Raw genomic sequence first — 83,575 nt, 5'->3', positions numbered from 1 at the left:
GGCCTCCTTCAGGATGCCGATGATCTGCTCTTCCGAAAACTGCTTCCGCTTCATCTGTCCGTCCCTTTCCGGGGTCGGACTCTAGCTCCAACTGGAGGAAAAAACGGGGGTCACGTCACCTGCGCCCTTATGCCACGCTTCCGTTTCGACGCCTTCTACACCACCGCGTAAAGGCACTGCCATGACAGGCCGAACACCGCTGCTACATTCATCGCTGACTCAGCCCCTCAATCGACTGCCCACGGTCTTCCGTCCGAAGACGATCGGGCGAAACGATCGATGCTGGTGCGGATCGGAGAAGAAGTTCAAGCTCTGCCACGATGGCCGCGAGCATATGCCGTCTTTCAATATTCATCAGGCGGCTGCCCACTACATCAAGGAGCTGCAGCGCCGTTACTGCTCCCATGCCAACGCAGCAGGCCAGCCCTGCGGCGGCCAGATTGTCAGGGCCCATACCGTCCAGAAGAGCGGCGGCCTTGAGGCGATCGCACGTGACAGCCGTGTCTATTCTTTGACCACCACAATGCCCGAGATGGAAAAGAACCAAGGCAGGCTGGTGCCGCGCCTTGTCGGCATCGGCCAGGCATCAGTCTTCCCCGGCTTCTGCGCGGAGCACGACCGCGATCTCTTCCGGCCCATCGAAGGAAAGGACTGCATCATCGGCTTTGCCGAGGCACTGCTTTTCTCCTATCGGGCAGTATGTTTCGAGGCCTATTTGAAGCGGGCGCAGCTTGCCGCCTCAGATATCCTGTTTCGACTCGACGAAGGGGCGCCCGTTGAGCATCACGAGCTGGCGCAGAACATGGCGCGCAACGTGCAACATAGCGCCCGCCGGGCCGCAGCGGCGACCCATGCACGCAAAGAGGCCTATGAAGCGGGGCTCGTCGCGCAGAACTTCACGGGCTTTTCCTATTCTTGGACTCGCTTCAACCAGCTGCTCCCCGTCGCATGCTGCGGCACCTTCCTTCCGGACAATGATCTCACTGGCACGCTCCTCCAGCGCATCGCCCATGGGACGCAGGCGTTCGAGCATGTGACGCTCAACATCACCTCCTTTGCCGGGCAATCGGTCATTGTATTTGGCTGGAGCGGCACCGATGACGGCCCCGCCGCCCGGTTCGTGCAATCCTTCGATGCGCTGGACGATCAGCTCAAGGCGGCAGCGACCACGCGGCTCGCACTCGAATACCTCGAGAACAGCTACATATCACCCGACTGGTGGGAGGCCCTTCCCGAGTCCTACCGGCGCGGCCTCATCAGCCATGACGCGGCCCGCGGGGTCTATCAGCGGCCGCCGGCAATCTCACGCGCTCTGGGGTGGCCGATCGCTTCTCTCACCGCGTCCGTCATCGCCAAGGGTGGTCAGGCCGCAGACGCGATCTGAGGATGCAGCCGGCATCTGTCGGCTTTTCGTCGTTCGGCCCCATCGTGACCAGCGCCCCTCCTCCCGCGTCAGCTTCCTCCAGGGGTGCGCCCTCCGGTGTGGGCCGGGCCCGTTCCCTGCAGAACGGCGCCGCCCGGCGCCGCTCCACCTCGCGCCTCAGTCGCCTCTCACGTCGAGCGCGTCGGCGAGCGGGGTGAGCGCGGTATAATAGACCCAGGCGCGCGAAAGCTGGTTCGACAGCGGATCGCGGAAGACGACAAGGCGCCAGCGTCCCTGGGCCTCCTCGATAACGACGGCATCACCGGCCTGCATGTGCAGTACCACCTCGCCCGCCCGCTCGGGCTTGCGGCGCAGGGTCGCGTCGCGCACGATCTCGGCACGCGGCAAGGCGTCGAGGAATTCCTCGCTCGCCTTCGCATCCGCTTCGCTCAGCCGGTCGGTCTCCTGGTGCAGCACCTCATATTTCTGGTTGAGCTCGGTGATGGCGCGCTGCTGCTCAGCCGAGGGGTTCGGGATCAACGCGACTATCGCCAGCACGAAGCCCAGAAAGCCGAATAGCCACGCAGTCCACTGCATGAGCCCCATCGTATTGAGCTCGGCGATCGTCTTGGGGCCAAGCGTCGCCACATAGGCGGTTACCTTTTCGAACAGCTCGCTGAAGAGCGCCGCGCCCTCATCCTCGGTCGCTGCCGCCGCGATCGCTTCGGAGATTCGCTGCGTTTCCAAGACCATCTCGGCAGCAAGCGCGGTGGCGGAAGCGACCACCCCTTCACCGGCGCGCAGCGTCATGACATCGACAAGGCGCATCCGCTCGGCGATGGCGCTGAACCCGGTCATCTTCGGCAACGTGTCCTCGATGATCCGGCGATAGCTGTCGCCGGCGCGCGCGGCGGCCAACGCGGTCGCCACAGTCGATCGGTTTGCGTCGAACGCTCGCATCGTATCTACTACCGACGACGACAGACGCTGCTGCTGCTCTACAAGGCCCGTGCTCCGCTGGGCGATGCTGCGCGCCGTCTCGGTCACCGACAGAGCCCACGCCGTGCTCGTCAGTTCCTTGTAGCGTTCGCGCTCCTTCCGGTCTCGTTCGAGCGTATCGAGTATACCGCGGTAAGGCTTGTCGAAGTCCATCCCGTGAAACAGCCTGTCGTGAAGGGTCGCCGCCCGCATCGCCTCAGCCACCGCGCCGCCGGCGAAGACATCCTTGAACATATTGGCACGTTCACGCTCCTCGCGAAGGTAGCGATCAACAGCGGTTTCAGGCAATCCAACCGGGTTGTTTCTCATTGGCACGATCCTGTCAGATCGGTGCTGGCAGCGCGACCAACATTTGCAGCACCACCGACAACAAAGATGAGAAATGTCGGCGTATCCCAAGCTCACGGGCGGGACCAGGCCTCTACTCGCTGCGCTCTCCGACCCGAATGGCGGGTTTCGGCACAAGCTGCCTTTGACTGCCTAGCCTGCGAAAGGCCATGTCTGGTCGGCTGCTGCCGACGGGTCGTGGGACAAAGCCGTCGTAAGTACGCAACCTTCCGAACGGCAGCTCCGATCAAGACCGGGCCTCCAACGAACATCCGCTCTCGTCGAAGATTGCCTGAACTGGGCCGTTAGCAGAATGGCATTGTTTAGCCGGTCGAGTGAGGAAAGTAGACCTTTGTTCAGATGACTGGGAGTGCTAAATGGCAGCCAGTAGACTTGGCACCGCGATCACCCAGTGAGGCGTCCAATCAAAATTGTTTTGGTCGGCCATCTGCTAAATTTTTCTGGCAACGCCACTGGCAGTCCTATGTCTTCGCATCACGCCGATGAAGTCATATGCTTCGCCCGACTTAGGAACGAACCAGTAGAGTGCCAAAAGAGATTGCTGTCCTCCCTGTTCGAATGCTCTTTTCGCCGCGTATTGGAGATTATCCTCGAACTGCTCAGGCGATTCGGGCGCACCGACACTCACGGAGATAGTGTCGAGCCGGAACCTAGATCCGACCGTCACTCCTGAAGTGAAGAACTTGCTAGGATCCCGAGAGACTGCTTGCATGCCCTTTTCGTATAAGCGCTCGACACGGCGCTGGACGTTCACATTGGCGTTGAGCAGTCGATGCCCAAGACGGGTCCAGCCCACCTCCCGCTTTTGCTCAAGCGATCCGAGCAGATCCGCCCAAAAGCCGGTCCGCCGCATCTGAGCGGAAAGAGTCCCCTCTGCCCTACGGGCCGAATATTCCGGGGTAAGCCTAAGCGAAGCCCCATACCATTCGAGGCGGGTGCCGTCGAACTCGGCCTCACCAATGTTAAATTGATGTTCCTGATAAACCGCGAGGAGGTCGAGCTCATCAGCCGTGTAGACGGCGTTGCGCTCCAACTCGGCGCGCCGGGCGAGATAATGGCAGCGCTCGATCTCGAGCGAAAGCGTCTCGAACACCGTTTCGAGATCGAAGACGGTCATTGAGGGTGCGATGTCGAGTTCGGCCGGCACGAAACCCGCGCAGGCAAGCTGCGGCCAGTGCGAGGAGAGCGGCCCGACAGGATCCTGCAAGATATTTACTCGGATGACCGACCGTATGGCGCCTGCATTAATCGTGAAGGGGCCTTGGGCGGTGTCGAAGTGGAGCGGACCGTCTGCGTTGTCGACTCGCGCTTTGAAGCGCAGCGACTGGCGTGACGGCTTGACTACAAGCTCCTTTAGGGCGTCCTTTAGGCTGTTGACGGCGCCTCGACGCGCTGGCGAGCTGATCTTCGCCGATTTGGCCTCGAACGCCAGCACGGTCTTGTCGATCACCGCAACAAGGTCGGACTCCCAGGTCGTGATCCCGCCATCCTCGCTCCACTTCACCTTCTCGCGCACTTCGGCGCTTGGCAGGAAGCGTCGGACGACATCGGCGAGTTGCTCTTCGAGCAGGTCCGCTCTCGCCTTCTCGGCTTTTTCTTTGAGCGTTGGGTTGATGGCGCACAAATCCTCGAGCATCTCGCTCATCTGGACGCCAAGAATATGAGGCACTGGGCAAAAGAAGCTTTGGGCGTCAAGCTCGATGAACGGCCTCATGCGCACGGGATTGTCCAGATGGAGGCGTTCGAGCGCCGAATTGTCGACCTCACCGAACCGCAGCGCGCATCGGCGTAGGAGGCCGATCAGCGCATCCCGTTCTTTCGTCGGCGTCTCGGCGACCAAGTCCTCATAGCACAGCGTAAACGCGCCGCTAAGCCGTTGCTCGAATCGGTTTATCAGCAGCGCGGTGACGTGATCACGATCATAGCGATAGGGCATGGCAGCCGTTGAGATCTCGGCAGCCGTCTTGTCGTCTAGGCCCTCGACGAAGGCGTGGATCATCGCGATGCCAGATTTCTTGCGAACCCAGCGGCGGAGGGATGCGCGCTCGGCTTGGAGACGTTCCTCTACAAGATCGTAGAATCGTCCGATCGCCTGAACCCAACTGGTCGCCGTGCAGCCATGATGATGGTGGAAGGAAGCATCCACGATCTTTGCAAGCGCAAAGGCGTAGCGACGTGTTTGGAATTCATGCCGAGCGCCGCGGACCGCTAGCGTCCAGCTCTGTATGAGTGCGAGCAGGCGCGTGCGCTCGTCATGCGCTTGGTCGCCGTTCAGTTTCAGCTTGGTGCGATCACGATATGCAACGACATTGCGCCCGATCAGGTTGAGCACCCTGGACGTGATCGCCGGATAGTCGGTGTCGGCCTCTCCTGCGCCCCGCGCCGTCGACAGTGCAAGCGCCTGGATCAGTTCGAGGTGGGAAAGTTCAACACCTTCCTTCCCGACCTGTTCGGGGCGGTCGGGACCGCGCATAAGCAAGTGAAAGCCGGCACGCGCGAGGACCTCTACGGCATCGGTGGCCACGATCGCCTCGACGAGTTCCCGAAGGGTTTCATCAAATGTCTCGGCGGCGACTTTGCCGTCGCGACGCGCGCGCGCGAGTTCTTCGGCGCTGGTGATGCTCGTAGCCATGCAAGGAAGCTAGTAGATCGGGCTCCCCCTCGCCACATGCGAGTGCAGCGATTCGGGTCATCGACACAAGCAGCGTATCTCCCGACGGATCTGGCGGAGCGAGACCTTCCGCAATGGCGGGTCGTCACCCACATCATGCGCATGACGACAATCTACATCGATGAGTCCGGCTACACGGGCGACGACCTATACAATCACGACCAGCCGTTCCTCACTATCGCATCGTCGCTGATCGACGACGAAGAGGCCGCAGCGATCCTGCGCCGGTGCTTCCCACGCTACCAAGGGGCGGAGTTCAAGTTCGGCAACATCTGGAAGCGCGACACCCATCGGAACGGCCTGCGCGCGCTGTCAGGCGAGATCCCGGCCGTCGCCGACCGGCTGTTCCTCTACATCATCGACAAGCGCTTCTCGTTGATAGTCAAGATGTTCGACTATCTGCTGGAACCCACGTTCACCGCAGGTGGCTACGACTATTACGGCAACGGCTACGCCCGCCGATACATGAACACGATCCACCGCGATCTCCGCCGCTTCGGCGGGGAGACGCTATACGACGAAACCGCCAGCCGCTGGGATGCGTTCGCCCGCGCGCCGAAGCGCGATACCATGGATGCATTGCGCACGCACCTCACCCAGACTGCGAACGGCACCAAGCACCCGATATCGACGATCTTCGCGATGCTCGCTGAGGGTGCCAGGACGTTCGAGATCTCCAATCCCGACCTGGAGACGTTCGAGGACAGCAGCGAGATCCAGCTCACCGCCGTACTGTCGACCGTCGTCCACTGGCGGCAGCAGAGGCCCGAAGACTTCAACGTCGTGCATGACGAATCCAGCAACTTCCTACGGCAACGCGATGTGTGGGAGACGATCCTGCGCGACGACTGCGAACCCGGCCCCGTAATAATGGGCGATGGGACGAGTGTCGAATTCCCGCTCCGCGTGCGCTCCACCACCGCCGTGCGGTCGCATGACTCTGCGGCGGTTCAGCTGTGTGACGTCATCGCCGGTCTCGGCGCAAAGGCGGCGCTGTCTTTCGACGAGCGCGACAAGGACCCGTTCGTGATGGAGCTGATCCAGCTCGGCGCCGGTGAACTTACGCACAACGGTGTGCGCCCGCACCAGGACTACGCCGACGAACCCATGCCACGCAGGACTGGACCAGACATGCTCGACCACATGGTCAGCTTGCTGGAGCCCCTGCATCGGCACCGCGGCAACTGACCGCCAGTGCGCTTTTGGCGATCAACGCCGTAGAGGTATGTCGCTGATCTCGACTAGCTGATCCCAACGTCCGACGCCCTGACGCTTGAGCTCGCGCTCGAGGGCGTCCTTGATCGTCTCGGGAAAGACCGACGGGCCGATGATGATCCGGTCGAGGAGGCTGTCCCAACGCAGCGCGGTCCCGGCGGCACCCGAGGGTTCGGGGAGCTTCAGCTCGTATATTCGCTGCGGGATGCCACCCACCGACCTGATGATCTGCTCGACCGGTGCGCCCTTCGGTATCTGATCCAGCATGCAGATTAGCCGCCACTCCCGCTCCTCGCAGAAACCAGGGTGCTTCGTAGAGAGCAGCGCGAAACGCAGCGCGTTCGAAAGGACATCGGCCACCATCATCCGATCGACTGCCGAGATCACGTGGGCGTTCGCCTCGATCGCCTCGACCACCCGGCGCAGTTCCGCATACACCTCCGCCTCCCCGCCGTAGAGCACGGGCGAAGCGTAGATCCCGAGGTCGAAGCCCGTCTCCGTCACCACATGGGAATTGAACACCAGCGCGACCCCCGCCGTCGGACCGCCATAGGCACGCCACATCGAGAGGCGGCCGAGTGAATCGTCGCGATCATGCTCGCAAAGCGAACTCATGAAGGTCATCTCGCGGGCGTAGTGCGCCTCATGGTAGTAGCGGGCCCGGATGTCGTTCGACACGCCATCGTGCGCATTGTCGAGAACCGCCCACATCCGCTTGCCTAGATCGCCCTCGATCAAGATATCGAGGATCGCGCGACCATATGCGATCTCGGAATGGTCGTTCATCACCGCTGCGTTGCGCAGCCATAGCGATCGACCCGACAGAATGCTGAACGCGCTCTCGGCCGACGTGTAGTGCGCGAAGAGAAGGTGACGGTCGCGCACCTCCGCAACCCGCTCGTCATTATGCTTATACACCAACCCAAGAAGAGCTAGGATTTCGGGAGACAGGAACGGAACGGGCATACGCCGATCCTAATGGCTGAACCTCATCCGTCGAGATGCTTGCGGCAAGGTAATTGCGATCCAGCGCTCAGCAGGCAAGCGGCAGCGCTAGCCTGCGCCGGATCTTGTCTTCCGGCAAAATTGCGATCGCCGCGCCGGGCCGCTGCATCGCCTCCGCCTTCCGATGATCGGCATAAGCGGCGTAAAAGCGGCCGAACGGCTGATCGTTGCTGACGACCAGCATCGTCGTGGTCTAACCCACCAACGCGACCACCCGCGCGCCGTTTGCCGCCAGGCACCGCGCCAACGCGCCGTGGCGCGGCGCGCCAAGGATCGCGATGCGCTCGCCCCGGAGCGGGCCGATGGCGGCGGGCTTAGGCGCAGGTCCGCCGCGCGCGTTCACCGGCGTTAGCCAGCCGGCAAGGTCGATCCCGGTATGCTCGATCGCGCGCACGATCACCATGCCGGCCGCGCGCGCGTCGCTCAACGCGTCGTGGTGCTTGTGCCGAATGCCGAGAAACTTGCTCAGCACGTTCAGCCGGTGGCTCGGCAGCTCCGGCCAGGCGCGCTTCGCGACCCGCACGCTGTCCAGCCACGTCGTCTCGACCGTCGGCTAGCGATGGATCCGGCATGCGGCGCCCAGCGCGCCCTTGTCGAAATAGGAGTGCGCCACCGTGATCCGACCGGCGAGATGGCCGTCGATCGCCGCGTGGATACCCGCAAAGGTCGGCGTGCCGACGATGTGATCGCCTGTGATCCCGTGGATGCGGACATTGAATGAGGAAAAGCGGTCGAGCGGATCGACCAGCGTCTCATACTCAAAAGTCTGCACCCCGCTACTAAACCCGACAATGCCGACCTGGCAGATGCTGCTGACATTCGAACATGCCGTCTCGACGTCGACGACGACGAAGTCGGGCCGATCGCCGTCGGCCGACGATGCAGAACTCGAAAAACTCGGAAAACTCATGGGGTTGCTGGGATAGACTGGCGAGCCCGATCGATCAACATCGTCGCAGCAGCGATGGCATAGGCTGTTCACGTGCAGCCTATGCTTACGCTGGACCGTCATCCCAAGATGACCCGATCGTCACGCTTGCCTCATGTAGGTGTCCCGCTAATGAAGCATCTGGGGGCCAGTTCATCCCGGCAGACGCCGCTGGCACCAAGCATGGAATGACGAGAGGGGTTGATTTCGAAACGATGAAGCATCCTGTCCGGGCAATAAGCGTAAGCGCCACGATGGGGAACGCCGACCCGCTCGAAATCCGTTCAGGGCCCCACATCCCGCCCATCGAACGGATCAAGCTGTTCTCCGCCGATCAATGGGAGGCGACGGTCGACGAATGGGCGTCGAGCCTTCCGGGCTATGCGCTTGTCGAGCGCGCCGGTGGTGCCGGAGACATGGGATGCGATGTCATCGCCACGGTCGATCCGTCCGATCCCGCCAGCTCTTGGGACAACTACCAGTGCAAGCATTACGACCATCCGCTTGCGCCAGGCGACATCTGGGTCGAGCTCGGGAAACTCTGCTATTATACCCATCTTAATGATTACAGTGTCCCACGGGCATACCGGTTCGTCGCTCCGCGCGGCGTGGGCACCAAGCTCCTCAACCTGCTCAAGAAGCCCGAGAAGCTGCGCGAGGGACTGATCGCGAACTGGGCTTCGAAATGCCAGAGGCAGATCACCACGACCACCGAGGTTCCGCTTGATGGCGCGCTGCTCGCGCATGTCCAAGGTTTCGATTTCACCCGCGTTGGACATCTGCCGACGCCGCAGCTGATCGAGCAGCACCGCAAGACCCCATACTTCGCCGTCCGCTTCGGTCTCGGCCTTCCGGCGAGGCTCACGTCGCCGTTGCCACCCGTGGACATCGCGGCCGGGGAGACACGCTATGTCGCCAAATTGCTCGAGGCTTATGGGGATAATCAGAACACCACCTATGCTGAGCCGGATGCCCTGACCACGTCGCACCAGCGTCATCTCATCCGTGCGCGAGAGAGCTTCTACTGTGCTGAGGCGCTGCGCAGCTTCTCGCGCGACACACTGCCGGACGGGGCGTTCGAGAACCTGCAGGACCAGATCCTAGACGGTGTCATCGACACGGCGGAGGCCAAGCATGACTGCGGCCTGACGCGGGTGAATGCCACCACGTCACACGCCACGAACCTCAATCTCACCAGTTCAGCCCTGCTGGGCAGGGTCGAGCCCGGCGACCGAAAGGGCGTCGTCCATCAGCTCGCGAACGATGACAGGCTGACATGGGTGCCTGCAGGTGACTGACACCATCACCCAATCCTCGCCATTCAACAGCGCACTTGAGACGGGTCTGAGGTCGGTGGCGATCCTCGCCGAGGCGTGCCCGGACGAATTCGACCTGCGGCGTCTGCTATACTTCGACTATCTCGTCGTGCACTCCAGCGATGCCGACGGGCCGGACAGCCTGCATCCCAACACTCCGCTGCGGAACGGCGAACTGCTCGTCCGGCGCGGCATCATCGAACGCGGACTACTGCTATTCATCGGCCGCAGCCTAGTGGAGCGCCATGCCCGCGCGGATGGGATTTTCTACGCCGCATCTGACGGCGCCGGCCCGTTCCTCGAATGCCTCCAGTCCGCATACAGCCAAACCCTGCGCGAACGCGCGGCCTGGGCGCTCGACACCTTCGGTTCCCTCGATGACGACGAGTTGAAGAGCTACTTCGACGCGCGCTTCGAGCGCTGGACCCGCGAGTTTCAGGCCGTCCAGCAACCCCCGGAGCTGCAGCTATGAGCGGTTTCGAACTGCGACGACTGCGGGTCACCGGGCCGGGCAAGACGGATGCCGAGATCGCGTTCGCGCCGGGTCTGAACGTGGTTTCGGGCCCATCGGATACGGGCAAGTCCTACCTGGTGGAGGCCATCGACTTCATGCTCGGCGGCCAGACGCCGCCGCGCCAGATTCCCGAGAGCGTGGGCTACGAGCGCATCCACCTGCTGATCGCGGCAAATGACCGTCAACAATACGAACTTACCCGCGCGCTGGCGGGGGGCGACTTCCAGCTACGCGACCTGTCCGATGAGGATGGCCCCGCAGTGATCCTTGCGGGCCGCCACAACGCGAGCGACCCGGACAACATTAGCACCTTCCTGCTGCGCCTGGTGGACCTCGACCGGAAGCGGCTGCGCAAGAACGTGAACAACGAGCTGCAGAACCTGAGCTTCCGCAATCTCGCCTCCCTCCTGATCGTCGACGAGGAGACGATCATCAAGAAGACGTCGCCGGTCGTCACCGGCGACTCGACTCAGAAGACAGCTCAGACCAGCCTGTTCAAGCTGCTGCTGACGGGGATCGACGACAGCGCTCTCGTCGCGACCAAGAAGCGGGCGATCGCCAAGGCCGAGATCGAAGGCCAAATCGTGGTGCTCGACGAGCTGATCGCGGATTACGAGTCCAATCTAAAGGAGTTGACCGACGCGTCGGCCGCAGACCTGAACGACCAGCTGCAAAGGCTGGAGGTCTCGATCGCAGCAAGCGAAGAAGCCATCTCGGTCGAGCGCGTCAGGTTCGAAGACCAAGAGCAGACCCGCCGCGACGCCTGGCTTATGTCGGAGCGGATCCAGGCGCGCGTTAGTGAGATCGCCGGCCTTAAGGAACGCTTCGCACTGCTGGACCAAAGCTACGCGTCCGATTTGCAGCGGCTCGAATCGATTGCGGAGGCCGGAGCCTACCTCGTTGCCCTGCCACAAGGCACCTGCCCGCTGTGCGGTGCCGCAGCGGGCGATCACCGCCACGATGGCGTCCCTACCGATGGCGACATCGAGGGCTTGCGGACGGCGTGCGAGAGCGAGATCGCGAAGATTCGTCAGCTGCAGTTCGAGCTGGCTGCGGCAATCGCCGACCTCGACAACGAGGGTCAGATGCTCGGGACGGGCGCCTCGGACGCTCGACAGCGGTTCGAAGCCGCCGACGCGCTTGTGCGCGAGACGCTGACCCCTGCGCTGTCGGCAGCCCGGCGACAGGTCGACGAGCTGTATTCGACCCGCGCTGACGTCCGCCGGGCGCTTGCATTCGTTGATCGCATCGCCGCTCTCGTCTCCCGACGGGCCGACGCGCTCGCCGCGCTGAACACGGCTGGTCGAACGAGCGACGAGAGGCCCGGGCTCCCGGCGGCCAGCATCCAGGCGATCAGCGTCGCATTCGAGAACCTGCTCGATGCATGGCGCTTCCCGCACGAGAAGCCGGTCTACTTCGACGAGGCGCGGCAGGACATGGTTCTCGGAAATCGCCGCCGAGGCGACCAAGGCAAAGGCCTGAGGGCACTGACGCACGCCGCGTTCACCATCGGCCTCCAGCAGGCGATCAAGTCGCTCGGGCGCAGCTCGGCAGGCTTCATCGTGCTGGACTCGCCGCTCGTAACGTTCCGCGAGGCCGATCACGAGGACGGACTAGAGACCGAGCAGAAGGTGGCGGTAAAACAAGCCTTCTACGCCGACCTGGCCCGCCGTGGCGACCTTTCCCAGATCATCATCGTCGAGAACGAGGATCCGGATCCAGACATGAACCCGAGCCCGTCGATCCAGCTCTTCTCGAAGCAGGAGAATGTCGGCCGCTATGGATTTTTCCCCGTTGCGGACGATGAACTTGCGCTCGGCGAAGACGCTTCGGGCGCAACGCCGCCTGCGAGCGCGGAGACCGACTAATCCGGCACCAGACCGCCGTTGGACCAATGGTAGCTGCCCGCACCAGCAGATCAGGCATCCGGCAGTGGTGAACGCGCTTTCGACGCTTGACCACCGCCGGCATAATCACGCGACGTCGATCACCCGGACAACGTCGTCAGCCAACCCATCCGCATATGCGGCGGCGGTTGGCTGACACTGTTTCGGTATGATGATGACGGGAGAGTCCACCCCATCATCCATGGACGCCACCAGTGATGCTTCACACCTCCACTCTGGCACATCGAGGCCGTCAGGGGGCGTCCACCCCATCGGTATTGGAGGGGCTGCTTACCGGACCGCTCAACGGGACGGGAATGGCGGGTTCCAGCAAGAGCGGCCATTCACGCGCGCGCTGGGAACGGCTTGAGTTGGTCGACAGCTGCCGCCCTGCCCCGACTAGTTTTGGCGAAATGCGGACAGTCCGCATCCGCTAGCAGGGTGGACCAGTAGCTGCTCAATACATCAATAGGCGATGGCCTTGCCGATACCGCGCAACATCAGCTAGCCACGTAAGATGTGAACTCAACCGGGATCATATTCTGAAACACGAGCTACGTGATGCTCGCCGGACGTCCGGCTGGTCGCAGCGGACGCTGGCGGACCGGATCGGTGTCGATGCGCAAACCATCAAGCGGCTGGAGAAGGGTGTCGGGTCAGTGCCGACCCTCATCGCTGCCATGGCGGCGTTGGACTTTTGTCTGACCGGTCTTGCGGCGGGCAAGACGCTGCCCGAGCGGCTGCGCGCGGAGCGGCGCAAGCGGTCGATGTCGCTGAGGGACGCGGCGGAAAAGACCGGCCTGTCGCCGACCACTATCGCCAGCCTTGAGCGGGGTGGCGGATCGGTCGCCAGCCTGCTGCGCCTTCTGGCCGTGATCGCACCGAACGCCCGCCGCCGCGCGCCCGAGCGATCCTATTGGGGACAGGGCGACAAGGAGGATCGCGACATCCGCTTCACGCCGGTCGACTTCATGGCGAACATCTACGCGGCGTTCGGCGAGATCGACCTCGATCCGTGCGGGCATCCGCTCAGCCCGGTGATCGCGCGTCGCCGGATTCTGCCCAGCGACGGCGGCGACGGGCTGGTCGACGACTGGTCGGGCAAGGTCGCGTTCGTCAATCCTCCCTATTCGCAACTGCTGCGCTGGCTGCGGCACGCTCACGATCAATGGCGGGCCGGCAAGGTCGAGACAGTGGTCTGCCTCGTGCCGGTTCGAACCGACTCCGCCTGGTTCCACCAGACGCTGAGCGCGGACGCAGACATTTATCTGCTGCAGGGCCGCGTCCGCTTTCTCGATATACGTGGCAAAAGCCAGCAGACCCCGTTCTCGCTGATGGTGCTGACATTGGGTGCGACACCCGAGCAGAAGGACTGCTATGCGGAACTCGTCCCGGGCTTCTGGCTGACCCGCAGCGTCACGGCGGCATCCGGTGCACACCGCGCATCGCCAGCCATCGTCCGGCAACCCTTGTGGACGGTCGCGCCTCAATGATCGCTGTCGTCGCCACCGTCACGCCGCCTGCGACCAGACCTGGTATCGACCGTCATCGATCGCATCACCGCCGAGCGCCAGCTGACGGGCCAGCCAGGCATCGGCGCGTGCCATGCCGTCGGTGACGTCGCCGGCGGGCTTGCCATCGATGTGAAGGATTTCGCCGGGCGCCAGGCGGTAGTGACCACGGGCGCCGGGCTGCGGCAGAACAACGCCGCGGGTGCCGCCCTTCGCCAGGAACAGCCGGCACTGCGTCTGGATGTGACAGATGTCACCGCGCATCAGGAAGACGATCATGCCGGTCAGCGCATGGCGACCGTTTTCGTCCGTGCCATATTCGAGGTGCAGCACATCGGTGTTGTTCGCCCGGGCCTGCCGGGCGAGCCGGACCTTGCCGTCTAGGTCGAGCTGGTTGCCGCCGGTGAGCACGATGCCCTCCTTCAGCTTGCGGTTGCCGAGCAGCAGCCGGGCGACGGCCTTGGTGCAGTTGGTCTCGAACGCGTCGTTGGTCATGGTCATCGTCTTGCTTCCTTGTTTCATCCCCGCATCGGGGCCGCTTGTCCTCCTCCTCATCTCAACCCCGGTTCCTGCGGCGGCAGGCGAGCACGATCTGGGCAGCAGCACTTTCCAGTCCGGCGGCGCGGTCCCACGCGCTGTCCCAGGGCGGCCGGATGCCGAGCTCGAGACCGCCATCGCCGATCTTCACGGATCGCCCGGCGTTGTCGGGCACGAGGTGCAGGCTGCGATCGCGGTGGCGGAAGAAGCTGAGGTCGGTCAGCAGCAGCGGGCCGCCGACCGAGTGCAGCACGACATCGACCCGGACCGGGTCGATCGTCTCCGGGTGGAAACCGTGCCGGATCAGCATGACGTCGCGCTGGCGGGCCGCAGCACAGCGCAGCAGCGCCTGATCAAAAAGCCGGGCGGTGACCGGCGTCACCGAGACGATGACGTCGTGGACGGGGAAGTCGACGGCGGCGGGCAGGCCGGTGTTGCCGTAGAGCTGGTCGGGTTCGTCGGGTTTGAGTTCGGCAAGGACATAGTGCATGAGCGCGACCGACGCGGTCGGCAGCGTTTCGTGGATCATGTTGGGCATTGGGAGCCTTCGAGTCTTGGCGTGATCCCCGGACCGGGTCGGTCCGGATCAGGCCCCCTTCGATTTTCATTGCTCGTCAGGGGCTTCGCTTCGCCCCGACCGTCTTTCCCCTCAGTGCTGCCGCCGGCAGCGGTCGCGGCCATCGCGGCGGACCATCTCGGTCAGCCGCGCATAGCCCCAGCGGTCGAGCGCGCGGGCGCTGTCGGCGACGCTGATCCTGCCGCCGCGTTGCTGGTCAACGGCGGCAGGGCAGTGCGCGGCGATGACCGTCAGCATGGCGAGGCCGACCTCACCGGCGGGCTGGCGCTGCCACCATTGTCCGGCGACCACGCTCAGCAGCATCACCGCGGCGGCGATGCGGAACACCCAGGGATACCGGCGTCGCTTCATCTTCTTTCCTCCAGCGGATCATTCACGCTGGCGGCTCGCTAAGCATCGATGATGGCTTGCTGATCCCATCGCTGCCTTGAGCATTTTCCAGAGGCGCGGTGCAGCCAAGACTGCTTCACCTGCACAACATGACTTGGTTCGTTAACCGAGCCGGCATATGGATGGCCTGTTCGTCAGCAGGCGGACCGAGGCGTGAGAACCTCGCAGATAGTAGCCGTAAGCCCGGCCCGAACCAGTTTCGGCCGGGGAGCGGGCGTGCATGTCCAGGGCTCTTTCGGGGGCCTAAAGACGCTCGCGCCTGTCTATCTGCAGGTTCTCAATCTCCGGCTCACGGGCCGGCACCGCCTCGTTTCATGGGGCGGTGCCGCCGGCTGGAGGAGCCATGCACCGCCGAACACGGGGGTGTGCATGGTAGAGGGATATCGCCGGCGATGGTGCGAGGCACTAAATACAGGATCGGTCGTCTCGGGTGCGTTGCTGCTCGCCGCATGTGGCGGCGGCGGGGGCGGCGTCAGCACGCCCGGCACGAACTCGCCGCCAAGCGCTACCCCTGCGCCGACGCCCGCACCCACCCCGGCACCACTGCCCACGCCGACGCCCACCCCACCGCCGACAGCCGCCGATGGCACGGAATACAAGGCGTCCGCCGCCGTGGTCGGCGCCAGGGCGGCTCATGCCTATGACAGGGGCATCACCGGCAAAGGCGTGACCATCGCCGTCATCGACACCGGCATCACTGTGAACGGTCCCGAGTTCGCCGGCCGCATCTCACCCGACAGCAAGGCGTTCGAGAACCGGATCGCGCGCTGCCCGACCTGCGCGCCCGAGACGGTGACCTTCGCGCTCGACGACATCCAGGGTCACGGCACCGAGACCGCCTCGGTCGCGCTGGCGGCGAGGAACGGCACCGGCATGCACGGTATCGCCCCCGACGCGACGCTGCTGGCGCTGAAGATCAGCGGTCCCGATCTCGAGGGCGTCACCGCGACCTCGGTTATCAAGGAGAGCAGCGCCGCCAACGCGATGAACATCGCGCCCGCGATCCGCTACGGCGTCGACAAGGGTGCTTTCGTCCTGTCGCTCAGCCTCAACGGCGTATCGAGCGGCCAGGCTGCCGCCGAACAGAAGGCGGCGATGGATCAGGTCGCCCGCGCCGACCGGCTGCTGGTCGAGTCCGTCTCCAACGATATCGGCGACGACAGCGCGGCCGCCGGCACCATCGCGCGCAACCTCGTCGGCGCCGATCTCGAGAACAGGGACTGGTTCCTGTTCGGCATCCGCGTCGATGCGGCGCTGCGCCCGCCCACCGGCAACGGCCGCCCCGGCGACCTCGCCGACCGCACGCTGGCAGTCGTTGCAACCGGCGTGCAGGTCGTCGGCAAGGATGGCAGTCTCGTCACGACGACGGGCAACAGCTTTGCCGAGCCGGCGATCGCGGGGGCGGCGGCGCTGCTCAAGCAATACTGGCCGCAGCTCGGCGGCAAGGCGATCGCGCGCATCCTGCTCGATACTGCCACCGACCTCGGCGACAAGGGTGTCGACCAGCTCTACGGCGCCGGCCTGCTCGACATCGAGCAGGCGATGAAGGCGCAGGCGCCCGCCAGCGCCTTTGCCGCCGCCGATACGGTGCTGGCGCGCTATTCGTCGCTGACGCTGTCGGGTCCGTTCGGGAGCGGCGGTGCGCTGGCAGCCACCAACGCCGCGATGACGGTGTTTGACCGCTATGGCCGCGACTACCGCATGACCGGCTCTACCGCGCCGCGCAGTCGCGGCTCGGGGCTGCTCGCGGGCGCGATGCTGGCGCCGGTCGACCCACCCTGGCTGACGCCGACGCCGACCGACACGCTGCTCGGCTTCACCTCCGCCACGACCGGCCCGTGGCAGGGCACCCGGTCGAACCGGCCCGCCACCATCGCCTTCTCGCCTGCGGCGGGTCAGTCGATGACGCTCGCTGCCAACATCGCCATCGGTCAGGGCGCAGGCATCAGCGGCTCGGCGCTGCGCGGCGTGGTCGCGACGCCGGTCGGCCAATCCTTCACTTGGGTAAGCAGCGGCTGGTCAGCCAGCGTCGCATCCGGCACTGCGCGCGATGGTCGTGCCGCCTTGCGCACGGTGTCGCTGACCACGCCAGCCGGCATCGGCGTCGAGCTGTCGGACTTGGCCGAACGGGGTCAGGTGCTCGGCCTTCGCGGTGCCACCGGCTTTGCGCTTTCCGGTAGCCGCACGACACTCGCCACGCTCGCTGCCAGCCGAGGCATTGCCGGTCTGCTGCTGTCGGCCCGCGCCACCGCCGCGACAACCAGGGTTCAGGGTGGTTCGGACCTGCTGCGCTTCACCGGTCCGCTGGTCGGCAGCGCTTTCGCGGTCGACGCCGCGCACCGGATGGGCGGCGGCACCGCGACACTTGGGCTATCCTCCCCGCTGCGGCTGGAACGCGCCCGCGCCACCGTGCAGGCGCCGGTCTCCTACGACCTGATGAGCGGCGCTCTTACCACCCGCACCGCGAGCATCGACCTGATGCCGACCGCACGCGAACTCGATGTCGAACTCGGCTGGTCGACCGCCTTTGGTCCGAACCAGTCGCTGCGCCTCGGTATCGCGCATGCCGTCAACGCCGGCCACGTCGCCGGCGTCCACGACACCGCCGGCTTCGCTACGCTGGTGCTGCGATGACCCGCGCCTTCCGGGCGCGCTCGCCACCCACGCGGATCGCTGCCGACCAATAGAACGACCACCGACATCGGGCCTGCCACGCCGGGATACTTCCCGGCGAACGACGACGCACGTCCCACACCCAAGGATAGATCATGATGACCAGAATCACCGCCACCGCCGCGCTGGCGTTGCTCGCCGCTTGCGGGTCGGCGTCCGTCGCCGAACAGGATGCCAGCGCCCAGACCAGAGTTGCTGCCAAGCCGCTGACCATCGCGGGCATGCGGATCGGCATGCTGGCGTCCGAGGTGCAGGCCGCACTCGCCCGCGATGGTTGGAAGGTCGAGACCTTCCCCGGCCATGACTGGGCGACCGCCGTCGAGGAGCAGAAGCGCCAGCAACGCGGTGCCTCCTCGTTCGACCTGCCGCGCACCGGTATAGCCACGATCCAGGCGGGCAAGGGTGATGAGGCGCTCATCGTCGAGTTCCGGCCGGTGCCGTCGGGCGCCGAGGTCAAGGTGGTCAAATACGAGGCACCGATGGCGGGTCGCACGGGCGCGCACCTCCGGGCGCAGCTGACACAGCGCTATGGCGCACCGACCCATGCCGCTTCACCGCAGCTTCCCCTCGATCTGACCTGGTGCAGCGCGGGCGAGCCCTGCCGGTCGGCGTACGGAGCCGCCAAGCCGGCGCTGCGGGCCCAGGAAGACGTCTACCACAAGGCCAGGCTGATCCTGATGGCAGGCGGCGACACGGAACGCGCCTGGCAGGCACAGCTGCAACGCGCTGCTGGCGGCGGGGCGTCGGCCAAGTCGTCGTTCTGACGCCACTATCACGCAGGGATGGCAGACGGGGCGGCGCCAGCCGCCCCGCCGATACGGTCATGCCGCAGCGGCGATCCGCTCCCAACCGGCGCGAAACGCTGCCCACTCTTCCGCCCACAGGCCGTGCGCGGTGTCGGTCAGATCCTCATGCTCGGCGAGCCAGCCGCTCGGGGTGTGCTGGCGGGCAAGGATGCAGATATGTGCGTGGGGCAAGGCCCTGCTCAGTTCATCACCCGGCGTATGCAACGCGACCACGCTGGTCAGCCGGCGCCCTCGTGCCAGATGGATCGTGGCGTAGGTCGTCGCCATATCGAGCAGGTCGTGTGCGGGCATGTCCTCGTCACCGCGCACGGTGATGACCGCCGCCAGCAGACGCTGGTGCGGGCGCGTCGCCGCGTCGTAATCGTCGAGCAGCCGGGTAAGCACGGTGTCGGCGACGCCGCGCGCCAGCACAACCCGGTGGTCGCGCGCGGTTACCGGCATGCCGCAGACCGTCGTCGGCGTCCCGCCCGCCGGTTTAATCGGCGCGAGCTTCGCGCCGACCAGCGCCGCGACGCTGTTCGCCTTCTGCTTGGCGCGGGGACGCAGCAGCGCGAAGCCGACACCGTCACAGCCCGGCTCGCGGACATCGAACAGCGTGTCCATCACTTGCGCCGGGCTCTGCCACGTCGTCGTCACAGCCGTCTTCTTGATCTTCATCGAGGTATTTCCGTCTTCAAGCGGCGCGGGGCTGCTCGCGCGTCGCCAGGTCATTTTTCACCATCATGGTGCAGCCAACAGGCGGTCATCCTTTCTCCTTCACGCCAGCTAATGATCGCTGCTGGCTGGAAGCCCTTCCTCAACGTCCGTGGCCGCGAGGATCTGGCCACGGGAGGGGCGGGTCGTCATCGGGGCCCTTGCTGCGGATGGTGGGCGGCGGCCCTTTCGGCTTGTCCCGTCGTACGGGCGAGTGCTGCTCGTGCCGGCGACGTTTCTCCCCCCGCTCCGACTCCGGTCCGGGGCGGCGATGTGTTTCACTAGGACGGCCGGCATCGACCTTGGTCGCGGCGGATTGATCCTGTGGCCGTAGATCGAGCGGCCGGGCATCGCGCCGATCGGCAGAAGCGGGATCTACGCGTCGCGGTTGCGACCGGGTCTGCGGCGCAGGAGCTGCGGTGGCAACGTCGACTGGCCTCGGCTCCGCGGACTGTCGATCGCGGCGTGCTGCATCGGCACGCTGCTGCGCGGCCTGCTTGTCGCGCTCGCGCCGGGCGTCGGTCACGGCCTGCTCTGCCCGCCGCACCTGCTCGTCGCGCAGCCAGTTCTGAAATTCCTCCTCGCCGCCGAACTGGCGCATCAGCCGGTCGATCGCCATCGGCACGCCCGGTGTGAGGCGCACCGTGTCTTCGGCAAAGACCAGCCGCTCCTCATCGCGCCCGTGACGCCCCAGCCACCGCCGCAGACGCCCGCGAACCTGCTCCTCATAATTGGAATGCGGCAGCGACCCGCCAGGTGCCGGTCGCGTCGAGACATAGGTGATCGTCGAGTCACGCGATGCGTTCCCGCCGATCGCCGCCGCTACCTCGTCCCAAGCGGCGCGGACATGCGCCGCGATCCGGGCGATCCGTTTGCGCTCAAGCGCACGTTCATTGTCCGAGGGCGAATGACGCGCCACCCAGGCGAGATGCGCCCGCGCCGCCGCCAGCAGCGCATCGTCATCGGAGCGCGGCTTCAACCGGCGGCCGGGCTCCGGCATCAGCGTCGCGATCACCGCCTCTGCACGGGACCGCGCGGCCGCCACCACGACGTCGGCCACTTCCATGTCGAGCCGACGCTGGATCAGCCGGCGGGACACGCGCTCATACCGTCGAGCCGCGGCAAGCGCGTCGGCGTTGCCTCCGACCGCGGGGACGATCAGCGCCATGTCCCTTGCCAGCACAGTCTTCGCCGTTTCCGCCTTCGTCTCGCAGGCGACAAGTTCGTCGTTCACGATCCGCTGCGCGTTGCGGCTACCTACTTCCGTCGCCTGTCCGCGCCGCTCATGTGCCATCGCGCGATTGCCCATGTGCTCGAGCGGGGTCAGCTCAATGCCGTTTTCCTTATAGGTACCGTGAAGATAGCGCTCCTCGCCCATGACCCCGTTGACGATGTCGATGAACCGCCCGCGCATAAGCTTCGCCGTATCGATCTTGGCGCGCCGTCCGCTCGAGTCGGGCTCCGCCCGATAGCTGACCTTCTTTTGCCGATAGGGGCGCGTGACCTTGCCGTTCCTGCGCACGACGACCTCGAAGTCCCAGACCCCATGCTCCTCCAGCCACTGCGCCGGGCGATCGTAGGCATCGACATGGATGTGGACATTGCGCTTGTCGCCGTGCGGATCGGGCTGGTGGATCACCCCCACCGCCATCCAGCCGTCCGTCGCGAGCATCTGCACGGCCGCGCGCAGAATCTGGCCATGCTGCTGGGGCGTGGCATCGATGGGAAGCTCCTGCACGAACCGATAGTGACTGCGTCCGGTGCGCCCCTGCTGCCATTCCGGTGCCGGAAACGAGGGATGCCGATCGCACCAGGTCAGCCGCTCGAACGCCTCTTCGGGCGTGACGTCGGCGACGACAACCTGCCGGTCCTCGAAGGGGCGCCCCCTGGCGGCCGCCTCGGCTTCGCCTTCACGGCGCGCGACCTTCAATCTGGCGCTCATGTCGCGCAGCCATGCCGGGCTGCTCGCGAACCCCGCCACCCGGTCATAGACCGCGACGTTGGCGGTCGAGGCGGTCAGGTGGTGGACCCTAGGCTCGCGTTCGCACCGCTCCGCCGCGACGAACAAAGACCGCTGGCGCTCGGGGCTGCCGGGGATGTTCGAGACGATGGCACGGGCATTCATCCCGGCCCGGATCACCTGCTCGTCGATCATGTCGATGACGAGTTCCTCGGCCAGATCCGCGACCGCATGATCGCGCTGGATATAGTCAAGGTGGCTGACGATCGTGACCTTCGCGCCGTCCCGCAGATAGTCGAAATGCTTTTCCGCCCTGCCCTTTGCCTTGGAGCGGTGGTGAACCTTTCCGCCCTTGCTCGTCGGCACATGACTTTTGCCGATCGGCTTCATATCGAAGTGCGGCACCCGCCCGCCCCCGCTCTGCCGGGCTTGCCGTCTGAGCGGACTGGGCTGGTGGAAATCGACGCCGACGACTCTGGCGAGCGCCTCCGCCCTGCCCCGGCCCCCTGGTCGTCTGCCATCGACCTCCACCTGCCGGTTTCGTCCACGACGATACGACGCGCCCACCAGGTCTCGGTCCGCCTGCGCCCGACGCGCCAACAACGCCCGCACATGGTGCGAGAAGACGGGCTGTTCGTCAGGCAGGCCAGGACCGGTCATGCCTTACAGTGTCCGGCATGAACCCGACACCGGCAAGTGCCCCCCTACCCTCAACCGCCTTCCGGAAGCCGCCTGCGGCTGGAGGACACCGCGCTCGACCGCTAAAATCGAGCGCGCGCATTGGCGAATTGGCGGCATTTCCGCCAATTTGCGTTGTTGCGCCTGAAATTTCCTCCTCCTCAGTCACAATGAACCCGATTTCCTCAATCCCCGTTAGAGGCCTGGTCTTGCCAGCTTATCGGCGCGAGCAATCCCTGACATCTGGGGCCATCGCCGCTATGTCGGTCATGTTGGATTTGGCGGGGAAGTTTGTGTGGCCAGTGCGATTCGTAATTTGCTCGAACGATATCGGACCGGGGCCAAGAGCCAGCGCGAAAAAGGAACCTATTTTGAGCGGCTCTGTACCGAGTTTCTTAAACATGATCCCGAGCTGGCCCAGCAGTATGAAGATGCCTGGACATTCCGCGACTGGGCGGAGGCAAGGGGTTGGAAGCAGACCGATACGGGCGTCGATCTGGTTGCGAAGCTACGCAACGAGGACGGCTTCTGTGCCGTTCAGTGCAAATTTTACCACGCCGACTACCACGTTCAGAAGTCAGATATCGACTCGTTCTTCACCGCCAGTGGCAAGGCTCCTTTCACCCGCCGCCTGATCATCGACACCACCGAAGCGGCATGGAGCAAGAACGCCGAAGATGCGCTCGACGGCCAGAGCATCGCGACCACCCGCATCAGCATGGACCGACTGGAGCAGAGCCCGATCGACTGGCAGGCGTATCTCGCCGAAGATCGGATCGTTCTTGCTCCGAAGAAGGAGGTTCGGCCCCATCAGCGTGATGCCCTCGCCGCGGCACGCCACGGGCTCGCGTCGGCGGATCGCGGCAAGCTCATCATGGCGTGCGGCACCGGCAAAACCTTCACCGGCCTCAAGATCGCGGAAGACCTCGCTGGCCCCGGTAAATTCGTCCTGTTCCTCGTACCGTCGCTGGCGCTGATGAGCCAGACGGTGCGGGAGTGGTCGCTCGATAGCACCACTCCGTTACGCGCCTTTGCGGTCTGCTCCGACGCACAGGTCGGCAAGCGGAACCGAGGCAGCGACGACATTGGCGATATTGATGTCCATGATCTCGCGCATCCGGCCACGACCGATCCTGCCAAACTGGCCGCCAAGGCGAAGGTCCCTACCCCGGATGAGATGACCGTGGTGTTCTCCACCTACCAGTCAATCCAGGTCATCTCGAATGCTCAGAAACAGCACGGCTTTCCTGAGTTCGATCTCATCATTTGCGACGAAGCTCATCGCACCACCGGCGCGACTCTGGATGGCGAGGATGAGAGCAATTTTGTCCGCATCCACAATCAGGATTTCATTGCCGGCCGGAAGCGCCTCTACATGACCGCGACGCCGCGGATCTTCGGCGACGCGGTGCGATCAAAGGCGAAGGAAGTTTCCGCCGAGCTCTGCTCGATGGACGACCCTGCCCTCTATGGCGACACGCTGTTCCAGCGGGGCTTCGGCTGGGCGGTCCAGAACGACTTGCTCACCGATTACAAGGTGATCGTGCTGGCGGTTGACGAGGCGATGGTCAGCACCAGCATCCAGAACCGCCTCAAGGACGCCGACAATGAGCTCAAGCTTGACGACGCAACCAAGATCGTCGGCTGCTACAAGGCGCTGACCAAGGCCGACTTTGGCGGGGACGTCGCGAACGACACAAGCCATATGGGTCGAGCGTTGGCTTTCTGTCGCGACATCGCCTCCTCCAAGCTGGTGCGCGACGAATTCGCCGCCGTGGTGGACGAATATCTTGCCTCTGTGGCGAACGATGACGACGACGCCCTCCGATGTGAGGTTCATCATGTCGATGGCACCTTTAATGCCAAGACGCGCACCCGCGAACTCGAATGGCTCAAGGCCGAGCACGAGGATCACAGCTGCCGTATCCTATCCAACGCCCGATGCCTGAGCGAGGGTGTCGACGTCCCCGCCCTCGACGCGATCATGTTTCTCCACCCTCGCAAGTCGCAGATCGATGTTGTCCAGTCGGTCGGTCGGGTCATGCGCCGCGCGCCCGGCAAGAAGATGGGCTATGTGATTCTGCCGGTTGGCATCCCTGCTGGCGTCGCGCCGGAGGAAGCGCTCAACAACAACGAGAAGTATAAAGTTGTCTGGCAGATCCTGAACGCGCTGCGGGCGCATGACGAGCGGTTTGATGCAACCATCAACAAGATGGATCTTGGCGTCGATGTCAGCGACCAGATCGAAGTTATCGCGGTATCGAACAAGCTGCCGATCAAATCTGCCAAGGGTGCAAAGCCGCTTGGGCTTGGCGATGGCGGCGGCTCGACCGCCGATGACGATCGCGACGGCAGCAGTGCGGCCGCCGATGGAAAGGGCGATCAGCTTTCCTTCACGCTCGACGAATTCACCTCGGCGATCCGCGCCAAGATCGTGAAGAAGTGCGGCAGGCGAGACTATTGGGAAGACTGGGCAGGCGACATCGCCAAGATTGCCCAAACCCATATCACCCGCATCACGGCCATCGTTCAGCAACAGGGATCGTCAGGGCGCGCTGCATTCGAGCGCTTCCTTGCCGAGATCAGGGACGATCTGAACGAAGGCATCAGCGAGGCGGATGCTATTGAGATGCTGGCACAGCATCTCATTACCCGGCCGGTGTTCGAGGCGCTGTTCGAAGGCTATAGCTTCACCAAAAACAATCCTGTGTCCATGGCGATGGAGGAAGTGCTTACCGCCCTTCACGAGCAGAATCTCGGCAAGGAAGCCATGGCGCTCGAGCGCTTCTATGCCAGCGTCCGGATGCGCGCGACGGGGATCAACAACGCGGCTGGGAAGCAGAAGATCGTCGTCGAGCTATACGACAAATTCTTCCGCAACGCCTTCCCGCGGATGACCGAACGGCTGGGTATCGTCTATACGCCGGTAGAGGTGGTGGATTTCATCATCCACTCGGTGAACGACGTGCTTCAGTCCGAGTTCGGTCAGACGCTCGGCAGCCCGGGTGTCCACATCGTCGATCCCTTTACCGGAACGGGCACCTTCATCACGCGCCTGCTCCAGTCAGGGCTGATTGCGCCGGAGGAACTGGCTCACAAATACGCGCACGAAATCCACGCGAACGAGATCGTGCTACTCGCCTACTACATCGCCGCGATCAACATCGAGGCGGTCTACCACACGATGTCCGGCGGCGACTACCGGCCGTTCGAGGGCATCTGCCTGACCGACACCTTCCAGCTTTACGAGCAGGAGCGTGATCTGATCAGCAGCCTGATGGCGGACAACAGCAATCGCCGCACCCGCCAGAAGGCGCTTGATATTCGTGTCATCATGGGCAATCCGCCCTATTCAGTCGGTCAGGGCAGCGCGAACGACAATGCCGCGAATCTGTCCTATCCGCGACTGGATCGCCGCATCCGCGAAACCTACGCGGCGGCGTCGAAGGCGACCAATAAGAATGCGCTTTACGACAGCTACATCCGCGCCATTCGTTGGGCGAGCGACCGCATCGGCGATGCCGGCGTCGTCGCCTATGTATCGAACGCGGGCTGGCTAGATGCGAATACGGCTGACGGACTCCGCCAGTGCTTGGCGAACGAATTCGCCAGCATCTATGTGTTCCACCTACGTGGCAATCAGCGGACCTCAGGCGAGCGGTCCCGCCGCGAGGGTGGCAAGATTTTCGGCTCCGGCAGCCGCACGCCTGTTGCGATCACGCTGCTCGTGAAGAACCCGGACGCGGTCGAACAAGGGCGCATTCACTTCCACGATATCGGCGATTATTTTAGCCGAGAGGAGAAGCTGGCGGCCGTTTCCCGCTTTGGTAGCGTTGGTGGGATCGGGAAGGCAGATGGTTGGACGGCGATCACGCCTGATAGGCATGGAGACTGGTTGAGCCAACGCGATAGTGGTTTCGACGTTTTCATGCCCCTCGGCGATAAGGGCACCAAGGGCAACGCAACGCTTTTTGAGAGCTACTCTAGTGGCCTGAAAAGCCAGAGAGACGTTTGGTGCTTTAATGCTAGTCGCGAAGCGGTTGCACAAAATATGCGAGCGATGATCGGCTTCTATAACGGGGAATTGGATCGCTTTAACTTGTCAAACCCCGAATTCGATCGCAAAGAACGAGACGCCGCATTCGACAAGTTCATTGACACAAATCCGAAAAAGATAAGCTGGTCCGCGGCATTAAAAGTCGATTTTGCAAGGAATAATCGACTTGATTTTGATCATACCGCTTTGACACAAAGCCTTTATCGACCATTCACCCGGCAGTGGCTGTATTATAGCAGGACCGTTAACGAACGGGTCTACCAGATGCCGCGCATCTTCCCCTTGGCCGTGGCCGAAGCGGGTAATCGCGTCATTATGGTAAAGCAGCGCCAGCACGACGGCAGCCAGTTTGCTTTGATGACCGATCATATTCCGGAGTTGCAGACCGACGGCGGCACGCAATGCTTCCCGGAATATCTTTATGAGACGGACGCAAGTGTGACGGCGAAGGCGAGCGAGCGAGCGAGCGAGCGAGCGAGCGAGCGAGCGAGAATTTTCTTCAACTGACCGAGTGTCAAGAGAAAAATTTGGTAATTTGCGTGTCGGGCGGGGGACAGAAGGTTCCGTTTACCGCACTGATGACCAACGCTCTGCCCAGCCTGCACATGGCGGACATCGACGGGAGTCAGTGCTTTCCGATGTTTCTCTACGAAACCGTGGAGGAAATGGCATGAAGGCGGGAGCCATGGGCGACCTGTTCGCCGAAGACGCCGCACCGAAGACCCTGATCGTAACCCGCCGAGAAGCGATTACGGATACGGGGCTCGCCCATTTCCGGTCAGCCTATCCTGGCGAGGCGATTAGCAAGCGCGACCTATTTTATTATATTTACGGCCTGCTCCATTCGGAGGACTATCGCACTCGCTTTGCCGATAATCTCGCAAAGGAATTGCCCCGTATCCCCCGGGTCCGGTCCGCCGCCGATTTCTGGGCCTTCTCCAACGCCGGACGCGCTCTGGCGGGATATCACGTCAATTACGAGCAGGTCGACCCGTACCCAGTCGTCTTCACGCGCGGCGACACATCGCTCGTCCCGCCGCCCGACCCGGAAAGCTTCTATCGCGTCGAGCAGATGCGGTTCGCGGGCAAGCGACCAAATCTCGATAAAACGTCCGTGATCTACAACGCCAACATCACCATCGCTGACATTCCGCTCGACGCCCACGACTATGTGGTCAACGGTAAGTCCGCGCTGGAATGGGTGATGGAGCGTCAGTGCGTAAAGGTCGACAAGGCCAGCGGCATTATCAACGACGCGAACCGCTACGCGATCGAGACGGTCGGCGACCCGGCCTATCCGCTGCTGCTGTTCCAGCGCATGATCACGGTGAGCTTGGAGACGATGAAGATCGTCCGCGCCCTTCCGACTCTCGACATACTGCCGATAAACCCCGGCGAAGGCACCGCCTAGGATTTGTATATTATGGCTTGACGGCTTGCCCATGGCAGGTTGAAATGATGCCACACATGGATACAGCCCGTGTGTCCAAACCGATGGGCAAGCAACCCGCGAAAACCGCAGAAATACGTGCTTTTCACGCTGGATCAACGCCTCTCGTAGGGGTCACCAGGCGGTGGAAATCAGCCATTATCCGCGTGTTGCCTGAGGGCAGTTGCCCCGCCAGCGGAATGACGTCTCTCCTGATCGCCCCCACCCGGCCCGTGGCGTACGCGTACTGGACCCATCACCAGAATCCGCTACCCGTTCCAGCAAGATAGGCCAGCGACATGCTGTCCGGTCGTGATGACGGACAAGGATCGGGAATGGCGAACGTCGAACTGACCGGACTGATGAAGCGGTTCGGCGATACCGCCGTGGTGCAGCCGGCGACGCTCACCATCGCCGATGGCGAGTTCGTCGTGCTGGTCGGTCCGTCGGGCTGTGGCAAATCGACATTGCTGCGGATGATCGCCGGATTGGAAGCGCCGAGCGCCGGCACCGTCGCGATCGGCGGACGCGACGTAACGCACGCGCCGCCCGCCGAACGCGGCGTGGCGATGGTGTTCCAGTCCTACGCGCTCTACCCGCACCTGAGCGTCGCCGACAACATCGCCTTTCCGCTGAAGGTCGCGCGACTGCCCAAGGCGGAGATCGCCGCGCGTGTGCGGGAGGCGGCGGCGATGCTCGACCTGAGCGACCTGCTGGCGCGCAAGCCCCGCGCGCTGTCGGGCGGGCAGCGGCAGCGCGTGTCGATCGCCCGTGCGATCGTGCGCCGCCCGCAGGTGCTGCTGCTCGACGAGCCGCTGTCGAACCTCGACACGGCGCTGCGCGCGCGGATGCGGCATGAATTCGCGCGGCTGCACCAGCAGTTGGGCATGACGATGATCTACGTGACGCACGACCAGCTGGAGGCGATGACCCTCGCCAACCGGATCGTCGTGATGCACGGCGGCCGGATCGAACAGGTCGGCGCGCCGCTGGACGTCTATCGCCACCCGGCCAGCCTGGCAGTGGCGGCGGCGATCGGATCGCCCGGCATGAACCTGTTGCCCGCGACCATCATCGCCGACGGCCCGGAGGGCGCGACGGTACGGACTGGCGACGGCAGCATGGTGAAGACGGTGGCACTGGTGCCCAAGGATGCGATTGGCGCGACGGTCACGCTGGGGGTCCGGCCCGAACACCTCCTGCCGGACCCGGACGGACCGTTCGGCGGCGCGGTCGAGCTGTTCGAGCGTCTGGGGCCGCTGTCGTTCGCGCATCTCGGCCGGCGGGGCGAAGCGGGGGCGATCGTCGCACAACTGCCCGGCGACCGCGCGGTGACGCTGGGCGAGGTGCTGCAATTCGCCGTGCCCGCCGCCGACACCCATCTGTTCGCGCCCGACGGCCGCGCCTATCCCTTGACCCCGCCGCCCAGCAGCCCGGTCAGATAGAAGCGCTGGAGCAGCAGGAACAGCAATAGCACCGGCATCGTCGTCACCACCGACGCCGCCATCATCAATTCGCCGTCGGCGGCATGTTCCCGCGCGATCGCTGCGACCGCGACCGGCAAGGTGTAGCGATGCTGGTCGGCCAGCACGATCAACGGCCACAGGAAATCGTTCCAGCTACCCAGGAACAGGAACAACGCCAGCGTGATGACGATCGGGGTGAGCAACGGCAGCACGATCGACACGAAAATGCGCCCCTCGCCCGCCCCGTCCATCCGCGCCGCATCGATCAGTTCGTCGGGGACCGCCAGCATCGCCTGCCGCACGAACAACACGCCGAAGATGCCGGCCAGCCCCGGCAGGATCACCCCGGCATAGCTGTTGACCAGCCCAAGCTGTCGAAAGATCAGGAACAGCGGCAGCATCGCGACCTGCCCCGGCACGACCAATGCCGCGATCAGGAGTTTGAGCACCCGCTCACGCCCGCGAAACCGCAGCTTGGCCAGCGCATAGCCGGCGGGCACCGTCAGCAGCAGCCCGAGCAGCGTCGACAGCGCGGCGACGCCGATGCTGTTCCTGAGCGCGGGCAGGATGCGGTAATCGAACCACGCCCCGTCGATCTGCCGCCGCACCAACAGCTCGTGATAGTTTTCGAGGGTCCAGCGCGACGGCCAGAGCGGGATCGGCAGCGTGCCCGATTCCCCGCGCGGCATGAACGATACGATGACCATATAGGCGAGCGGCGCGAGCGTCAGAAGGCCGAGCGCCACGACCAGCATATTGGCGACGATCGCGCGGCGGCATCTTACAGCCATTCGTTTCGCCTGGCGATGCGCGTCTGGAGAAGGGTGACGGCAAGGATCATGAGGAACAGCACCAGCGCCACTGCGCTCGCCTGTCCCAGATTCCACCATTTGAAGCCTTCGTCGAACATGAAATACAGGATCGTCGTCGTGCTCTGCGCCGGCCCGCCCAGCGTCATGACATAGGGTTCGGCGAAGATCTGGAGGAAGCTGGCGACGCTCATCACCCCGGCCAGCACCAGCGTCGGGCCGATCGCCGGCAGCGTCACGTGGCGGAACCGCGTCCACCGCCCCGCCCCGTCCAGCCGTGCCGCCTCCATCAGATCCTGCGGCACCGCCGCCAGCGCCGCGGTGAACACGACCATGTTGTAGCCGAAGATCTTCCACGTCACGAAGATCAGGATCGCCGGGATCGACGTGTCGGGATCGCCCAGCCAGTCGACACCGGGCAGCCCGACCACGCCCAGCGCCTGGTTGATAAGGCCGAAACGGGTGTTGAACAGGAACCGCCACACCACCGCCGTCGCGACGACGCTGGTCACGAACGGCGCGAACAGCACCACCCGCCACAACGGCTTCCACCGCACCGTCGCATCGTTGAGCAGCAATGCGGCGAACAGCGACGCACCGATCGCCATCGGCACCCCCAACAGCGCGAACAACAGCGTGTTGCCGATCGCCCGCCAGAACAACGGCGTCGCGAACAGCGTTGTGAAATTGGCGATGCCGGTGAAGTGCAGGTTGCCCGGATCGGCCAGCGCGTAGATCGAGTAATCGGTGAATGCCATCGCCATCGCGAGCAGCGTCGGCAACACGAACACCGCGACGATGATCGTCAGCACCGGGGCGGTGAAGCACCACGCGGCCCGCGCCTCGCGCGTCATGCGATTCGTCCCGCATCGACCAGCGCGCGGCGCTGCGCCAGCAGCCGATCGACCCGTTCGTCGAGCGCGGTCAGTGCTTCGTCGATCGTCTGAAGCCCCCGCACCACCCGTTCGGCGGCCAGTTGCACCTCGCTCTGGATGCGTTCCCATTCCACCGCCGGGGGGATCGGCGCGGGCTGGGCCATCTGTTCGCGGAACGCCGCCAGCACCGGCTGCGCCAGTTGCGGGGAGTCCCACGCATCCAGCCGCGCCGGCAGGTTGCCGATCATCCGCTGGAACTTCAGCTCGCTGGCGCGCGATGTCATGTGCCGCACCAGCGCCCATGCCGCCTGCGGCCGGTCGCAGGCCGTCGTCACGCACAGGCTGGCGCTGTCGCCCGATACCGGTCCCGGTCCGGTCGGCCCGGCCAGCCGCGCGGTGCCCCAGCGCTCCGCCGGTATCTCCGCCGCTCGCCGTCGCAGGTCGAGTAACGTTGTCGGGCTGCTCGGCCAGATCGCAAAATAGCCTTGCGCGAACGCCGCCACCGGGTCCTGCACCTCGGTCGACAACGCGCGCGGCGCCAGCCCTTCGGCGAACAACTGCGCATAGAAGGCAAAGGCGTGGCGAACGGGGTCGGAGCGGAAATTGCCGCGCGTGGCACGGTCGCGCAGCATCGTCGCCCCGGCCTGCGTCATCATCGTCAGCAGCGCGGTCGGCCAGTTGAGCAGCATCAGGAACACATAGTCGTCCGGTCGCCGCCGCTTGATCGCGCGCGCCATCGTGAGCCACCCCGCCCAGTCGAGCGGCGGCGTGGCATAGCCCGCGTCGCGCACGATATCGCGGCGATAATATTGCACCTGCGGCGCGACCGACCATGGCACCGCATAGTCGACGCCGCCGATCCGCAACGCGTCGCGGATGCCGGGGAAGATGCCGGCGGTCAGCGCCGGGATGGGCACCGGCGCCACTGCCCCGATCATGGCGAACTCCCGAATCCAACCGTTGAACAGCATCAGCACGTCGGGCAGCGCGTTGCCGGCGTGCGCGGTCAGCAGCTTTTCATGGGCGGCGGTCGTCGGCAGCGACTGGACATCGACCGGAATGCCGGTCGCCGCAGTGAAATCGGGCATGAGGTGCGGCGAATAATCGCCCTCATAGCTCATCGCCCATACCCTGAGCGGTGCGACGCCCGCCGTGCGCCCGCACGCGCCCAGCGCCATCGCCGGGACCATTCCCAGCACCGCGCGGCGCGTCGGTCCGCGATGATCCGTTCCCTGCACCATCTGACCGTGCCGGATCGGCGTCGCCCGCGCCAGCGGCGATCCCGCCCCAAGTCTCGAAAAGGTCAGGAAAAATGGTCCGCCGCGTACGGTTGCCAATCGCACACCCATGCGTTGTGGCGGCTTGGGAGATCGTTCGACGGGGATCGCGCGGCCCCGGGGGACCTTGTCATGACAATTATTACGCGCCGCCACCTCCTGTCCGGGGTGGCGTTCCTTGTCGCCACCACGGCGCAGGCCCAGACGGTCCCCGCGCCCGAACCGGCCACCGAACAGTCCGCCGAACCCGACGATGGCGAGATCGTCGTCACCGGATCGCGCATCTCCCGCCCCGATTACGCCGCACCCAATCCGGTGGTTTCGTTCGGCGCCGAGGAACTGCGCCAGTCGGGCACGACCAACGTCACCACCTTCCTGCAACGCGTGCCGGCGCTCACCAATTCGCTCGACAGCACCCGCACCGCCGGGCGCAGCCAGGGCGACGGGGCGCTGGGGCAGGTCGGGCTGAACCTGCTCGACCTGCGCGGCCTCGGCCCCAACCGGACGCTGGTGCTGGTCAACGGGCGGCGGCACGTTGCCGGCCAGTCGGATACCGCCGCGGTCGACATCAACGCGATCCCGACCGACCTGATCGAGCGTGTCGACGTGCTGACCGGCGCGGCGTCTGCGATCTATGGCGCCGATGGCGTGTCGGGCGTGGTCAATTTCGTCCTGCGCCGCGATTTCGACGGGGTGGCGGCACGGGTGCAGGCGGGCATCTCGGAGCGCGGCGACGCCGGCAACCGCTTCGCCTCGATCATCGCCGGGCGCAATTTCTCCGGCGGGCGCGGCAACCTGACGCTGGCCTATGAATATAATGCCGACGATCCGCTGGCGAACGACGACCGCGACTATCTGGCGCTCGGCCAACGGCAATATTTCGTCAACACCGACGATTTCGACCCGACCCGATCCGGCACCTACAAGGTCGCTCCGGCACGCGACCTGCGCTACCCCTATGGTTCGAACCAGGGATATGTCGTGATCGGCGACCAGGTATTTCGCGGTGATGGCACGCGCTACACCTCCGGCCGCATCCTGCTTAACGACGGCTATTCGATTGGTGGCGACGATACGCCCGTCGCGGGCTATATCGGCGACATCCTGCCGCGTACCGAACGCCATGCGGTCAATGCGCTGGCCCGCTTCGATGTCTCCGACGCGTTCAAGCTGTCGGCCGAGGCGAAGTTCGTCCAGAGCGAGGTGACGAGCTTCAGCGGCTATGGCGGCAATTATCCCGCGACCATCGCGCTCGACAATCCGTTCATCCCCCTGTCGATCCTGACCGCCGCGCGCGCCGCCGGCCTGACCTCGGTCGATGTCAGCCGCAACAATTTCGACATTCCCCGCCGGGGCGAAACCGATCGTCGCCGGACGTGGCGCGGCGTGGTCGACGTCAGCGGGCGCATCTCCGACCATGCCGGTTACGACGTGTCCTACACCTATGGCCGCACCGACGTGCGCGCGACCAAGCGCAACGACCGGCTGAACGACCGCTTCCTCGACGCGCTGGACGCGGTGCGCGACGGCAGCGGGCAGATCGTGTGCCGCTCCGCCACGGCACGCGCCGCCGGCTGCGTGCCGGTCAACACCTTTGGCGGCAACACCGTCGACGGGCGCTCGTTCGACTATTATCTGTTCGATCCGGTCAGCACCGCGCGGATCGAACAGCATGTCGTCAATGCCGCGCTGACCGGCGATTTCGGCCAGTTCTTCGCACTGCCCGGCGGCCCGGTCGCCTTTGCCGCGGGCGGCGAATATCGCAGGGAATCGAGCCGTTTCCGCCCGGCGCAGCAACTGCTCGACAACGCCTTCTACCAATATGACGAATATATCATCCCCACGCCGTCACGCGGCAGCTTCGACGTGTGGGAAGCGTTCGGCGAGCTGAACGCCCCGCTGCTGAAGGGCGTGCCGTTCGCCCACCTGCTGTCGGTCGGCGCGGCGGGGCGGCTGTCGGACTATTCGACGATCGGCACGACGCGGGCGTGGCAGTTCAACGCGATCTACGCGCCGATCGCCGCAATCAGCGTGCGCGGCTCCTATGGCCGGTCGGTCCGTGCGCCAAATATCGGCGAAATCTTCCGCCCGCAGACCGGCACCAGCAACTTCTTCTCCGACCCCTGCTACCTTGCCAACCGCACCCTCGGCACGTCGTTCCGCGCCGCCAACTGTCAGACGCTCATCACCGCAGCGGGCGGCAATCCGGCGACCTTCACCGCCGCGAACAATCCCAATGCGACGATCTTCATTCCCGGCACGCAGGAGGGCAACCGCAACCTGCGCCCCGAAGTCGCCAGAACGTGGACCGCAGGCATCGTACTGCGCCCCGATTTCGTGCCCGGCCTGTCGATCGCGCTCGACTGGTATGACATCGACCTGACCGATGCGATCAACACCCCCGGCGCCAACACCATCGCCGAACTGTGCGTCGACCAACCGAACCTCGACAACGCCTATTGCGGGGCAATCGGCCGCGCGACCGGCAGCGGCTTCATCAACGGCTTCACCGTGCAGCCGCAGAATGTCGCGTCGTTCCGTACCGCCGGGGCCGAACTCAACATCGCCTATCGCTTCACCACCGCGAACATTGGCAGCTTCGACCTGCGGCTGGTCGGCGGCTATCTCGACCGGCTGGAACAGATTGCGACGCCGGGCGCGGTGACCGAGAACAATGTCGATCAGCCGTTCCGCCCACGCTACACGCTCGCCTTCTCACCCAGCTGGGAGATCGAGGCGCTGACGCTCAGCTATAATCTGCGCTGGCAGAACGGCGTCCGGCGCTTTTCGCGTTTCGACACCGACAGCACGCCCAACTTCGTCGATCCGCGCTATTTCCGGTACAAGGAATTGTGGAGCCACGATGTGCAGGCGCAGGTGCGGGTCAACGATCGCTTCGCCTTCTATGGCGGCGTCAACAACCTGACCGACCAGCGTCCGGATATCGGGTTCGAGACCAACGTGCCGATCTCGCCGATCGGGCGCTATGTCTATGCCGGCGCGCGCATGGGCCTGGGTACGCGCTGACGCTTGCTCCACGGGGCGTCAGGCCGCAAAGGGCGGGGATGCAGCATGTCCCCGCCCGCTTCGCGTCGTACGACGTCGTCATCCCGTGCCACAACCGCGCGCATGTCGTCGCCGACGCGGTCGAAAGCGTGCTCGCGCAGGTCCATGCGCCCGGCAAGGTGATCGTGGTCGACGACGGATCGAGCGATGCCAGCCCGACGGTGATCCGCGCGCTCGCCGCGACACACGACCGCGTGCAGGCGGTGATCCTGCCGCGCAACGTCGGTGCATCGCAGGCCCGCAACAGCGGCGTCGCGCTGGCAACGGCCGAATGGGTCGCGTTCCTCGACAGCGACGACGTCTGGCTGCCCGGCGCGGCGCAAACGCTACTGGCCCCCGCCGCAACCGCCGGCCACGACATCGTCGTCGGCCATTTCGCGCGGATCGAGGGCGATGCCCCGCCGACCGCGCCCGAATGCGGTTGGGACGGCGGCTGCATCGCTGCGGGGCTGATGAGCGGCGGCGTCATCGGGCCGAGCTGGTCGGTAGTGCGCCGAAACCTGGTCGAGCGGGTGCACGGCTTCGACCCCAGCTTCCACAATTGCAACGACTGGGACTTCTACACCCGCGCTGCCGCCGCCGGGGCGCGCTTTACCCGGCTGGACACCTGCGTCGCCCATTACCGCACGGTGGCGGGCAGCCGGCTGGTCAACGACACCGCGATCGGCGAACGCAACGGGCGCCGCGTGCTGGCCCATGCCTATTTCGACGCCTATCGCGCGCCAGAGGCGATCAGCGCCTGACGGCCGCCGTCCCGTTGGCATCGTTCGGATCGCCCAAGGCAAAGCACGGTTTCTCAATAGGTTCATCAGCAGCAACGCGCGGCTGGATGCCCGCCATGCCGTTACCACGAGGCGCTCCGTCGTGCCCGCACCCTTGCAAAGGCAGGGATGCGGGCACGCTACGATCGGAACTGAGTCGGGCAGACCCGCTTCAGGTCAGCCCGCGATTGCGCAACAGCGCCGTCGCATCGGGCATCCGCTCGCGAAACGCGACATAGCTTGCCGCCGGATCACGCGAATTGCCGCGCGAAAGCACCTCGTCGCGCAGCTTCTTCGCCAACGCCGGGTTGAAGACGTCGCCCGATTCCTCGAACGCCGCGAACCCGTCAGCGTCAAGCACTTCGGCCCAGGTATAGGCATAATAGCCCGCCGAATATCCGCCGTCGAAGATGTGGCTGAAGTGCGGCAGGCGATGCCGCATTCCGACCGCGTGCGGCACGCCCAGATCGGCGAGTTGCGCCTTTTCCCACCGCAGCGCGTCGAAATCGGTGGGCAGCGTGCCCAGCGAATGCAACCGCATGTCGAGGATCGCCGACGACAATTGCTGCACGGTCAGATAGCCCTGATTGAAGGTCCGCGCCTCCAGCAGCGACTTGAGCATCGGCTCCGGCATCGGCTCACCGGCGGCATTGCGGGCATGGGCGCGCAGGATCGTCGGATCGCTGGCCCAATGCTCATGGACCTGCGACGGGAATTCGACGAAATCGCGCGTGACCGACGTACCCGACAGGCTGGGATAGCGGACCGTGCTGAACAGGCCGTGCAGCCCGTGGCCGAATTCGTGGAACAGCGTTTCGGCATCGTCGAGGCTGATGAGCGCGCGCTCGCTCGGCGCCGGGGGCGTGTAGTTGCAATTGTTGACGACGATCGCCTGGTGCCCCAGCAGCGTGTTCTGGTCGCGCAAAGAATTCATCCACGCGCCGGGTCGCTTGGTCGGCCGTGCGAACCAGTCGGCATAGAACAGCCCGATCGGCGCGCCATCGGCTTCGCGCACCTCCCACACCTTCACGCCATCGGCATAGACCGGCACATCGGGACGGGCGACGAACTGGATGCCGTACAACCGCCTGGTCGTGTCCATCAGCGCGGCGACCATGCCGTCGAGCGGAAAATACTGCTTCACTGCCCCTTCATCGAGGCTGTAGCGGCGCTGGCGTTCCTTTTCGGCGTAGAAGCGCCAGTCCCATGGCTCGATCCGCGTCACGCCGTCGGCGGCGGCGAGCTTGAGCAACGCTGCTTCCTCTTCCCGCGCGCGGGTGAGCGCCGGGCGATAGACGCGCATCAGCAGGTCGGTCGCGGCCTCCGGCGTCCTGGCCATCGCATCCTGCAGCACGAAGGCGGCGTGGCTCGGTGCCCCCATCAGCTTCGCGCGCTCGATCCGCAGTTCGACCAGCCGGCGGATGATCGCGGAGGTATCGTTCCCGTTCGCATTCGCGCCGCGATTGTCGAACGCCGCGAACACCTTCTGCCGCGCCACCCGATCGGTCGCGACGGTCAGGAACGGCTCGACCGCCGAACGGGTGGCGGGGACCAGATAGCCGGTCCTGCCCGCCGCCCTGGCCGCCGTCGCCGCCGTCGATTTCTGATCGGCGGGCAGCCCGGCCACCTCCGCCTCGGTCAGCAGCACGCTGCTCGCCTTCTGGTCGGCCAGCAGCTTCTGCCCGAACTGGACGCCCAGCTTCGCCATCTCCTCGTTGATCGCGGCGACGCGGGCGCGGGCCGCCGGAGGCAGCGCGGCGCCGGCGCGGACGTAGCGCTTGTGCGTTTCCTCCAGCAACCGCAGCTGTTCGGGATCAAGGCCAAGCGAGGCGCGGTCCTTGTACAGCCGGTCGACCCGCGCGAACATCGCGGGGTCGAGCGAAGTCTCGTTCGAGAAGCGGGTCAGTTCGGGGACCACCGCTTCCTCGATCGCCTGGATTTCCGGTGTCGCATCGGCGGACGACACGTTGAAGAAGGCCGCCGACACCCGCGCCAATTGCTGCCCCGACCGCTCCATCGCATCGATCGTGTTGACGAAGGTCGGTGCGGAGCGCGCGACGGTCATCGCCCGGAAATCGGCGCGTGCCGCCTTCAGCGCGGCATCGAACGCCGGGCGATACTGTGCCGGTCGGATCGCGCGGTAGGGCGGAATGCCGTGGATCCAGTCACCGAGCAGGGGGTTGTCCGGTTCGGCGGCGCGCAGCGGCGTATGGAGCAAGGGCAGCATGGCAGCGGATACTAGCAGGGTGCGGCGGTGCATGAACGTCCTTCGTCTGGTTGGATCAATGCGTTGGATGCGATCTTCGTGGTACGCCGTCGATGAACGCAATCCGAAGGGGCCGATCACTCTGCCGCGATCGCCTGCGGATCGCCCCAGGCCGGGAACGGATCGCGCATCCCGACCCATAGCGCGGGAGTCAGGGCAGCGGCCGGGACCAGGCACGCGTCGAGCCGCCGGCGGATACGGGCTTCGTCCATGCCGATGCCGATGAACACCAATTCCTGACGCCGATCGCCCCAGATCACGTCCCAATGCTTCGCGACGAACTCCTCGAACCGGCCATCGTCCGGCCAGTGATGCTTGGGGATCGACCCCCACCACCGCCCCATCCGCGCGGTCGTCGTCTGGCTGCCGGCCACCGCCAGTTCCCCCACCCAGTCGGGCCGGGTCGCGAGCCAGAAATGCCCCTTTGCCCGCACCACATGGTCGAGGCCGCCATCGGTCAGAAAGGCGTGGAACTTTGCCGGGTCGAACGGCCGGCGGGCGCGATAGACGAAGCTCTCGATGCCATATTCCTCCGTTTCCGGCTGATGATGGGCATAGCCGTAGAGTTCCTTGGCCCAGAGCGGGTGACGGGCCGCCTTCTCCTCGTCGAACAGCCCGGTGGCGAGGATTTGGCCGAGGGCGACCCGGCCATGATCCGCGTTCACGATCACCGCGTCCGCGTTCAGGCTGGCGATCAGCTTGCGGACGGTAGCGAGATGCTCGGCCGAGACCGACGACGCCTTGTTGACCACCACCACATCGGCGAACTCGATCTGTTCGACCAGCAGCCCGACCAGACTGCGCGTATCGTCCTCGCCCAGCGTCTCGCCGCGGTCGGCAAGAAAATCCTGGCTGGAATAATCGGCCAGCAGGTGCATGGCATCGACGACCGTCACCATCGTGTCGAGCCGCGCGACATCGCCCAGCGACACGCCGTTCTCGTCCCGGAACGAAAAGGTCGTGGCGACGGGCAGCGGTTCGGAGATGCCGGTGCTCTCGATCACCAGATAGTCGAACCGTCCCGCCTCGACCAGGGTGCGCACCTCGGCCAGCAGGTCGTCGCGCAGCGTGCAGCAGATGCAGCCATTGGTCATTTCGACCAACGCCTCCTCCGACCGCGACAATGCCGCCTCGCCACCCCGCACCAGATCGGCGTCGATATTCACTTCGGACATGTCGTTGACGATGACCGCCACCCGCCGCCCCTCGCGGTTACCCAGTATGTGGTTGAGCAACGTGGTCTTCCCCGCGCCCAGAAATCCGGACAGCACCGTGACCGGCAGGCGATGATCGGCGGAAATGGGGGTTGCCATCGGAAGACTCCATTATGATATGATACACTATATCATAGAAGGTTGATCGTTCCGATGTCCAGTCCCGCGCCCGCCGTTCCCGAATCCCCGCCGCGCCGGCAGCGGATGCTCGACGGTGTCGCCGTTACCGCGTCGGTATTGTGCCTGGTCCACTGCCTCGCACTGCCGCTGGCGCTGATCGCGGTGCCGGTGCTGGCGACGATGCTGGCGGTGCCGGAGGCGTTCCACGTCATCGCTTTCGCCTTCGCGGTGCCGACCAGCATTCTGGCGATGGCATCGGGCTATCGACGCCATGCACTGCGTCGTCCGGCGGCGCTGGCCGGGGTGGGGCTGACGCTGCTCGGTCTGGGGGCGTTCGGCGTCGATACCGAAACGGTAGAGCGGATCGTGACGTCGATCGGGGCGGTGATCCTCGCCACCGCGCATATTCTCAACTGGCGGGCGTTGCCGACGTGCGCATAGGCGAGGGATCGTCGCGCGCCTTCACTTGCCAGGATTTCGGACTTTCGACACGGCGGCAGGGAGCATAGAGCCGACCGAGGCGTTCCGCCCCCGCAACGAAACTGTCCGGCTGCAGCGCCGGCATTACCGAAACCGAGGCTGTACAGCATGGCAATCGTCCGTCAGCGCGTCGAATCCGGCGGGTTCCTGATCTTTCTCGCGCTCGTCACCATCGCGCTTACCTTCGTCGTGTCCAGCTTCATCGGCGCGCTGCTGTGGGCGGCGCTGGCGGCGTTGCTGTTCCAGCCCCTGTTCCAGCGCCTGCTGCGCCGGTGGCCGGGCCAGCGCAATCTGGTGGCGGCGCTGACCATGCTCATCATCACCGTCGCCGTCGTCATTCCCGCGCTGATCGTCGTCAGCATGGTCATCGACCAGGCGGCGGGCGTCTATGGCCAGTTGCGCACGGGGCAGATCAATTTCGCCACCTATTTCGAACAGGTCCACGGCGCCCTGCCCGCCAAGCTCCAGCGGGCGATCGACAGCGCGGGCTTTGGCAGTTTCGAACGCGCCCAGTTGAAGATTTCGCAGGCGGCCAGTGCCAGCGCCAGCGTCCTTGCCCGCAGCGCGCTGTCGATCGGCGCCAATGCCGCCGCGTTCCTGCTGGCGTTCGGCGTCGGACTATATGTCACCTATTTCCTGCTGCGCGATGGTGACCGGATCGGACCGGCGATCGTTCGCGCGCTGCCCCTCGAACCGGCGGTCGCTCAGCGGCTGGCCGACAAGTTCGTTGCAGTCGTCCGCGCCACGATCAAGGGATCGGGCGTCGTCGCGCTGGTGCAGGGCGCGCTGGGGGCGATCACCTTCTGGATCGTCGGCCTGCCGGCCGCCCTGCTGTGGGGGCTGGTGATGGCGATCGTCGCGCTGCTGCCGGCGGTCGGTCCGGCGCTTATCTGGACCCCGGTCGCCATCTATCTGCTGGCGACCGGTGCGATCTGGCAGGGGGTCGTCGTCATCCTGTCAGGCGTGCTGGTCATCGGCCTTGCCGACAATATCCTGCGGCCGGTGCTGGTCGGGCGGGATACCGGCCTGCCCGACTGGCTGGTGCTGGTAACAACGCTGGGCGGCATCGACCTGCTGGGCCTCAGCGGCATCGTCGTCGGCCCGGTTGCCGGGGCGCTGTTCCTGACCGGGTGGCAGGTGCTGACCGAACAGCGGCGGCTGCGGACGCCCCCGGAACCCGACGCCGAAGACCAATAAAGTGTAATCCGACAAATGACTTGAACGGCATAACCTCCGGCGGCATCGTTCCCCTGCAACCGCCGGAGACGCCGACATGGACCTAGCCCGCCGCGACCTGATCCTCAGCGCGGCCGCGCTATCCCTGGCCTCCAGCACGCGGGGCCTGGCCGCCAGCGACCGGCCGCTCGGCTATGCGATCGTCGGCCTCGGCAATTACGGGCTGGGCCGGATCATCCCCGAATTCGCCAATTGCCGCCATAGCCGGCTGGCGGCGGTGGTCAGCGGAGATCGAGCCAAGGCGGAAAAGGTCGCCGCCGAGCACAAGCTGCCCGTCGGCGCGATCTACAATTACCGCGATTTCGACCGCATCCGCGACAATCCGGACGTCGACATCGTCTATATCTGCCTGCCCAATTCGATGCACGCCGAATACACCATCCGCGCGGCGCGGGCGGGCAAGCATGTACTGTGCGAAAAGCCGATGGCGGTATCGGTCGCCGAATGCGAAGCGATGATCGCCGCCTGCCGCAAGGCGGATCGCAAGCTGATGATCGGCTATCGCTGCCACTTCGAACCATACAACCGCGAAGCGATGCGGCTGGCGAAGAGCGGGGCGGCGGGCAATATCCGCTATGTCCGCTCGGAACACGGGTTCACCGCCGGCGACCCGACGATGTGGCGGCTGAAGCGCGCTATGTCGGGTGGCGGGTCGCTGATGGACATGGGCGTCTACAGCCTGCAGGCGGCGCGCTACATGACCGGGGAAGAACCGGTGGCGGTAACCGCGCGTGAATCGACCGACCGCCGCGACCCGCGCTTTGCGGAGGTCGAGGACATGATCGACTGGACGCTGGAGTTTCCCTCCGGTGCGATCGGCAGTTGCCAGTCGTCCTACAGCGCCAACCACAACCATATCCTGCTGATGGGCGACAAGGGGCGGATCGAGCTGGAGCCGGCGACCGGCTATGCGGGGCAGCGCCTGTGGGTCGGCAATGGCCGCGAGCGAACGGTCACGCCGCCGCCCGGCCCCGGCAAGACCCAGTTCGCCGGGCAGCTCGATCACATGGCGGAGTCGGTACGCACGGGGCGAACGCCGATCGTGTCGGGCGAGGAAGGGCTGCGCGACATGCGGATCATCGAAGCGATCTATCGATCCGCGCGGGAGGGCCGTACGATCCGCCTGGACGGCCGGGCATGAGGAACACGCTGCGCCTCGCCCCGCTGGCCCTGTTGCTGGCGGTACCGTCCTTCGCACAGGACTTCGCCAGCGGCAGCGACATCGACGCCCGTGTCGAAGCGATGGGCAAGGCGATGAAGCCCGGTCAGGGCTTTGCGTGGGAACCGGTGGTCCGCGATGGCGAACGGGTGGCGGCGCTGGAATATTGGAAAGCGCCCGGCCGTCCGGCGGTTCATCCCGAACAGGCCGAATATGCCATCGTCATCGCCGGCGCCGGCACGCTGCGGACCGGCAAGGCGATGGAAGGCGGGCGCGAGACTCAACCCGGCCTGATCGAAGGCGACCGGATCGTCGACGCGGTCGACCGGCAGCTCAAGCCCGGTGACGTCCTGCTCATCCCGGCGGGCGTCCCGCACTGGTTCGGGATCACCGGCGACCGGCTGGTGCTGTTGGGAACGAAGATTCCGGTGAAATAGGCGGCGGGCAGGCGCGATGCCCCTGCCCGCCTGTCCCTTGTCAGAACTTCACGCCGGCGCGGGCGTACAGGTAGCGCCCGTTGAAGCCGAACGGCGAGAAGCTGGAATAGGGGATGAAGTAGTTGTTGATCGCCGTCGCGCCCAGGATCGGGTTGCGCGTCGGATAGACGTCGAACAGGTTGTTCGCGCCGATCGCCAGCTCGAACTGCCCCGGCGTCGCGCGGAGTTCGAGGTCGGTCAGCCACTTCGGCTCCAGCTCGACATCGGTCGCTACCGCGCCGCCGGGCGACAGCGTGTTGCCGAACCGGTTGGTGCGGGCGGTGATGCCGAAGATGCCCTGCGACCAGTCGAGGCCGACATTGACCTTCGACCGCGGCTGCCCTTGCGTCAGGCGCAGCGATTCCTGCCGCCCGAACAGCGTTACGCCCGGAATCGCCGACAGGGTCGACCGATCGGTAATGTCGGTCTGGTTATAGTTGTAGCCGGCGGTCAGCGTGACGCTGCCGATGCCGAGGTCGGGCACGCGGTACGTGCCGACCACCTCGACGCCCTGCGTCCGGGTGTCGATGCCGTTGATGAAGAAGCGGGCCGAGGTGATGTCCTGAATGCCCGCCGCGCGCAGCACCGCGACGACCGCCGTGCCCTGCAGGTTTTCGGACAGGATGATGCGGTCGTTAATCTTGATGTTGTAATAGTCGGCGGTCAGCGTCAGCCCGCGCAACGGGGTGAGCGTCAGGCCCCCGCCGATATTGAGCGACTTTTCCGCTTCCAGCTGACGCGACCCCAGCGCGCGGGCGACCGGATCGCCGACGCGGAAGGTGCCGATCTCGACCAGCGTCCCGCCGATATTCTGCGTGGCGAAGGACGAAAAGAACTGCTGCGCGAGGCTGGGCGCGCGGAACCCGGTCGAAATCGATCCGCGCAACGCCGCCCATTCGACCGGCGCGAAGCGCGCGGCGAGCTTGCCGTTCACCGTATCGCCGAAATCGCTGTAATGTTCGTAACGGCCGGCGGCGACGACGTTGAACGCATCGCTGACCTTCGCGTCCAGCTCGGCATAGCCGGCATAGCTGTTGCGCGACGCATCGACCCGGCTGTTGGGCGAAAAGCCGGGGAAGCCCTGCGCCCCGGCGGCGGCACCGTTGCTGAACGCGAACGGCCCGGCGGCATAGCTCTGGAATTCGCCGGCGACGATCTTGTAATTCTCGTTGCGATATTCGCCGCCCAGCGCCAGCGACAGCGACGACAGGAACCCGACGGCGATCTCACGCTGCAGGTCGAGATTGACCGTCTGCTGGCCGAAACGCGTACCACCGGCGTTGAACGCGCGTTGCGATTGCGGGCCGAACGAGGCGTTGTAGCTGTTCTCGATCCGAAAATCGAAGTTGTTGGTGCCGTAGACATAGGACAGGTCGTATTTGAACCCGGCCACTTCGCCCTTCACGCCCAGCGCGCCGGAGAAATCCTCCATCTGGCTGGTGATGAGCGGCAGGAAACCATCGGCATAGAAGGGCGTGCAGACCGTGCCGGTGAAGGTGCAGTTGCGCAGGTCCTGAATGTTGCTGTTGGCGTCACGGCCCGACGCGCGGCGATAGAAGGCGGCGCTTTCGCCGTCGCGAACGCCATAGCTGCCGAAGATATAGAGTTCGGACGTCGCGCCGATGTCGACGCCGCCATTCAGGAAGAAGTTGAAGTCGGTCGTCTTCGCATCGCCATAGCGATGATTGACGCGGTTCGCGCTGAATTCCCGCGGATCGACGCCACCGGTGGACAGCAACGGATACAGGCGGCGCGGATCATATCCGGCGCGATCGGTCGGGTTGCGGTCGCGATATTCGCCGGTCAGGTTCAGATAGGCGGTTTCGCCCATCGGCAGGCCCATGTTCGCCGCAAAGGTGACGGTGCGGCCGTCGCGAACCTCACGATCGCGGCCGGTTTCCTCCAGCACATAGGTGCCGTCGGCGCGGACCTGCGGCTGGCCGTTCGCCTGTCGCGCGACGCCCGATACCTCGGCGACGTCCTCCATCGACGAGACGTACTTGCCATAGGTCATCGTCGCGCGACCGCCTTCGCGGCGCTTGAGCTGGACGTTGATGACGCCCGCGATCGCATCCGAACCATATTGCGACGACGCGCCGTCGCGCAGCACGTCGATCCGCTCGATCGCGAGGCTGGGAATGGTGTTGAGGTCGACCGCCGACGATCCGCGCCCGACCGACCCGTTGGCGTTCAGCAGCGAGGTCGTATGGCGACGCTTGCCGTTGACCAGCACCAGCGTCTGATCGGGCGACAGGCCACGCAGCGTCGCCGGGCGGACGACGTCGGTGCCGTCGGTGATCGAGGGCTGCGGAAAGTTGAACGAAGGGACCAGCTGGTTCAGCAGCTTGTTGGTTTCGGTATAGCCGGCATTCACCAGCGCATCGCCGGTGATGACATCGACCGGCACCGGGCTTTCGGCGACCGTCCGCCCCTGCGCACGCGTGCCGACGACCAGGATTTCCTCACCTGCCGGAACCTGATCGACAGGCGGCGGCGCGTCCGCGACCTGCGCGAAGGCCGGCACGGCGGCCATCGCGCTCGACAGGAACAGCGCGGTGAAAACGGCTTTACGCATGAAAATCTCCCCCAGGCACGGGCACTTGCCCATGCTGTTGCGCACCAACCCTTCCCTTCGCAATATTCTGGCGCAACCCTCGGTCGCGAATGGTCACACGATTGTCACGCCACCGTTGCCGCGCTGCAACATCGGTTTCGTGGCCGAATCGCGCCTTCGCCATTGACAGCGTGAGTGCGCTTGCCTAGTCACGATCCACTTGCCGTGTGGGGTATCTCCACGCGGACATATTGTATTTGGGAAAGAAGCAAGGGCCATGTTCGCAATCGTGCGCACGGGCGGCAAGCAGTATCGCGTTGCCGCAGGAGACAAGATCGTCGTCGAGAAGCTCGATGGCGAAGCTGGCAGCAACGTGACGCTCGGCGACGTGCTCCTTGCCGGCGAAGGTTCGGAACTGAAGTCGGTCGAAGGGCTGACGGTTTCGGCGGAAATCATCGCGCAGGCGAAGGGCGAGAAGGTCATCGTCTTCAAGAAGCGCCGCCGGCATAACTACCGTCGCAAGAACGGTCATCGCCAGCAGCACACCATCCTGAAGATCACCGCGATCGGCGACAAGCGCGCTGACGACAGCGCCGCCGCATAAGCGCCTGAGCGAATACGAGGAGTTTGATCCATGGCACATAAAAAAGCAGGCGGTTCGTCGCGTAACGGTCGTGATTCGGCCGGCCGTCGCCTTGGCGTGAAGAAGTTCGGTGGCCAGGAAGTGGTCGCGGGCAACATTATCGTGCGTCAGCGCGGGACCAAGTTCTATCCGGGCGTGAACGTCGGCATGGGCAAGGACCATACCCTGTTCGCACTGGTCGATGGCCGCGTGGCGTTCAAGGAAGGCAAGCTCGGCCGCAAGTTCGCGTATGTCGAGATGCAGGCCCAGGCCGCAGAATAACGGGCTACCACACGGGTCGCCCACCAGGGTGACCCGGGTTCCGGCGACGGAACCAGCCAACAAGAGGGAGGCGGGTCACCCCGGCTCCCTTTTTTTATTGCTCTCTCCGGCCCCTGCCCGCCCCGATGCGGAGGCGCGGCGCATTGGAGAGACGCTGATGTTCGCCCGTACCGAACGCCTGACGCTGCGCCCCGGCTGGATCGAGGACGCGCCGACCCTGCTGACCGCGATCGGCCATGAGGCGGTCGTGCGCAACCTGTCGCGTCCGCCCTGGCCCTACACGCTGTCGGATGCGGAGGCGTTCGTCGGCGCATGGGCGGGCGATCCCGGCCCGGTATTCCTGATCTTTGCCCATGACGCCGGGCGTTGCGACCTGATCGGCGGGATCGGGATCGGACCGCTCGGCGACCTGCCGCACGTCATGGGCTATTGGTTGACGCCGTCCGCATGGGGCCGTGGCTATGCGACCGAAGCAGGCCGCGCGGTGCTGGACATCGCCGCGACGCTGGGCATCACGCGCGTCGATGCCGGGCACTATGTCGACAATCCGGCGTCGGGTGCCGTCCTGCGGCGGCTGGGCTTCGTTCCGACCGGTACGCGCAGCCTGATTCCGTCGCGCGGACGAGGCGTGGCGGTCGAGACGATCGATTATGCCATCAGCCTGTCGGATCGACAGGGCGCCCGGCAGCTTGCGGCCTGATCGCGGCGGAACGTAGCGCACGCCCGGCTGGTTGAGGTCGGACGGCGCTGCTGCCACACCCGATGAGGACGCTCCGATGATCGATCCAGAAACGCCCGAACAGAAAGAGATGGAAGACGTTCAGGAAGAAGCCGCCGAGGAACGCGAGGAAGAGGGCGGTTACCAGTGACCGCGCGATCGGGGTGCGGCACCGCCGCCACCCCGGTCACCCCTCCAGCAGATCGAGATAGCCAACCACGTCGTTGCTGGTCTGCAGATACAGGCCCGGCTGTATCTCTTCCGGCTCCCGCGCGGCGGCGGACATCGCTTCGGCAAGCGTACCGTACAGGATCGTGGTCGCGACCCCGCCCTCGTCATCGAGGTGGTAGAGCCGTACCGCCGCTTCTTCGGACACCGTTCGCATCACTGTCCCCTGCCGCGTCGCACCGTGCGGGGCAAGTCTTCACGCGCTGGCGAGCCGCGCCGCCTCGAACTCGCTGTCGACCCGTCCGATGAGCGCGCGGTCGTCGTGGTTCCATGGATGGAAGCCGGGCAGGAAGAAGGCGAACCACAGGCCCATCACCTTGCGCGCCATGCCGGGCCGCCCGAACGCATAGGCGAACAGCCGCCATTTCACGCGCGTACCGGTCCATCCATCCTGCGCCAGCAGGTCGAGCATCCCCGTCGTCCGCCCGCAGAAGAATTTGGCGGTGACGATCAGCATGACCAGCGCCTTGACCCGCCAGCGCCTGAACCGCCCCCAATGCCGGGTCGCGTGCAGCCAGGTGTCATAGGCGACGCCCTTGTGCTCGATCTCCTCGATCGCGTGCCAGCGCCACAGATCGGCCGCCGCCCGATCCCCGCCCGCCAGATGGCGCGGGTTCGCCACTAGCTGGTGAGCCAGGATCGCGGTGAAATGCTCCAGCGCCATCGTCGCCGCCAGATTGGCGATCGGCGGCCTGCCGCGCGTGATCGCCAGTTCGCGGTCGACCCGCGCCTCCAGCCGGGACGTGTCATAGCCCTGATCGGTGACGTGGCGGTTGAACGCGACATGCTCGCGCGTGTGGATCGCCTCCTGCTTCACGAAGGCGCGGATTTCGGCGGCGAGGCGCGGTGGTACGTCGTCGCGAAACTGGCGAACGCTGTCGATGAAAAAACCCTCGCCCTTCGGAAAGGTCACCGACAGCGCGTTGTAGAAGGCGGTGGCGACCGGATCATCGTTCAGCCAGTAGCGCCGATAGCCGCCATCCCGCCCGAAGCGGACGTCGCGCGGGGTGATGGTCAGGTCGTCGGGAGTCTTTGCTTTCGGCACGGTTCTGCTCCACATCATCCCATGCAGATTGCAAGTTACTTACATCAATGTCAATAGCCCGCCGTCGCCTGTCCCCCGAAGCATCGCGCGATGCGGCGCTGGACGCGGCGCGCGACCTGCTGATCGAAGCGGGGCCGCAGGCGGTTACCCTGAAGGCCGTAGCAACGCGGATCGGGCGGACCCATGCCAATCTGCTGCACCATTTCGGATCGGCATCGGGGCTGCAAAAGGCGCTGGCGGAGCGGATGGCGACGTCGATCACCGCGACGATCGGCGCGGCGGTGCTTCGCGCGCGCGATGGCGATCATGACCCGCGCGAAGTCGTCGACCTGACCTTCGACGCGTTCGACCGGGAGGGTGCCGGGGCACTGGCAAGCTGGATGATCCTGTCGGGCAATGACGACGCGCTCGACCCGATCCTTGATGCGATCCACGCGCTGGTCGATCGTCTGGGCCATGAGAATGCGTTGAGCGGGATGCCGCTGGCCGATGAGACGCTGCAACTGGTGCTGATGGCGCTGGGCGATGCCTTGCTGGGCGGGGCGATGGCCAAGGCGCTGGGCCTGCCGCGCGAACGGGCGCGCGAACTGGCGGTGCGCAGCCTGATCGCGGTGCGCGGCGAGCCGTGACCCTGGTGGTGCGGCCCGCAACGCCGGGCGATGCGACGGCGATTGCCGATATCATCCTGCCGATCATCCGCGCGGGCGAAACCTATGCGCTCGACCGCGACATGACCGTGGAACAGGCGCTGGCCTTCTGGTTAGCGCCCGGACATGCGGTGTTCGTCGCCGATGTCGAGGGTCAGGTGCTCGGCAGCTATTTCTGTCGCGCGAACAAGGCCGGCGGGGGCGCGCATGTCGCCAATTGCGGCTATGCCACCCATTCGCAGGCGACCGGGCGAGGAATCGCCCGTGCGATGGCGCTGCATTCGTTCGACCATGCCCGCACCGCCGGTTTTCGCGCGATGCAGTATAATTTCGTGATCGCGACCAATGTCCGCGCGGTCCGGCTGTGGCTGTCGCTCGGCTTCGAACAGGTCGGTCGCCTGCCCGGCGCATTCGATCATCCGACGCTGGGCGCGGTCGACGCGCTGGTGCTCTATCGGCGGCTATAGCATAATCCCCTTCCCCCTTGGGGCGACTCCGACTAAGCGCGCGCAATGCATTTTCTCGATCAAGCCAAGATCTTCGTCCGTTCGGGCGGGGGCGGCCCCGGCGCCGTCAGTTTTCGCCGTGAAAAATTCATGGAGTATGGTGGCCCCGACGGCGGCAATGGCGGCAAGGGCGGCGACATCATCTTCGAAGCGGTTCCGGGTCTGAACACGCTGATCGACTTTCGCTACACCCAGCATTTCCGGGCACCGCGCGGCAGCGGCGGATCGGGCGCTAACCGCACCGGCGGCGGCGGGCGCGACCTCATCATCCGCGTGCCGGTGGGAACGCAGGTCCTGTCGGAGGACAAGGAGACTGTCCTCGCCGACTTCACCCAGCCGGGCCAGCGCGAGGTGTTCCTGCGCGGCGGCGACGGCGGGCGTGGCAATGCCAGCTACAAGACGTCGACCAACCGCGCCCCGCGCCAGCACGGCACCGGCTGGCCGGGTGACGAGGCGTGGGTGTGGCTGCGGCTGAAGCTGCTGGCCGATGCCGGCCTGGTCGGGCTGCCCAATGCCGGCAAGTCGACCTTCATCAATGCCGTGACCAATGCCAATGCGAAGGTCGGGGCCTATGCCTTCACCACCACCCGTCCGCAGCTGGGCGTGGTCAGTCACAAGCAGCGCGAGTTCGTGGTGGCGGACATCCCCGGCCTGATCGAAGGCGCGGCGGAGGGGGCCGGAATCGGCGACCGCTTCCTGGGCCATATCGAACGGTGTCGCGTGCTGCTCCACCTGATCGACAGCCATGCCGACGATCCGGTCGCGGCCTATCGCATCGTGCGCGGCGAGCTGGAGAATTACGGCGCAGACCTGGCCGACAAGCCGGAAGTCATCGCGCTGAACAAGGCCGACCTGCTCGATGAAGAACTGACCGCGGCGCTGATCGCCGAGCTGGAAGCGGAGAGCGGGGCCAAGGTGCTGCCGCTGTCGGGTGCGACCGGACAGGGGCTGGAGGCGGTGCTAGACCGGCTGATCGAGGCGATCGGGCCGGGCGAGATGCACGCGCAGGATACCGGCGACGATGAGGAACCGCGCGAATGGTCGCCGATCTAGCGGCGAGCGATCTCTTCGGCCCTGCGACCTGCCCCCGCCTGATCGTGAAGGTCGGGTCGGCGCTGCTGGTCGCGCCCGACGGACAGGCACGACGCGACTGGCTGGCGTCGCTGGTCGCGGACATCGCCACGCGGGTCGCGGACGGGCAACAGATCGTGATCGTCTCGTCGGGCGCGATTGCGCTGGGCGCGCGACGGCTGGGCCTCGCGAAAGGCGGACGCGCCAGCCTGGAGGATGCGCAGGCGGCCGCCGCGACCGGGCAGATCGCGCTGTCGAGCATCTGGGCGGAATTGCTTGGCAACCACGGCATGACCGCGGCGCAATTGCTGGTCACGCTCGACGATCTGGAGGATCGGCGGCGGTATCTTAACGTCTCGGCGACGCTCGGCCGGCTGCTCAAGCTGGGCGTCGTGCCGGTCGTCAACGAGAATGACAGCGTCGCGACCGAGGAAATCCGCTTCGGCGACAACGACCGGCTGGCCGCGCGGGTCGGTGCTGCGGCGCGGGCCAATGGCGTCGTGCTGTTGTCCGACATCGACGGGCTGTACGATTCGAACCCGCACGGCAACCCGAATGCGAGGCTGATCCCGCATGTCGCGCAGATCGATGCGGGCGTCATGGCGATGGCCGACACGAAATCATCGTCGGGCATGGGATCGGGCGGGATGGTATCGAAGATCGAGGCGGCACGGATCGCGACCGCCGCCGGTGCGAACCTCGCCATCGCGACCGGGCGGATCGATCATCCGCTCGCCCGCTTCGGCGAGACCGGCCATGGCACCGTCTTCGCGACCGCCGGCAACGCCCCGGCGCGCAAGGCGTGGCTGTCGGGTGGGCTGACCGATCGCGGATCGATCCGGATCGACGCCGGTGCCGCCCGTGCATTATCGAGCGGACGCAGCCTGCTGCCCGCCGGCGCGATCGAGATCGCCGGGGATTTCGTACGCGGTGATCTGGTGCGGATCATCGATGCCAATGGCCGGGCGGTCGCGCGCGGCCTTGCCGAATATGACGCCGGCGATGCCGCGCGGATCGTCGGGCGGCGCAGCGACGAACTGGCCGACCTGCTGGGCTATGCGCCGCGCTCGGCGCTGGTTCATCGCAACCATATGGCGTTGCTGTGAGGACGATGGCGCTTACCGGCGGAACCGGTTTCGTCGGTCGCCGCGTGATCGCGCAGGCGGTTGGGCAGGACTGGCACATCCGCGCGCTGACCCGCCGCGCGCAACCGGCCGAACCGAACGTCAACTGGGTACGCGGCGCGCTCGACAAGCCCGACAGCCTGGCCGAGTTGATGGCCGGGGCCGATGTAGTCCTGCACGTGGCCGGGGTAGTGAGCGCCCCCGATCTCGCAGGCTTCACCGCCGGCAATGTCACGGGAACACAGGCAGTGCTCGACGCGGCGCAGGCAGCGGGCGTGCGGCGGTTCGTCCATGTATCGTCGCTGTCGGCGCGCGAACCGCAGCTGTCGACCTATGGCGCGTCCAAGCGCGCGGGCGAAGAGCTGGTGGCGACCAGCGACCGCGACTGGACCATCGTCCGCCCGACCGGCGTCTATGGTCCCGGCGATACCGAAATGCGCGACATGTTCCGCATGGCGCAGATGGGGCTGGCGCTGCTGCCACCGCCGGGCAAGGTCGCGCTGGTCGCGGTCGACGACCTGGCGCGGCTGTTGCTGACGCTGGCGGAACGCAATGGCCCGCGCACGGTGCTGGAGGTCGATGACGGCCGGGCGATGACCCATGCCGAAATGGCCCGCCTGATCGGCGCGGCCGTCGGGCGCCGGGTGCTGGCGATGCATCTGCCCGCCGGGCTGTTGCGGCTGGGCGCGCGGATCGATGGCAAACTGCGGGGGGCTCGGGCGAAGCTGACGCTCGACCGGGCCGGCTATCTCGCCCATCCCGACTGGACCGCCGATCCCGCGCGCCGGCCACCGGCCGACCTGTGGCAGCCACGGATCGACACGGCACGCGGCCTTGCCGACACCGCGGCATGGTATCGCGCGCACCGTCTGCTATAGCCCCGCGCAACCACGTAACTTGGAAAGAGCAGCATGAGCGACCGCGCCGCGACCTTCGCCACGATCACCGACCTGATCGAACCGTTCAACAAGAAGGGCGTCGAGCTGACCGACGCGACGACCTTTGCCGGCGATCTCGAATGGGATAGCCTGACCGTCATGGATTTCGTCGCGGCGGTCGAGGACGAATTCGACATCGTCATCACCATGAACATGCAGGCGGACATCGAAACCGTCGGCCAGCTGGCCGACGCCGTCGAGAAGCTGAAGACCGCCTGATCCCCCTGCCCGGCCCCCGAAAGACCGACATCATGACCGAAGCCGCCGCCACCCCCCACGCCCTGCCCACATCGCCGGAAGCGGTCGCGCCCGAACGCGACCTGTTCAGCAAGTTCGATGCGCTGATCGCCGAACGCGAGGCGCTGTTGGCGACGGGCGTGCGCGATCCCTTCGCGATCGTGATGGACAAGGTGACGTCGCCGACCCAGGCGGTGATCCGGGGCAAGGACACGATCCTGCTCGGCACCTATAACTACATGGGCATGACCTTCGACCCCGACGTGATCGCGGCGGGCAAAAAGGCGTTCGACGATTTCGGATCGGGCACCACCGGCAGCCGGGTGCTGAACGGCACCTACGACCCGCACAAGGATTGCGAGGCGGCGCTGCGCGAATTCTATGGCACCGACCATGCCATGGTCTTTTCGACCGGCTATCAGGCGAACCTCGGCATCATCTCGACGCTGGCGGGCAAGGGCGAATACATCATCCTCGACGCCGACAGCCATGCGTCGATCTATGACGGCTGCTCGCTCGGCAATGCCGAGATCGTGCGCTTCCGCCACAATTCGGTCGAGGATCTCGACCGTCGCCTCGGCCGCCTGCCGAAAGAACCGGGCAAGCTGGTCGTGCTGGAGGGCGTGTATTCGATGCTCGGCGATATCGCGCCCCTGCCCGAAATGGTCGCGGTCGCGAAGAAGCATGGCTGCATGGTGCTGGTCGACGAAGCGCATGGCATGGGCTTCTTCGGACCCAACGGGCGCGGGGTGTACGAGGAACAGGGCGTCGAGAAGGACGTCGATTTCGTCGTCGGCACCTTCTCGAAATCGGTCGGCACGGTCGGCGGCTTCTGCGTATCGAACCATCCGAAGTTCGACGTGATGCGGCTGGTGTGCCGGCCCTATGTCTTCACCGCGTCGCTGCCGCCCTCGGTGGTCGCGACCGCCGCTACGTCGATCCGCAAGCTGCGCCACGCCGGCGACAAGCGTGCACATCTGTGGCGAAATTCGAAGCGGCTGCATGGCGGGCTGAAGGACCTGGGCTTCAAGCTCGGCACCGACACCCCGCAATCGGCGATCATCGCAGTGATCCTGGAGGATCAACAGCAGGCCGTGTTGATGTGGCAGGCGCTGCTCGAAGGCGGGCTGTACGTGAACATGGCGCGCCCGCCCGCGACGCCGGCCGGCACGTTCCTGCTGCGCTGTTCGCTGTGCGCCGAACACACGGCGGAACAGGTCGAGACGATTCTCGGCATGTTCGAAGCGGCGGGGAAAGCCGTGGGGGTCCTCGCCTAAAATCCTCCCCGGCACGCGGAGGGGGACCGCGACGCAAAACGACGGTTCCGTATGCGGACGCCCCCCTCCACCAGCTTCGCTGGCCCCCCTCCCCGTACCGGGGAGGATCCTGCCCCCCTCCCCGTGACGGGGAGGATCGCTAGGGACTAGCTTCGGGCGCAACCTTCGCTATAGCCTTGGCCCATGCCATCGATCGATCGCTACATGGCCCGGCTGATCGCGGTGCCGCTGTTCTCCACGCTGCTGATTTCGGCGATGCTGCTCGTCCTCGACCGGATGCTGCGGCTGTTCGATTTCGTCGCGGCGGAGGGCGGCCCGGTCAGCGTCGTGTGGCGGATGCTCGCCAACCTGCTGCCCGAATATCTGGGGCTTGGCATTCCGATCGGTCTGATGCTCGGCATCTTGCTGGCATTCCGCAAGCTCGCGACCTCGTCCGAGCTGGACGTCATGCTGGGCGTCGGCATGAGCTACTGGCGGCTGCTGCGCGTGCCGTTCATGTACGCGACGGTGCTGGCGGCGGCGAACCTCGCGATCGTTGGCTTCGTCCAGCCGCTCGCGCGCTATAATTACGAGGCGCTGCGCTTCGAACTGCGCACCGGCGCGCTTGGCGCCTCGATCAAGGTCGGCGAGTTCACGAAGCTGGGCGAGCGGATGACGCTGCGGATTGAGGAAAGCCGCAATTCTGGTGCCGACCTGCGCGGCATCTTCGTCCAGGCGAGCCGCCCGAACGGGCAATGGCTGGGCGTGACGGCGGAGCGCGGCCAGTTCCTGCGCACGGATGATCCCAACACCATCATCTTCCGCCTGACCAACGGCACGCTAATCCATAACGCGCCCGATTTCCGCGTACCCCGGACGCTGACCTTCACCGCGCACGACCTGCCGATCGACCTGCCGAAATTCGGCAGCTTCCGTCCGCGCGGCGGACGCGATCTGGAACAGACGCTGCCGCAGCTGGCGATCACCGGGCACAACCCTAAGGTCAGCGAAGAGGATCGCGACGCGGCGCGTGCGAATTTCCACTTCCGTCTGGCGGAGGTGGCGACGATGTTCCTGCTGCCAATGCTGGCGCTGGCGCTGGGCGTCCCCCCGAAGCGGTCGTCTTCGGCGCTGGGCGTGTTCCTGTCGATCGTGATGATCGTGACCTATCACAAGGTCAATGAATATGGCGAAGCGGTCGGCGGCCTGGGCCGGATCGACCCGATCATCGCGCTGTGGGGGCCGTTCCTGCTGTTCACCGCGCTGGTCCTGCGCCTCTACTGGGTCATCGCCCGCGTGCCGGGCGGCGAGCCGATCGGCGGGCTGGAGCGTGGGGCGGCGAAGGTCGGCAAGTTCATCGGCCGCTATCTGCCCGGCCGGCGGAAGCGGGCGGCGGCGTGATGCGGGCGTTCTTTCCCTCCTCGACCGTCGCGGTCTACATGGCGCGACTGTTCCTCGTCCGCACCTTCGCCATCCTGTTCGCGCTGGTGCTGGTGCTGCAGGCGCTCGACCTGCTGAGCGAAAGCGGTAAGATCCTCGCGGTGCCGGGCAACGGCCAGGCGGAAATCCTGCACTACGTATCGCTGCGCACGCCGCAGATCATCGCGCGGTTCTTGCCCTTCTCCGTCCTGCTTGGCACGATCCTGACGCTGACCCAGCTCAACCAGAACAGCGAGATCATCAGCCTGAAGGCGGGCGGCCTGTCGGCGCATCAGGTGCTGGCGCCGTTGATCCTGGCCAGCTTTGGCGTCGCTGCCTTGTCCTTCGCATTCAACGAACGCGTCGTCGCGCGCGCTACCGCGACGCTGACCATCTGGGACAATGTCGATTACGGCCCGCTGCCGGTCGACCGGGGGGAACGGACCAACGTCTGGGTCCGCGACGGCGACAATCTGATCCAAGTCGCGCGCGTCGCCGGTCGCGGGGAAGCGACCCGGCTGCGCGGCATCACCGTCTATAATCGCGATGGCAGTTCGCTGCGCGAACTCGTGACGGCCAGCAGCGGCTGGCGCGAAGGTGGCGCGTGGCGGATCGACAATGCCGAACGCTTCACGGTTACGACAGGCATCCGCGAACGGCTGGGGTCGCTGAAGATCGCCGGCGGGGTCCGCCCCGATCAGTTCACGCTCCAGAATGTCGATCCCGACGGGCTGTCGTTCGCGCAATTGTCGAGCGCTATCGGCGACCTGAACGAAGCCGGCCGTCCGACCAAGGCGCTGGAGGGTGCCTTGTGGCACAAGCTGTCCGGGCCGCTGTCGGCGGTGCTGATGCCGCTGCTGGCAGCGGTTGCGGCATTCGGCGTTGCCCGTTCGGGCAAGTTGTTTGTCCGTGCCGTCATTGGCATGGCGCTGGGGTTCACCTATTTCGTGGCGGACAATTTCGCTCTCGCGATGGGCAACCTTGGGGCCTATCCACCGTTCCTAGCGGCATGGGCGCCGTTCCTGCTGTTCTTCCTGATCGGTGAGGCGGTGCTGATCCGGACCGAGGAATAGCCCCAGGATCGTCGCACTTTGGCCGCAAAGCGCGGGCAGAGCGGGAACGATGGGCGAATCGTCCGGTTAAAGGAATGGATTGAGGAAGTTAGGCCGATGAACGCGATCACCGAGAAGCAGGGCTTCTGGAAACAGTCGCACCATCTCGACAAGATGACCTTCAAGGAACTTGTCGTTGCGTATTTTCAGTATCCGGCGATCATCGCCTATATCGCGCTGTCATTCGTCGCGATCGGGCTGTTCGCATGGCGTCCCGCGCCGCTGACGCCGACGCTCGCTTCGGTCGGCGTGGCGGTCCTTGCCTATCCGCTGGTATGGTATGTGCTGCATCGTTGGGTGCTGCATTCCAACTGGATGTTCAAGTTCGCACCGCTCGCCGCGACGTGGAAGCGGATTCACTACGACCACCATCAGGACCCGAACCATCTCGAAGTGCTGTTCGGCGCGCTGCATACGACGTTGCCCGCGATCGCGATCGCGACGGCGCCGATCGGTTACCTGATCGGCGGGTTCGGCGGAGCGATGGCGGCGCTGGCGACCGGTCTGCTGACGACCTGCTTTTACGAATTCTGCCATTGCATCCAGCATCTGGCCTACAAGCCCAAGAACAAGTTGCTGGTCGAATGGAAGCGGAAGCACATGGCGCATCACTTCCACGACGAACATGGCAATTTCGGCATCACGAACTTCTTCTGGGACAAGATTTTCGGCACCCATTACGAGCGGTCGGAACGCCCGGAAAAGAGCCCGACGGTCTTCAACCTTGGCTACACCGAAGAGGTCGCCAAGAAATATCCGAAGGTCGCCGAGCTATCCGGTGGCGTCGCCAAGGGGCACCCACGCTATCGTGACTGATCCGGGTCGGATGACTGATTTGTCATTTGAAGTTTGAGACGGGGCGGCGCATTGCCGCCCCGTTGCTGTTTGGGGGATAGCCATGTCGATCACCATCCGTCCGGTCCTGACCGCCGCCGACCGAAAGGCGTTCATCGCCCTTCCCTATCGGCTCTATGCCAACGACCCGCACTGGGTCCCGCCGCTAAAGAGCGAGGTCGCCGGACAGATCGATCCGAAGAAGAATGGCTGGTTCAGCCATGCCGAAGCCCAGCTCTACATCGCCGAGCGCAACGGTGCGGTCGTCGGGCGCGTGTCGGCGCATCTCGACACGCTGGCGCTGACCATGCCGACCGAGAAGGGCTTCGGTCCCGGCGTCGGCTTCTGGGGCATGTTCGAGGCCGAGGACGAAGCGACCGCGAAGGTGCTGATCGCGCAGGCCGAGCAGTGGCTGCGCGACAAGGGCATGACCCGGGCGATCGGTCCCTGCGCGCTATCGATCTGGGAAGAGCCGGGACTGTTGATTGAGGGCCATGACCACAGCCCGACGGTGTTGATGGGGCATCATCTGCCGCAGTATCAGGGCTGGATCGAACATGCCGGCTATGCTCCGGTCAAGAAGCTCATCACGTACGATCTGGACATTACAAAGGGCTTCCCGCCGATCGTGCAGCGCATCGTCGCTGCCGGTGAGAAGAACGCGCGCATCCGCATCCGGCGCGTCAACAAGGCGAAGTTCGCCGATGAAGCGGCGATCATCCTCAATATCCTGAACGACGCATGGTCGGACAATTGGGGCTTCGTGCCGCTGACTCAGCCCGAAGTCGACGATGTCGGCAAAAAGCTGAAACCGCTGGTGTTCGAGGACCTGATCCGCATCGCCGAACTGGACGGTGAGCCGGTGGCGTTCATGATTACGCTGCCGGACATGAACGAGCCGCTGAAGCCGATGGGCGGGTCGCTGCTGCCGTTCAACTGGCTGAAACTGCTGCTGTGGCTGCGCGCGCCCAAGGCGCGGACGATGCGCGTGCCGCTGATGGGTGTGGTCAAGCGGTTGCAGGCGTCGCGCATGGCGAGCCAGCTGGCCTTCATGATGATCGAATATATCCGCCGCGATGCGGTAGCGAAGTTCGGCGCGTCGCGCGGCGAGATCGGCTGGGTCCTCGATGACAACCAGGGCATGAACGCCATCGCGACGACGATCGATAGCAAGATCAACCGCGTCTATCAGATGTACGAACGCACGCTGTAACGGAATACCGCCGGGCACCCCCACCCGGCGGCGGCAATCGTGATTAGAGTTGGCCGATCGCGATGAGCGGATCAAAGCCGCGTGCCTGCCATTCGTCGCGGGTACGGCAGATCTTCGGGCGGCGAGGTGCGCCTTCACGGCGATCGCTGATGCAATAGCGCCGCGGTCTGGCAGCGGGGATCGCGGCGGTCGGCTCGGTGGTGGCGACGACCCTACCGGGCGCGGCCTGGGTGACATTCGCTTGGACGGCATGGGCCGAGCTTGTGGCGACGAGGCCGAGAACCGTCGACGTAACGAAGTGAACGATGAACATTGCATGGTCTCCCTGTGGCGTCCGCGTCGGACCGCGGAACTTGCCGGAAACATTGCAGCGACCATGCCAATTACAGAAAACGTTTCTTTTCAGCCTCTTGCCAAGCAAGCTGAGAATTACCAGTGTCATACATAACCAACACACAGCGTGATACACCAGATGTTCGGACGCCTGACCGCCCCGTCACGAGCGCGGATCAGAAGCGCTTGGAAATGCCGCTGTAGAGCCGCAGCTCGGGAGTGTGATCGTCCAGACCCGCCGCGCCGCCGGTATCGATGAACACATCGTCGGACAGCTGCCAAGCCACCGCCAGCGCCAGGCGATGGTCGGTCACATCATCGGCGCGCTCGAACTGGAGCTCGGTCGTGAGCTGACACGCCTTGGAGAGCGTCAGGCCCAGCCCGACCGTCGCGGTCGCGACGACCATGTTTCCACGGCCTTGCTCCCGCGGCAGCCATGCGATTTCGGGTGAGAATTGCAGGTTCAACCGATCGCTCAGATCATAGGAAACCGGCGCGACCATCGCCGCGCCCCATCCACCGTCACCGATGGGGGAACGCCCGACCGGCACCAGTACCGAAGGCTGCAGGCCATAGGACAGGCCCTTCCCATCCGGATTGCGCAGCGCGATACGGGTACCGACCTCCAGATCGCCCGTCCGCGCGACATTGCGCCCGATCGGGCGATCGCGCGCGACGCCGATCGGAGTCCATTCCACCTGCAATTCGGTCGCATCGCTTAGCCCCAGCCGGAACAGCGTATCGCCGAACAACACCGTGTCGCTGTCGCGCGACCGTTCCCAGTCGGTCAGTGCGGTTTCGATCGCGAAATGCCCCGCTTCCACGGTGCAGGCGGACTGCCCCAGGCTGGGCCGGGTCGGGCAATAATCGCGTGCCGCGGCGACCGATGGCACCGACAGCGCCATGCCGACCACGACAAAGGCGAATTGCTTCAACGGAGGCGGACCCAGGTCGGTGCGTGGTCGCTCGCCTTCTCCCGGCCCCGGTGGCTCTTGTCCACGCCAGCATCGGCGAAACGGTCGGCGGCAATCGGGCTGAGCAACAGATGGTCGATCCGGAACCCGGCATCGCGCTGCCACGCACCCGCCTGATAGTCCCAGAAGGTCCATACGCCGCCTTTCGGGAACCGCGTCCGGAGCGAATCAGTCCAGCCCTGCGCCAGCAATGCGCGATACCCGGCACGCGACTCAGGCTGCATCAGCGCATCGGTTTGCATCGCACGAACGGAATAGACATCGTCGTCGTTCGGAATGACGTTATAGTCACCCGCCAGCACGACCGCCCGCTCCTCGGCAAGCAGTTCGGCAGCACGCGCGTGCAATCGATCGATCCATCGCAGCTTGTAATCGAATTTCGGTCCGGGCTGCGGATTGCCATTGGGCAGGTAGATCGACGCGACCACGACGCCATCGACCTCCGCCTCGAGATAGCGGCTGTGCTCGTCCTCCGGCTCACCCGTCAGGCCGCGCTGGCGCTCGATCGGATCGACGCCGCGTGCCAGTACCGCAACGCCGTTGAAGCCCTTCTGCCCATGCCAGATGGCACCATAGCCGGCGGCGCGAATGTCGGCTTCAGGGAAGGTGTCGTCGCTGGATTTCAGTTCCTGAAGACAGACCACATCGGGCTGTTCCTCGGTCAGATATTCGATCAGTCGGGGCAAGCGCGCCTTGATGCCGTTGACGTTGTAAGAGACGATCCGCACGTCAGATCGCGAAGCTGGTGCCGCAGCCACAGCCCGACGCCGCCTGCGGATTGGTCACGCGAAACGCCGCGCCGCCTAGGGATTCGACGAAATCCACTTCGCTGCCACGCACCAGATCGATGCTGACCGCATCCACCACCAGCGTCACGCCATCGGTTTCGGCGATGCTGTCATCGGCCTCGACGCCATCGGCCAAGCCAAAGCGATATTGGAAACCGGAGCAACCGCCCCCTTCGACCGACAGGCGCAGGATCGCCGGCTTCGCCTGCTTTTCGGCAATGGCGGCAACCCGCGCGGCGGCGGAGGCGGACAAGGTGACGTCGGTCATGGTCATATCCATCACGCCCAGATAGGCGCGGCGCCACGCAACGGCAACGGTCGTCGCGTCACCTTTACTCGTCGACGACGGGACCACCCATCGCCAGACGCTGCCGCTGCGCCCGGTCGGCCGCCATGGCGAGCTGCCCCGCCTGCAGATACGGCGCCGGATTGACCGCCGAACCGTCGATCCGGACTTCGTAATGCAGGTGGCTGCCGGTCGAACGCCCGGTCGACCCCATCAGGCCGATCATCTGGCCGCGCTTCACGCGTTCATGGTCGTGCACGAGGATCTTCGACAGGTGGCCATAGCGGGTCGCGATACCCTTGCCATGGTTCACCTCAATCAGATTGCCGTATCCGCCGGCACGTTCCGCGCGCGAGATGATGCCGTCGGCGGTAGCGTAGATCGGCGTACCGATCGGCCCCGGAATATCCACCCCGGCGTGCATCGCGGCAGTGCCGCGGAAGGGATCGGAACGAACCCCGAAATTGCTGGTGAAGGACAGGCTCTGCACCGGCTGATAGGACGGAATCGAAATCGCCGCCTGTTCGATCGTGTCGAGCTTTTTCCAGCTCATGAACAATGCGCGGAACTGGGCGTCGGCCTGTGCATCCGCGGTAGCGGCGCCGGCGGCGGCCGCAGCGGCGGTGGCGGCGTCGACCGGTTCATAGGGACCGCCCATCGCCGGCATCACCCGGCGCGGGTTCAGCCCCAGCTTGCGCAGCGATCCGGCGGTCTGCGCATAGCGCGCGTCGGCCATCGCCTTTGCCTGTGCCGCCATCGCCGCCTGTTGACGCGCGACGCGGTCGAACGGGCGGGTGACGCTGTTGGAAGCGCCCACCGGCTGCTGGTCGAGTGCGGCGCGGGCGAGGGTCTTCGCATCGTCCGCCCCGGTCAGCACGGCGGCAAGTGCGGCCTGACGCTTGTCGAGACGGTCGGCATGGGCACGGGCATCGGCATGAAGCCGGGCGACATCGGCGCGCATCGCGTCGACTTTCTGCTGCATCGCTGCGACCTTGTCCTCGCCGGCAACCGCACCGGCCATCGCCGTGCCGATCGTCGCCTGCCCCATGCCATAGGCCGAAAAGGCCATGGTGACGGCGGCGAGACCTGCGGCAGCGGCCTGGTTCCGCCCGGAAATGGTGTGGCGACGCAGCTGCTTGCCGTCGTGCAGGATGAAATGGCGGGTCCGAAAGATCGAACGGAACCCCGTGATCGGAGCGACGTTATTTTTCAATACGGAGGTAATCGACATTCTGTCCCGCTATCCGAGCGTTATGCGCGCCGGACGAGCCGACACGAACGTTGAACCCCAATGTCTTGACGGTATGCCCCACCGCGTTGACCGAGGCTGCACTTGCCGGAAATTTGCCAGAGCGCGCAAGCGCGGCACCGATCCTTCACGTTCAACCGCCGTACAGGCACGGCGAGTCGTTTAACCATAGAATGTCCGTAGGATTTCGGTTCGCTGCACGGGGCGACCGGCGGGACTGCAATCGATTCGCTCCGATTACGCCGGAACCGCCGCCAGTACCTCTACGGCATGGCCCGGCACCTTCACCTTACGCCATTGCCGGACCAGTTTCCCTGTCGCGTCGAACAGGAATGTCGCCCGCTCGATGCCCATGTAACTGCGACCATACATCTGCTTTTCGACCCAGGTGCCGAATACCTCGCACACCGACCCGTCTTCGTCGCTCGCAAGCTCGACCGTGAGCGCGTGCTTGGTCGCGAAGCGGGTCAGTTTTGCCGGGGTGTCGCGCGATACGGCGATCACGGTTGCACCACGCGCGCGAAAATCCTGCTCCAGCGCGGAGAAATCCTGCGCTTCGCGGGTACAGCCGGTCGTATCGGCCTTCGGATAGAAATACACGACCATCGGCTGCCCGATGCGGCCGGCCAGCGCGAAGCGGGTGCCGTCCGCCGAGGTCAGATGCCCGTGTGGTAGGCTGTCACCGATTTCCATCCTGCGCTCCTGTCGCAATGTCTTGCCAAGTCGTCGCGACGATCTGCCGCACGGCGTCCAGCCGGGCAAGCGCCGTCGGCCAGTCGGGGCAGCCGAGCGCGGCGGCGAGGATCGGTTGCGTGGCGTCGTACGGTACCTGACCGTCCGGCGCGACCAGCCGCATCGTGACGAGCAACCGCGTCAGAAAGTCATGCGCCGGTCGCAGCCCGTCGGGCAGCAGCCCCGCCTCCACCAACCCATCGATCGCCGCGCCCAGTTGCGGCATGAGGCCGCAGCCGGTCGACAATTGCGTGACATGGACCGCGAATTCGAGATCGACGAGGCCGCCTGGGGAGAGCTTCGCGTCGAGCGGCCCGACCGGTGGCTTGTGGCGCGTCATTTCCGCCCGCATCGCCGCCGCCTCGGCCGCGACGTCCCGTTGCGGGCGATCGCCGGCCAATATGCGCGCGATGATCGCAGCGGCCTGCGCCTGCCCCTCCGCCGAACCGACGATCGGCCGTGCGCGGGCCAGCGCCATATGCTCCCATGTCCACGCATCCTCGCGCTGATAGCGTTCGAACCCGGCCAGCGAGACCACCAGCGGCCCCTGCGCACCGGACGGCCGCAGGCGGGTATCGACCTCATAGAGCGGCCCGGAAGCGGTCTGCACCGACAGCGCCGCCGTCAATCGCTGGGCAAGGCGGTTGTAATAGAGCACCGCGCCCAGCGGCTTGTCGCCATCCGATTCCGCCGCGAAATCGCCGGTGAAGCAGTAGATCAGATCGAGGTCCGACGCATGGGTCAGCGCCCCGCCGCCCAACCGCCCGAGCGCGAGGACGATCAGTTCGCTGCCGTGCACCCGACCATGGCGCTGGGCGAATTCCTCAACCGTCGCGGCGGCGAGCACCCGGACCGCTGCCTCCGCTACCCGGGCATATCCCGCCGCCACCGCCAGCGGATCGCTGGTCCCGGCAACGACCTGCACACCCAGCATGAAGCGCTTCTCATTGACGACATCACGAACGTGATCGAGCAGCCGTTCATACCCGTCGCGGCTGCGCGCCTGCATCTCTGCGGCCAGTTCGTCGACATCACCCACCGGTTCGAGTGCGCGGGCGTCGATCAGCGCATCCAGCAGCACGGCGCGGCGGGCCAGCGCCTCCGCCAGCGTGGGGGCATGGCACAGGATCGTGCTGAGCAGGCGGGCGAGCGCCGGCTGCGCTTCGAGCAGGCGGAACAGATTGATGGCGCTCGGCAGGCGCGCGAGCATCGCGTCGAGCCTAAGCAGCGCCGCCTGCGGATCGGCGGCCGTCGCCAGCCCCGCGATCAGGCCAGGCAGACTGTCCTCCAGAGCGGCGCGCGCCGCCGGACTGCGAAGCGACGGATACCCCCCGCTTCGCCAGTCCGCGATCCGCCGGGCACCCTGTTCGCCGGATGCGAATCCCAACGCTTCCAACCGTTCGGCCAACGATTGCGGGTCCGCCGGCAGGCGCGTGGTGGCGGCCCCGTCGAGCCGGTCGTAGATCGCCCCGACCGCCGCGACCGGCGGTGCGAGCAGGTGGAGAAGCGCCGCCGCATCCGACAGACCATGCAGCCGCGCAACCCGGTCGAGCGCTTCCCGTCCATCGGGCAGGCTGTGCGTCTGCCGGTCGTCGACCATTTGCAGCCGGTGTTCGATCGTGCGGAACAAAGTGTAGGCCGCATCCATCACCATCGCCTCTTCAACCGGGATGCGACCGCCCTTGGCGAGTACGGCGAGCGCATCGCGCGTCGCCGGCGCCCGCAATTCGGGCGCACGACCGCCATGGACCAGCTGATGGACCTGCGCGAAGAACTCGACCTCGCGAATGCCGCCCCGCCCGCGCTTCAGGTCGTATCCCGGCCCGAACACCTGCCCCTGCGCATAATGTTCGCGGATACGGCGCGTGATCTCGCGGATTTCACCGATCGCGCCGTAATCGAGTGCGCGGCGCCAGACGAACGGCCGGATCGCGTCGAGGAAGCGATCACCCAGCGCCCTGTCCCCCGCGACGGCGCGGGCGCGGATGAACGCCGCCCGCTCCCATGGCAGCGCAGCGGACTCGTAATAGGAAACGGCGGCATCGACCGGCAGGGCGATCGACGTGGCCTCCGGCGACGGACGCAGGCGCAGATCGACCCGCAGGACATAGCCGTCGCCGTCGCGCGATTGCAGCAGTTCGACGACCCGCCTGCCGATCCGCACCGCCGCCTCTGCCGGTGAATCCTTCTCACGCCGGGGCAGGATAGCCGGATCGTAGAGGAGGATCGGATCGATATCGGATGAGTAGTTGAGTTCGCGACTGCCCTGCTTGCCCAGGCCGATCGCGGCGAAACCGCGCGGGTCGGCCCCCGGCGTCCGCTCCTCGATCGCCTGCCCGATCGCGCGGTGCAGGGCATGGTCGGCGAAGTCGCTGAGCGTTCGCGTGACGCGGGTCAGGTCATAAGCACCCGACAAATCTCCCAGCGCGACCAGCAGCGCGACCCGGCGTCGCTCGATCCGCAACTGCCGCGCCAACGGCAGATCCGGATCGGCCGCCACGGCGGCGAGGACGTCGACATCAAACCCATCGATCCGGGTCAGGAAATCCGCCTCGCGATCGAGCAGCGTCGACAGGAACGGAGAACCGGCACGAACGCGCGCCAACAGGTCGGGTGAAAACTGCATCGCTTCCCTCGGGCCGTCAACGCGACGGATCGCGATACCTATCGGGTAAGAGCATGAAACGAAACGGCCATGCGCTCGTTGGAACTCTATGGCACCGCATGTCCCCATCTCCGGCAAACGGCCCCTCGCGGGACAGGTCGTTCGCCCGCCCAGCCCGGGCGATGGCGTGGGACGGGCCTTGCGGCAGGTTTACGCGCAGGGATCAGCTTTGCCGGATAATTGGGAAGAGTATCTAAAGTCGCTGGACAATCTGCCCGAGCAATAGAGGACCTCAGCGTTCGCGGCTGAGGTCGTCCACTTCACCCATGATTGTGTCCAGCACGGTCTGACCATTATTGTCAGGCTGCTCCGCACGCGACGGCAGCTTGCCCTCCGTCATCAACGCTTCCAACGCAACGCGGCCGCGCGCGACACGGCTCTTGATCGTGCCGACCGCCACATTGCAGATTTCGGCCGCTTCCTCATAGGCGAAGCCACCCGCGCCCACGAGGATCAGCGCTTCACGCTGCGGCTGCGGCAGGTGCAGCAGCGCGCGCTGCATATCGGCCAGTTCGACATGGCGATCCTGGCTGGCGGGCGCAGCGAGGATGCGGTCAGCGACCAGATCATCCCACTCGCCCTTGAAGCGCGCACGCCGCATCTGCGAGAGATACAGGTTGCGCAGGATGATGAAGGTCCAGGCACGCATGTTGGTACCCGCCTGGAACCGCTGCCGCGCGGCCCATGCCTTCAACAGGGTTTCCTGTACGAGATCGTCGGCCAGATCACGGCTGCCCGACAGCGACCTGCCGAACGCGCGCAGGTGCGGAATGACCTGTGCCAGCTGCTTCTTGAACTCGGGGTCCGGCAGCGCGACGTGCTCCCGCACCTCGCCCGCCACGTCCTCGCTGATGTCGGATTCAGTCATTCTTATCCGTTCGATACGCAGTCGGCCCGATGTGGGGCGGACACGAACATAGGGCTGCCATTGCCCGATTGCCACCCATCGCGCGTCGATCAGGCCGACGCGCGATGATGGGATCAGGTAAGCAGGATATAGGCCATTACCGCGATCGCCGCGGTCAGGGACACTATCAGCACATAGCGGGTGACCCCGGGCGTTGCGCCGGCCCGCGCATCGGTAGCGCTGACATGGATGCGGTCGTTATCGTCTGCCATCGCCTATCAACCCCCGAAGTTCGTTTTGGGTCCGTACCGTTATACGGCTGCTTCCGGCACAGTCGCTTCGTCGAAGAACAATGCCTGGCTGATCGCCGCCTTGACGGTCGAACGCTGGAACGGCTTGGTGATGAGGAAGGTCGGCTCGGGCCGTTCGCCGGTCAGCAGGCGTTCGGGGAACGCCGTGATGAAGATCACCGGCACGTTAAATTCGGACAGGATGTCCTTCACCGCATCGATGCCCGAGCTGTCGTCGGCCAGCTGGATATCGGCGAGCACCAGCCCCGGCCTGTCCTGCATCGCCAGCGCGACGGCTTCGTCACGGGTTACCGCGACGCCGGTCACGTCATGGCCCAGGTCGCGGACGATCTGTTCGAGGTCCATGGCGATCAGCGGCTCGTCTTCGATAATCATCACGCGCGAACGGGTCTGCTGTTCGATCTCGCGCAGCGCCTCTGCCACCAATTCCTCAACCTCGTCGGGGCTGGCTTCGATCAGATAGGCGGCGTCCTCGGTCGTGAAACCCTCCATCGCGGTCAGCAGCAATGCCTGACGCGACAGCGGCGCGATGCGCGAGAGGCGTGCCTGCGCGATAGCCTCGCTCTCCGTCCCCGATGCGCTGGCCGCACCGAAAGCCTCAGGCTGCGACGACGCCCAGATCGCCTGAAAGGTGCGATACAGGCCGAGGCGAGGATCGACGTCGCGCGGAAATTCCTCCGGAGCCGCTACGATCGCTTCCAGCGTCGCGCGAACATATTGATCCCCCTCGGTCTGGCTGCCGGTGAGCGCCCGGGCGTAGCGCCGGAGGAAGGGAAGGTGCGGCGCAAGCTGCTGTCCGAGCGACATGGTCAGGTAATTCTCCTTCGCTGCGCCGGCGGCACGGCCGACGGCGCAAATCTTCAAACGTCGACGAAACGGCAAGGAGAAGACGCCTCCCCCGAGTTTGCGTCAGGTCATGGAACCAACGAGCGCGTCTTTAGTTTCATGTGCGCCTGATGCGCTGACCCAAGGTCGCCTTGAAGCCGTCCGGCATATGGTTTTGAAACGTTCGTACCGGGAATCTGGTCCGGGTATCGGGGGAAGGCATTGCTTCGTGAGGGATGGTGAACAGGCGGCGCAGCAGTCGGGCGCGAAACCACCGGCGACGCCTTCATCGGACAAGAAGGACTCGTCCAGCCTCGGCAATGCGTTGCGCGCCGTCTATCACGATGCCGCAAGCGAGGCCGTTCCCGACGAGATGCTCGACTTGCTGAGCAAGCTGAAATAGCCCGCACGGTGTGACGACATCTTCTCCCGCTCGGCGCAAGCCGCCGAGTCCAGCGGCGGCCCTACGTGGCGCTCCGACCGGTGCCAAACTGGTGCTGATCCTCAGTGCAGCGCTGTTGCCGCTCGCGCTGATTGCCCTGTTTGCCACGTTGCAGACCTCACGGATCGCCGATGTCGATCTGCGGGCGCGTCTGCGGGTGGCAGCCACCGAAGCGTCGCGCGCGCTGGCGATCGAACTCGTCGGCGACATGACGGCATTGCGTGTCGCGATGACTGCCTTGTCGACCGACCCCGCCAATTCGCCCAGTTGCGCCCGGGTCGAGGGCGTGTTCGCGCAACAGACCTCTGTCGGCGCGCGGTTCGGCATCTATTCCGCCGATGGCCGGCTGGTATGTGGCACCGCCATTCCGGTGCGGATGGCGGGCGCTCCCGATGCTGGCGGAATCCGGGCGCAGGTCGTGCCCGATGCCGGCCTGGTCTTGGACATCAGCGGCGTCAGCTCGTCGCGGGCCGTTGCCTTTTTCCCGATTACGATGCTGCGCGAACTGGCGCAGCCCAGCGGCTTTGCGACGCCGTATGAGGGCGGGCTGCGGCACGGCACCGATGCCGAACTGATGCTGTCGCAACTGGCGGCGCAAGGCGGGATCGACCGGCGCGAACATGTCGATATTCCGCTGGGCATCGACGATCTCGCATTCACGATGGCGGTCCGCCGCGCGCCCTTCACTTCGTCGGCAATCGTCGCGATGCTGCTGCCGCTGGTGATGTGGATCGCCGCCACCGGCATCGGCTGGTTCGTCGTTGACCGCCTGCTTATCCGGCCGCTGCGCCGGCTGCGCGACGACATCGAACGCTATCGGCCCGGTTCGCCGATGGCGGACGTCGATCTGGGGGCGGTGCCGGCACAGGAAATCGCCGATCTTGGCGAGACGTTCCAGGAACTGACCCATACCGTCGAACGCCACGAACAATCGATGGCCGACGGACTGGTACGGCAGACGAAACTGACGCGCGAAGTGCATCACCGCGTGAAGAACAACCTGCAAGTGATTGCAAGCCTTATCAATTTTCATGCCCGCAGTGCGCATGGAGCGGCAGCGGCCGATGCCTATGCCACGATCCAGCGGCGCGTCGACGCACTGGCCGTCGTTCACCGGCACCACTATGCCGAAATGGAGGAAAATCGCGGGCTGGAGTTGAAATCGGTCGTCGGCGAACTGGCGTCGAATATACGTGCGACCGCGTCCGGATCGGCGACGAAGCTCGGCATCACGCTGAACGTGGAAGCCGTCCTGGTGACGCAGGACGTTGCGGTCGCGGTGTCGTTCCTACTGACCGAATTGATCGAACTGGCGGTTTCGGTGAACCCCCATGCCCAGATCGGCATATCGCTACGCCATGTCGCAGGCACCGATACCGCCATCCTGCGCGCGACGTCGCCCGCCCTGGTCGAGAGCGAGGAACTGGAAGGACTGGTCGCCAGCCGCTATGGGCGGATCATCCTTGGCCTCTCACGCCAGTTGCGCGCGCCGCTGCACCACGATCCGCTGACTGGCGCCTACGAAATCACGATCGCCGCCCGCGCGGGCTGAACCGTGATCAACGCAGGCCGAGCAGCTTGTGCGTCTGAAGCGACAGACGCCATTTCGGGCGGTCCATCGCAAAACCGATCGCAGCGTCGCGGTGGGCCGCCTCCATGCCGACCGCATCCATCGGCTGCACCAGATGATGCGCGAAGTCCCATTGCTCGATCGTATCGACGTCGATGCCGTCCTGTGGCCAGACCAGCTTCAGCTCGTCACCGCGCCGCTGGACCACCTCGCTACCCTCCTTGGGACTGATGCACACCCAGTCGATGCCGGGGTGGGCCGCGATCGTGCCGTTGCTCTCGATCGCGATCAGGAAGCCGGCATCGTGCAAGGCGATGACCAGCGCGTCGTCGATCTGCAGCATCGGTTCGCCACCGGTCAGGACGACGAACCGCCGCGCCGTACCGTTGCCCCATTGCGCCGCCACCGCAGCCACCAGCGCTTCGGCATCCGCGAACTTGCCGCCACCCACGCCGTCGGTACCTACGAAATCGGTATCGCAGAACCGGCAGATTGCGGTCGCCCGGTCCTGCTCGCGGCCCGTCCATAAATTGCAGCCGGCAAAGCGTACGAACACCGCGCGACGACCGGCATGTACCCCCTCCCCTTGCAGGGTCAGGAACATTTCCTTGACCGAATAGGTCATCGGCCGGTGTCGGGCTGTTCCGCATAGCGGGTTGGATCGGGCAGTCCCGCCTCGACAAAACCGCGTGCGCGCAAGCGACAACTGTCGCAGCGGCCGCAATGCAGGTCGCCGACCGGATCGTAGCACGACCAGCTCATCCCGGCATCAATGCCCAACCGGTCTGCTTCACGCGCGATGTCGGCCTTGGTCATGTGCTGCAGCGGCGCATGGATGCGGAACCGATCGCCCTCGGCACCGGCACGGGTGGCGAGTTCGGCCAGCCGTTCGAACCCGGCGATGAAGTCAGGGCGGCAATCGGGATAGCCCGAATAGTCGAGCGCGTTGACACCGATCCACAAGTCGCGCGCGCCGGCCGCCTCGGCCCAGCCCAACGCGAGGCTCAGAAAGATTGTATTGCGCGCCGGGACATAAGTGACCGGAATGACGGTCTCGTCGACACCGTCCTTCGGCACAGCGATCGCGCTGTCGGTCAGCGCCGATCCGCCAAAGGCCGACAAGTCGAGCGGCAGGACGACATGGCGTTCCGCGCCGAGCATTTTCGCAATGCGCCGCGCCGCGGCCAGTTCGACCAGATGGCGCTGGTTGTAGTCGATCGACAGCGCCAGCAGCCGGTGGCCCGCCTCTCGCGCCAGCGCCGCCGACACCATCGAGTCCAGTCCGCCCGACACCAGCACCACGCTGAGGGGAGTATTCGTCATGCTGCGCTCGCTAAGACTTTCGGGCCGCAAGGGCAACCGCCCGACAAAGGACGGGCCGCACGATGGCGGCCCGAAGGGGTTTCATGCTTAGGGATCACATGCATGTCCACGAGGACATGCAGGGTTGATAGCAGCACCCGGTTAAACATCCGCTTAACGGCCCCGCCCGTTGCAATCGCCAAGGCGACGCGCCTCGAACGCATCGGCGAAGGGCATCCCGTCGACGATCCCCTCGCTTTCGATCCGCAGCGCGCGCGGCGTATCGACGTGGATCGTCGTGCGGACATGCCCCGCGCCCGGGCAGGTATAGTGGACCGTGGCGATGCGCGGTGTGTCTTCGATCACGAACCGGCTGCACTGCGTCGCGCGGAGGCGAAGGCGGAACAGGACGGCGGTATCCGCGACGCAGCTTTCGCGCGCGGCCTCGGCAGAACCGGGGCTGCGGAGCGACCAGTTGCCGGGCGCCACGCCGCGCATCGCCGTCAGCGACGGCGCGGCGGCAGGTTGCGCCACCCCCGCCGAACCGATGGCCAGCACCGCCGCCAGCCCCCACCGCAATCTTCCCCCCATGACGCGTTCCCCCTTGGTCGCTTCAGGCGGCGATATCGGCCAGCGCGAGCGGAAATTTGGTCGCGCAAAAGGCGCAATCGACGGTGATGATCCCCTGCTCATCCGCCATCGCCACCCGCTCTTCGGCCGGAAAGCGCGAGATCACGCCGGCGATATAGTCACGGTCGCAGCGGCAGCCGCGTGACAGGTTGGTACTGGCCAGCACGCGCACCTCACGCTCTTCGTTGAACAGGCGCCACACCAGGGTTTCCAGCGGCAGCATCGGATCGGCGAGTTCGTCGGGACCCATCGTCGCGCCCAGCGTCTCGACATGATGCCATTCGGGGTGGTCGAGCCGAACGTGGAGCCGCTCGCGTCCTTCCTCGCCCTCCGGCAGATGCTGCAGGAAGATGCCGCCGGCAATCCGCTGGCCATTGTCGTCGACACCGATGCCGAGCCGGACCAGCGACGGAATCTGTTCCGATTGCAGGAAATAGCTTTCCGCCGCCTGCGCGATCGATTCGCCGTCCAGCGGCACGATGCCCTGGTAGCGCTCGCCCGACGTCACCTGGTCGAAGGTGATCGCCAGATAGCCCTGCCCGAACAGCGCGAACAGCGACGGGTCCTCGCCCAGTTCGGCAAGCCGGTCGGCATCGTAATCGACATAGCCGCGCAATTCGCCATTCTTGTAATCGCACACCATCAGCCGGATGATCCCGCCCTGCGTCTGCGCTTGGAGCGTCAACTGCCCCTCGGCGTCCTTCAGCGTCGAGCCGAGCAACGCGGTCAGCGCCAGCGATTCGGCCAGCAGCCGCTCGATCGGCGCCGGATAGGCGTGGGCGTCCAGAATCGACTGGACGACCGGTCCCAACCGCACGACGCGGCCGCGCGCGTGATGGTCGGGCAACGTGAACCCGATCGCGCGATCGAGGTCGGGCAGGCGGACGGTATCGGACAAACGAAGGCTCCTCTTGCCCGACCGGCCGGGCAAACTGTGATCGATCACTCACATGGTAGCCCGTACGCCATTTCGCAAGCAGTTTGACACTACCCCCGCTCGCACATGCAAAAACCGGCCAGGCCGCGTCCCCGCACAGGAACGCAGACCGGCCGGCCATGCCTGTCGATCGCTATAGGCGGGTCAGCCGACCAGACCGAAACACCAGCGCAGAATAGCCTTTTGCGCGTGCAGGCGGTTCTCCGCCTCCGGCCAGATCAGCGATTGCGGACCGTCGATGACGTCCGGCGTCACTTCCTCGCCGCGATGCGCGGGCAGGCAGTGAAGGAACACCGCGTCGGGCTTCGCGTGCGTCATCAGCGCCGTATCGACCTGATAGGGCGCCATCGCCGCGAGCTTCTGCTCGGCATGGGCCTGTCCCATCGAAATCCAGGTGTCGGTGACGATGACGTCGGCATCGCGCACCGCCGCAACCGGATCGCGCGTGATCGTCGCCCGGCCGCCTGCCGCCTCGATTACTTGGCGGTCGGGATCATAGCCCTCCGGACAGGCGGCAACGACGTCGAAGCCCATCAGCGCGCCCGCTTCGACGATCGAGTGCAGCACGTTATTGCCGTCGCCCAGCCATGCCCATTTCAGGCCCGGCAGCGCCTTGCCCGCCTCGATCACTGTCAGCAGGTCGGCGACGATCTGGCACGGATGGGAATGGTCGGTCAGGCCGTTGATGACCGGCACCGATGCGTAGCGGGTCATCTCGTCCAGCTTCGCCGGATCGTCGGTGCGTACCATGATCGCGTCGCAATAGCCGGACAGGACGCGTGCGGTATCGGCGACCGTCTCGCCCCGGCCGAGCTGGGTGGTGCCGGCGTCGAGCACCAGCGCCGATCCGCCCAGCTGGCGCATCGCCATGTCGAACGACACGCGCGTCCGGGTCGACGATTTTTCGAACACGCAGGCGAGCGTGTGGCCGGCGAGCGACGCATCGGCGTCGGCGCGGCCCTTCGGCCAGCCCTTGCGCGCAGCCTTGGCGGCCAGCGCGTCGTTCAGGATGGCGGCGATGCCATCGGCACCGGCCGAGGCGAGATCGAGGAAATGGCGCATTATGGGTAAATCCTCCCCGGCACGGGGAGGGGGACCGTCCGCAGGACGGTGGAGGGGGTCCTCCACCGGTGCTGCGTTATGAGGCAATCCCCCTCCACCATGCTTCGCATGGTCCCCCTCCCCGTACCGGGGAGGATATGTCATCAATCGTCGGCGACCGGCACGTAGACCCGTGCCGCCGCCGACAGCTTCTCCACCGCTTCCGCGATATGGCTCTCGTCGATCACCAGCGGCGGCAGCACGCGGACGACGTTATCGCCGGCGGCCACCGTCAGCAGTTGGTGATGATCGCGCAGATGCGCGACGAAGCGGCGGCTGTCCGACTTGAGCTTCAGGCCCAGCATCAGGCCCATCCCGCGCACTTCCTGAAACAGATGGTCGTGGTTCGGAATCATCTGTTCGAGGCTGGAGCGCAACCGGTCGCCCATCGCCTTAACCTGCGCGAAGAAGCCGGGTTCGAGCATCACGTCGAGGACCGCCTGCCCCGCCGCCATCGCCAGCGGATTGCCGCCATAGGTGGAGCCGTGGGTGCCGAACACCATGCCCTTCGCCGCTTCTTCGGTTGCGAGGCACGCGCCGAACGGGAAGCCGCCGCCGATGCCCTTCGCCGCCGACACGATATCGGGCGTCACGCCATATTGCTCGTGCGCGAACAGCGTGCCGGTCCGGCCATAGCCGCACTGCACCTCGTCGAGCACCAGCAACAGGCCATGTTCGTCGCACGCCTTGCGCAAGCCGGCCAGGAAATCCGGCGTCGCGGTGCGCAGGCCACCCTCGCCCTGGATCGGCTCGACCAGAAACCCGGCCGTACTGTCGTCGATCAGCGCCAGCGCACCGTCGAGATCGTTAAACTCGGCATATTTGAAGCCGGGCAGCAGCGGCTCGAACCCGTCGCGCATCTTGGCCTGATTGGTGGCCGAGATCGTACCGAGGGTTCGCCCGTGGAACGCCTGGTTGAACGTGATGAGCGTGTGCCGCTCCGGATTGCCGTTCGCGAAGTGATAGCGCCGCGCGGTCTTGATCGCGCATTCGACTGCCTCGGCCCCCGAATTGGTGAAGAACACCGTGTCGGCAAAGCTGTGATCGACGATCCGCTGCGCCAACGCCTCGCCCTGCGGCGAACCGTAGAGGTTGCTGACATGCATCAGCGTCGCGGCCTGTTCCTGGATCGCCTTCGTCAGATGCGGATGGCCATGGCCCAGCGCGTTGACGGCGATGCCGGCGGCAAAGTCGAGATATTGCGTGCCGTCCTCACCATAAAGATAGCAGCCCTCGCCTCGGACCGGACGCACGCCGCACCGTGGATAGACGGGCATGAGCGCGGGGGTCGTCATCGAACTGCTCCTTCATGAGAAATATCGGCGTTCAAAACGCAAAAGGGCGGCCAACCGGGCCGCCCGGAGCAGCGCTGTACCGCCCCTTCAAGGGATTCGTCAATTCTTGAGCTTCCATCCCGACCGCAGCAGCGCGTAGCAGCCGATCGCCATCGCGATATCGACCGCCAGGATCACCGCGCCGCCCAGCAGCACCGGCGAATCGGCGCGTTCGAGGAAACCGTAGCGGAAGCCGGAGATGATGTAGAAGAACGGGTTCAGGTGGCTGATCGACCGGAAGGTCGGCGTCAGCGCCTCGACCGAATAGAAAGTGCCCGACAGCAGCGTCAGCGGCCCGATGACGAAATTGGTGATCGCGGCGGCATGGTCGAACTTTTCCGCCCAGATCGACGTCATCACGCCCGCAAGCGCGAGGAAGGTCGAGCCGAACAGGCCGAACCACAGCACCGCACCGGGATGGCGCGGCATTACATGCACGCCGGGATAGAGCAGCATCGCGCCCCACAGGACGATCCCGACCAGAAACGCGCGGGTGACCGCCCCGCCGACCAGCGCGGCCAGCAGTTCCCCAGTCGACAGCGGCGGCATCAGGTAATCGACCACCGTTCCCTGGATCTTGCCGACCAGCAGCGCGAAGCTGGAATTGGCGAATGCGTTGTTCAGCATCGCCATGGCGATCAGCCCCGGCGCCACGAAATCGGGGAAGGGCACGCCCAATACGGTGCGCCCCGCCCCGCCCATCGCAACCGAAAAGATCACGAGGAACAGCAATGTCGTCACCGCCGGCGCCCAGATGGTCTGAAGCTGCACCTTGAAGAAACGGCGCACCTCCTTGATATAGAGCGTGCGCAGTCCACCCCAGTTCACGTTCCGGATGACCGGCACGCCGGGGTCGGCGATGATGATTTTTGCGCGCGACGGGGATTGTTCCTGCATGGCTGTGTCGCCTAATCGCTGGCGCGCGCGGCGGCAAGGATGATGGTCGTCCGCGCGATGACCGAAGTGAAGGACAAGAACGGGCATGAGCTGGACCGAAGAACGCATCGCGACACTGGCCAAGATGTGGGAATCGGGGATGACCGCCAGCCAGATCGCCGAGGAACTGGGCGGGATCAGCCGCAACGCGGTGATCGGCAAGGCGCATCGCCTGGGGCTGCAGTCGCGTCCGTCGCCGGTTCGGTCGAACGATGCGGCCAAGGCCGCCGCGCCGTTGCCGAAGCCGGCCGCGCCCGAGCCGACCCCGGTCGTTGCCGCTCCACCACCTCCCCCGCCCGCCCCGAAACCGGCGCCTGCACCCGAACAGAAGCCCGAGCCGGTCGCCGCCGCACCGGTCGAGAACGATCCGTTCACGCCGCTGCCGGAAGAAGATCAGGCCGACGACGTCGAGGAGGATGAGGAAGAGGACGCCCCGGCCGCCGCACCGCGTCGTGCCGAGCCGGTCATGCGCTCGGTCGGCCCCGGCGGCTTCCTGCGGCAGAATCCGGGCGAACAGAGCGCCCCACTGACCCCCGCCCCGCCCCGCCGTCTGGTGCCGGCACGGCCGAGCGATGCCATCGCGGGCAAGACCACGCTGCTCGACCTGAACGATCGCATCTGCAAATGGCCGATCGGCCATCCGGGTGAGCCGGACTTCCATTTCTGCGGCGAGAAGGTGAACCCCGGCTTCCCCTATTGCGTCGACCATTGCGGTCATGCCTATCAGGCACAGCTTCCACGTCGCGACCGCCGCCCGCCGCCGCCGTTGCCCTATGGTGGGCCTAGGGTTCGCTGATGCCGAGCGCGCAAATCCGGGCGTAGACCCGGACGCGCATCGGCGCTCGGCCGGCCGGCGCGGCCCAAAGCCGCGACCGACGGCATGGGCTTTGCCCATGCCCGAGTAGCAGAAGAAACCGTTCCCCAAACCCGTCGTCACCCCGGACTCGTTCCGGGGTCTACCGTTCCACGGACGATGTTGCTCACCCATCTGGCCACACCGCTCGCTGCGAAGTGGACCCCTGAACGGGTCCGGGGTGACGAAGTGGTGTGGGGCGAGCCTCCTTACCTCACCCACCCCCCGCTTTGCGGATGACCCCGTTTCGTTCTATACGCCCGCCATGGCCGAAAATCTGTTCGAAGCGAACGTCCCCACTCTCCCCGCCTATGACGCCTCCTCGATCGAGGTGCTGGAGGGGCTGGAGCCGGTCCGGCGGCGGCCGGGCATGTATATCGGCGGCACCGACGAACGCGCGCTGCACCACCTCGCCGCCGAAGTCCTCGACAACGCGATGGACGAGGCGGTCGCCGGCCATGCGACCCGGATCGAGGTGCAACTGGATGTCGGCAACCGGCTGACGATCATCGACAACGGGCGCGGCATCCCGGTCGATCCGCATCCCAAATTTCCGGACAAATCGGCGCTGGAGGTCATCCTCTCCACACTCCATTCGGGCGGCAAGTTCGCCGGAAAGGCCTATGCGACGTCCGGCGGCCTGCACGGCGTCGGCATATCGGTCGTGAACGCCCTGTCGGTGGATACGGTGGTCGAGGTTGCCCGCGACCGGCAGCTTTATCGCCAGCGTTTTTCGCAGGGGCAGACGCTGGCGCCGCTGGAGCATGTTGGTGCCGCGCCCAACCGTCGCGGAACGCTGGTCGCGTTCACGCCCGATACCGAAATCTTCGCCGACCTCCAGTTCAAACCCGCCCGCCTGCACAAGCTGGTCCGGTCGAAGGCGTATCTGTTCGCCGGCGTGGAAATCCGCTGGAAATGCGCGGCCGAACTGGTCGAGGGCACCGACGTTCCCGCCGAAGCGGTCTTCCAGTTCCCTGGCGGCCTTGCCGACCATCTGCGCGAACAGGTCGGCGGCCGCGAATGTGCGACGGCCGATTTCTTCACCGGCACGCAGGACTTCCCGGGCGAACAGGGTCGCGTCGAATGGGCGGTAGCATGGCCGCTATGGAGCGATGGCAGCTACAGCTATTACTGTAACACCATCCCGACCCCCGATGGCGGCACCCATGAACAGGGGCTGCGACAGGCGCTGGTGCGCGGGCTGCGCACCTTCGCCGACCTGATCGGCAACAAGCGCGCCAAGGACATGACCGCCGACGACGTGACCGTCGGTTGCGAACTGATGCTGTCGGTGTTCATCCGCGACCCGCAGTTCCAGAGCCAGACCAAGGACCGCCTGACCAGCGTCGAAGCCGCCAGCCTCGTCGAAAAGGCGGTGCGCGACCATTTCGACCATTTCCTCAGCCACAATATGGACCGGGGCAAGGCGCTGCTCGGCCTCGTGCTCGACCGGATGGACGAACGGCTGCGGCGCAAGGCGGAACGCGAGGTCAAGCGCAAGACCGCCACTTCGTCGCGCAAGCTGCGCCTGCCCGGCAAGCTGACCGACTGCGCCTCCGACGACCCTGCAGGCACCGAGCTTTTCATCGTCGAGGGCGATTCGGCCGGCGGTTCGGCCAAGCAGGCGCGCGACCGCAAGACGCAGGCGATCCTGCCGATCCGCGGCAAGATCCTGAACGTCGCCTCCGCGACCAGCGCCAAAATCCTCGCGAACCAGGAGATCGCCGACCTGGTCCTCGCCATGGGGTGTGGCACGCGCAAGGATTGCCAGCCCGACGCGCTCCGCTACGAACGCATCGTCATCATGACCGACGCCGATGTCGACGGCGCGCATATCGCGACGCTGCTGATGACGTTCTTCTTTCAGGAGATGCCCGACATCGTGCGGCGCGGGCATCTCTATCTGGCGCAGCCGCCGCTCTATCGCCTGACCGTCGGTGCCAAGTCGCTCTATGCCCGCGACGATGCGCACCGTGCCGAGCTGGAACGTACCGCGTTCAAGGGCAAGAAGGTCGAGGTCGGCCGCTTCAAGGGGCTGGGCGAGATGAACCCGGGCCAGCTGCGCGAAACGACGATGGACCCGAAAACCCGCAGTATGATCCGCATCACGCTACCCCAGGAATATGAGGAGCGGGCGGCGGTGAAGGATCTGGTCGACCGGCTGATGGGCACCAACCCCGCGCATCGCTTCGCCTTCATTCAGGAGAATGCGGCACGACTGGACGACGAGGTGATTGACGCCTGACGAGCGCACGCGCAACATCGTATTCGGGGACGGAAGCCACGAAGAGGATCCGCAACGATGCAGCCGATAGTCACCGCATTACTGGCACTTGCCGCACCGGCACTTCCGCAGGAAGCGACCGTGAAGCAGGGGCCGGAAATTGTAGTCACGGGCAATCGGCTGAGCGATACGAAGAAGGCGCTCGACGCCTGCGTTTCGCGTAATTGCCCGCCGAAGGAAGATATCGCCGCCACATTGGCACATGCGGAAAATCTGTTTGTCGCGGGGCAGTATGAGAATGCCCAGAATATCGCGGCAGCGGGTATCCGGCGCAATCGCGGCCATGCCGCCGAACTGCCACGCGAAGTCGCGAGCCTGTTCCGCGCCCATGCCCGGCTATCGGCACATCTGGGCGAGGCCGGGCTGGAGCGGGCGAGCACCACCGACATGGTATCGTCCCTTCGCGCCGGGCTGGACGGCAACAATCCCGACGTCCTGGTCGGGCAGATCGAACTTGCCGATGTCTTTGCCAAGCAGATGAATTACGCGATCGCCGAAAATAATTACCGGCAGATCGAAAAGGCCGCGCTGGCGATCGGCAACCGCAAGATCGAGGGTTATGCCCGCTTCCGCCGGGGCGTCCTGCTGGCCTCGCTGGCCAAACCCGATTACGTCTATACCGTGCGTGCACGCGCGGTACTGCGCGAACTGGCCGACAGCACGGTTCCCGAACATGCGGTCTTTGCCGACGCTGCGCGCAACGGCCTCGCCCGGCTGGCGCTGCGCGACGCTTCGCCCGAACGGATCGAGCAGATGCTGGCATCGATCCAGTCGGGGACGCCGACCGCTCGACCGACCTTGCTGTACGGCGAACCCGTCATCCTGAACAACGCGCGCACCGTGACCAATTCGCGGTCGGAAGGAGCGATGACGTCGCGCACCGCGCTCATATCGGCCGATCTGGTCGAAGATCAATGGATCGACGTCGCTTTCTATATCGATGCGAACGGCCGGCCGCAGGAGATCGAAACGATCCGGACCAGTAACGGCTATAGCGGCGATTGGGCGGACGCCGTCACCAAATCCATCAGGACGCGGCGCTATGCCCCGCTGACGATCGTCGACGGGCAACCCGGGGTATTCCGGGTCGAACGCTATACGAAGACCGCGACACTCGAAACGATGACCGGATCGCGACTTGCGGCGCGTTCGCCCGTATCCCGAATCGAGATGACCGATCTGTCAATCGAACCTACCGCGTCGGCCGGTGCAGGCTCTCCCAATGTTCCCCGGCCGATAGTGTAACCCCATGCTGCCGTTGATCGCGTTGCAGGCGGCGACATCGATCGTGTCGCCGCCACCCCCGGCGGTGGATCGAAAATCCGTCGAAGTCGCGCCCGAGTTTGCGGATCGCGCGCGGCAGGTGGTTCGCCTGATCGGCGGTCAGGGCGGTTACGAAACGATGTTCTCGCCCGCGTTCAAAGCGGCAGTGCCGGAGACCAACCTGGCGACGATCAACGCGCAATTGGCGACGGCGCTGGGAAAGCCGACCGGGGTTGAGGCGATCGATCCTCTGACACCTTGGTCGGCCCATGTCCGCATCGGGTTCGAACGCGGAACCTTGAACGCCGACCTTGTCGTCGATCCCGCCGCACCCCACGCGATTACCGGCCTCCGCCTCATGGGCGCCACGCCTCGGGTCGGTGACGTCCAGACGATCGACGACGTCGTTGCCCAACTCGCGGCCCTTCCCGGTGCCAGCGCCTTCGCGCTCGCCCGGCTGGACGACGGCGCATCCCAAAAAAGCAAGACGCACAACGCCAACACACCCATCGCGATCGGTTCGGCGTTCAAGCTCGTCATCCTCGCCGAACTCGTCCGCTCGATCGAAGCGGGCGAGCGCAAGTGGAGCGACATCGTGACGCTCGACGGGTCGGCCTTGCCGGGCGGCGGCTATGCGCAGCGGCCCAGGGGGACGCGCATCGGCCTGCGCGAACTGGCCGAGCGGATGATCTCCGTCAGCGACAACAGCGCGACCGACATTCTGCTGTTTCACCTCGGCCGGGAAAAGGTGGAGGCGATGCTGCCGGTCGTCGGCTTCACCGATGGCGGCGCGCGCAACGTCCCGTTCCTTGGCGCACTGGAACTCTTCAAGCTGAAGGGCGTGCATGGCGGCGCGCTCGGCACACAGTATCTGTCGCTCGATACCGCCGCGCGGCGGGCGTTCCTGAACGGAAAGGTACGTGATACGTCGATCGCCGCGATCCCGCGCGACCTGTTCCAGAATGGCAGGCCGCTGCGTATCGCCGAACTGGAATGGTTCGCCAGCCCCAACGACCTGATCCGCGCGATGGACTGGCTGCGACAGCACATGGCCGGTCCCGCCGGGGGCGATCTGCGCGCGATCCTGTCGAAGAATCCCGGCATTCCCGATGCGGTCACCAACTGGCGCTATGTCGGTTACAAGGGCGGGTCGGAGCCGGGTGTGCTGACCATGACGTTCCTGCTGCAAGCCAGGGATGGCGGCTGGTACGTGTTGAGCGCCGGCGTCAACGATCCTGACAAGGACGTCGACACGCTGAAATTCACCGGGCTGATGGCTCGCGCGCTGGACCTTGCCGCGCCGCGATAGAGGTGGGAGCCGGACGACCCGCTGCGAAATCGTTGCGGCTGCTTCCTTCCGGACCTGACCGGGTTGGCGACGGCATCGTCCGCCCGACTCCCGCGCGCCATATGGGCGAAGCGGCAGCCGGGCGCAAGCGATCAGTTACGGCGCGGCAGCTTCGAATAGGGTACGAAATCACCCAGCGACAGCGAACCGCTCATCATCCGCGAATTGCGGTCGAGCAGATTGACGATGTCGATCCGGCACAATTGCGTGCCGATCGTCCGGGTGACGAGGATGTCGTCCCGATCGAGAAACGCCCCACCCTGCGGCCGATTCACGAACAGCGTACCGTTGTTCATGCGATAGACGATCGCAGTATTGGGCACGATCTCGCTCGAACGAATATCGCGCAGGTTGATGCAGTCGACCGGCTTGCCGGCGTCGCGACGCTCAGTAATGCGCGACAGCGCCACCTCCCCTGCAGCATCGACGCGCTCACGCGCGGCCAGGGGAGCCATCGTAGCGGCGATGAGGGCAACGGACAACAGAGTGAAGACACGCATGATTGGCATCCCGGTTGGAGCAACATGGCACACTTAGCATATCGGGAATGAACCGGCGCTGACGCAGACCGTTCCCGCTCGCGTCGGCGCCCGTCGCGGTTACAGCTCGGCCGCAGCCTCGATGATCGGCACGAATTTCTCGGCGGTCAGGCTGGCCCCGCCGACCAGTGCGCCGTCGACATCGTCGATCGACAGGATCGATGCGGCATTGGCGCCGGTCACCGACCCGCCGTACAGGATACGAATGCCGTCGGCCGCGTCGCCAACCATCTGGCGCAATTTCGCGCGGGCGATGGCGTGGACCTGCGCGATCTCGTCGGCGGACGGGGTGCGTCCGGTGCCGATCGCCCAGCGCGGCTCATAGGCGAGCGTGAACCATTCGCCGCTTGCCCCCTCCGGCACCGACTTCTCGATCTGCGCCTGCACGACCCGTTCGGCACGGCCGGCATCGCGCTCCGCCTCGGTTTCGCCGCAGCACAGGATGACGTTCAGCCCATGGCGACGGGCGGCAGCGGCCTTGGCCCAGGCATCATGGCTGGTCTCATTCTGGTCGGCGCGCCGCTCGCTATGACCGACGATCACGATGGTCGCGCCGGATTCGACCAGCATCTCCGCCGAGACGCAGCCGGTATGGGCGCCGCGATCATTGGCATGGACATCCTGCCCACCAATCTGCATCACCGTGGCGATCTCGGACGCCGGATGGACCAGCGTGGCCGGTACGCACAGCGCGACATCGACACCGGGTGCGGCGGCGGCGGCGGCATCGATCGCGGCGACTTCCGCCAACTGCCCGCGCAGTCCGTGCATCTTCCAGTTGCCGGCAACCAGCTTGCGACGACTCATACCCAAGGCTCCCCGAAGCGTTTTACATGTTCTACAGCCGATAGCGCATGTGGCGGTCCGCGCAACCTTGAAGCGGGCGCGACCGCCTTCTAAAGCAGCATCCTTTCATTCCTTTCGATCGGTTGCACGGATGCTCGGTTTCTTCAGGCGCATGACCAAGTCGAAGGTCGGCATCTTCGTCGGCCTGCTGTTGCTGGCGGTCATCGCCGTCGGCTTTGCCATGGCCGATCTCAACGGCCTGCGTCCGTCGTCGCTGGGTGGCAGCGGGGCGACCGTGGCGACCATCGGCGACAATACGATCACCGACACCGCGCTGACCGACCGCATCCGGGGCGACGTGCAACAGGCCGCGCAGCAGCAGCCGGGGCTGGACAGCGCCCAGTATATCGCGCGCGGCGGCTTCGAAGGGTCGTTGAACCGGGCCATTTCCGACGCAGCGCTGCGCCAGTTCGCACAGGATCACGGGCTGGTCGTGTCGGACCGCTATGTCGATGGCCAGATCGCCAGCCTGCCGGCGTTCCAGGGGCTGGACGGCAAGTTCGACCAGCGCACCTTCGAACAGGCGCTGGGACGTGCGCGGATCACGCCGCAGCAGTTGCGCGACGACATTCGCCGCGCCACACTTACCCGCCTGATGCTGGCCCGCACGCTG

At 65.4% G+C, this 83,575-nt stretch carries 78 protein-coding genes and 1 other RNA gene (1 of these 79 only partly in view); 40 read left to right on the top strand and 39 right to left on the bottom strand.

The window, feature by feature from the left end:
- Positions 1-181 precede the first annotated feature (181 nt).
- Positions 182-1,384: a YecA family protein gene (locus ASE83_RS06025; RefSeq protein WP_082443147.1), complete on the top strand. Its 1,203-nt coding sequence runs from the start codon at positions 182-184 to the stop codon at positions 1,382-1,384.
- A gap of 156 nt (positions 1,385-1,540) precedes the next feature.
- On the opposite strand, the gene ASE83_RS06020 is transcribed toward ASE83_RS06025, so the two are convergent.
- Complete coding sequence (locus tag ASE83_RS06020; RefSeq protein ID WP_156352787.1) at positions 1,541-2,671, bottom strand: hypothetical protein; 1,131 nt, start codon at positions 2,669-2,671, stop codon at positions 1,541-1,543.
- A 469-nt stretch (positions 2,672-3,140) separates the two neighbouring features.
- Positions 3,141-5,342 (bottom strand): hypothetical protein, encoded by a 2,202-nt coding sequence (locus ASE83_RS06015; protein WP_055785279.1) that lies wholly within the window; start codon positions 5,340-5,342, stop codon positions 3,141-3,143.
- A 141-nt stretch (positions 5,343-5,483) separates the two neighbouring features.
- On the opposite strand from ASE83_RS06015, the gene ASE83_RS06010 reads away from it, so the two are divergent.
- Positions 5,484-6,569, top strand: a complete 1,086-nt coding sequence (locus tag ASE83_RS06010; RefSeq protein WP_162236593.1) for a DUF3800 domain-containing protein — start codon at positions 5,484-5,486, stop codon at positions 6,567-6,569.
- Between the two features lie 21 nt (positions 6,570-6,590).
- Here ASE83_RS06010 and ASE83_RS06005 read toward each other — a convergent pair whose 3' ends face one another.
- From ASE83_RS06005 to ASE83_RS18890, 4 genes are all read right to left on the bottom strand, one after another.
- On the bottom strand, positions 6,591-7,514 hold the full coding sequence (locus tag ASE83_RS06005; protein ID WP_162236643.1) for a DUF2971 domain-containing protein: 924 nt from the start codon (positions 7,512-7,514) through the stop codon (positions 6,591-6,593).
- Positions 7,515-7,629: 115 nt separating this feature from the next.
- Positions 7,630-7,785, bottom strand: a complete 156-nt coding sequence (locus ASE83_RS18900) for a hypothetical protein (RefSeq protein ID WP_235513103.1) — start codon at positions 7,783-7,785, stop codon at positions 7,630-7,632.
- 9 nt (positions 7,786-7,794) lie between these two features.
- Positions 7,795-8,073: a hypothetical protein gene (locus ASE83_RS18895; RefSeq protein WP_235513102.1), complete on the bottom strand. Its 279-nt coding sequence runs from the start codon at positions 8,071-8,073 to the stop codon at positions 7,795-7,797.
- An 81-nt stretch (positions 8,074-8,154) separates the two neighbouring features.
- Complete coding sequence (locus ASE83_RS18890; protein WP_235515974.1) at positions 8,155-8,511, bottom strand: exonuclease domain-containing protein; 357 nt, start codon at positions 8,509-8,511, stop codon at positions 8,155-8,157.
- A gap of 272 nt (positions 8,512-8,783) precedes the next feature.
- On the opposite strand from ASE83_RS18890, the gene ASE83_RS05995 reads away from it, so the two are divergent.
- The 4 genes from ASE83_RS05995 to ASE83_RS05975 all read left to right on the top strand — a co-directional run bounded on the left by ASE83_RS05995 (position 8,784) and on the right by ASE83_RS05975 (position 13,738).
- Positions 8,784-9,827, top strand: a complete 1,044-nt coding sequence (locus ASE83_RS05995) for an ABC-three component system protein (protein ID WP_055785270.1) — start codon at positions 8,784-8,786, stop codon at positions 9,825-9,827.
- Positions 9,820-10,317, top strand: a complete 498-nt coding sequence (locus ASE83_RS05990; RefSeq protein WP_055785267.1) for an ABC-three component system middle component 2 — start codon at positions 9,820-9,822, stop codon at positions 10,315-10,317. The genes ASE83_RS05995 and ASE83_RS05990 overlap by 8 nt, the downstream gene beginning before the upstream one ends.
- A complete protein-coding gene (locus tag ASE83_RS05985; RefSeq protein WP_055785264.1) occupies positions 10,314-12,227 on the top strand; it encodes an AAA family ATPase in 1,914 nt (637 codons plus the stop codon). The genes ASE83_RS05990 and ASE83_RS05985 overlap by 4 nt, the downstream gene beginning before the upstream one ends.
- A gap of 482 nt (positions 12,228-12,709) precedes the next feature.
- Complete coding sequence (locus ASE83_RS05975) at positions 12,710-13,738, top strand: DNA N-6-adenine-methyltransferase (protein WP_327196411.1); 1,029 nt, start codon at positions 12,710-12,712, stop codon at positions 13,736-13,738.
- An 18-nt stretch (positions 13,739-13,756) separates the two neighbouring features.
- Here ASE83_RS05975 and ASE83_RS05970 read toward each other — a convergent pair whose 3' ends face one another.
- The 3 genes from ASE83_RS05970 to ASE83_RS05960 form a co-directional block, all read right to left on the bottom strand.
- Positions 13,757-14,257 (bottom strand): hypothetical protein, encoded by a 501-nt coding sequence (locus ASE83_RS05970; protein ID WP_156352778.1) that lies wholly within the window; start codon positions 14,255-14,257, stop codon positions 13,757-13,759.
- A gap of 55 nt (positions 14,258-14,312) precedes the next feature.
- A complete protein-coding gene (locus ASE83_RS05965; RefSeq protein ID WP_156363532.1) occupies positions 14,313-14,822 on the bottom strand; it encodes a hypothetical protein in 510 nt (169 codons plus the stop codon).
- Positions 14,823-14,942: 120 nt separating this feature from the next.
- Positions 14,943-15,221, bottom strand: a complete 279-nt coding sequence (locus ASE83_RS05960; protein WP_055785254.1) for a hypothetical protein — start codon at positions 15,219-15,221, stop codon at positions 14,943-14,945.
- A 408-nt stretch (positions 15,222-15,629) separates the two neighbouring features.
- Here ASE83_RS05960 and ASE83_RS05955 point away from each other — a divergent pair, with 408 nt between their 5' ends.
- Positions 15,630-17,894 (top strand): S8 family serine peptidase, encoded by a 2,265-nt coding sequence (locus ASE83_RS05955; protein ID WP_235513099.1) that lies wholly within the window; start codon positions 15,630-15,632, stop codon positions 17,892-17,894.
- A 134-nt stretch (positions 17,895-18,028) separates the two neighbouring features.
- Entirely contained in the window at positions 18,029-18,697 is a 669-nt protein-coding gene (locus tag ASE83_RS05950) for a hypothetical protein (RefSeq protein WP_055785248.1), read from the top strand.
- Positions 18,698-18,754: 57 nt separating this feature from the next.
- On the opposite strand, the gene ASE83_RS05945 is transcribed toward ASE83_RS05950, so the two are convergent.
- Both ASE83_RS05945 and ASE83_RS05940 read right to left on the bottom strand, forming a co-directional pair.
- Positions 18,755-19,396, bottom strand: a complete 642-nt coding sequence (locus ASE83_RS05945) for a hypothetical protein (protein ID WP_156352775.1) — start codon at positions 19,394-19,396, stop codon at positions 18,755-18,757.
- 139 nt (positions 19,397-19,535) lie between these two features.
- Positions 19,536-22,052 (bottom strand): MobA/MobL family protein, encoded by a 2,517-nt coding sequence (locus ASE83_RS05940; RefSeq protein WP_082443144.1) that lies wholly within the window; start codon positions 22,050-22,052, stop codon positions 19,536-19,538.
- Between the two features lie 313 nt (positions 22,053-22,365).
- On the opposite strand from ASE83_RS05940, the gene ASE83_RS05930 reads away from it, so the two are divergent.
- From ASE83_RS05930 to ASE83_RS19060, 4 genes are all read left to right on the top strand, one after another.
- Positions 22,366-26,634, top strand: a complete 4,269-nt coding sequence (locus ASE83_RS05930) for a DEAD/DEAH box helicase (RefSeq protein ID WP_082462726.1) — start codon at positions 22,366-22,368, stop codon at positions 26,632-26,634.
- Entirely contained in the window at positions 26,631-26,801 is a 171-nt protein-coding gene (locus ASE83_RS19100) for a type ISP restriction/modification enzyme (protein ID WP_162236644.1), read from the top strand. Before ASE83_RS05930 ends, ASE83_RS19100 begins: the two co-directional genes overlap by 4 nt.
- Positions 26,802-26,812: 11 nt before the next feature.
- Positions 26,813-27,538 (top strand): type ISP restriction/modification enzyme, encoded by a 726-nt coding sequence (locus ASE83_RS05925; protein ID WP_156352772.1) that lies wholly within the window; start codon positions 26,813-26,815, stop codon positions 27,536-27,538.
- A 353-nt stretch (positions 27,539-27,891) separates the two neighbouring features.
- The gene (locus ASE83_RS19060; RefSeq protein WP_055785240.1) at positions 27,892-29,001 is read left to right on the top strand and encodes an ABC transporter ATP-binding protein; all 1,110 of its coding nucleotides are present in this window, start codon (positions 27,892-27,894) and stop codon (positions 28,999-29,001) included.
- Here the strand turns inward: ASE83_RS19060 and ASE83_RS05915 are convergent.
- The 3 genes from ASE83_RS05915 to ASE83_RS05905 are packed head-to-tail and all read right to left on the bottom strand — an operon-like array spanning position 28,962 to position 32,043.
- Positions 28,962-29,813, bottom strand: a complete 852-nt coding sequence (locus ASE83_RS05915; protein WP_055785237.1) for a carbohydrate ABC transporter permease — start codon at positions 29,811-29,813, stop codon at positions 28,962-28,964. The genes ASE83_RS19060 and ASE83_RS05915 overlap by 40 nt on opposite strands.
- A complete protein-coding gene (locus tag ASE83_RS05910) occupies positions 29,804-30,685 on the bottom strand; it encodes a carbohydrate ABC transporter permease (RefSeq protein ID WP_055785234.1) in 882 nt (293 codons plus the stop codon). The genes ASE83_RS05915 and ASE83_RS05910 overlap by 10 nt, the downstream gene beginning before the upstream one ends.
- Positions 30,682-32,043 (bottom strand): extracellular solute-binding protein, encoded by a 1,362-nt coding sequence (locus tag ASE83_RS05905; RefSeq protein WP_162236592.1) that lies wholly within the window; start codon positions 32,041-32,043, stop codon positions 30,682-30,684. The genes ASE83_RS05910 and ASE83_RS05905 overlap by 4 nt, the downstream gene beginning before the upstream one ends.
- 72 nt (positions 32,044-32,115) lie before the next feature.
- On the opposite strand from ASE83_RS05905, the gene ASE83_RS05900 reads away from it, so the two are divergent.
- Together ASE83_RS05900 and ASE83_RS05895 are read left to right on the top strand one after the other, a co-directional pair.
- Positions 32,116-35,010, top strand: a complete 2,895-nt coding sequence (locus ASE83_RS05900; protein ID WP_082443142.1) for a TonB-dependent receptor plug domain-containing protein — start codon at positions 32,116-32,118, stop codon at positions 35,008-35,010.
- Positions 35,011-35,048: 38 nt separating this feature from the next.
- Positions 35,049-35,792 (top strand): glycosyltransferase family 2 protein, encoded by a 744-nt coding sequence (locus tag ASE83_RS05895; RefSeq protein WP_055785228.1) that lies wholly within the window; start codon positions 35,049-35,051, stop codon positions 35,790-35,792.
- A 190-nt stretch (positions 35,793-35,982) separates the two neighbouring features.
- Here ASE83_RS05895 and ASE83_RS05890 read toward each other — a convergent pair whose 3' ends face one another.
- On the bottom strand, positions 35,983-38,070 hold the full coding sequence (locus tag ASE83_RS05890; protein ID WP_235513097.1) for a M3 family metallopeptidase: 2,088 nt from the start codon (positions 38,068-38,070) through the stop codon (positions 35,983-35,985).
- An 83-nt stretch (positions 38,071-38,153) separates the two neighbouring features.
- Entirely contained in the window at positions 38,154-39,389 is a 1,236-nt protein-coding gene (locus tag ASE83_RS05885; RefSeq protein WP_055785222.1) for a GTP-binding protein, read from the bottom strand.
- Between the two features lie 54 nt (positions 39,390-39,443).
- Between ASE83_RS05885 and ASE83_RS05880 the strand changes: the two genes are divergently transcribed.
- The 4 genes from ASE83_RS05880 to ASE83_RS05865 all read left to right on the top strand — a co-directional run bounded on the left by ASE83_RS05880 (position 39,444) and on the right by ASE83_RS05865 (position 42,722).
- Positions 39,444-39,851 (top strand): MerC domain-containing protein, encoded by a 408-nt coding sequence (locus ASE83_RS05880; protein WP_235513095.1) that lies wholly within the window; start codon positions 39,444-39,446, stop codon positions 39,849-39,851.
- A gap of 147 nt (positions 39,852-39,998) precedes the next feature.
- A complete protein-coding gene (locus tag ASE83_RS05875; RefSeq protein WP_055785216.1) occupies positions 39,999-41,087 on the top strand; it encodes an AI-2E family transporter in 1,089 nt (362 codons plus the stop codon).
- 76 nt (positions 41,088-41,163) lie between these two features.
- On the top strand, positions 41,164-42,267 hold the full coding sequence (locus ASE83_RS05870; RefSeq protein WP_055785213.1) for a Gfo/Idh/MocA family protein: 1,104 nt from the start codon (positions 41,164-41,166) through the stop codon (positions 42,265-42,267).
- A complete protein-coding gene (locus ASE83_RS05865; protein WP_082443141.1) occupies positions 42,264-42,722 on the top strand; it encodes a cupin domain-containing protein in 459 nt (152 codons plus the stop codon). Before ASE83_RS05870 ends, ASE83_RS05865 begins: the two co-directional genes overlap by 4 nt.
- 40 nt (positions 42,723-42,762) lie before the next feature.
- On the opposite strand, the gene ASE83_RS05860 is transcribed toward ASE83_RS05865, so the two are convergent.
- Entirely contained in the window at positions 42,763-45,336 is a 2,574-nt protein-coding gene (locus tag ASE83_RS05860) for a TonB-dependent receptor plug domain-containing protein (protein ID WP_055785210.1), read from the bottom strand.
- Between ASE83_RS05860 and ASE83_RS18415 the strand changes: the two genes are divergently transcribed.
- The 4 genes from ASE83_RS18415 to ASE83_RS05845 all read left to right on the top strand — a co-directional run bounded on the left by ASE83_RS18415 (position 45,335) and on the right by ASE83_RS05845 (position 46,919).
- Complete coding sequence (locus ASE83_RS18415) at positions 45,335-45,502, top strand: hypothetical protein (RefSeq protein ID WP_156352769.1); 168 nt, start codon at positions 45,335-45,337, stop codon at positions 45,500-45,502. The genes ASE83_RS05860 and ASE83_RS18415 overlap by 2 nt on opposite strands.
- A 90-nt stretch (positions 45,503-45,592) precedes the next feature.
- A complete protein-coding gene (gene rplU, locus ASE83_RS05855) occupies positions 45,593-45,919 on the top strand; it encodes a 50S ribosomal protein L21 (RefSeq protein ID WP_055785208.1) in 327 nt (108 codons plus the stop codon).
- Between the two features lie 30 nt (positions 45,920-45,949).
- Positions 45,950-46,219 (top strand): 50S ribosomal protein L27, encoded by a 270-nt coding sequence (gene rpmA, locus ASE83_RS05850; protein ID WP_055755412.1) that lies wholly within the window; start codon positions 45,950-45,952, stop codon positions 46,217-46,219.
- A gap of 157 nt (positions 46,220-46,376) precedes the next feature.
- Positions 46,377-46,919, top strand: a complete 543-nt coding sequence (locus tag ASE83_RS05845) for a GNAT family N-acetyltransferase (protein WP_200921824.1) — start codon at positions 46,377-46,379, stop codon at positions 46,917-46,919.
- Between the two features lie 205 nt (positions 46,920-47,124).
- Here the strand turns inward: ASE83_RS05845 and ASE83_RS05840 are convergent, their stop codons facing one another.
- Positions 47,125-47,322, bottom strand: coding sequence for a hypothetical protein (locus ASE83_RS05840; protein WP_055785206.1), 198 nt, complete (start codon positions 47,320-47,322; stop codon positions 47,125-47,127).
- A gap of 39 nt (positions 47,323-47,361) precedes the next feature.
- Complete coding sequence (locus ASE83_RS05835) at positions 47,362-48,225, bottom strand: metal-dependent hydrolase (RefSeq protein ID WP_055785329.1); 864 nt, start codon at positions 48,223-48,225, stop codon at positions 47,362-47,364.
- Between the two features lie 32 nt (positions 48,226-48,257).
- Between ASE83_RS05835 and ASE83_RS05830 the strand changes: the two genes are divergently transcribed.
- The 11 genes from ASE83_RS05830 (at position 48,258) to ASE83_RS05780 (ending at position 58,567) form a co-directional block, all read left to right on the top strand.
- Complete coding sequence (locus ASE83_RS05830; protein ID WP_055785203.1) at positions 48,258-48,839, top strand: TetR/AcrR family transcriptional regulator; 582 nt, start codon at positions 48,258-48,260, stop codon at positions 48,837-48,839.
- 2 nt (positions 48,840-48,841) lie between these two features.
- A complete protein-coding gene (locus tag ASE83_RS05825) occupies positions 48,842-49,324 on the top strand; it encodes a GNAT family N-acetyltransferase (protein WP_200921825.1) in 483 nt (160 codons plus the stop codon).
- A gap of 45 nt (positions 49,325-49,369) precedes the next feature.
- Complete coding sequence (gene obgE / locus ASE83_RS05820) at positions 49,370-50,416, top strand: GTPase ObgE (RefSeq protein WP_055785198.1); 1,047 nt, start codon at positions 49,370-49,372, stop codon at positions 50,414-50,416.
- Complete coding sequence (gene proB / locus ASE83_RS05815; RefSeq protein ID WP_055785196.1) at positions 50,401-51,540, top strand: glutamate 5-kinase; 1,140 nt, start codon at positions 50,401-50,403, stop codon at positions 51,538-51,540. The genes obgE and proB overlap by 16 nt, the downstream gene beginning before the upstream one ends.
- Positions 51,541-51,545: 5 nt before the next feature.
- Complete coding sequence (locus tag ASE83_RS05810) at positions 51,546-52,436, top strand: NAD-dependent epimerase/dehydratase family protein (protein WP_055785194.1); 891 nt, start codon at positions 51,546-51,548, stop codon at positions 52,434-52,436.
- Positions 52,437-52,469: 33 nt separating this feature from the next.
- Positions 52,470-52,715, top strand: a complete 246-nt coding sequence (locus tag ASE83_RS05805; protein WP_055785191.1) for an acyl carrier protein — start codon at positions 52,470-52,472, stop codon at positions 52,713-52,715.
- 32 nt (positions 52,716-52,747) lie between these two features.
- Complete coding sequence (gene spt / locus ASE83_RS05800; protein WP_082443140.1) at positions 52,748-54,010, top strand: serine palmitoyltransferase; 1,263 nt, start codon at positions 52,748-52,750, stop codon at positions 54,008-54,010.
- A 183-nt stretch (positions 54,011-54,193) separates the two neighbouring features.
- Positions 54,194-55,390: an LPS export ABC transporter permease LptF gene (lptF, locus tag ASE83_RS05795; protein WP_200921823.1), complete on the top strand. Its 1,197-nt coding sequence runs from the start codon at positions 54,194-54,196 to the stop codon at positions 55,388-55,390.
- Entirely contained in the window at positions 55,390-56,481 is a 1,092-nt protein-coding gene (gene lptG, locus ASE83_RS05790; protein ID WP_055785187.1) for an LPS export ABC transporter permease LptG, read from the top strand. Before lptF ends, lptG begins: the two co-directional genes overlap by 1 nt.
- 96 nt (positions 56,482-56,577) lie before the next feature.
- Positions 56,578-57,336, top strand: coding sequence for a sterol desaturase family protein (locus tag ASE83_RS05785; RefSeq protein WP_055785183.1), 759 nt, complete (start codon positions 56,578-56,580; stop codon positions 57,334-57,336).
- An 82-nt stretch (positions 57,337-57,418) separates the two neighbouring features.
- On the top strand, positions 57,419-58,567 hold the full coding sequence (locus ASE83_RS05780) for an N-acetyltransferase (protein WP_443024309.1): 1,149 nt from the start codon (positions 57,419-57,421) through the stop codon (positions 58,565-58,567).
- Positions 58,568-58,610: 43 nt separating this feature from the next.
- Here ASE83_RS05780 and ASE83_RS05775 read toward each other — a convergent pair whose 3' ends face one another.
- From ASE83_RS05775 to ASE83_RS05730, 10 genes are all read right to left on the bottom strand, one after another.
- Positions 58,611-59,009, bottom strand: a complete 399-nt coding sequence (locus ASE83_RS05775) for a hypothetical protein (RefSeq protein ID WP_156352763.1) — start codon at positions 59,007-59,009, stop codon at positions 58,611-58,613.
- Positions 59,010-59,076: 67 nt separating this feature from the next.
- Positions 59,077-59,835: a transporter gene (locus ASE83_RS05770; RefSeq protein WP_055785174.1), complete on the bottom strand. Its 759-nt coding sequence runs from the start codon at positions 59,833-59,835 to the stop codon at positions 59,077-59,079.
- Positions 59,832-60,602, bottom strand: a complete 771-nt coding sequence (xth, locus tag ASE83_RS05765; protein ID WP_055785171.1) for an exodeoxyribonuclease III — start codon at positions 60,600-60,602, stop codon at positions 59,832-59,834. The genes ASE83_RS05770 and xth overlap by 4 nt, the downstream gene beginning before the upstream one ends.
- Before the next feature lies 1 nt (position 60,603).
- Positions 60,604-60,930 carry a HesB/IscA family protein gene (locus ASE83_RS05760; RefSeq protein ID WP_082443150.1) on the bottom strand — a complete coding sequence of 109 codons (327 nt, stop codon included), beginning with the start codon at positions 60,928-60,930 and terminating at the stop codon, positions 60,604-60,606.
- Positions 60,931-60,994: 64 nt separating this feature from the next.
- Positions 60,995-62,179 carry a M23 family metallopeptidase gene (locus ASE83_RS05755; RefSeq protein WP_055785170.1) on the bottom strand — a complete coding sequence of 395 codons (1,185 nt, stop codon included), beginning with the start codon at positions 62,177-62,179 and terminating at the stop codon, positions 60,995-60,997.
- Positions 62,180-62,434: 255 nt separating this feature from the next.
- The gene (locus tag ASE83_RS05750) at positions 62,435-62,890 is read right to left on the bottom strand and encodes a peroxiredoxin (protein ID WP_055785167.1); all 456 of its coding nucleotides are present in this window, start codon (positions 62,888-62,890) and stop codon (positions 62,435-62,437) included.
- A complete protein-coding gene (locus ASE83_RS05745; protein ID WP_055785164.1) occupies positions 62,877-65,555 on the bottom strand; it encodes a bifunctional [glutamine synthetase] adenylyltransferase/[glutamine synthetase]-adenylyl-L-tyrosine phosphorylase in 2,679 nt (892 codons plus the stop codon). Before ASE83_RS05745 ends, ASE83_RS05750 begins: the two co-directional genes overlap by 14 nt.
- Positions 65,556-65,826: 271 nt before the next feature.
- Complete coding sequence (locus tag ASE83_RS05740) at positions 65,827-66,462, bottom strand: sigma-70 family RNA polymerase sigma factor (protein ID WP_055760840.1); 636 nt, start codon at positions 66,460-66,462, stop codon at positions 65,827-65,829.
- Between the two features lie 113 nt (positions 66,463-66,575).
- Positions 66,576-66,713, bottom strand: a complete 138-nt coding sequence (locus ASE83_RS18775; protein WP_055785160.1) for a hypothetical protein — start codon at positions 66,711-66,713, stop codon at positions 66,576-66,578.
- A gap of 39 nt (positions 66,714-66,752) precedes the next feature.
- Entirely contained in the window at positions 66,753-67,559 is an 807-nt protein-coding gene (locus tag ASE83_RS05730) for a response regulator (protein WP_055785317.1), read from the bottom strand.
- A 247-nt stretch (positions 67,560-67,806) separates the two neighbouring features.
- Between ASE83_RS05730 and ASE83_RS18410 the strand changes: the two genes are divergently transcribed.
- Together ASE83_RS18410 and ASE83_RS05725 are read left to right on the top strand one after the other, a co-directional pair.
- Positions 67,807-67,980 carry a NepR family anti-sigma factor gene (locus ASE83_RS18410; RefSeq protein WP_156352760.1) on the top strand — a complete coding sequence of 58 codons (174 nt, stop codon included), beginning with the start codon at positions 67,807-67,809 and terminating at the stop codon, positions 67,978-67,980.
- A 91-nt stretch (positions 67,981-68,071) separates the two neighbouring features.
- The gene (locus ASE83_RS05725) at positions 68,072-69,571 is read left to right on the top strand and encodes a sensor histidine kinase (protein ID WP_235513093.1); all 1,500 of its coding nucleotides are present in this window, start codon (positions 68,072-68,074) and stop codon (positions 69,569-69,571) included.
- Between the two features lie 7 nt (positions 69,572-69,578).
- Here the strand turns inward: ASE83_RS05725 and queE are convergent, their stop codons facing one another.
- The 7 genes from queE to ASE83_RS05690 form a co-directional block, all read right to left on the bottom strand.
- Complete coding sequence (gene queE / locus ASE83_RS05720) at positions 69,579-70,214, bottom strand: 7-carboxy-7-deazaguanine synthase (protein ID WP_055785157.1); 636 nt, start codon at positions 70,212-70,214, stop codon at positions 69,579-69,581.
- On the bottom strand, positions 70,211-70,942 hold the full coding sequence (queC, locus tag ASE83_RS05715) for a 7-cyano-7-deazaguanine synthase QueC (protein WP_268794962.1): 732 nt from the start codon (positions 70,940-70,942) through the stop codon (positions 70,211-70,213). The genes queE and queC overlap by 4 nt, the downstream gene beginning before the upstream one ends.
- A gap of 123 nt (positions 70,943-71,065) precedes the next feature.
- Positions 71,066-71,482 carry a hypothetical protein gene (locus ASE83_RS05710; RefSeq protein WP_055785150.1) on the bottom strand — a complete coding sequence of 139 codons (417 nt, stop codon included), beginning with the start codon at positions 71,480-71,482 and terminating at the stop codon, positions 71,066-71,068.
- Positions 71,483-71,504: 22 nt separating this feature from the next.
- On the bottom strand, positions 71,505-72,419 hold the full coding sequence (hslO, locus tag ASE83_RS05705; protein ID WP_082443137.1) for an Hsp33 family molecular chaperone HslO: 915 nt from the start codon (positions 72,417-72,419) through the stop codon (positions 71,505-71,507).
- A 183-nt stretch (positions 72,420-72,602) separates the two neighbouring features.
- The gene (gene argF, locus ASE83_RS05700; protein WP_055785144.1) at positions 72,603-73,520 is read right to left on the bottom strand and encodes an ornithine carbamoyltransferase; all 918 of its coding nucleotides are present in this window, start codon (positions 73,518-73,520) and stop codon (positions 72,603-72,605) included.
- A 143-nt stretch (positions 73,521-73,663) separates the two neighbouring features.
- Positions 73,664-74,854 carry an aspartate aminotransferase family protein gene (locus ASE83_RS05695; protein ID WP_055785141.1) on the bottom strand — a complete coding sequence of 397 codons (1,191 nt, stop codon included), beginning with the start codon at positions 74,852-74,854 and terminating at the stop codon, positions 73,664-73,666.
- A gap of 99 nt (positions 74,855-74,953) precedes the next feature.
- Positions 74,954-75,790, bottom strand: coding sequence for an ABC transporter permease (locus ASE83_RS05690; RefSeq protein ID WP_055785138.1), 837 nt, complete (start codon positions 75,788-75,790; stop codon positions 74,954-74,956).
- Positions 75,791-75,875: 85 nt separating this feature from the next.
- On the opposite strand from ASE83_RS05690, the gene ASE83_RS05685 reads away from it, so the two are divergent.
- The 4 genes from ASE83_RS05685 to ASE83_RS05670 all read left to right on the top strand — a co-directional run bounded on the left by ASE83_RS05685 (position 75,876) and on the right by ASE83_RS05670 (position 81,538).
- On the top strand, positions 75,876-76,625 hold the full coding sequence (locus ASE83_RS05685) for a GcrA family cell cycle regulator (protein ID WP_055785136.1): 750 nt from the start codon (positions 75,876-75,878) through the stop codon (positions 76,623-76,625).
- A gap of 322 nt (positions 76,626-76,947) precedes the next feature.
- Complete coding sequence (parE, locus tag ASE83_RS05680; protein WP_055785133.1) at positions 76,948-78,927, top strand: DNA topoisomerase IV subunit B; 1,980 nt, start codon at positions 76,948-76,950, stop codon at positions 78,925-78,927.
- A gap of 57 nt (positions 78,928-78,984) precedes the next feature.
- Positions 78,985-80,211 carry a hypothetical protein gene (locus ASE83_RS05675; protein ID WP_055785130.1) on the top strand — a complete coding sequence of 409 codons (1,227 nt, stop codon included), beginning with the start codon at positions 78,985-78,987 and terminating at the stop codon, positions 80,209-80,211.
- 4 nt (positions 80,212-80,215) lie between these two features.
- Complete coding sequence (locus ASE83_RS05670) at positions 80,216-81,538, top strand: serine hydrolase (RefSeq protein ID WP_055785127.1); 1,323 nt, start codon at positions 80,216-80,218, stop codon at positions 81,536-81,538.
- Here the strand turns inward: ASE83_RS05670 and ffs are convergent.
- The 3 genes from ffs to tpiA form a co-directional block, all read right to left on the bottom strand.
- Positions 81,537-81,633, bottom strand: an RNA gene (ffs, locus tag ASE83_RS18075) — signal recognition particle sRNA small type. The two genes, ASE83_RS05670 and ffs, sit on opposite strands and share 2 nt — an antisense overlap.
- Positions 81,634-81,669: 36 nt before the next feature.
- Positions 81,670-82,032, bottom strand: coding sequence for a hypothetical protein (locus tag ASE83_RS05665; RefSeq protein WP_235515973.1), 363 nt, complete (start codon positions 82,030-82,032; stop codon positions 81,670-81,672).
- A 144-nt stretch (positions 82,033-82,176) separates the two neighbouring features.
- Positions 82,177-82,923 (bottom strand): triose-phosphate isomerase, encoded by a 747-nt coding sequence (tpiA, locus tag ASE83_RS05660; RefSeq protein ID WP_055785121.1) that lies wholly within the window; start codon positions 82,921-82,923, stop codon positions 82,177-82,179.
- 130 nt (positions 82,924-83,053) lie between these two features.
- Between tpiA and ASE83_RS05655 the strand changes: the two genes are divergently transcribed.
- Positions 83,054-83,575 carry the 5' portion of a peptidylprolyl isomerase gene (locus ASE83_RS05655; protein WP_055785117.1) on the top strand. 1,431 nt of this gene lie beyond the right edge of the window, so the window shows 522 of its 1,953 coding nt (coding positions 1-522); the start codon lies at positions 83,054-83,056; the stop codon falls past the right edge of the window.

The organism is Sphingomonas sp. Leaf32, from assembly GCF_001421765.1.
Lineage (GTDB): Bacteria > Pseudomonadota > Alphaproteobacteria > Sphingomonadales > Sphingomonadaceae > Sphingomonas.
This window is presented reverse-complemented; position numbering and strand designations above follow the sequence as displayed.

Excerpts from the sequence above, each read along its gene's own strand:
- ASE83_RS05910 (WP_055785234.1), bottom strand. The coding sequence starts at position 30,685 with ATGACGCGCGAGGCGCGGGCCGCGTGGTGCTTCACCGCCCCGGTGCTG.
- ASE83_RS05925 (WP_156352772.1), top strand. The coding sequence starts at position 26,813 with ATGGGCGACCTGTTCGCCGAAGACGCCGCACCGAAGACCCTGATCGTA.
- ASE83_RS05775 (WP_156352763.1), bottom strand. The coding sequence starts at position 59,009 with ATGACACTGGTAATTCTCAGCTTGCTTGGCAAGAGGCTGAAAAGAAAC.
- spt (WP_082443140.1), top strand. The coding sequence starts at position 52,748 with ATGACCGAAGCCGCCGCCACCCCCCACGCCCTGCCCACATCGCCGGAA.
- ASE83_RS05960 (WP_055785254.1), bottom strand. The coding sequence starts at position 15,221 with ATGAAGCGACGCCGGTATCCCTGGGTGTTCCGCATCGCCGCCGCGGTG.
- ASE83_RS05840 (WP_055785206.1), bottom strand. The coding sequence starts at position 47,322 with ATGCGAACGGTGTCCGAAGAAGCGGCGGTACGGCTCTACCACCTCGAT.
- ASE83_RS05665 (WP_235515973.1), bottom strand. The coding sequence starts at position 82,032 with ATGGCTCCCCTGGCCGCGCGTGAGCGCGTCGATGCTGCAGGGGAGGTG.
- ASE83_RS05805 (WP_055785191.1), top strand. The coding sequence starts at position 52,470 with ATGAGCGACCGCGCCGCGACCTTCGCCACGATCACCGACCTGATCGAA.
- ASE83_RS05955 (WP_235513099.1), top strand. The coding sequence starts at position 15,630 with ATGGTAGAGGGATATCGCCGGCGATGGTGCGAGGCACTAAATACAGGA.
- ASE83_RS05970 (WP_156352778.1), bottom strand. The coding sequence starts at position 14,257 with ATGACCATGACCAACGACGCGTTCGAGACCAACTGCACCAAGGCCGTC.
- ASE83_RS05675 (WP_055785130.1), top strand. The coding sequence starts at position 78,985 with ATGCAGCCGATAGTCACCGCATTACTGGCACTTGCCGCACCGGCACTT.
- ASE83_RS06025 (WP_082443147.1), top strand. The coding sequence starts at position 182 with ATGACAGGCCGAACACCGCTGCTACATTCATCGCTGACTCAGCCCCTC.
- ASE83_RS18415 (WP_156352769.1), top strand. The coding sequence starts at position 45,335 with ATGAAAATCTCCCCCAGGCACGGGCACTTGCCCATGCTGTTGCGCACC.
- argF (WP_055785144.1), bottom strand. The coding sequence starts at position 73,520 with ATGCGCCATTTCCTCGATCTCGCCTCGGCCGGTGCCGATGGCATCGCC.
- ASE83_RS05780 (WP_443024309.1), top strand. The coding sequence starts at position 57,419 with ATGTCGATCACCATCCGTCCGGTCCTGACCGCCGCCGACCGAAAGGCG.
- ASE83_RS19060 (WP_055785240.1), top strand. The coding sequence starts at position 27,892 with ATGGCGAACGTCGAACTGACCGGACTGATGAAGCGGTTCGGCGATACC.
- ASE83_RS05695 (WP_055785141.1), bottom strand. The coding sequence starts at position 74,854 with ATGACGACCCCCGCGCTCATGCCCGTCTATCCACGGTGCGGCGTGCGT.
- ASE83_RS05860 (WP_055785210.1), bottom strand. The coding sequence starts at position 45,336 with ATGCGTAAAGCCGTTTTCACCGCGCTGTTCCTGTCGAGCGCGATGGCC.
- obgE (WP_055785198.1), top strand. The coding sequence starts at position 49,370 with ATGCATTTTCTCGATCAAGCCAAGATCTTCGTCCGTTCGGGCGGGGGC.
- ASE83_RS05865 (WP_082443141.1), top strand. The coding sequence starts at position 42,264 with ATGAGGAACACGCTGCGCCTCGCCCCGCTGGCCCTGTTGCTGGCGGTA.
- ASE83_RS05690 (WP_055785138.1), bottom strand. The coding sequence starts at position 75,790 with ATGCAGGAACAATCCCCGTCGCGCGCAAAAATCATCATCGCCGACCCC.
- ASE83_RS05880 (WP_235513095.1), top strand. The coding sequence starts at position 39,444 with ATGTCCAGTCCCGCGCCCGCCGTTCCCGAATCCCCGCCGCGCCGGCAG.
- ASE83_RS05995 (WP_055785270.1), top strand. The coding sequence starts at position 8,784 with ATGGGGAACGCCGACCCGCTCGAAATCCGTTCAGGGCCCCACATCCCG.
- ASE83_RS05875 (WP_055785216.1), top strand. The coding sequence starts at position 39,999 with ATGGCAATCGTCCGTCAGCGCGTCGAATCCGGCGGGTTCCTGATCTTT.
- ASE83_RS05750 (WP_055785167.1), bottom strand. The coding sequence starts at position 62,890 with ATGGAAATCGGTGACAGCCTACCACACGGGCATCTGACCTCGGCGGAC.
- ASE83_RS05985 (WP_055785264.1), top strand. The coding sequence starts at position 10,314 with ATGAGCGGTTTCGAACTGCGACGACTGCGGGTCACCGGGCCGGGCAAG.
- rplU (WP_055785208.1), top strand. The coding sequence starts at position 45,593 with ATGTTCGCAATCGTGCGCACGGGCGGCAAGCAGTATCGCGTTGCCGCA.
- ASE83_RS05710 (WP_055785150.1), bottom strand. The coding sequence starts at position 71,482 with ATGGGGGGAAGATTGCGGTGGGGGCTGGCGGCGGTGCTGGCCATCGGT.
- lptF (WP_200921823.1), top strand. The coding sequence starts at position 54,194 with ATGCCATCGATCGATCGCTACATGGCCCGGCTGATCGCGGTGCCGCTG.
- ASE83_RS05940 (WP_082443144.1), bottom strand. The coding sequence starts at position 22,052 with ATGACCGGTCCTGGCCTGCCTGACGAACAGCCCGTCTTCTCGCACCAT.
- rpmA (WP_055755412.1), top strand. The coding sequence starts at position 45,950 with ATGGCACATAAAAAAGCAGGCGGTTCGTCGCGTAACGGTCGTGATTCG.
- ASE83_RS05760 (WP_082443150.1), bottom strand. The coding sequence starts at position 60,930 with ATGACCGACGTCACCTTGTCCGCCTCCGCCGCCGCGCGGGTTGCCGCC.
- ASE83_RS05915 (WP_055785237.1), bottom strand. The coding sequence starts at position 29,813 with ATGGCTGTAAGATGCCGCCGCGCGATCGTCGCCAATATGCTGGTCGTG.
- ASE83_RS05830 (WP_055785203.1), top strand. The coding sequence starts at position 48,258 with ATGTCAATAGCCCGCCGTCGCCTGTCCCCCGAAGCATCGCGCGATGCG.
- parE (WP_055785133.1), top strand. The coding sequence starts at position 76,948 with ATGGCCGAAAATCTGTTCGAAGCGAACGTCCCCACTCTCCCCGCCTAT.
- ASE83_RS05895 (WP_055785228.1), top strand. The coding sequence starts at position 35,049 with ATGCAGCATGTCCCCGCCCGCTTCGCGTCGTACGACGTCGTCATCCCG.
- ASE83_RS05870 (WP_055785213.1), top strand. The coding sequence starts at position 41,164 with ATGGACCTAGCCCGCCGCGACCTGATCCTCAGCGCGGCCGCGCTATCC.
- tpiA (WP_055785121.1), bottom strand. The coding sequence starts at position 82,923 with ATGAGTCGTCGCAAGCTGGTTGCCGGCAACTGGAAGATGCACGGACTG.
- lptG (WP_055785187.1), top strand. The coding sequence starts at position 55,390 with ATGCGGGCGTTCTTTCCCTCCTCGACCGTCGCGGTCTACATGGCGCGA.
- ASE83_RS05685 (WP_055785136.1), top strand. The coding sequence starts at position 75,876 with ATGAGCTGGACCGAAGAACGCATCGCGACACTGGCCAAGATGTGGGAA.
- ASE83_RS05890 (WP_235513097.1), bottom strand. The coding sequence starts at position 38,070 with ATGCACCGCCGCACCCTGCTAGTATCCGCTGCCATGCTGCCCTTGCTC.
- ASE83_RS06015 (WP_055785279.1), bottom strand. The coding sequence starts at position 5,342 with ATGGCTACGAGCATCACCAGCGCCGAAGAACTCGCGCGCGCGCGTCGC.
- ASE83_RS05835 (WP_055785329.1), bottom strand. The coding sequence starts at position 48,225 with ATGTGGAGCAGAACCGTGCCGAAAGCAAAGACTCCCGACGACCTGACC.
- ASE83_RS18900 (WP_235513103.1), bottom strand. The coding sequence starts at position 7,785 with ATGCTGGTCGTCAGCAACGATCAGCCGTTCGGCCGCTTTTACGCCGCT.
- ASE83_RS18775 (WP_055785160.1), bottom strand. The coding sequence starts at position 66,713 with ATGGCAGACGATAACGACCGCATCCATGTCAGCGCTACCGATGCGCGG.
- ASE83_RS05845 (WP_200921824.1), top strand. The coding sequence starts at position 46,377 with ATGTTCGCCCGTACCGAACGCCTGACGCTGCGCCCCGGCTGGATCGAG.
- queE (WP_055785157.1), bottom strand. The coding sequence starts at position 70,214 with ATGACCTATTCGGTCAAGGAAATGTTCCTGACCCTGCAAGGGGAGGGG.
- ASE83_RS06020 (WP_156352787.1), bottom strand. The coding sequence starts at position 2,671 with ATGAGAAACAACCCGGTTGGATTGCCTGAAACCGCTGTTGATCGCTAC.
- ASE83_RS05745 (WP_055785164.1), bottom strand. The coding sequence starts at position 65,555 with ATGCAGTTTTCACCCGACCTGTTGGCGCGCGTTCGTGCCGGTTCTCCG.
- ASE83_RS05965 (WP_156363532.1), bottom strand. The coding sequence starts at position 14,822 with ATGATCCACGAAACGCTGCCGACCGCGTCGGTCGCGCTCATGCACTAT.
- ASE83_RS05730 (WP_055785317.1), bottom strand. The coding sequence starts at position 67,559 with ATGTCGCTCGGACAGCAGCTTGCGCCGCACCTTCCCTTCCTCCGGCGC.
- ASE83_RS05755 (WP_055785170.1), bottom strand. The coding sequence starts at position 62,179 with ATGTCGATTACCTCCGTATTGAAAAATAACGTCGCTCCGATCACGGGG.
- ASE83_RS05810 (WP_055785194.1), top strand. The coding sequence starts at position 51,546 with ATGGCGCTTACCGGCGGAACCGGTTTCGTCGGTCGCCGCGTGATCGCG.
- ASE83_RS05740 (WP_055760840.1), bottom strand. The coding sequence starts at position 66,462 with ATGACTGAATCCGACATCAGCGAGGACGTGGCGGGCGAGGTGCGGGAG.
- ASE83_RS05900 (WP_082443142.1), top strand. The coding sequence starts at position 32,116 with ATGACAATTATTACGCGCCGCCACCTCCTGTCCGGGGTGGCGTTCCTT.
- ASE83_RS05785 (WP_055785183.1), top strand. The coding sequence starts at position 56,578 with ATGAACGCGATCACCGAGAAGCAGGGCTTCTGGAAACAGTCGCACCAT.
- ASE83_RS05885 (WP_055785222.1), bottom strand. The coding sequence starts at position 39,389 with ATGGCAACCCCCATTTCCGCCGATCATCGCCTGCCGGTCACGGTGCTG.
- ASE83_RS05950 (WP_055785248.1), top strand. The coding sequence starts at position 18,029 with ATGATGACCAGAATCACCGCCACCGCCGCGCTGGCGTTGCTCGCCGCT.
- ASE83_RS06010 (WP_162236593.1), top strand. The coding sequence starts at position 5,484 with ATGACGACAATCTACATCGATGAGTCCGGCTACACGGGCGACGACCTA.
- ASE83_RS18890 (WP_235515974.1), bottom strand. The coding sequence starts at position 8,511 with ATGAGTTTTCCGAGTTTTTCGAGTTCTGCATCGTCGGCCGACGGCGAT.
- proB (WP_055785196.1), top strand. The coding sequence starts at position 50,401 with ATGGTCGCCGATCTAGCGGCGAGCGATCTCTTCGGCCCTGCGACCTGC.
- ASE83_RS05945 (WP_156352775.1), bottom strand. The coding sequence starts at position 19,396 with ATGAAGATCAAGAAGACGGCTGTGACGACGACGTGGCAGAGCCCGGCG.
- ASE83_RS05670 (WP_055785127.1), top strand. The coding sequence starts at position 80,216 with ATGCTGCCGTTGATCGCGTTGCAGGCGGCGACATCGATCGTGTCGCCG.